The 115,343-nt window shown below is 63.1% G+C and carries 76 protein-coding genes, 1 pseudogene and 2 riboswitches (2 of these 79 running past the window's edge); of the genes and pseudogenes, 45 read left to right on the top strand and 32 right to left on the bottom strand.

What is annotated here, in order from left to right; all coding sequences use genetic code 11:
- The 6 genes from TU75_RS10610 to TU75_RS10635 form a co-directional block, all read left to right on the top strand.
- Window positions 1–882: the 3' portion of an alpha/beta hydrolase family protein gene (locus TU75_RS10610; protein WP_003235650.1), read on the top strand. The gene continues 87 nt to the left of window position 1, outside the view; only the last 882 of its 969 coding nucleotides appear in the window; the start codon falls outside the window, past its left edge; it ends in the stop codon at window positions 880–882.
- Window positions 883–1,181: 299 nt separating this feature from the next.
- On the top strand, window positions 1,182–2,111 hold the full coding sequence (locus tag TU75_RS10615; protein ID WP_032870979.1) for a GlxA family transcriptional regulator: 930 nt from the start codon (window positions 1,182–1,184) through the stop codon (window positions 2,109–2,111).
- 208 nt (window positions 2,112–2,319) lie between these two features.
- Complete coding sequence (locus TU75_RS10620) at window positions 2,320–3,009, top strand: ABC transporter permease (protein ID WP_060548904.1); 690 nt, start codon at window positions 2,320–2,322, stop codon at window positions 3,007–3,009.
- Window positions 3,006–3,977 carry an ABC transporter ATP-binding protein gene (locus tag TU75_RS10625; protein WP_060548905.1) on the top strand — a complete coding sequence of 324 codons (972 nt, stop codon included), beginning with the start codon at window positions 3,006–3,008 and terminating at the stop codon, window positions 3,975–3,977. Before TU75_RS10620 ends, TU75_RS10625 begins: the two co-directional genes overlap by 4 nt.
- 2 nt (window positions 3,978–3,979) lie before the next feature.
- Entirely contained in the window at window positions 3,980–4,648 is a 669-nt protein-coding gene (locus tag TU75_RS10630; protein WP_060548906.1) for an ABC transporter permease, read from the top strand.
- A gap of 36 nt (window positions 4,649–4,684) precedes the next feature.
- Entirely contained in the window at window positions 4,685–5,575 is an 891-nt protein-coding gene (locus tag TU75_RS10635; protein WP_060548907.1) for a glycine betaine ABC transporter substrate-binding protein, read from the top strand.
- Between the two features lie 224 nt (window positions 5,576–5,799).
- Here TU75_RS10635 and TU75_RS10640 read toward each other — a convergent pair whose 3' ends face one another.
- Window positions 5,800–6,684 carry a LysR substrate-binding domain-containing protein gene (locus TU75_RS10640; RefSeq protein WP_003239152.1) on the bottom strand — a complete coding sequence of 295 codons (885 nt, stop codon included), beginning with the start codon at window positions 6,682–6,684 and terminating at the stop codon, window positions 5,800–5,802.
- Between the two features lie 148 nt (window positions 6,685–6,832).
- Between TU75_RS10640 and ydiJ the strand changes: the two genes are divergently transcribed.
- A complete protein-coding gene (gene ydiJ / locus TU75_RS10645; RefSeq protein ID WP_060548908.1) occupies window positions 6,833–9,895 on the top strand; it encodes a D-2-hydroxyglutarate dehydrogenase YdiJ in 3,063 nt (1,020 codons plus the stop codon).
- Here the strand turns inward: ydiJ and TU75_RS10650 are convergent.
- The 7 genes from TU75_RS10650 to TU75_RS10685 all read right to left on the bottom strand — a co-directional run bounded on the left by TU75_RS10650 (window position 9,853) and on the right by TU75_RS10685 (window position 17,734).
- A complete protein-coding gene (locus TU75_RS10650) occupies window positions 9,853–10,722 on the bottom strand; it encodes an isocitrate lyase/PEP mutase family protein (RefSeq protein ID WP_060548909.1) in 870 nt (289 codons plus the stop codon). The two genes, ydiJ and TU75_RS10650, sit on opposite strands and share 43 nt — an antisense overlap.
- A 128-nt stretch (window positions 10,723–10,850) precedes the next feature.
- Complete coding sequence (locus TU75_RS10655; RefSeq protein WP_003239158.1) at window positions 10,851–11,162, bottom strand: hypothetical protein; 312 nt, start codon at window positions 11,160–11,162, stop codon at window positions 10,851–10,853.
- Between the two features lie 241 nt (window positions 11,163–11,403).
- Complete coding sequence (locus tag TU75_RS10665) at window positions 11,404–12,465, bottom strand: ATP-binding protein (protein WP_003239161.1); 1,062 nt, start codon at window positions 12,463–12,465, stop codon at window positions 11,404–11,406.
- A complete protein-coding gene (locus TU75_RS10670) occupies window positions 12,462–13,190 on the bottom strand; it encodes a response regulator (RefSeq protein ID WP_003239162.1) in 729 nt (242 codons plus the stop codon). Before TU75_RS10670 ends, TU75_RS10665 begins: the two co-directional genes overlap by 4 nt.
- 498 nt (window positions 13,191–13,688) lie before the next feature.
- On the bottom strand, window positions 13,689–15,026 hold the full coding sequence (locus tag TU75_RS10675; protein WP_003235446.1) for a c-type cytochrome: 1,338 nt from the start codon (window positions 15,024–15,026) through the stop codon (window positions 13,689–13,691).
- Between the two features lie 15 nt (window positions 15,027–15,041).
- Complete coding sequence (locus TU75_RS10680) at window positions 15,042–17,279, bottom strand: xanthine dehydrogenase family protein molybdopterin-binding subunit (protein WP_060548910.1); 2,238 nt, start codon at window positions 17,277–17,279, stop codon at window positions 15,042–15,044.
- Window positions 17,276–17,734: a (2Fe-2S)-binding protein gene (locus tag TU75_RS10685; RefSeq protein ID WP_060548911.1), complete on the bottom strand. Its 459-nt coding sequence runs from the start codon at window positions 17,732–17,734 to the stop codon at window positions 17,276–17,278. The genes TU75_RS10680 and TU75_RS10685 overlap by 4 nt, the downstream gene beginning before the upstream one ends.
- Before the next feature lie 488 nt (window positions 17,735–18,222).
- On the opposite strand from TU75_RS10685, the gene TU75_RS10690 reads away from it, so the two are divergent.
- The 3 genes from TU75_RS10690 to TU75_RS10700 all read left to right on the top strand — a co-directional run bounded on the left by TU75_RS10690 (window position 18,223) and on the right by TU75_RS10700 (window position 21,553).
- Window positions 18,223–18,969, top strand: coding sequence for a hypothetical protein (locus TU75_RS10690; protein ID WP_003235452.1), 747 nt, complete (start codon window positions 18,223–18,225; stop codon window positions 18,967–18,969).
- A gap of 126 nt (window positions 18,970–19,095) precedes the next feature.
- Window positions 19,096–19,371, top strand: a complete 276-nt coding sequence (locus TU75_RS10695) for a hypothetical protein (protein WP_003235454.1) — start codon at window positions 19,096–19,098, stop codon at window positions 19,369–19,371.
- Between the two features lie 70 nt (window positions 19,372–19,441).
- Window positions 19,442–21,553, top strand: a complete 2,112-nt coding sequence (locus TU75_RS10700) for a TonB-dependent receptor family protein (protein ID WP_060548912.1) — start codon at window positions 19,442–19,444, stop codon at window positions 21,551–21,553.
- A 19-nt stretch (window positions 21,554–21,572) separates the two neighbouring features.
- Here the strand turns inward: TU75_RS10700 and TU75_RS10705 are convergent, their stop codons facing one another.
- Window positions 21,573–22,718, bottom strand: a complete 1,146-nt coding sequence (locus TU75_RS10705) for a PAS domain-containing sensor histidine kinase (RefSeq protein WP_060548913.1) — start codon at window positions 22,716–22,718, stop codon at window positions 21,573–21,575.
- Entirely contained in the window at window positions 22,708–23,523 is an 816-nt protein-coding gene (locus TU75_RS10710; protein WP_060548914.1) for an alpha/beta fold hydrolase, read from the bottom strand. The genes TU75_RS10705 and TU75_RS10710 overlap by 11 nt, the downstream gene beginning before the upstream one ends.
- Window positions 23,524–23,652: 129 nt before the next feature.
- On the opposite strand from TU75_RS10710, the gene TU75_RS10715 reads away from it, so the two are divergent.
- A complete protein-coding gene (locus TU75_RS10715; RefSeq protein ID WP_060548915.1) occupies window positions 23,653–24,852 on the top strand; it encodes a TPM domain-containing protein in 1,200 nt (399 codons plus the stop codon).
- Between the two features lie 9 nt (window positions 24,853–24,861).
- Here TU75_RS10715 and TU75_RS10720 read toward each other — a convergent pair whose 3' ends face one another.
- Window positions 24,862–25,356, bottom strand: coding sequence for a DUF1543 domain-containing protein (locus TU75_RS10720; RefSeq protein ID WP_003235464.1), 495 nt, complete (start codon window positions 25,354–25,356; stop codon window positions 24,862–24,864).
- A gap of 105 nt (window positions 25,357–25,461) precedes the next feature.
- Here TU75_RS10720 and TU75_RS10725 point away from each other — a divergent pair, with 105 nt between their 5' ends.
- Entirely contained in the window at window positions 25,462–26,283 is an 822-nt protein-coding gene (locus TU75_RS10725) for an aldo/keto reductase (protein WP_060548916.1), read from the top strand.
- 67 nt (window positions 26,284–26,350) lie between these two features.
- Here TU75_RS10725 and TU75_RS10730 read toward each other — a convergent pair whose 3' ends face one another.
- Window positions 26,351–26,866, bottom strand: a complete 516-nt coding sequence (locus TU75_RS10730) for an Hcp family type VI secretion system effector (RefSeq protein ID WP_003235468.1) — start codon at window positions 26,864–26,866, stop codon at window positions 26,351–26,353.
- Window positions 26,867–27,338: 472 nt separating this feature from the next.
- Here TU75_RS10730 and tssA point away from each other — a divergent pair, with 472 nt between their 5' ends.
- The 16 genes from tssA to TU75_RS10810 all read left to right on the top strand — a co-directional run bounded on the left by tssA (window position 27,339) and on the right by TU75_RS10810 (window position 47,064).
- On the top strand, window positions 27,339–28,889 hold the full coding sequence (gene tssA / locus TU75_RS10735) for a type VI secretion system protein TssA (protein WP_169794347.1): 1,551 nt from the start codon (window positions 27,339–27,341) through the stop codon (window positions 28,887–28,889).
- Between the two features lie 35 nt (window positions 28,890–28,924).
- Entirely contained in the window at window positions 28,925–29,422 is a 498-nt protein-coding gene (gene tssB / locus TU75_RS10740; protein ID WP_003235472.1) for a type VI secretion system contractile sheath small subunit, read from the top strand.
- 25 nt (window positions 29,423–29,447) lie between these two features.
- Window positions 29,448–30,923: a type VI secretion system contractile sheath large subunit gene (gene tssC / locus TU75_RS10745; RefSeq protein WP_060548918.1), complete on the top strand. Its 1,476-nt coding sequence runs from the start codon at window positions 29,448–29,450 to the stop codon at window positions 30,921–30,923.
- A gap of 14 nt (window positions 30,924–30,937) precedes the next feature.
- The gene (gene tssE / locus TU75_RS10750) at window positions 30,938–31,339 is read left to right on the top strand and encodes a type VI secretion system baseplate subunit TssE (protein ID WP_060548919.1); all 402 of its coding nucleotides are present in this window, start codon (window positions 30,938–30,940) and stop codon (window positions 31,337–31,339) included.
- Complete coding sequence (gene tssF / locus TU75_RS10755) at window positions 31,329–33,116, top strand: type VI secretion system baseplate subunit TssF (protein ID WP_015371827.1); 1,788 nt, start codon at window positions 31,329–31,331, stop codon at window positions 33,114–33,116. The genes tssE and tssF overlap by 11 nt, the downstream gene beginning before the upstream one ends.
- Window positions 33,080–34,087, top strand: a complete 1,008-nt coding sequence (tssG, locus tag TU75_RS10760) for a type VI secretion system baseplate subunit TssG (RefSeq protein ID WP_060548920.1) — start codon at window positions 33,080–33,082, stop codon at window positions 34,085–34,087. Before tssF ends, tssG begins: the two co-directional genes overlap by 37 nt.
- Window positions 34,088–34,099: 12 nt before the next feature.
- A complete protein-coding gene (locus tag TU75_RS10765) occupies window positions 34,100–36,538 on the top strand; it encodes an AAA family ATPase (protein ID WP_060548921.1) in 2,439 nt (812 codons plus the stop codon).
- Window positions 36,535–38,055, top strand: a complete 1,521-nt coding sequence (locus TU75_RS10770) for a sigma 54-interacting transcriptional regulator (protein ID WP_060548922.1) — start codon at window positions 36,535–36,537, stop codon at window positions 38,053–38,055. Before TU75_RS10765 ends, TU75_RS10770 begins: the two co-directional genes overlap by 4 nt.
- A 71-nt stretch (window positions 38,056–38,126) precedes the next feature.
- Complete coding sequence (locus TU75_RS10775; RefSeq protein WP_003235485.1) at window positions 38,127–38,270, top strand: hypothetical protein; 144 nt, start codon at window positions 38,127–38,129, stop codon at window positions 38,268–38,270.
- 2 nt (window positions 38,271–38,272) lie between these two features.
- Window positions 38,273–39,445, top strand: coding sequence for a type VI secretion system-associated FHA domain protein TagH (gene tagH, locus TU75_RS10780; RefSeq protein WP_060548923.1), 1,173 nt, complete (start codon window positions 38,273–38,275; stop codon window positions 39,443–39,445).
- A 5-nt stretch (window positions 39,446–39,450) separates the two neighbouring features.
- Complete coding sequence (gene tssJ / locus TU75_RS10785; protein WP_060548924.1) at window positions 39,451–39,936, top strand: type VI secretion system lipoprotein TssJ; 486 nt, start codon at window positions 39,451–39,453, stop codon at window positions 39,934–39,936.
- A 1-nt stretch (window position 39,937) separates the two neighbouring features.
- Complete coding sequence (gene tssK, locus TU75_RS10790; RefSeq protein WP_003235490.1) at window positions 39,938–41,266, top strand: type VI secretion system baseplate subunit TssK; 1,329 nt, start codon at window positions 39,938–39,940, stop codon at window positions 41,264–41,266.
- 5 nt (window positions 41,267–41,271) lie between these two features.
- Window positions 41,272–42,138, top strand: coding sequence for a type IVB secretion system protein IcmH/DotU (gene icmH, locus TU75_RS10795; protein WP_015371834.1), 867 nt, complete (start codon window positions 41,272–41,274; stop codon window positions 42,136–42,138).
- Window positions 42,139–42,152: 14 nt separating this feature from the next.
- A complete protein-coding gene (gene tssM, locus TU75_RS10800; RefSeq protein ID WP_060548925.1) occupies window positions 42,153–45,515 on the top strand; it encodes a type VI secretion system membrane subunit TssM in 3,363 nt (1,120 codons plus the stop codon).
- Window positions 45,512–46,231, top strand: a complete 720-nt coding sequence (locus TU75_RS10805) for a PP2C family protein-serine/threonine phosphatase (RefSeq protein ID WP_060548926.1) — start codon at window positions 45,512–45,514, stop codon at window positions 46,229–46,231. Before tssM ends, TU75_RS10805 begins: the two co-directional genes overlap by 4 nt.
- Window positions 46,228–47,064, top strand: a complete 837-nt coding sequence (locus tag TU75_RS10810; RefSeq protein WP_060548927.1) for a serine/threonine-protein kinase — start codon at window positions 46,228–46,230, stop codon at window positions 47,062–47,064. The genes TU75_RS10805 and TU75_RS10810 overlap by 4 nt, the downstream gene beginning before the upstream one ends.
- A gap of 7 nt (window positions 47,065–47,071) precedes the next feature.
- Here TU75_RS10810 and TU75_RS10815 read toward each other — a convergent pair whose 3' ends face one another.
- The 9 genes from TU75_RS10815 to gloB form a co-directional block, all read right to left on the bottom strand.
- Window positions 47,072–47,401 (bottom strand): DUF6388 family protein, encoded by a 330-nt coding sequence (locus tag TU75_RS10815; protein WP_003235501.1) that lies wholly within the window; start codon window positions 47,399–47,401, stop codon window positions 47,072–47,074.
- A gap of 22 nt (window positions 47,402–47,423) precedes the next feature.
- Window positions 47,424–47,678 (bottom strand): hypothetical protein, encoded by a 255-nt coding sequence (locus TU75_RS10820; protein ID WP_003235503.1) that lies wholly within the window; start codon window positions 47,676–47,678, stop codon window positions 47,424–47,426.
- A 153-nt stretch (window positions 47,679–47,831) separates the two neighbouring features.
- A complete protein-coding gene (locus tag TU75_RS10825; protein ID WP_060548928.1) occupies window positions 47,832–49,442 on the bottom strand; it encodes an ABC transporter ATP-binding protein in 1,611 nt (536 codons plus the stop codon).
- A gap of 1 nt (window position 49,443) precedes the next feature.
- Window positions 49,444–50,463 (bottom strand): ABC transporter permease, encoded by a 1,020-nt coding sequence (locus TU75_RS10830; protein ID WP_003235508.1) that lies wholly within the window; start codon window positions 50,461–50,463, stop codon window positions 49,444–49,446.
- Between the two features lies 1 nt (window position 50,464).
- Complete coding sequence (locus TU75_RS10835; protein WP_060548929.1) at window positions 50,465–51,538, bottom strand: microcin C ABC transporter permease YejB; 1,074 nt, start codon at window positions 51,536–51,538, stop codon at window positions 50,465–50,467.
- Window positions 51,539–53,377, bottom strand: a complete 1,839-nt coding sequence (locus tag TU75_RS10840) for an extracellular solute-binding protein (RefSeq protein ID WP_003235511.1) — start codon at window positions 53,375–53,377, stop codon at window positions 51,539–51,541. It abuts the gene before it with no gap.
- Window positions 53,374–55,203: an extracellular solute-binding protein gene (locus tag TU75_RS10845; RefSeq protein ID WP_060548930.1), complete on the bottom strand. Its 1,830-nt coding sequence runs from the start codon at window positions 55,201–55,203 to the stop codon at window positions 53,374–53,376. The genes TU75_RS10840 and TU75_RS10845 overlap by 4 nt, the downstream gene beginning before the upstream one ends.
- Window positions 55,204–55,411: 208 nt before the next feature.
- Window positions 55,412–56,818: a transglycosylase SLT domain-containing protein gene (locus TU75_RS10850; protein WP_003235515.1), complete on the bottom strand. Its 1,407-nt coding sequence runs from the start codon at window positions 56,816–56,818 to the stop codon at window positions 55,412–55,414.
- A gap of 98 nt (window positions 56,819–56,916) precedes the next feature.
- Window positions 56,917–57,684, bottom strand: a complete 768-nt coding sequence (gene gloB / locus TU75_RS10855) for a hydroxyacylglutathione hydrolase (RefSeq protein WP_060548931.1) — start codon at window positions 57,682–57,684, stop codon at window positions 56,917–56,919.
- A 65-nt stretch (window positions 57,685–57,749) separates the two neighbouring features.
- Here gloB and TU75_RS10860 point away from each other — a divergent pair, with 65 nt between their 5' ends.
- The 4 genes from TU75_RS10860 (at window position 57,750) to TU75_RS10875 (ending at window position 60,729) form a co-directional block, all read left to right on the top strand.
- Complete coding sequence (locus tag TU75_RS10860; protein WP_003235519.1) at window positions 57,750–58,508, top strand: class I SAM-dependent methyltransferase; 759 nt, start codon at window positions 57,750–57,752, stop codon at window positions 58,506–58,508.
- Window positions 58,509–58,540: 32 nt separating this feature from the next.
- The gene (rnhA, locus tag TU75_RS10865) at window positions 58,541–58,993 is read left to right on the top strand and encodes a ribonuclease HI (protein WP_003207474.1); all 453 of its coding nucleotides are present in this window, start codon (window positions 58,541–58,543) and stop codon (window positions 58,991–58,993) included.
- A gap of 72 nt (window positions 58,994–59,065) precedes the next feature.
- Window positions 59,066–59,806 (top strand): DNA polymerase III subunit epsilon, encoded by a 741-nt coding sequence (gene dnaQ / locus TU75_RS10870; protein WP_167325122.1) that lies wholly within the window; start codon window positions 59,066–59,068, stop codon window positions 59,804–59,806.
- Between the two features lie 344 nt (window positions 59,807–60,150).
- The gene (locus TU75_RS10875; RefSeq protein WP_041931604.1) at window positions 60,151–60,729 is read left to right on the top strand and encodes a GNAT family N-acetyltransferase; all 579 of its coding nucleotides are present in this window, start codon (window positions 60,151–60,153) and stop codon (window positions 60,727–60,729) included.
- A gap of 31 nt (window positions 60,730–60,760) precedes the next feature.
- Here TU75_RS10875 and TU75_RS10880 read toward each other — a convergent pair whose 3' ends face one another.
- Window positions 60,761–61,678, bottom strand: coding sequence for a LysR substrate-binding domain-containing protein (locus tag TU75_RS10880; RefSeq protein WP_060548932.1), 918 nt, complete (start codon window positions 61,676–61,678; stop codon window positions 60,761–60,763).
- Window positions 61,679–61,860: 182 nt separating this feature from the next.
- Between TU75_RS10880 and TU75_RS10885 the strand changes: the two genes are divergently transcribed.
- The gene (locus TU75_RS10885) at window positions 61,861–62,205 is read left to right on the top strand and encodes a hypothetical protein (RefSeq protein ID WP_015371845.1); all 345 of its coding nucleotides are present in this window, start codon (window positions 61,861–61,863) and stop codon (window positions 62,203–62,205) included.
- Between the two features lie 62 nt (window positions 62,206–62,267).
- Here the strand turns inward: TU75_RS10885 and TU75_RS10890 are convergent, their stop codons facing one another.
- Window positions 62,268–62,504 carry a hypothetical protein gene (locus TU75_RS10890; RefSeq protein ID WP_032870946.1) on the bottom strand — a complete coding sequence of 79 codons (237 nt, stop codon included), beginning with the start codon at window positions 62,502–62,504 and terminating at the stop codon, window positions 62,268–62,270.
- A gap of 226 nt (window positions 62,505–62,730) precedes the next feature.
- Here TU75_RS10890 and TU75_RS10895 point away from each other — a divergent pair, with 226 nt between their 5' ends.
- Entirely contained in the window at window positions 62,731–63,288 is a 558-nt protein-coding gene (locus TU75_RS10895; RefSeq protein ID WP_003235530.1) for an NADPH-dependent FMN reductase, read from the top strand.
- A gap of 66 nt (window positions 63,289–63,354) precedes the next feature.
- Here TU75_RS10895 and poxB read toward each other — a convergent pair whose 3' ends face one another.
- Both poxB and TU75_RS10905 read right to left on the bottom strand, forming a co-directional pair.
- On the bottom strand, window positions 63,355–65,079 hold the full coding sequence (gene poxB, locus TU75_RS10900) for a ubiquinone-dependent pyruvate dehydrogenase (protein ID WP_060548933.1): 1,725 nt from the start codon (window positions 65,077–65,079) through the stop codon (window positions 63,355–63,357).
- 77 nt (window positions 65,080–65,156) lie between these two features.
- Window positions 65,157–66,389, bottom strand: coding sequence for an NADH:flavin oxidoreductase/NADH oxidase family protein (locus TU75_RS10905; RefSeq protein WP_003235534.1), 1,233 nt, complete (start codon window positions 66,387–66,389; stop codon window positions 65,157–65,159).
- Between the two features lie 71 nt (window positions 66,390–66,460).
- On the opposite strand from TU75_RS10905, the gene TU75_RS10910 reads away from it, so the two are divergent.
- Window positions 66,461–66,862, top strand: coding sequence for a MerR family transcriptional regulator (locus TU75_RS10910; RefSeq protein WP_003235537.1), 402 nt, complete (start codon window positions 66,461–66,463; stop codon window positions 66,860–66,862).
- Between the two features lie 68 nt (window positions 66,863–66,930).
- Here TU75_RS10910 and TU75_RS10915 read toward each other — a convergent pair whose 3' ends face one another.
- Window positions 66,931–67,425, bottom strand: a complete 495-nt coding sequence (locus TU75_RS10915) for a DUF934 domain-containing protein (RefSeq protein WP_060548934.1) — start codon at window positions 67,423–67,425, stop codon at window positions 66,931–66,933.
- Window positions 67,409–69,067 (bottom strand): nitrite/sulfite reductase, encoded by a 1,659-nt coding sequence (locus TU75_RS10920; RefSeq protein WP_003235541.1) that lies wholly within the window; start codon window positions 69,065–69,067, stop codon window positions 67,409–67,411. The genes TU75_RS10915 and TU75_RS10920 overlap by 17 nt, the downstream gene beginning before the upstream one ends.
- A 424-nt stretch (window positions 69,068–69,491) precedes the next feature.
- Between TU75_RS10920 and TU75_RS10925 the strand changes: the two genes are divergently transcribed.
- Complete coding sequence (locus TU75_RS10925; RefSeq protein ID WP_060548935.1) at window positions 69,492–70,559, top strand: ABC transporter substrate-binding protein; 1,068 nt, start codon at window positions 69,492–69,494, stop codon at window positions 70,557–70,559.
- A gap of 21 nt (window positions 70,560–70,580) precedes the next feature.
- Here the strand turns inward: TU75_RS10925 and metH are convergent, their stop codons facing one another.
- A complete protein-coding gene (metH, locus tag TU75_RS10930) occupies window positions 70,581–74,291 on the bottom strand; it encodes a methionine synthase (RefSeq protein ID WP_003235544.1) in 3,711 nt (1,236 codons plus the stop codon).
- A gap of 164 nt (window positions 74,292–74,455) precedes the next feature.
- Between metH and TU75_RS10935 the strand changes: the two genes are divergently transcribed.
- Complete coding sequence (locus TU75_RS10935; RefSeq protein WP_060548936.1) at window positions 74,456–76,747, top strand: fatty acid cis/trans isomerase; 2,292 nt, start codon at window positions 74,456–74,458, stop codon at window positions 76,745–76,747.
- A 100-nt stretch (window positions 76,748–76,847) separates the two neighbouring features.
- Window positions 76,848–77,432, top strand: coding sequence for a Fe-S biogenesis protein NfuA (gene nfuA / locus TU75_RS10940; RefSeq protein WP_003190728.1), 585 nt, complete (start codon window positions 76,848–76,850; stop codon window positions 77,430–77,432).
- Window positions 77,433–77,541: 109 nt separating this feature from the next.
- On the opposite strand, the gene cobM is transcribed toward nfuA, so the two are convergent.
- From cobM to TU75_RS10960, 4 genes are all read right to left on the bottom strand, one after another.
- On the bottom strand, window positions 77,542–78,288 hold the full coding sequence (gene cobM / locus TU75_RS10945; RefSeq protein WP_003235548.1) for a precorrin-4 C(11)-methyltransferase: 747 nt from the start codon (window positions 78,286–78,288) through the stop codon (window positions 77,542–77,544).
- A 68-nt stretch (window positions 78,289–78,356) separates the two neighbouring features.
- Window positions 78,357–78,749 carry a cobalamin biosynthesis protein gene (locus tag TU75_RS10950; protein WP_015371854.1) on the bottom strand — a complete coding sequence of 131 codons (393 nt, stop codon included), beginning with the start codon at window positions 78,747–78,749 and terminating at the stop codon, window positions 78,357–78,359.
- Entirely contained in the window at window positions 78,746–79,438 is a 693-nt protein-coding gene (locus TU75_RS10955) for a CbtA family protein (protein ID WP_060548937.1), read from the bottom strand. The genes TU75_RS10950 and TU75_RS10955 overlap by 4 nt, the downstream gene beginning before the upstream one ends.
- 11 nt (window positions 79,439–79,449) lie before the next feature.
- Window positions 79,450–79,638, bottom strand: a complete 189-nt coding sequence (locus TU75_RS10960) for a CbtB domain-containing protein (RefSeq protein ID WP_003235554.1) — start codon at window positions 79,636–79,638, stop codon at window positions 79,450–79,452.
- A gap of 96 nt (window positions 79,639–79,734) precedes the next feature.
- Window positions 79,735–79,949, bottom strand: a riboswitch (cobalamin riboswitch).
- A 497-nt stretch (window positions 79,950–80,446) separates the two neighbouring features.
- Here TU75_RS10960 and TU75_RS10965 point away from each other — a divergent pair.
- The 7 genes and pseudogenes from TU75_RS10965 to TU75_RS10995 form a co-directional block, all read left to right on the top strand.
- Complete coding sequence (locus TU75_RS10965; RefSeq protein ID WP_060548938.1) at window positions 80,447–81,538, top strand: M10 family metallopeptidase C-terminal domain-containing protein; 1,092 nt, start codon at window positions 80,447–80,449, stop codon at window positions 81,536–81,538.
- A 52-nt stretch (window positions 81,539–81,590) separates the two neighbouring features.
- A riboswitch (cobalamin riboswitch) is annotated at window positions 81,591–81,790 on the top strand.
- 93 nt (window positions 81,791–81,883) lie between these two features.
- Entirely contained in the window at window positions 81,884–82,945 is a 1,062-nt protein-coding gene (gene cobW / locus TU75_RS10970) for a cobalamin biosynthesis protein CobW (RefSeq protein ID WP_015371857.1), read from the top strand.
- Between the two features lie 3 nt (window positions 82,946–82,948).
- Window positions 82,949–86,710, top strand: a complete 3,762-nt coding sequence (gene cobN, locus TU75_RS10975) for a cobaltochelatase subunit CobN (RefSeq protein ID WP_060548939.1) — start codon at window positions 82,949–82,951, stop codon at window positions 86,708–86,710.
- A 384-nt stretch (window positions 86,711–87,094) separates the two neighbouring features.
- Window positions 87,095–88,093 carry a magnesium chelatase ATPase subunit I gene (locus TU75_RS10980; RefSeq protein ID WP_003235562.1) on the top strand — a complete coding sequence of 333 codons (999 nt, stop codon included), beginning with the start codon at window positions 87,095–87,097 and terminating at the stop codon, window positions 88,091–88,093.
- 2 nt (window positions 88,094–88,095) lie between these two features.
- Window positions 88,096–88,749 (top strand): vWA domain-containing protein, encoded by a 654-nt coding sequence (locus tag TU75_RS10985; RefSeq protein WP_173664761.1) that lies wholly within the window; start codon window positions 88,096–88,098, stop codon window positions 88,747–88,749.
- Window positions 88,750–89,220: 471 nt separating this feature from the next.
- A complete protein-coding gene (locus tag TU75_RS10990) occupies window positions 89,221–102,135 on the top strand; it encodes a non-ribosomal peptide synthetase (protein WP_060548940.1) in 12,915 nt (4,304 codons plus the stop codon).
- 188 nt (window positions 102,136–102,323) lie between these two features.
- Window positions 102,324–115,343 (top strand): annotated as a pseudogene (locus tag TU75_RS10995) (amino acid adenylation domain-containing protein); its annotated part runs 1,254 nt beyond the window's last position; the annotation flags it as partial.

The following is a 115,343-nucleotide window of genomic DNA, read 5'->3' on the forward strand; positions in this document are numbered from 1 at the left end:
GATCTGCCTGCTTGCGACCGACTGCCACCAATCGTCTTCAACTCAGGCTTCACCGGCGGCGTCAGCATGTATGGCCAACTGTTCGGGCGTGCGCTGGCGGCGCGGGGTTATCGCGTGATGACCTATGACGTGGCGGGTTTCTTTTCCAATAAATACGTACGCAACACGCTCAAGGCCGGGGGGATCGAAATCACCCAGGTGATCCTCGAAGACCAGCGGGACGAAGTCCTCGGCGCCGTCGCCTGGGTACGCGAGACTCTGGGTGAAATGCCGGTGGTGGCGTCCTGGGCGCTGGGGGCTGTGGCAAGCCTTGGCGCCATGGCTCAATTGGCGGCAGCGGGGGGCGAGCAGATCCGCTTCTGGGTGCCGATGAGCTATACCGGCACCCGTCAATTGCAAGCCTTGCGTACCGACAGTCAGGCGGCCGATGCAGCGATCCACCAGTTGCCGGATGACGCACCGATTCCGCCGTTCGATATCGGCACCGAATCGACCCGTCTGGGCTTTTACCCACTGGATCCCCAGACCCAAGCCTATGTAGATCAGCAGTTGGGCGGCTATACCGAGGCGGGCGGCGCTGATCGCTGGCCGGGTTGCAGCCATGTAACGGCGAAGTCCTACAAAGCCTGCGTCGCCTATGACCCGGAGCACGGTATCGAAGGCGCAACAGGCTTTGCGCCTGCATTGATTATCCACGGCGCCGACAATACTCTGCACAGGCCGTCTGAATCCGAGCGCCTGTATCGGCACTACCCCGGTGACGCCGGCGAAGGCGCGCTGATTATCCCGCTGATGCAACACGGCCAGCAGAACCAGGCGAACAATCCGCTGTTCCGGGCCATGATCCACAGCATCGATGAAGCGATTCGTGCGCGCGGCTGAACAGGCCGTCAGCCGTTGAGGACTTGCTGAGCATCAACCCTGTGGCTAGCCCTAATGCCGTTCAGTTAAGCGCAGATTCCCTGTGGCGAGCAGGCTTGTCCTGCGTTGGGCTGCGCAGCAGCCCCAAAACCAGGCGCTGAGCCGTATCAGGTACACCGCGTTTTGCTGGAAGGGGGGCGCTTCGCACCCCAACCCTGTGGCAAGCCCGCTCGCCACAGGGTTGTTTCAATCACGTTTCCCTGGGTGGCCGCCCATTCGAGAATCCTGCGATGACGACTCCCAGGCACATTGGTTTGCTCATGCTTCCCCAGTTCTCAATGATGGCGCTCGCTGGCGCCAGCGAGCCGCTGCGGGCGGCGAATCGGCTTAGCGGCGCGCGCTTGTATGAGTGGACGCTGCTGAGCGAAACCGGAGGGCCGGTATGCTCCAGCAGCGGCTTCGAACTGCAGACGGTGGCGATCGAGCACGCCCCCGCGCTGGACCGCGTGTTCGTGCTGGCCAGCCTGGACATCGAGACACAGAAACCGCCGAAGATGCTGCGCTATCTGCAACGCGCGGCGGCCCGAGGCACGACGGTAGGCGCCTTGAGCACGGGCACCTTCATTCTCGCTCGCGCCGGGTTGCTCGATGGAAAACGCTGCACCTTGCACTGGGAATGCATCGGCCAGTTTGCCGAAGAGTTCCCCTTGATCGAAGTGACGCGCGATCTCTACGTCAACCATGACAACCGCTGGACCTGCGCCGGTGGCACGGCGGCCATCGACCTGATGCTGGCGCAGATAGCGCTGGATTTCGGCAACCCACTGGCGGCTAGTGTCGCCGAGCAATTCCTGCATGCCCGTATCAGGGCGCCGGAAGAACATCAGCGCATGTCGATCCAATGGCGTTTCGGGGTTCATGACCGGCGCCTCACGGCGGCGATTGCCACCATGGAAAACAACCTCGAGCACCTGGTTGGCATCGACGTGATCGCCGAGCGCTGCAACCTGTCACATCGTCAGTTGGAGCGCTTGTGGCAACAGCACTTCGGTAAAACCCCGAAAAAATTCTACCTGGAACTGCGGCTTAACGAAGCGCGTCGCCTGCTGCGTGAAAGCGCCCAGCCTATCGCCCATATCGCCCACCGTTGCGGCTTCGTTTCAGCCTCGCACCTGGGCGACGTCTACCGGCGGACCTGGGGCTGCACGCCCGGCGAAGAGCGGCGGAAATTTGATGAAACCCATTCCTGATGTCAGGGCGTGACCCTGCAGCGCTAATCTTTTGCCACCGCTTCGTATCGACGCTGGCGCACTTGGAAACGTCGATTTTTTGATAGAACTCGTCGGGCATACGGCGCAGTTGCCGTGCGCCGGCGCGGTAAGGTTCATGCAGGTTCAGCGCGCTGTCTGGCGCTGCTCCCGACCACAACAACAATGACCTGAAGAAGGCCAAGCAACCATGGAAACCCTGCGCTTCATTCTGGACAACCACGGCCTGATCAGCCTGCTGCTGGGGCAGCACCTGTTCATCGTCGCGCTTGCCGTCGGGCTGGCGATCCTCACCGGCGTGCCCATTGGCATCGCGATCTCCCAGCACGCCGGATTGCGTCGCTGGGTGCTGGCGTTGGCTGCCGTGCTGATGACCATTCCTTCGGCCGCGTTGTTCGGGCTGATGATTCCCGTGCTGTCCCTGGTGGGCTACGGAATCGGCGTGGTGCCGGCAGTCATTGCGCTGTTCCTGTATTCGCAGTTGCCGATCATCCGCAACACCAGCACCGCGATTTCCAACATCGACCCCGCCTTGCGCGAAGCGGCCATCGGCATGGGCATGTCCCCCTGGCAGCGACTGCGCAAGGTCGAACTGCCGCTGGCGGTGCCGCTGATCATGGCGGGCGTCAGGATGGCCACGGTGATCAATATCGGCATTGCCGCCATTGCAGCCTACATCGGCGCCGGCGGCCTGGGCAGCCTGATCATTCGCGGCATTACGCAAACCGATACCCGGCAATTGCTGGCCGGTGCCCTGGTCATCAGCGTGATCGCCATCGCGGCCGACTATGCGCTGTACGCCCTGCAGCGGCTGCTGACACCCCGCGGCCTGAACACCAGCACGCTGATAGCCCGCCGACTTGAAGAGGCAACGACATGATCCAGATTGAGCACCTGAGCAAGACCTTTGGCGCCATCACTGCGGTAGAAGACGTCTCGTTGAGCGTCGCCGAGGGGCAGATCTGCATCCTGCTCGGCCCCTCGGGCTGCGGTAAAACCACCACCTTGAAAATGATCAATCGGCTGATTGCGCCGACCTCCGGCACCATCAGGATTGCCGGACGCGATACCGCCGAACTGGACAGCGTCACCCTCAAACGCTCCATCGGCTACGTGATTCAACAAGTCGGCCTGTTCCCCAACATGACCGTCGAGGACAACATCTGCGTGGTGCCCAATCTGCTGGGATGGGACAAGACCAAAAGCCGCAAGCGCGCCGCGGAGCTGCTGGAAGTGGTGGCGCTGGACCCGGCGATGTTTCTCCAACGCTACCCCTGTGAACTCTCGGGCGGCCAGCAGCAGCGGGTCGGCGTGGCCCGTGCGCTGGCGGCGGACCCGCCGGTGATGTTGATGGACGAGCCGTTCGGCGCCATCGATCCAATCAATCGCGAGGTGATCCAGGACGAATTCATGCGTATCCAGCGTCAGGTCGGCAAGACCGTGCTGTTTGTCAGCCACGACATCGACGAGGCGATGAAGATGGCCGACTGTGTCGCGTTGTTCCACGATGGCCGCATCGAGCAGTTCGGCACACCCGACGACCTGCTGGCACAGCCTGCCAGCGAGTTCGTGGCCAGCTTCATGGGCGGTGACCGCGTCATGAAGCGCCTGCGCCTGATGCGCTCGGTGGACGTGGCAAGCCAGGTACCGCCTCGGCAGGGCGGTTCTTCCCCCGCGCAACTGGTGGTCAAGCCTGGGGATGATCTGCGTCAGGTGCTTTCGCAACTGCTGGGGTGCGGTCAGGACTGGGCGCTGTGCAACGACAGCGACGGACGTTTTGTCGGCTACGTGCACCAGGCCGATATCCTCGCGCGATTGGCAGACCACACGATGCCGAGGGTGCACTGACGATGCCTGAGTTCATCAGCCGACTGAGCGCCGGGCTCGAGCGCTATTGGGGCGATATCAGCTACCTGAGCGTTCAGCACCTGCAAATCGTCGCCATCAGCGCGGTCCTGGCCTTGCTGGCGGCGCTGCCCCTGGGCGTGTGGATGAGCCGCGCGGCGAGCCAGCGCCATGCCATGGCGTGCATGCAGTTTCTCAATGTGGGGCAAGCCATTCCCAAGCTTGCCTTGCTGGCGCTGGCCATGAGTTTTGTCGGCGTGGGCAGTGGCGCGGCCATCTTCGCCTTGTGGGTGGCAACCCTGCTGCCAGTGGCGGTAAACACCTGCGAAGGTTTGCGCGCGGTGCCCCGGCACTTGATCGAAGCGGCCGAGGCCATGGGCATGACGCCTGCGCAAGTGCTGTGGAAGGTCGAAATACCGAATGCGATGAACGTGATCTTTGCCGGCATTCGCACGGCGCTGGCCATCAACGTGGGGACCGCGCCGCTGGCCTTCCTGGTTGGCGGGGGCGGGCTGGGTGAGCTGATTTTTACCGGTATCGACCTGAACGATTTCGACATGATGCTGGCCGGTGCCGTGTCCACCGCACTGCTGGCCATCGCGGTCGACCTGGCGTGCGGCCTGGTCCAGAACCTCAGCGTTTCTCGGGGGTTACGTTTGGCCGGGCGCGTTTGAAACCTGTCGGCACACAACACTTAAACGAGGTGCGGGATGATATATCGAGCGTTGGTCAGTCTGATGTTTGCGCTGGGCCTGACAGGCGGTGTGTTTGCCAGCGACACTATCGTCGTCGGCGGCAAGAAATTCACCGAGCAACAATTGGTGGCCGAACTCACCACCCAGTTGTTGCGCGCCAACGGCTACCGGGTGGATAAACGCCCGGACCTCGGTTCTTCGATCCTGCGTGCGGCGCAGGAGAACGGCCAGGTCGATGTGTACTGGGAATACACCGGCACTGCCCTGATTGTTCACAACAAGATCAACGAAAAGCTGGATGCCGAAGCGGCTTACAACAAGGTCAGCGCCCTTGACGCGCAGAAGGGCATTACCTGGCTGAATCCATCCGGCGCCAACAACACCTACGCACTGGCCATGCGCAAGGAGCAGGCGGACAAGGACGGCATTGCCTCGATCAGCGACCTGGCCAGGAACATCGGTGACGGCAAGGCCTACACATTTGCCTCCAATGCCGAATTTTTCTCGCGTTCTGACGGGCTGCGCCCGTTGCAGCAAGCCTACGGGTTCGAGTTCGGGCGTAAAAACGTTATTCGAATGGACGGCGGCCTGACGTACCAGGCCCTGCGCGACAACCAGGCGAACGTCGCGCTCGTGATGTCGACTGACGGACGCATGTCCGCGTTCGGGTTTATTGCCCTGAAGGACGACAAGGGATTTTTTCCCAGTTACGCACTCACCCCCGTCATGCGCACCGAGGCACTGAAGGCCAACCCGAAGGTTGGCCAATTGCTCAACGCGCTGTCTTCCACGCTGGATGACGCCACCATCGCTGCGCTCAATGCCCGTATTGAAGTGGGCCGTGAATCCATCGAAAACGTATCCCGGGAATTCCTGCAGCAACGCCAATTGCTCCAGATAAACTGACTTGGCGCTGTCCGGAAGCAACCCCAGCTTCTGTGTGGCAAGCGGACTTGTCGTGGTTGAGCGGGTTTCCGTGGCGAGCGGGCTTGCCCTGCGTTGGGGTGCGAAGCGCCCCCAATCCAGCAAAACACGGTGTACCTGATACGGCTCAGCGCGTAGTTGTGGGGCTGCTACGCAGCCCAACGCAGGACAAGCCTGCTCGCCACAGAGGTCCTTCCCGGCCTCACTCACAGCTGCTCCAGCAACCAGGTGCGAAAAGCAATCAACGAAGGCAGTCTTTCATTGCGCGGTGGATAAGCCAGGTAATAACTGCGCTGACTGGCGAACGGCTGCCCCAGGCTGATCAGTTCGCCATTTGCCAGTTCGTCGCTCACCAGAATGCGCGGCACCAGGCCGATGCCGATACCTGCGCGCACGGCCTGGATCAAGTGCGAGGTCAGCTCAAAGCTCGGCCCCAGGCGCATCAGGCGATGGGGCAAACCGTGGTGACTGAACCACTCGCCCCACACGGTGGCATTGTTCGCCACATTCAACAGCGTCTGCTGCGCCAGGTGCTGCGCTGGCCAGTCTTGATGGGCCAGGGCGGCTTCAGGCGACATGATCACCAGCAGTTCCTCCATGTGCAGGCGATGGCTGATCAGCCCCGGCAGATCGGCACTGCCCACGACGATGGCGGCGTCGATACCGCCGGTTTCGAAGTCGATGGCGTCGATCCGCGAATGGATGTGCACCAGCATGCCGGGATGGTTTTTGTAAAAATCATGCAGGCGCGGCAACAGCCACTTTGAGCCAAAGGTCGGCAAGGTGGCCAGGCGCAGAGTGCCGCTGCCCGACTGGTAGGCCAGGGCCTGCAGCGTGGCGGCGCGGATCAGGCCGAGCGCGTGGCTCATTTCGCGCTGATACAGCCTGCCCACATCGGTCAGCTGCACTTGCCGGCCTTCGCGGCGAAACAGCGTCAGGCCCAATTGCTGTTCCAGCGCCTGAACCTGCCGACTCACCGCGCTTTGGGTCAGGGACAGCTCCACGGCCGCGCGGGTATAGCTTTCATGCCGCGCAGCGGCTTCAAACGCCAGCAGCAGCGACATCGAAGGGGTGAGGTGACGGTAATTCATTCGTAAAAGTCATCGATAGCGGCAGGATTATACGTTTGTAGCACGCCCTAACCTGCAGGATCATGGGCCAAACCAATGACCTGAGGCTGACCTATTAATGCCCAGGCGACAAGTATTTCGACTTTCCGTGAATTGAGACCTGCCCGCGATGATCGCCCCGTTGCCCACCTCTGTACCTGCGCCACAGTACCCGGAGTTTCTGCAGGCCTTGCAGGTCAGCGGCTTTCGCGGCCAGCTCAGCGCCGACTACGCCACCCGCACCGTCTTGGCCACCGATAACTCGATCTATCAGCGCCTGCCCCAGGCGGCGGTATTCCCCCTGGACGCCGACGATATAGCGCGCATCGCCACCCTGATGGCCGAACCGCGCTTTCGCCAGATCAAACTGACCCCGCGTGGCGGTGGCACTGGCACCAACGGCCAGTCGCTGACCGACGGCATCGTGGTCGATCTGTCGCGGCACATGAACGCGATCCTTGAGATCAATGTGGCCGAGCGCTGGGTATGGGTGCAGGCGGGCGTGGTCAAGGACCAGCTCAATGCCGCGTTGAAACCCCACGGACTGTTCTTCGCCCCGGAGCTGTCCACCTCCAATCGCGCCACCGTGGGCGGCATGATCAACACCGACGCCAGCGGCCAGGGCAGTTGCACCTACGGCAAGACCCGTGACCATGTCCTTGAACTGCACAGCGTGTTGCTCGGCGGCGAGCACCTGCACAGCCGGCCGCTTTCCGACGGCGAGCTTGAGGCGGCGTGTGCGCAGAGCGGGCGCATTGGTGAGGTGTACCGCACTGCGCGGCAGATCCACGACACCCAGTCGGAGCTGATCGCCTCGGTGTTTCCCAAGCTCAATCGCTGCCTCACCGGTTACGATCTGGCGCACCTGCGTGACGAGCAGGGGCGTTTCAACCTGAACAGCGTGCTGTGCGGCGCGGAAGGCTCGCTTGGCTACGTGGTCGAAGCCCGGCTCAATGTGCTGCCGATTCCGCGCTATGCGGTGCTGGTCAATGTGCGCTACGCCAGCTTCATGGACGCACTGCGCGACGCCAACGCCTTGCTTGCGCATGCGCCGCTGTCCATCGAAACCGTGGACTCCAAAGTGTTGCTGCTGGCGATGAAAGACATTGTCTGGCACAGCGTCGCCGAGTACTTCCCCACCGATGCCGCGCGCCCGACGCTGGGCATCAACCTGGTGGAATTCAGCGGCGACGATGTGGCGCAGGTCAACGCACGGGTAACGGCCTTTGTCGCGCACTTGCAGAGTGACACCACCCTTGAGCGGCTGGGCCACACCCTGGCCCAGGGCGTCGAAGCGGTGACCCGCGTCTATGCCATGCGCAAACGTTCGGTAGGACTGCTGGGTAACGTCGACGGTGAGATTCGTCCGCAGCCCTTTGTCGAAGACACCGCCGTGCCGCCGGAGCGTCTGGCCGATTACATCACCGAGTTTCGGGCCCTGCTCGACAGCTTTGGTCTGGCCTACGGCATGTTCGGCCATGTCGATGCCGGGGTGCTGCACGTGCGCCCGGCGCTGGACATGAAAGACCCGGCCCAGGCCGCGCTGGTCAAACCAATCTCCGACGCCGTGGCCGCTCTGACCCAGCGTTACGGCGGACTGTTGTGGGGCGAGCACGGCAAGGGCTTGCGCTCTGAATACGTGCCCGCTTTTTTCGGCGAGCTGTACCCGGCCTTGCAAGCGCTCAAGGGCGCCTTTGACCCGCACAACCAGCTCAACCCCGGCAAGATCTGCACACCACCGAATGCCGCCCAGGGGTTGCTCAAGGTCGACGAGGTGACACTGCGCGGCGACCTTGACCGGCATATCGACGAACGCGTGTGGCAGAGCTTCGGCACTGCCATGCATTGCAACGGCAATGGCGCCTGCTACAACTACGATCCCGACGACGCCATGTGCCCCTCGTGGAAAGCCACCCGTGAGCGTCAGCATTCGCCCAAGGGCAGGGCGTCTTTGATCCGCGAGTGGTTGCGCCTGCAGGGCGCGGCCAATATCGACGTTCTGACCGTCGCCCGCGGCCGGCTGGCCTGGTTGGGCGGGTTACCCGCGCGGCTGCGCAACAACCTGGCGCGCTCGCGCGGTGAGGCGGACTTTTCCCATGAGGTGTATGACGCCATGGCGGGCTGCCTGGCGTGTAAATCCTGCGCGGGCCAGTGCCCGATCAAGGTCAATGTGCCGGAGTTTCGCTCGCGGTTCCTTGAGTTGTATCACGGTCGCTATCAACGTCCGCTGCGCGACTACTTGATCGGTTCGCTGGAGTTCACCATTCCCTACCTGGCTTACGCGCCGGGCCTGTACAACGCGATCATGGGTGCCGGCTGGATGAGTCGACTGCTGGCGCGCCACGTCGGCATGCTCGACAGCCCGCTGATCCACCGCCACGATTTGCAGGCCGTGCTCAACGCGTGCAAGGTCAAGGTCGCCAGCGTGCCGACCCTGCGCGAGCTGACGCCCGCGCAGCGTGAGCGCAGTGTGGTACTGGTGCAGGATGCGTTCACCCGTTACTTCGAAACACCAGTGCTGGCGAGCTTTATCCAACTGGCTCATCAGTTGGGCTATCGGGTGTTTCTTGCACCCTACAGCGCCAACGGCAAGCCCTTGCATGTGCAGGGCTTTCTCGGCGCCTTTGCGAAAGCGGCGATCCGCAATGCCGCGCAGCTCAAGGCGCTGGCCGACTGTGGCGTGCCGCTGGTGGGCCTGGATCCGGCGATGACGCTGGTGTATCGCCAGGAATACCGCAAGGTGCCGGGAATAGGCGAATGCCCCACGGTGCTGCTGCCTCAGGAATGGCTGCTCGATGCGCTCCCGGACCGCGCGTCCCAACGCCCGCAGACCTTCCGGCTGCTGGCGCACTGCACCGAAAAGACCAACGTGCCGGCAAGTACCGCGCAGTGGCAAGCCGTGTTTGCCCGAGTGGGCCTCACACTGGTCAGCGAGGCGAGTGGCTGCTGCGGCATGTCCGGCACCTACGGCCATGAGGCGCGCAATCAGCAGACGTCGAAGACTATTTTCGAGCAGTCATGGGCCGGCAAGCTGGACCAGCCTGGTGAAGCGCTGGCCACGGGGTATTCCTGCCGCAGCCAGGTCAAGCGTCAAGCCGGCAAGCACCTGCGCCACCCGTTGGAAGTGGTGCTGGAGCATGCCTGTCAGCCTTACTCTTTAACGTCCATGAACTCTTCGGCCCACGCCATGTAACTGGCAGGCAACGTGTAGGTGTGGGTGAGTTCGGTGGCGCTGAGGTTGGAGGTGCGGTGGGTCAGTTGGCGCTGCGCGCGCAGGCTGTCGTAAGTGGCCTTGATGGCCGCAAAGTAGGCGCCATGTCCGGCCACCACCACGCGCACGCCGAGGCTGGCCAGGCGCTCTGCGTCGTTGAGCGCGGGGTTGGCGTAGGTCACCAGCATCAGCGGAACGCTGAGGTTCTCGGCGATCTGCTCCAGGTGCTCGAAGTCCTTGATGCCAACCATGCAGATGCCGTCGGCACCGGCCTTTTCGTAGGCCCTGGTGCGCTTGATCACATCCTCTGTGGGCAGCACGCCGGCGTTGGTGCGCGCGATGATCGACAGCGCCGGATCGACCCGGGCTTCGAGGGCGGCCCGGACCTTGCCGATGCCTTCGTCGATGGAAATCAGGTCGGTGGATTTGCGTCCGAATTGCGCAGGCAGCAGGGTGTCTTCGATGGTCAGCGCGGCGACGCCGGCGCGTTCGAGTTCTTCGACGGTGCGCATCACGTTCAGGGCATTGCCATAACCATGGTCGGCATCAGCGATAAAGGGGAGCTGGGCGACGCGGCCGATGCGCGTGGCCTGTTCGACGAATTCGCTGAGGGTGATCAGCGCAAAATCGGGCGCCGCCAGCACCTGCAATGAGGCGACCGAGCCGCCCAGGATGCCGACCTCAAACCCCAGGTCGGCCGCAATGCGCGCGGACATCGGGTCAAACACAGAAGCTGTTTCGACGCACTGGGGTGCGGCAAGCAACTCACGAAAATTGCAGCGAAGCGCTGAGTGGGAAATTTTTGGCATGATCTTTCCTGGTTCTGGCCATCGTCTAATGCACGATCAATGCCTGTTTATAAACCAGCGAGCCTACCACGCAGATGAAATCAGCGTTATGACGTTTAAGAATGGGTCATGCGCCAGGCACATAACCCTCAGGGGCAGGCATAGCGATGCCTGGCGGTCCTGAGCAGGTCGCGCAGCTTGTCGGCTTGCAAGGACAGTGTCATTTGCCGCTCATCGATCACGATTTCGGCGACGATCAACGCAAGAATCAATGGCGCGGTCACCATCCAGTGCGCATAAAACTCAGTGATCAACGAGAAGAACACCCCCAGAATCCACAGTCCCAGGACCCATTTTGGTGCGCGCTGCTGCAAGGGCACCCACAGCCGCTGCAACTTTTTCAGGCGGGTTGTGTGCAGTCTCAGTGAATCTTCAAGCTTGGACAGATACGTGTTCGACATAAGAGTAGGCCACTGCGTACAGGACGAAGGTTGTTAAACGGTTCGGGCTTTGCCAGGCAGCGGTCTGCCCAGCCAGCTCAGATTGACCTCTTTGACGGCGACCCAGTCCCCGTTGGCGGGCTGGGCGGTACAGCGTTTGAAGGCGATACACACACCGTGGCTATCCAGTAAAGCAAAGTCCCGATAGTCGGGTGTGGAGCTGAACAGCCAGGCAAAGACGCGCATCGCGGTATCCGGTTGATCAAACGGGCCAGCTGAATTCGAACAGGGTGCCGCCGTTTTCCATGCGCCGGCAGCTCACCGCGCCGCCGTGGGCGAGGGCAATCGCACGCACCACCGCCAGGCCCAGGCCGCTGCCGCCTTGGGCCCGGGAGCGCGAGTTTTCGCCGCGCTGAAAAGCCTCGAACAGGTGCACGGCAAATTCTGCGTCGATGCCGGGGCCGTCATCGCGTACCCGCAAATAATGGATTGCGTCGCGGGTGCTCAGGTGGATGTTGACGTTCCCCGGCGTGGCGTGGCGGCGGATATTGTCCAACAGGGCGAGCAAGGCCTGGCGGATCCGCCCGGGATCGCAGCGCATCAAACGCCTTTGCAGGTCCAGGTGCAGCACAAAACCGGCGGCCGTGAGGCTCGGTTCGAACAGCCGCACATCGTCTTCAATCCCGGCGGCCAGGTCGGCGTTCTGCAGATGCAGTTCCAGGTAGCCGCTGTCGGCCAGCCCGACCACCCGCAAGTCTTCGATCAGCCGCGTCAGCCCTTCGACCTGGCCCAGCAGGCTGTAGAATTGTGCGTTATCTGGCTCGAACACCCCTTCGGCCAAGCCTTGCAGGCGACCGCGCAGGATGGTCAGGGGCGTGCGCAGCTCATGGGCAATCGCCGCATTCCAGAACGCCTGCTCCTGGGCCATGCGTTTAAGGCGCTGGGCCATGCTGTTGAAGTCATCCACCAGTATCGCTGCCTCTGCGATGGGCTGCTCGCCGGCCAGGGCTTGCGCTTCCAGGTCCCCGTCGGCCAGTTTGCGCAGGTTCTCGGCGACCGAGTTCAAGGGCATCAGGATCCGCCGCGACAACTTCAACGCCACCACCGCGCCCACGGCCAGGCTCACCAGCGTGATCAGCCCCATCCAGGCCCACTCGATATTGGACGGCATCCAGGTGTTGGCGTCTTCTTCGGACGGTGGCCAATAGGCCCACAACAGCGAATAAAACACGTAGGAGCCGACCACGGCGAGGGCGATGACGTACAGCACCACGGCCGACATCGACACAATGATCTGGCGGCTCAAGCCGTTGAGGATTTTCACGTCACACTCCCAAACCGGTAGCCCACGCCGCGGATACTTTCGGGCACACCTTGCAGGCCGAGGTCTTCGATCTTGCGGCGCAGCTTGCTGATATGGCTGTCCACCGTGCGCTCCAGGCTGTCGCTTTCCGGCGAGCACAGCGCCAGCAGTTCGGCGCGGCTGAACACGCGCTTGGGCGCCTTGGCCAGTTGCGCGAGCAATTTGAATTCGGTCGCGGTCAGCGGCAGCGTCAATGCCTCGCCTGCCGTGCGCACGGTGACTTCGTGGCTTTCAATATCGATCTCGAACGCATCCACACGCAGCACGCTGCTGGCCGACACGTATTTATAGTCGCTGGTGCGGCGCAGCACGGCCTGAGTACGCGCCACCACTTCGGCCGGGTTGAACGGTTTGACGATGTAGTCGTCGGCGCCGATGCGCAGGCCCATCAGTTTGTCCAGGTCCTGATCCTGTGCGGTCAGCATGATCACGGGCGTGTTGCCGCGATGGCGGACTTCGGCCAGCACCTTCCAGCCGTCCACGTGAGGCATCAGCACATCGAGCAGCAGCAGGTCCGGCTTGAGCGTCTGGTGCAGCTCCAGCGCGCGTCGGCCGTCGAGCGCGTGGGCGGTGCGAAACCCGGCGCGCTTGAGGTAGGCGATGAGGATGTCGGCGATTTCCGGTTCGTCCTCGGCGATCAGTACCAGCGCCTGGGTTTCCCGGTGGGTGTTGGGCAGGTCGTTCATGTTGAGCTCGGTGTGGTTGCCGTGAGGGCGGGGAGATTGTGCGCAATTACCATGCGCTTTTGTGGGAGGGTTTGTGGAGAAATGATGGAGAGGGGGGATATTGGCAAAAATGTTGGGGATTTGGGGGCTTTCGATGGGGGGATTCCGTTGCTGCGGGGACGGCTGCTATGGGTTCCGCCCTTACGGCGGCCCACGGATTCAAGCCGGCGTTCGGCCTGCGTGGTTGACGGGGCGCTTGAGATCAAGATCAAGATCTAAAGCAAAGCAGATCAAAAGCAGGGTCTGGTGCATCCGCTGCTCTGTGGGAGCTGGCTTGCCTGCGATGCAGACACCTCAATCCATCAGGAAAAACCAGTCGATGCCTTCGCAGGCAAGCCAGCTCCCACATTTGACCGCGTTCACACTCACTGATACCGGTCGGCTCCAAAGCCTAAGCGAGGTGCCGAGTGTTGGGCATATATACACCGAAAAATCGTCTTCAAGGGGTTAACCCCGCTCTTACCTCATATGCAAAATGATCGGGCTGCTGCTGGCCGGGTCGGTGTGGCCGCGCAGTTTGCTGACGTCCTTGGCGTCCACTGCGCCGCCGGCGTTGCCCCAGGTGCTGCGCATGTAGGTCAGCACCTGGGCGATTTCCGTGTCGGAGAGTTGCTCGCGGAACGCCGGCATGCGGTAGGCGTCGGGTACGCCGGCGGCGACGATGCGTTGGGAGCCGTTGAGGGTGATGTTGATGGCCGAGGCGGCTTCCTTGGCCAATGCCGAGGTGGCGCCGGCCAGGGGTGGCATCCAGTCAGGCTGGCCCTTGCCGTCCAGGCCGTGGCAGGAGGCGCAGCGTGTCGCGTACAGGTGGGCGCCGGGGCGTGCGTCGGTGGCGGCTGTCTGGTACTGCCAGGGCGCGCCGTCGCGCTGCGGATCGCCGGGCAGTGACTTGAGGTAGCGGGCGATGGCGGCCAGGTCGTCGTCGGCCATGAACTGCGTGGAGTTGTTGAACGCTTCGGTCATCGAGCCGTAGACCACTGCATGCTGGTTGCGCCCGGTCTTGAGGAATTGCACGATCTGCGGCTCGCTCCAGCGGCCCAGGCCGGTGTTGTGGTCCTGGCGCAGACTTGGCGCGTACCAGCCGTCGAGCAGCGCGCCGGCGAGGAACGGCGCGCCGGTCTCATCCAGGGCTTTCTCGTTGAAGGCCAAGCCGCGCGGCGTGTGGCAACTGCCGCAATGGCCCGGGCCCTGAACGATATAGGCACCCCGGTTCCACAGCGCATCCTGCCCCGGTTTGGCGGCGTAGGTAGTCGTGGGGGCGAACACACCGTTCCACAGAGCGATGGGCCAGCGCATATTCAGCGGCCAGGGGATGGCGCTGGGAATATTGGGCTCGCTGGCGGGTTGCACGCCTTTCATGAAGAACGCGTACAGCGCGCGCACGTCATCGTCGCTGAGCTTCACATAAGACGGGTAGGGCATGGCCGGGTAGAGTCGGCGGCCGCCCGGCGCCACGCCCTGGCGTACCGCGCGGTCGAAGTCGGCCAGGCTGTAGGCACCGATGCCGACGTCTGGATCCGGGGTGATATTGGTGGCGTGGATCGCCCCCAGCGGGGTAGCCATCTCCAAGCCGCCGGCAAAGGGCGCCTTGCCGGCGAGGCTGTGGCAGGCCACGCAGTCGCCGAGGCGCGCGACATACTCGCCACGGCTGACCAGGGCAGGGTCGAAGGTTGTGGCCTGTTCCTGCTCGAACGGCGAGGCAGGCTCACGGGTGACATACCAGGCCAGCAGGCCGGCGGCGATCAGGCAGGGCAGGGCAAGCCAGCCTGCGGTTCGGGCGAATCGTCGGGTGTTCATGGGCGTTCCCTGTCCTTAGCTGAAGGTGTATCGGCTCAATGGCAAGCTGCGGATGCGCTGGCCGGTCAACTGGGCCACCGCGTTAGCCACGGCCGGCGCCACTGCGGGCAGCGGTGGTTCGCCGATACCGCCCATTTTTTCGCCGCTCTCGATGATCTTGACGTGTACCTGCGCCATGCGTGAAGGCGGCAGGATCGGGTACAGGTCGTAGTTGCGCGCCCGTGGTTTGCCGTCCACGTACACCGCTTCTTCCAGCAGCGTTTGCGACAGGCCCAACGCCACGGCGCCGGCCACCTGCGCCTGCACAATCGCCGGGTTGACGATGCTGCCGGGATCGATCGCTTCCCAGATGTGATGCACCTTGACCTGGCCGTGCTCGATCGACACTTCAGCGACCACCGCCGCATGGGAACCGAACGGCGACGCCATTGCCACGCCACGGGCTCGGCGACTGCCGTCTTCGGCGGTGTAAGGGCCCCGCTTCCAGCCGCCGGACAACTCCGCCGCAGCCTTGAGCAAGGTAGTCAGTCGCGGGTTGTCGCGCAGCAGGTGCAGACGCAACTCATAGGGGTCGTGACCGCCCTTGTCCGCCAGTTCATCAAGGAACGCCTCGTAGAAAAAGTCGTTGAGCGAATTGCCCACCGAACGCCAGTAACCGAGCATCGCCGGGCCTTTGACGTAGATCTGCGCGATGCGCTTGTTGGGGATGGCGTAGCTTTTGCCCGATAGCCCTTCGATGGCCGTGGGGTCGATCTTGTCGCCCTGTTTGCCGGCCAGGGCTTCAGTCGGGCCTTCGGTAGCGCTGACCGCTTCGATGGCGACCGGCAGGCCTTTGTCATCCAGCGCAGCGCGGAACTTGACCACTGCCAGCGGGCGCAATACGTCACGCAGGAACTCTTCCTCGCGGCTCCAGATCAGTTTGACCGGGCGGCCCACGGCCTTGGCCAGTGCGATGGCCTGCGGGTAGGGATTGGCCGACTCATAGAGGAAATGCCGACCGAAAAAACCACCCAGCAGCGGCGAGTGCAGGGTGATGTTCGCCGGGTCAAGGCCGGTGCGCTTGGCGATGTCGGCTCGGAACATGTCCGGTGCCTGGTTGGGCAGCCACACCTCCAGCGAGCCATCGGGGTTGAAGCGCGCCAGGGCCGACGGCGGCTCCAGCTGGGCATGGTTGAGGTATTGGTTGTGGTAAGTGGCTTCGACCCGGGTTTTGGCGTTTTTCAGCGCGCCGGCCACGTCGCCTTCGTTCTCGTCGTCGCGGGCCGGACCTTGCTGGGCGGCGAGGAAGTCGCGGTGCTTGTCGGTGGAAAAGTCTGCGGGCATTGCGCGCAACGTCGAATCGGCGGCCGCTTCCAGCCAATCCACCTGGATCGCTTCGACGGCGCGTTTGGCGTGCCACCAGCGTTCGGCCACCACCGCCACGGCGCCGGTCAGGGTGTGCACCGAATGCACGCCTTTCATGGCTTGGACCTGCGCCTGATTGCGCAGGCTGCCCACGGTCATGCCCAGGCGGGGCGCGTGCTGGACGGCGGCGTGGAGCATGTCGTCGACTTTCAGGTCGATGGTATACAGCGCCTTGCCGGTGGATTTGTCATAGGCGTCCAGACGTTTCACCGGTTTGCCGATCCAGCGGAATTGGCTCGGGTCGCGCAGGGTGATACTGGCCGGGTCGGGCACCGGCATGTCCAGGGCGCGCCCGGCCAATTCTCCGTAGCCCAGCGAACGGCCGGACGCTGCGTGCACCACGCGGCCAGGCTGGGTGGTGAGTTCGGTGAGCGGTACGCCGAGCTGTTGGGCTGCGGCTTGCAGCAGCATGGCGCGCGCGAGAGCGCCAAGGCGGCGCATGGTCGGGTAGCTCATGCGCACCGACATGCTGCCACCGGTGATGCGCATGCCGTTTTCCATCACCACATAGGCCTCACCCGGTGGGGCAGCCTCGACCACGAAGGTGGCGGGGTCGGCGTCCAGCTCTTCGCCGACGATCTGCGCCATGGCGGTGTGGGTGCCCTGGCCGCCTTCCATGAAGGGACTGAGCAGTCTTACGCTGCCGTCCGGGCGAATTTCCAGAAACGCCGGCACCTGGGTGCCGCGCTCTGCGGCGTTGGTCGTGGCCGCCTGCACCCGGGCCGAGCCCATCGGCAGGCCGAAGCCGATCACCAGCGCGCCCACGGCGGTGCTGGCCAGAAAGCGTCGGCGCGACAGGTTGACCGGCTCACCCAGAGGCACGTCAGACAACGGCAGAGGCGTATTCATAAGGCGCGCTCCTGCTTGGCCAGGTCATCCATGGCGGTGTGGATAGCGTTGTAGGTGCCGCAGCGGCACAGGTTGACCATGGCCGCGTCGATCTGCGCCGGGGTGGGTGCGGGGGTGTGCTTGAGCAGCGCAGTGGCCGCCATCACCTGCCCGGACTGGCAATAACCGCATTGCGCCACTTGATGCTCGACCCAGGCGGCGACCACGCGCTTGCCCACGTCATCGGCTTCGATGGCCTCGATGGTTGTGATCTCGCGGCCCGCCACGGCGGCTACCGGCGTGACGCAGGCGCGCACCACGTTGCCGTCCACCAGCACCGAGCAGGCGCCGCACTGGGCCAGGCCGCAGCCGTACTTGGTGCCGGTCATGCCCAGGTCGTCCCGGATCACCCACAACAGGGGCGTGTCGGCGTCAGCCTCCACTTGATAGGCTTTTTGGTTGATGCGTAATTCCATGGCGGGTTCACCTGCTGATCATCGGTCGGTGTAGCTGAGTTCTTATAAGAGGTGCGACGCAAGTCGCCCATCGTTGCACTCTAGACCACGGGGCCTGGGCTATCTATCCAATCGGCGGCAAGTCCGTAGGATCAGGCAAGTATTCAACAGGAATGCGTTAGTGCAGGAGTGTAGTCCTCTGCTGATCTGCCGGGCATGGCTTAATGCCGTTCAGTTAAGTGCAGATTCCCTGTGGCGAGCAGGCTTGTCCTGCGTTGGGTTGCGCAGCAGCCCCAAAACCAGGCGCTGAGCCGTATCAGGCACTCCTCGTTTTGCTGGATTGGGGGCGCTTCGCGCCCCAACGCGGGGCAAGCCCGCTCGCCACAATAAGCCCACATATTTTCCTTAACTGAACGACATTAGGGCATGGCTGCACTTTTTTTCATTCTTCTGCTCTATTCCTGTCACGAACGCGCGCATTCAGCGCGCAGGCAGCAGGACCCGACCGGATGCGGATGAACCCTCTTTCACCTTGTTTAACCCGACGCTGGCCGCTGTTGCTCGCGGCGCTGCTGGCGCTCGGTGCCACGGCGTGCAGCCAGCAGCAGGGCCGCGACATGGCCCGGCAGTTCAGCGAAGGCAAGCCTGACGAGTTCTTCCAGACCAGCGTGGACCGCATGGCCACGCTGGGCATGCGCGATAACCTGCAGAGCCTCTATCTGCTGATGAACAAGCTCTATCTGCGCAACCCGAGCCAGTGGCGTCAGTCGGGTTACCCGGATGCCGTGACCGCCGCGCGGACAATCCGCCAGGCCATCGAAAACCGTCAGCCGTTGCCAGCGCTGGGCGAGCGCCGCGACCTGGCAGCCTTGAGTTACTCGCTGAGCCCAGAGTTTCGCGGCGACCGCGTCGGCGCATTCATCTACGCCATCGGTAGCATGCTGGTCACCGCCCACGGCGGGCGCACCCAGTTTTACGTGACCGATTCGATCAACCCGCAATTTGTCAGCAATGCCGCGCGCAACATCGAAAAGGCCACCTGGCTGCTCGGCCAGCGCCAGGATGCCAATGGCGTGTTGCTGCTGTTTTCCAACGAGATCTCGGAGGAGGGCAGCAACCTCAGTTTTGCCGTGGAATTCGGCAAGATCGTCGCGCGCCTGGACCTGCTTACCCAGATCCTCGACGAGCGCTACCGCCGCATCGGTCTCAACTATGCGCAAAGCCTGTTGTTGATGAATTTTCTGCCGGTGCAGTGACCCTTCGACGGGGAAGTGCGGTGTTTCGCTTTCTCATGTAGGACACGGCCGATCTTGCGAAGGACCGCTTGAAACGCCCCTCTACCGGCAATAGCCTCGGACTTTTCCTAAAAATCGAGGCCTACCTTGGGTAAGCGAAAAACGGTTTGGCTCACGGATCGCGACATTCGTTTGCGCTTCATCCTGTTTGCAGTGATCGATACCGCGAGCGCTCAGGGCGTCGCGGCAGAGCTTTTATTACCGGCGCAGAAACTGCTCCAGGACTCGCCGACCGAAGCACAGTTGCGCAACACCCTGGACGCGATTCTGGCCACAGATGAAATGTACGGTTTCAGGTTTGCGCCGGGGTCGGAGGCCGATGACTTCATGCAAGCGCTGGAGCCTGTCATGCAAAGGAAATGATTCGTTTGCAAGGCGTGACCCGGCGAAGCCGCCGGGCTTCTTACGCTTCCCACCGCCAAGGACCTGCCTCATGTTGTTGCGTCAATCTCCGCTTGTGTTTGCCGCCCTGACCCTCGGTTCGCCGTTGCACGCCGAAACGCTGCAGTTGGCACCGGTCGAAGTCACCACGGCGCCCGCCAGTGCCGGTGAAGTGGCCCAGGCGCAGCTCAAGAGCGTGCCCGGCGCTACCAATTACGTCGACATGGACAGCGTGCAGCAGGGGCGGGTCAGCACCAATGAAGATGTGTTCAAGTATCAAGCCGGGGTGTATGCCAAGGCTGCGAATAATGAAGGGGTGAAGCTGTCCATCCGTGGCTCGGGCCTGAACCGCGGCCCCGGCGCCCATGCGTCCGGCCTGTTCGAGATGCTTGACGGTCTGCCGCTCACCGGGCCCGGCGGCACGCCCTATGAACTCAAGGACCCGCTGTGGCACAGCCGGGTTGAAGTGTTGCGCGGCGCCAACGGTTTTGATCGGGGCGCGCTGGCGCTGGGTGGCGCGGTCAACTACGTCACCCGTACCGGCCATGACGCGCCCGCCTTGCAACTGCGCTATGAAGCAGGCAGTCGCGGTTATGCCCAGCGTGAAATCAGTTCCGGCCAGGTGCTGGGCGACTCCGACTACTACATCAGCCTGACGGACTCCGCGTCTGACGGTTATCAGCAACAGAGCGCGGGCAGCGGCAAGGGTGTTGCCGCCAACTTCGGCTATCGTTTCAACCCCGACCTGGAAACCCGCTTCTATTTTCGTTACCGCCAAACCGCCAACGACACCCCCGGCAAGCTCACGCGCTACCAGATCAGCCATGACCCGCGTGCCGCCAACAGCCTGAACGCCACCCGCGATTCCAAACGCCTGCAGCCGGGCTCCACCTGGATTGCCAACAAGACCACCCTGCAGTTGGATGACCGCTCAAAGGTCGAGGTCGGCCTCGCCTATCACGACTACCCCATGGACCTGCGCGAAGGCACCAACCGCCTGAAAGTCGCCTACACCGACATCAGCGGCACACTGAACTACATCCGTCAGGACAGCCTGTTCGGCCATGACAGCAAAACCACCCTCGGTCTGCGCACCACCCAGGCGATGCCCAACAATGGTGCGTCGGAATATGTACGTGTGCCTGCCGGCAATACCGCCATCTATGCGCCGGGCACCAAGACGCGTGATTACTCCTATCTGGGTTCCGACACCGTGCTGCATATCGGCAATGACCTGGAGCTGCTGCCGGACCTGTGGCTGACCACCGGCCTGGCCGCCATTTATACCCGCCGCGAGACCCAGGTTACCTACCCGCAAGGCCAGGCACCGCTCAGTCAGCATGACTGGGATTACGCACCGCGCATCGGCCTGCGTTATGACTTCAATCCGCAATTGCAGGTGTACGGCAACCTCAGTCGCTCGGTCGAGCCGCCGCATGCGTGGTCGATGATCTGGGGTTCCAACAAATTCTTCACCAGCGGCCCGGCCAAAGGGCTGTCGCGCGAAGGCGTGAGCCTGCAAAACCAGACCGCCACCACTCTTGAAGTCGGTGGGCGTGGTGAGGCCTGGCTTGGCGCCTGGGACCTGGCACTATACCGCTCCGAAGTGCGTCACGAACTGCTGGCTGTGGAAACCCAGGCGCAGACTTCCACCAGCAACGCCGTGATTGCCGAGTCCAACGCCAGCCCCACCGTGCATCAAGGCATGGAACTGAGCCTGCTCAGCCCGCTGTGGGACGGCGGCCGCGGCGGCAGGCTCGAGCTGCGTCAGGCCTACACCTTCAGCGACTTCCACTACCGTGACGATGACCGCTTTGGTAGCAACACGCTGCCGGGCATCCCCAGGCACTACTACCAGGCGCAGGTGCGCTACAGCCACCCGAGCGGCTTTTATACCAGCCTCAACACCGAGCACGCTTCGCGGGTAGCGGTGGACTATGCCAATTCCTTTTACGCCGCGGCATACACACTACTGGGCGCAACGTTTGGCTACGATGCACCGAAGCAGGACTGGCAGGCGTGGGTCGACCTGCGCAATCTCACCAACCGGCGCTATGCCAATACGGTCACGCCGGGGTATGACGACAAGGGGTTGGACGTCGCGCGCTCGACCCCGGCCGATGGGCGGGGAATCTATACCGGGGTGTCCTGGCGCTGGCGTTGAGTGCAAAATCCGAAACGGATTAATGGGTGGCAGGCAATGTCACGGTGAAAGTTGTGCCAGCCGCTGCCGATGAACTCACCGCCACATCACCGCCATGCACCTTGGCCAGTTCGCGCACGATATACAGGCCAAGGCCCACGCTGCGCACCTGGCTGGCTTGATCGGTGCCGCGGGTCATGGGTTCGAACAGATTGGCGAGCAGGGCCTCGGGAATCGCTTTGCCATGGTTGTGCACGGCGACTTCGCACGCGTTGTTGGCAAGCCGCGAGGTGATGCAGATGTCGCGTTGCGGGTCGCCATATGCCGCGCTGTTGGCCACCAGGTTACCGATGATCTGTTGCACGCGGTCGGCGTCCAGGCTCGCATGGCCATCGCCCTCGGTATGGTGCACCAGCGTTGCCTTGGGGAAAGCGACGCGCAGTTCCTCGACGGCGTGGTGAACGACTGCATGAAAGTCCAGTGGCGCGGTGCGGATAACGATACCGTGCCCGACCCGGGCCTGGGTGAAGTCGAGCAGGTCGGCGATCATGCGCTGGGCTCGCTCGGATGACTGGTCGATGTGCCCGAGCAGTTGGCGCTCCTTGGGCGTGCGTTCACCACGGCCGAGAAAATCCGAAGCCATGCGGATGGCCGTGAGCGGGTTTTTCAGGTCATGGCTGACAATTGCCACCATCTGCTCGGCGAACATCGCGCGCCGCTGGGAGATGGCATAGGCTTGCTTGAGTTCTGCCTGTGCCTGATGCAGGGCGACTTCGGTGGCGGTTTTCTCCTGCAGCAGGGCTTCGGCCAGCTTGCGCGCGTTCAACAGCTCGCGTTCGTACTTGTCGCGGTCTGTGGTGCCGAACAACGCCAGGTCGTACACCACGGCGTCGTCGAGTTGGCGTCGATTGCCATTGAGCAGCACCGTCACTTTCTGGCCGTCGCGGTGCACGGTGTCGAGCTTCACCTCGGTGACGCTGCCATGCATGCGCAGCATCGGCGCCAGGTGCGTCTGATGGAAAATTCGCCCGCCCATCGTCAGCAGGTCCTGGAAGCGCCTACCGCACAGCTCCTGGACGCTGAACCCCAACCAGTCGGTGAAGCGTGCATTGACCTGCAGGATCGTGCCGTCTTCGGCGGTCACGGCCAGCGCACAGGCGGCGCTGTCGAACAGGTCAGTCGGCATGGGCGACTGCCCACGGTGCCAGGAAGCTGTGCATCGCCGTCGCGCACGCGACTGGCGCGCTCATGTGCGGGCAATGGCCGACGTTGTCGATCAGGCAATACGTGCTGTTGGGTACGACGCGATGCAGGTATTCACCCACCACGACCGGGGCAATCAGGTCGTCGCTCGATTGCAGGATCAGCACCGGGGCGGTGAGGCCGATCACATCCTCACGATTGTCCGACAGGAAGGTCACGCGTGCGAATTGCCTGGCAATGTCCGGCTCGGTGCGGCAGAAACTCTCGGTCAGCGCGTCGCTGAGCTCCGGTTGCCCGGGCGCGCCCATGATCACCGGGGCCATGGCACTGGACCAGCCGAGGTAATTGCTGTCGAGGGTGTCGAGCAGGTCATCGATGTCGTTGCGCTTGAAGCCGCCGATATAGCCAGCATCGTCGATATAGCGCGGCGACGGGCCGATCATCACATGGGCGGCGATACGCCCGGGCCGCAGGCGGTCGGCGAGGGCACCGATCATCGCGCTGACCGAGTGGCCCACCAGAATCACCGGGCCCTGAGCATAGGCGTCGATGATCTCGTTCAAGTCATGGGCGTAACCGTCAAGAGTGCCGTACTTGGTTTTGTCGAAGGCAACGAGGTCCGACAGGCCGGCCCCCACCAAGTCATACATCACCACCCGAAAGCGCTCGGTAAAGTGCGGCGCCAGATAATTCCACATGGCCTGATTGCAGCCGAAGCCATGGGAGAACACCAGGGTCGCCATGCCGTCGCCCATCACATTTACATTGTTACGGTGGCGTAGATCCATGGAGGTCTCAAAATTATGGCGTATTGCTATGTGAGGCGCAGTTTAGATAGTCAAGGCCCTTGGGTCACGCGTTATAGCGCCGATAGGTTACAGTCAGCGCCTTTCAGGAAGAAACTTCAGGTAACAAATATGATGCGGTGGATACGGCTGTCCGTCTTGAGTCTGCTGACGCTGTTGTGCATGAGCCCGTTTACTGCCGCCCAGGCTGATGTTTCGCCGCTTGGCGTGGCCCTCGACCAGCGGGTTATCGACCTCACCAACACCCTCGATGCCGACACCACCGCCCGTCTGAAAAGCCGGCTGGCTGACCTCGAACAGCGCAAAGGTTCCCAGGTTGCCGTGTTGCTTGTACCCAGTACCGGCGGGGTCATTATCGAGGAGTACACCAACCAGCTGTTCCGCGCCTGGCAACTGGGGCGCAAGGACGTCAACGACGGCATCCTGCTGGTGGTGGCCAAGGACGACCGCAAGGTGCGTATCGAAGTCGGATACGGTCTGGAAGGCATCGTCACCGATCTACTGGCCCACCGGATTATCGAAGAGCACATCACCCCGGCGTTTCGCCAAGGCGATTTTGCCGGTGGCGTCAGCCTGGGTGTGAACGACCTCGTTGTGCTGGTTGAGGGTGGCGATTTGCCGCCAATGGCCGTCCCAGGCGCCAGTCCCCCGGCTATAGCGGTACTGCTGGCACTGATCGCTGGCAGCGTCGGTGGTGTGTTGATGGCCGCCGGCCGCTTGCATTGGCGCCGTGCCTTGATTGCCACCGCCGGGGTGACCCTGCTGCTGGCGCTGTACGTCGGTGGTCGTGAATGGCCGGTGTACCTGCTGATATTACCGCTGACGATACTGATCGGCGGCGCCACGTTTGGCGCGCTGTGGCTGGCGCGCGCAGTGTTCTACTGCGTGATGGCCGTGCTGGCGTATATCGTCGGGGTGCTGGCAGCGGATCGGTTTGTCGAACTCAGCCTTATCCACTGGCTGCTGTGGCCCTTGGGCGCAGCAGTGGTACTGGGCCTGTACGTGGGGTTGTTCTTCCTGATCAAGGCATCGTGGAAAAGCAGCCCGCGTTTCTTCCTTGCACGCGTACTCGCGGTCGTCGCAATTTATACTGCGGCGGGCCTGCTGCTGGGGCATGGTGCTCAAGGCTGGGTGGTGGCAATACCGGTAGCCACGATTGCGGCGTTTATCCTGTTCGTGCAGAGCATCTCCCGTTCGGGCTCGGGGTCGAGCACCCGTTCGAGCTCAAGCTCCGGCAGCTCGCGCTCCAGCAGCAGTTCGTCCGGTGGCGGTGGGTCCAGTGGCGGCGGCGGTGCGTCCGGCAGTTGGTGACGCACACTCTCAGGACAATACGATGTAGTCATTGCGTTGCACGATGGGGGTGTGCGGGCCCTGAACGAGATGCACATAACGACCGTCCACCAGGTCGATGGGCAGGCAGTCATCCACATCCATCACGGCATCGGTATGCGCCTGGGACCAACCGCGCAGCATCTGGCGTTTGCCCAGCGCTCTGGCCTCCTGCTTGTTGTGCGCGACGACCAGCAGGTAATGATGGGCCTCGCCGAAGCTGTGGGTGTCATACCCGCCAAGGTTGATGAAATACAGGCGCGGCGCTCCGGCTTGCGGGGCCAACGGGCTGAACTCGACTTTCCAGCCATCGACGCCATCCACCGCCATCCAGGCGTCGATGTGCACGCCCTTGGCGCTGCCAAACCAGTTTTCGCGCAATTGCGGGTAAGTGGCTTGCAGGGTATCCGCCACCGCGAATACCACATCATGAACTTCGATCCTCGCCCTGGGGTGCTTGCCCCCGAGCATCACGACAAACAGCATTGCAGGTTCTTCCTGGCGACTTGGCAGGGGGCAACCATACTTCGATTGAACCCTTTTGTCCGGTCAATGCCCCACTGTTTACTCACGAATTCATCAGGAGGTGTCATGCGTACCATCGATCTGGCCGGCGTACCGGTCCCTGTCATTGGCCAGGGCACCTGGCGCATGGGTGAAGACCCCGGCCAGCACCGCGCTGAAGTGGCGGCATTGCAACTGGGGATCGACGAGGGCATGACCCTGATCGATACCGCCGAAATGTACGGCGAAGGAGGCGCCGAGTCCGTGGTCGGCGAAGCCATACGCGGCAAGCGCGACCAGGTGTTCCTGGTGAGCAAGGTCTACCCGCACAATGCCAGTCGAACGGGCATTCCTCGCGCCTGTGAAGCCAGTTTGCAACGCCTCGGCACCGACTATATCGATCTGTACCTGTTGCACTGGCGCGGCCAGTATCCCCTTGAAGAAACGGTCGACGCATTCGAGCGTTTGCGCGAAGCCGGCAAGATCGGCCGTTGGGGTGTTTCCAATTTTGACGTAGCCGACCTGCAGGAGCTTGCCTCACCAGCCTGTGCCACCAATCAGGTGCTTTACAACATTGAGGAGCGGGGCATCGAGTTCGACCTGTTGCCCTGGTGGCAACAACATCATTTGCCGCTGATGGCCTACTGTCCCATCGCCCAGGGTGGCAAGTTGTTGTCCAGCCCAACGCTCAAACAGATCGCCCAGCGCCACGAGGCAACGCCCGCCCAGGTGTCCCTGGCGTGGGTATTGCGTCAGGACGGCGTGATCGCTATCCCCAAGGCCGTTACGCCGGAACATGTGCGGCTCAATGCCCGTGCTGCGAACCTGGTGCTGGATGAACATGACCTGGACGCGATCGATCGGGTATTTGGCGCGCCCAAGCGCAAGCATCCGCTGGCGATGGTCTAGCCCCGATATCAACGGATCCTGATAAAACGGCGCCCGTCCCTGGGCGTCGTTTGCGCATCACACTACATCAGCTGGACACCGGGCTGCGCCAGTCGTCCGAGCCCGAAGTGCCGGACACTTCGTGGGTCCAGACAATCTTACGATACGTGAAATACACGTCTTCCAGATGGGTGAAGTGCGCGTTGTCCGGGTCCTGGCAATTGGGCATGCGCGACTGGATATCGACGATGGTCGCCCCCTCGAGTTCGATGGTGAAGTAATGCTCCTGGGTGCCGGCCGATGAAGTGCGCAGCCACTCCAGCCGGCACTTCACCTCCTCGCCGCTGGTGAGTGCGCTGAAGAGCAGGGGCGATGACTTGTCGAACACCTTGCTGATCATCAACGGCTTGTGCACCCGCTGTCCGGTTGGCTGACCGGATTGCGGATCGCGCGGGATGATGACTTGGTGTGCAAACGCCTGGACGAGAATCTGGTCCTCGTGCCCTTCCTGGTAAATATTGCCTACCGAGTCCTGAGTAAAAGTGCCTGCCGTAATCAAACCTTGCTTGACGCCAGTGATGGAGAGATACGCGGGTGTTGGCATGACGGGTTTCCTTGTCTGATTGATAGGGACGCCATCCGATATTTAAATCCGATGGTGCTGTTCCCTTAACAAAAAGCGTGCCGGAAAGTGTGAGCCCTAATGAAATATGGAGGGTGGATTAGTGTGTGAGCGTCTTTCGATAACTTGTTATGCATTACTGCGTAAATTTATTGAGTTTGCTTGCGCATAAGTGCGCAATTATTTGCCGTTTCTGTGAATGGGTGGCGGTGGGTCGAATACATGATATTTGGACTGTTTTGCGATAACTGTTGCGCAAATATCTGCGCAGGCCTTGTTTTTAGGGGGTTGTAGGATAAGTCTCAAGTTGAATTTTTCGCTTGATGAATCGTCGTGTCATGGCTAGTGTTTGCAAATCTTATGGGGGTCTCATCGCTGGAACAGTAAAGTTTTAATGTTCTTTTTGTTTGTTGTTAGTGCGTCTTGTGAGGTGAATAGTTGTGCCTGGATCAAAATGGATTATTTGAACTCGCTTTGTGAGAGTTATCTGGAATTGGCGCGGCGGCCTTGCTCGGATGCAAGTTTCGCTGGTAATGAAGTGCGCTTTTCCAGTGAATACGATGCCCTGGAGGCCGAGCTGGCGAAAATGCAATCGATACACAGTGAAAGCCAGCCGGATTGGCAAAAAGTCATTGAAACCAGCGAGTGTGTGTTGGGCGAGCATTCCAAGGATCTGCGTGTCGCGGTATGGCTGGTCTGGGCGCTTTACCAGCGTGAGTCGTTTGCTGGTCTGTTGGCCGGAATAGGTCTCCTGCTGCATCTCTGCGAGCAGCATTGGGCAGTTGTCTACCCGCTCAAGCTGCGCACCCGCCGTGCGGCTTTTGGCTGGCTGGTATTGCGCCTTGACCCCGTGTTCGCCAAAAGCGTGTCAGTTGCAGGCCAGCAGGCGGTATTTCATCTGCTCCACGAACATCTTGCGCGCCTTGATGAATGCTGGAGCCAGCATCTGGGTCACGATGCTCCATTGTTGTTGTCGATTCGCAGGCAACTGTCGGAGCGCCTTGAACCGACCGCACACGGCAATCCATCTCCAGCGGCGTTGCCGCACGTCATGACCAACGTCAAACAGGTGGCGGCTCTGCTCAAGCCCGAGCCCGCAATCGAAAACGAAAGGGATGCGAACAAATGGCTGCGCACCCTGCAGGACCAGGCACGCCCCTTGTGCAACTGGTGGTTGCGCCAGGGCGCTGCAGACCTGCGCGCCTTGCGCCTGAGTCGAACACTGGCCTGGCTCTCACTGACCCGTTACCCGGACGCAGATAACGAGAGAACCACGACCTTGCGTGGCCCCGCAGGCGACAAGCTCAAGCGGTGCCAGGAGCGTCTTGCCCAGGGTCATCACGCCGATCTGATACTTGAGTTCGACGCAAGCCTGAGCAGCGCAATGTTCTGGTTTGACGGACTGCGCATGCAGTGGGAGTGCCTTGACGCACTGCAGGCCAACCTGGCGAAGACCGAGCTGGAGGTGAGTTTTGCGCTGTTGCTGCAGCGTCTGCCGGACCTGCCTGAGTATCGCTTTTACGACGGAGTGCCGTTTGCCGATGCCAGCACCCGTGACTGGATTGCGCTCCATGTGGCCCGCCATCTGCAGACCAACCAACCCCTGGCGCAGGCGAAAAACGTCGGCGCCGCACCGTGGGAGACGGCATTGCAGGAAGGGCTGCCCAGGCTGCGCAAGGACGGGCTCAAGGCTGTCGTCGGCGAGTTCACGCAAAGCCTGCACGCCGCGCGAAGCGAGCGGGACCGTTTCCATTGGCGCCTGGCCCAGGCCCGTCTATGTGTGCTGGCAGGCAAGCACGAGTTGGCGAAGATCCAGCTCGAACAACTGGATGATCACCTGCAGCACGCAGGGCTTGAGCGCTGGGAACCTGACCTGGCGCTGCAAGTGGCACAGCTGCTGTTTCGCTGCTGTGAGCTGCTGCCGCAAGACCAGGCCGTGCGTGAGCGCAAGGAACAAACCCATCGCAGGTTGTGCCACTTCGATCTTGAAGCGGTACTTGAATAGGCTGCAGAGCCGCACGCAAAAAAGGAGAAAAAACCATGCCCAAAGAGGGGTCGGTAGCACCGAAGGAACGCATCAATATCACGTTCAAACCTGCAGTTGGTGGTGCGCAGGAAGAAGTCGAACTGCCGTTGAAACTGCTGGTGCTGGGAGACTTCATCCAGCGCGAGGACCTGCGCAAGCTCGAAGACCGCAAGCCTGTGGCGATCGACAAGAACACCCTGGATGAGGTGCTGGCCAAGCAGGCACTGAGCTTGACGCTCAGCGTACCCAATCGTCTCCAGGACGACGCCGAGCCAGAGGAGCTGGGTATTCAGGTGAACATCAATTCAATGCAGGACTTCAATCCCGCAAGCCTGGTCGAGCAGATTCCCGAACTGAAAAAGCTGATGACCCTGCGTGACGCATTGATGGCATTGAAGGGCCCGCTGGGTAACACGCCGAGCTTTCGCAAGGCTATCGAGCAGGCCCTGGCCGACGACGAGTCGCGCACGCGTGTACTCGCCGAATTGGGGCTGGCCCGGCCCTCCCTATGATTTTCAGTAAAAGGACACTGATCCCATGAACACTCAAGCCACCTCACTGGCTGCTCCCAGGGCGGACGAGTCGAGCATCCTCGACAACATCATTGCGCATACCCTGCTGACGGCGGATGACGAGGCCTACGGTATCGCCAAGCGCGGTGTCTCGGCGTTTATCGAAGAGTTGGTCAAGCCGCACAACAGCGCAGAACCGGTCAAAAAACGCCTGGTGGACCGGATGATCGCCGAGATCGACAGCAAGCTCAGCAGGCAGATGGACGAAATTCTCCATCACCCGCAGTTCCAGGCACTGGAAGCTGCCTGGCGAGGTTTGCAGTTGCTGATCGAGCGAACCAATTTCCGTGAAAACATCAAGATCGAACTGCTGAATGTATCCCGAGCGGACTTGCTCGATGACTTCGAGGACTCGCCGGAAGTCAACCAGTCCGGGCTCTACAAGCATATCTACAGCGCCGAGTACGGCCAGTTCGGTGGTCAGCCCGTGGGCGCCATCATCGCCAACTATTTCCTTTCACCCAGTGCGCCCGACGTAAAGCTCATGCAGTACGTTTCGACTGTCGCTTGCGTGGCTCACGCGCCTTTTATCGCAGCGGCCGGGCCAGCCTTTTTTGGCCTGGAAAGCTTTACCGGTCTGCCTGACCTGAAGGACCTCAAGGATCATTTCGAAGGCCCGCAATTTGCCAAATGGCAGAGCTTTCGTCAGAGCGAAGACGCGCGCTACATCGGCCTCACCGTACCGCGTTTTTTGCTGCGCACGCCTTACGATCCCCTTGAATCTCCGGTCAAGACCTTTGCCTATCAGGAAAACGTGGTCAACAGTCACGAGCACTATCTGTGGGGGAATACGGCTTATGCATTTGCCACACGCTTGACCGACAGCTTCGCCAGGTTTCGTTGGTGTCCCAACATCATCGGTCCGCAAAGCGGCGGGGCGGTGGAAGACCTGCCCTTGCACCACTTTCACAGCATGGGTGAAATCGAAACGAAGATCCCCACTGAGGTGCTGGTCTCCGATCGACGCGAATATGAACTGGCCCAGGAGGGGTTCATCGCGTTGACCATGCGCAAAGGCAGTGACAATGCGGCATTTTTCTCCGCAAGTTCGGTGCAGAAGCCCAAGTATTTCGGCACCAGTGTCGAGGGGCGGGAAGCGGAGTTGAATTACCGGCTGGGCACTCAGTTGCCGTACATGATGGTGGTCAACCGACTGGCTCATTACCTGAAAGTGTTGCAGCGCGAGCAGTTGGGGTCGTGGAAGGAACGCACCGACCTGGAACTTGAACTCAATAAATGGATTCGTCAGTACGTCGCAGACCAGGAAAACCCCAGTGCCGAGGTGCGTGGTCGTCGACCCCTGCGTGCGGCACGCATCGTTGTCAGCGATGTTGACGGTGAGCCCGGCTGGTATCGCGTCAGTCTGAGTGTGCGGCCTCACTTCAAATATATGGGGGCGGACTTCACGCTTTCCCTTGTCGGCAAGCTCGACAAAGAATGAACAGGCACCCGGGGATGACCTGTCACCACAGCCTTTTCGAGCGCCTCGAAGGCCACGCATCCGCTCAGTCGGGCGGCATGGCCTCGGTGGCTGCCCACTTGGGGAAAATGCTCAGCACGCGCGCCGGCAGTGTCCAGACTGCAGGCGATTATGGCCTGCCGGATCTCAATGACATGCGCCAGAGCCTGCATGAGTCCTTGAGCCAGTCGCGCCTCTCGATCGAGCGCTTTATCCAGGCCTACGAACCACGCCTGACGAATGTTCGTGTCAGGGCGCTGCCGCGTGACCGCGATCCCCTGGTCCTGGCATTTTCCATAGCAGCGATGCTTGTGATTGACGGTGAGGCGCGGGCCGTGGCTTTCAGCGCGCACCTGGGCGGCGGCGGGCAGGTGGAGGTCGCGCCGGATGACCTTTAATCGCTATTACCAGAGTGAACTCAGCGCCCTGCGTCAGCTTGGGCGACGTTTCTCGGAGCGTAATCCGGCGTTGGCACCGTTCCTGGCCACAGGCGGGCAGGACCCGGATGTGGAGCGGTTACTGGAAGGTTTCGCGTTTCTCACTGGGCGCTTGCGTCAGAAGCTCGATGACGAGTTGCCGGAGCTGACCCATTCGCTGATGCAATTGCTGTGGCCCAACTACATGCGGCCGTTGCCCTCGTTCAGCATCCTGCAGTTCGACCCGCTCAAACGTGCGGGGCCGGCTATCCGGGTGGAGCGCGATACCGCAGTGGAAAGCGTGGCGATCAATGGCGAGCGTTGCCGTTTTCGCACCTGCTATCTCACCCAGGTGATGCCGTTGCAACTCAATCGTGTGGACTACGTATTCCAGGGTGAGCGCGCTTTGCTGGATCTGCACCTGGACATGAGTGCGCCTGGCAATTTCACCGAATTGGTGTTCGAGCCTCTGCGCTTGCACCTGGCAGGCGATCGTTATGTCAGCCAGGGTCTTTATTTGAGCCTGCTGCGTCATCTTGAAGGCATTGAGCTGTTGCTGCTGGACGAAAATGGACGCTCTGTTGACGGTCCTGATGGACAGCCGACGTCGCTGCGGCTGGCTGCCAGCCAGGTACAGCCGGTCGGGTTCGGCGAAGACCAGGCATTGATCCCTTATCCGCCCAATACCTTCAGTGGCTATCGCCATCTGCAGGAGTACTTTGCCTTTCCCGACAAGTACTTGTTCGTCGATGTCGCTGGCCTCGACGCCCTGCACGGGGTTCCCCACGCGCAGCTCAAACAGGTGCGCGGCATGGTGATGCGCTTCGAACTGCGTATCCAGGCGCATGAACCCCAATGGCCTGGGCTGGATAACGTAAAGCTGTATTGCACGCCCATCGTCAACCTGTTCAACCATGACGCGGTGCCGATCCGCCTGGACGGCAAGCAGGATGAATACCTGCTCGTGCCTGGTGAATACACCCGGGGCCACGCAGGCGTCTTTTGCGTGGATCGCGTGACGGGTTGGCGCCCAGGCGGGCTTGGCCACCGGGCGTTTGTGCCGTTCGAGTCCTTCGAGCATGACGCCGATGCCGGGGCATCAACTGCGCCGCCCAGCTTCAGCATTCGTCAGCGCCCATCTGGGCAGCATGCCGGGCTCGACACCTGGATGGCATTCGGTAGCAGCCACAGAGGTGAGCAGGAAACACTCTCGATCGAGCTGACGTGCACCAACCAGAACCTTGCGCAGCAACTGGCCATTGGTGAGATCAACCAACCTGGCGAGCACACTCCGGAATTCCTGACGTTTGGCAATATCACGGTGCCTACCGCGAGTTTCGCGCCGCCTCTGGACCAGGATTTCCTGTGGCGACTGATCAGTAACCTGTCGCTCAACTATCTGTCGCTGACCGATATCAACGCTTTGAAAGTGATTCTCGAAACCTATGACCTGCCGCGTTACCACGGCCGGCAAGCGCAGCAGGTCAGCCTGAAGAGGCTCGGCGCACTGCAGGCCGTCAGCCACAAAGCGGTCGACCGCTTGCACCACGGCCTACCGCTTCGCGGGGTGCGGGTGGACCTTACGATCGATCCCCAAGGCTTCCTCGGGCAAGGCGACGTCTTTGTCTTTGCCTCCGTGCTCAACGAGTTTTTTGCCCTGTACGTCAATCTCAATTCGTACCACGAACTGCGCGTTATCAGCACACAAGGAGATGTGTACCTATGGCCACCCCGTTTGGGCCTGCAGCCCTTGCTTTAACTGAACTGTCGCGGTGCGTTCGCGAATATTCGCTGTTCCAGGCGGTGCTTCTGGTGATCGAACGCCTGCGTGAGGCTCATCCGTTGCTGGACGAGGATGCGTTGTATGACCAACTGGAATTCCAGGCCAATCCCAGTCTTGGCTTTCCGGGGCATGACATAGACCAAGTGGAGTTTTTTGTGGAACAGGGTCAATTACGCGCGCGGTTGCGCCTCAATGTCCTGGGGCTGTTTGGCGCGGGTTCGCCGCTGCCGGCGTTCTATGGCGAACAGGCGTGTGCAGAACCCATGGGGGTCAACGTCACACGAGACTTCCTGAACGTCTTTCACCATCGCCTGCAACGGCTGATGTTGCCGATCTGGCGCAAGTACCGCTATCGAGCGCGCTTTCGAAACGGGGCCAGCGATGGTTTTTCGGCACAGATGTTCGCCCTGATCGGCCTGGGAAGCCGGGAAGTTCGCTCAGCGGCACGTCTGGATTGCGGACGCCTGCTGCCTTACCTGGGCTTGTTGGGTCTGCGGGCACATTCGGCGTCGATGATCGAGACAGTGTTGCGCCACTACTTCAAGCACAGCCGGGTGTTCATCGAGCAGTGGGTGGAGCGCCGTGTCTGCATCGACCGGCAGCAGCGCAACCGGCTGGGCGTTATCCACCATGCGCTCGGCCACGACCTGGTGCTGGGGCAGCAAGTAGCGGATCGCTGCGGCAAGTTCAAGGTGCACCTGATGGAGCTGAGCTGGCAGCGCTTTCACGCGTTTCTGCCCACCGGAAAGGCGTTCCTGCCCTTGTGTTCCTTGGTGCAACTAACGGCACGCGCGCCGCTTGCGTTCGACCTGCGCCTGGTACTGGCAGAGGGCGAAATACGCGCGCTGCACATCGGCGAGCGCAATGTCTGTCGCCTTGGCTGGACCAGCTGGCTGGCCCATGAACGTGCTGATGGAGCGCTCACGCTCGCCGGCCACTCTGATTAGGGATCGATGATTATGATCAATGTAGATCTGCAACAACTTATCCGCACCCTGGCCGCGCAGACCCGATACGACCTCGAGCGATCAGCCGAGCGCTGTGTTGCACGCGGTGGTCGCGAGGTGCTGGTGGAGGACCTGCTGCTGGCGTTGCTGGAACACGCCGACGGCGTACTGGTGCAGGCTCTGGCGGATGCGGGCGTGCAATTGTCGGAACTCGAGTCGACGCTTTATCCAAAGAGCGAACACAGTGCAACCCGCAACCCGGTTTTCGCGACGACGCTGGTCCACTGGTTGCAACAGGGACTGATGGTTGCGCACGTCGAATTGGGGCAGCCGGAGGTCGATCAGGGCGCCTTGTTGCTGGCGCTGCTGCGTCATCCTCTGGAACATGCGGGCAGCGCGTACCAGAAGGTGCTGAGTCGTCTGGATATCGAGCGCGTGCGCAGCTTTCTGCAAAGCAATCCGCCGCAGGCGCATACCCCGACAGCGGACTCGTTGTTGCAGCGCTTCACCCATGACCTCACACACCAGGCACGTGAAGGTCTGATTGACCCGGTGCTGTGTCGTGATGCCGAAATTCGACAGTTGGTCGACATTCTTACCCGCCGGCGCAAGAACAACCCGATTCTGATCGGAGAGGCCGGTGTTGGGAAAACCGCAATTGTCGAAGGCTTTGCCCTGCAAGTCGTCTCATCTCGGGTGCCGCCGTCGCTTCAGCAGGTGCGCGTACTCACTCTGGATCTGGGCCTGTTGCAAGCAGGGGCGGGGATCAAGGGTGAGTTCGAGCGCCGCCTCAAGGGGGTGATCGACGAGGTCAACGCGTCGCCCCAGCGAGTGATCCTGTTTATCGATGAGGCCCATACTCTGGTGGGCACGGGCGGGCAGGGCGGTGCGTCCGACTCGGCGAACCTGCTCAAGCCAGCTCTGGCCCGTGGCGAGCTGCGTACCATAGCCGCCACCACGTGGTCGGAATACAAAAAACATATCGAGAAAGACCCGGCGCTGGCGCGACGCTTTCAACCGATACGGGTGGGCGAGCCCGGTGTCGAGCAAGCCGTCTCTATCCTGCGCGGGCTGGTCCCGGTCTACGAGGCCAGCCACGGTGTATACGTACGCGACGATGCCGTCGTTGCGGCGGCACACATGAGCGCGCGTTACCTGGCGGGGCGGCAGCTACCGGACAAAGCGGTGGATGTATTGGACACCGCTTGTGCACGGGCGCGTACACATCTGGCCGTGCCCCCTGAAACGTTGCAGCGTGCAAGCGCCGAACTGGCCGAAGGCCGTCAGCACCAGCATGCGTTGCGCCGCGACGCTGATGCCGGTTTGCCCGTCGACGGATCCGTGCTGCAAGCACTGCAATCGCGGCTCAAGGCTGTTGAGTGCGAGCACCAGGCGCTGGAACAGACCTGGTTTGCACAACGTGAGCAATCACCCGAACAGCCCGAGGTTTGCCCACGCCTGGTGGCTCAGGTCATCAGCGCATGGACCGGCATTCCCGCGGAGCAACTGGTGCTTGAACACAGCGACAAGGTCCTGGGTTTTGCCGATGCGCTGCGCGCACGCATTCTTGGCCAGGATCACGCGGTGCAGGCGCTCGACCGTTGCCTGCGCGCCATGGCGGCAGGGCTGAACGAGCCTGATGCGCCGGTGGGTGTGTTTCTGCTGGTCGGACCGAGCGGCGTGGGCAAGACCGAAACGGCACTGGCGCTGGCGGACCTGCTGTACGGCGGCCGGCGGTTTGTCACCACTCTCAATATGTCGGAATACCAGGAGCAACATTCACTGTCCCGATTGATCGGTGCACCGCCCGGTTATGTCGGCTATGGCGAAGGCGGCGTCCTCACCGAAGCGGTACGTCAGCGCCCGTATTCGGTGGTATTGCTTGACGAGGTGGAGAAGGCTGACCCCCAGGTGCTGAACCTGTTCTACCAGGTGTTCGACAAGGGCCTGGCCAATGATGGTGAAGGTCGTGAGATCGACTTTCGCAACACCCTGATCCTGATGACCTCCAACCTCGGCAGCGACAGCATCAGCGCCTTGTGTGCCGATGGCCAGCGCCCCAAGCTCGAGGTTTTGCACGAGGCGATTCTTCCGTCGTTGCGCGCCTGGTTCAAGCCCGCATTGCTGGCGCGGATGCGCGTGGTGCCCTATTACCCGATTTCCGCTGAGGTGCTGGGTGAGGTGGTCAGGCTCAAGCTCGACCGTCTCGGGCAGCGGCTGGCCCGGCGCAAGCTGGCGTTCACCTATACGCCGCAATTGCTTGCGCACATGGCCCAACGCTGTGCCCATGGTGACAGCGGCGCACGCTACATCGATCAATGGATCGAGACCGACCTGCTGCCACAGATCGTGGACCGCCTGCTCGCGGCAACGGCCGCGGGCGAGTCTCTCTCGTTGGCCCATGCGTCGCTGGACAGTACCGGCCGGCCGGCGTGTGAGTTCAGCCAATGACCGATGAGATGTTTACTCGATTGCCACAGCCCCTGGTCTACGCCGAAACCTTGATGGGCTGGTTCTGCCGGCTCGGCCGTGGAGCTGATGAAAAGACCTTGGCAAACCTTTGCGTGGCTGGCGTTGCACAACTGAGCCAGTGCGAACTCTGCCAGTTGTACCGGCTTGATCAGGCTACCGGCAGGCTCGCGCTGATTGCCCAGCATTTGCACGGAGGCTGGACGGCGAGCGATCCGGCTTTGGGCCACGGAGCGCAGGATGAGCAACTGTTGCAATACGTCCTGGCCCAGGGGCAAACCATCACTTTGGATGACCTGAGCCGGTGTGTGTACGACTGCGGTTTTTTACCCGAGGCGACCACACCCTGGCGCTCCCTTTGCGGTATCCCATTGCGTGGCCCCGGCGACACCGTCAGCGGCGTCCTGCTGTGTGCCAGTCAGCGTCCGGTCGCGTTGCAGGGCTATGTAGCGTCATTGGCGCAATTGGGCAGTTTTGCCTTGGGGCAACTGGCCAGGGCATCGCGCATCGCGCCTGAGGTGAGCGTGCTGAAGTCTGGCGCTTCGCTGGCGGGAGCGTTCGGCCTGATTGGCAGCAGCACGGCGATGGAGGCGACTTGTCGCCTGATCAGCAAGGTTTTGCGCACGCCCTATACGGTGCTGTTGCGTGGCGAAACCGGCACCGGCAAGGAAGTCGTGGCGCGCGCCATCCACGCCGCAGGCCAAAGAAGTCACAAAGCCTTTGTGGTGCAGAACTGTGCGGCGTTTCCAGAGGGGCTGCTGGAGAGCGAACTGTTCGGTTATCGCAAAGGTGCGTTCACCGGTGCGCTGCGTGACTACGCGGGGTTATTCGACGCCGCCGATGGCGGCACGTTGCTGTTGGATGAAATCGGCGATATGCCGCTGTCGTTGCAGGCCAAGTTGCTGCGTGTGTTGCAGGAGGGCGAGATTCGACCGCTGGGGGCCGTTGCCTCGCACAAGGTCGACGTGCGAATCATTGCCGCTACGCACCGCGATCTGGCGGCAATGGTCGCCGAAGGCAGTTTCCGTGAGGATCTGTATTACCGGTTGGCACAATTTCCGATCGAGCTGCCGGCGCTGCGTGACCGAGACGGTGACATGCTGTTGCTCGCCCGACATTTCGCGGAAAAGGCCTGCGTGGCACTTGGAAGGGAGGCCGTCGGCTGGTCCAGTGACGCCCTGGACCAACTGACGAATCATGACTTCCCCGGCAATGTGCGCGAACTCAAATGCCTGGTGGAGCGTGCCGTGCTGATGTGTGACGAAGACGTGATCCTGCCGGTTCACCTCGCGTTGGCCCCCAGCCCGGTCACTGTCGTGGACACCACGTTGCGCCAGCGTCTGGAGCGTGTTGAGCGCACGGTGCTGATCGATTGCCTGCACAGGAATCGCGGCAACCGCACCCGCACCGCGCGTGAGTTGGGGGTGGCGCGGCGCACGCTGCTCTACCGCCTCGCTCGTTTGAATATCCCTTGCGGCGAGGCCAAGGGTGAATGCTGACTACTTTTTTTTCGTATTTCCGGCGCCCTTTCTACTCGGGCCGCGCCGCGTCACTTTCTGGGAGATACCTGATGCTTGATCGTCCGTGGCAGGTCCTGGTGCTTGCGCTGTGCTTGCTCAGCGGCTGCAACGCCAACTACGTGTTTGACGATGCCGATTACCGTCCGCTGGGCGATCCGCAGGCCGGCACGCGTGGCCAGCAAAGGGAGGTGTGACCATGCAACTGATGTTTGAAGTGTATGAAAGCGCAGGCGCAGATCCCGCGTCTACGGCCCCCAAACTGTTCTCCGAGGCCGGAGGCGTGATTGGGCGCGGCGCCGGTTGCGATTGGGTCATTGCCGACTCCAGTCGGCTGCTGTCCAGTCACCATGGGTTGGTGAGTTTTCGCGAAGGTCAGTATTTTCTGACCGACATCAGCAGCAATGGAATCTGTGTGGCGGGCAGCGGTGAGCGGCTGTGCAAAGGGCAGGCACGCCTGGTCGAAGATGGCGATGTATTCCAGCTGGGCGCACTGTCCATTCGGGCGCGGCTGGTCGCATCACAGGCCCCGCAGGGCGAACTGCAGCGCGCGGCGGGTGGGCAGATTCCCGACGATGCTTTCCTGGGGCTGGATCCGAGCCGGGCGATGGATCAGGCCTCGCTGCCACCGGACGACATCCTCGCTACCAGCGACGAACCCGCGCAACGGGTTTATCAGCAAGCGCCAGACAGGGACTATATGAGCCTGCCACGCCGGGTCGAGCCTGTTCCTGATGGACCACCGCTTGAAGATCTCGAAAGGACACCGGCTTTGCACGCGTCGTTCTGGGCGCAGTTTTCGGCGGCACTCGGACTTGACCTCAACGGTGTCGACACCCCACGGCGCGAGGCGTTGGCAATCAAAGTCGCCAGTTTGCTCAAGCAGGGCATCGAGGGCTTGCAGCAAAGCCTGCGCACCTGCGACGAGCTGAAGAACGAATCGAACCTTGCGTCTTCCGAAGCCCGCCTGCGCAGTGCCAACCCCCTGCGCCATTGCTCCGACGGTAAAGCGGCGTTGGCGGCGTTGCTGGGTATGAACGAGTGGGGGCAATTGCCGGCCGAGGCCGCCCTGGTCCAGGCCCACCGGGATATGCAATCCCATCAGGTAGCCCTGCTGACAGCGTGTCGTACCGCACTGCGCAATGGGTACCGGGTATTCGCGCCCAGCCACTTGATGTTGTGCTTCGAGCGCCAGGAAAAAGCGCCCTGGTTCAATGCCGACGGGGCGCACTGGCGCGCCTACCAACGCCATTATCAACGCCTGATCGAGGAAGAACCGTTGAGCGAGCGCCTGTTGGGCAATGACTTTGCCAATGCCTACGAAGAGCAGGTTCGCCTGATTTCCACCCTTCATGCGGCTTGCCCGGGATGATATTCATGTACAGAGCCACCCTTGTATCAATGTTGGTGTTACTCGGCGTGTTGGCCGGGTGCAGCGCACTGTCGCCTTTTTCGACCCTGACCAAAGTTGACCTGACAGTGACGGCCAATGAGCGGATCAATCCCGATCTGCACGGTCGTCCCTCTCCGGTGGTCATGCAACTGATCGAGCTGCGCCACCCCGCAGCGTTCGAAAACGCGGACTTCTTCAGCCTGTATGGGCGTGCCGAGCAGACGCTGCCCAAGGACTGGGTAAGCGGCGAGGAGCTGGAAATGCGCCCCGGCGAACGCCTGGCGCTCAAGCTCAGCGTCGGGCCGCACAGTCGCTATGTGGGAGTGCTCGCAGCCTATCGCGACTTGCCTCATGTGCAGTGGCGGTTGTTAGTGCCCGTGACGCCTGGCCGACTGACCCGCGCCGACCTGATGCTGGACGAGGACGGCATACGTCTGGCCAACCTGCCCGCCGATGCGCTGGAGAATTGACATGCAGGCTCATAACGTCATCTGGCAGGAAGGCATGCTGTTGCGGCCCCAGCACCTGCAGCATCAGGACCGCTATTACAACCAGCAACTCAATCGCACCCGTTTGTTGGGCAGTGATGCCTGGGGGTTTCTCAGCCTTGAAGTGGATGTGCAGTACCTCAAGCTGGGCAAGTTTGTCGTGACCCAGGCCAGTGGCGTGCTGCCCGACGGCAGCCTGTTCGAGCTGAGCGGCGCCATGGAACCGCTGGTGCTGCAGGTGCCGGCCAACGCCGGCAGACAGGGTATCTACCTGGCATTACCGTTGGCGATCGGCAATCAGATCGAAGCCCGTAAACCCGAGCAGGTCGATGTGGTGGCTCGCTATGTCAGTTCCACCACGGAGGTCGGCGATTCGAATGCGGGGAGCGACTCGCGCTGCCAGATCAGCTGTGGACGCCCGGATCTGCGTCTGTTGCTGGGCGAGCAGCACAGTGACCAGACCTTCGTGACGCTTCAGGTCGCTCAGGTACTGGACGCCACGAAGGACGACGGCGTGAGCCTGGATGCGGATTTCGTACCCACCTTCATCTACCTCCAGGGCTCGGGTTATGTGGGCGCGTGTCTCAAGGAAGTGATCAGTCTGCTGGCTTGTCGCGGGGACGCCATTGCCGAGCGCGTTCAGGGCAATGGTGCGGCTTCGGGGACGCACATTGCGGACTTTCTGATGCTGCAGTTGATCAATCGGGGCGAGCTGGTACTGCGTCATTACCTGAGTCAGGCCCAGGTTCGTCCGCAAGCGCTGTACCGAGAGTTGCTGGGCATCCTCGGTGAATTGTCGACCTTTGCCCATGACACCCGACGGGCGCAGTGGGACGTGCTTTATCGACACCACGACCAGGGCGCCAGTTTTCGTGGCTTGATGGACGGGCTGCGAACCGCGCTGTCCATGGTGCTGGAGCAGCATGCCATGGAACTGGTGTTGCATCCGCGCCAGTACGGCGTGCTGGTCTGCCCGGTGCGCGACCTCAAGTTGCTGGGCAGCGCGACCTTCGTGCTAGCGGCCAGCGCGCACTGTGACTCGGAGCAACTGCGCCAGCGATTGCCGGCCCACCTCAAGGTTGGACCGGTGGAGCGTATACGCGAGCTGGTCAACCTGCACCTGGCTGGCATCAAGGTCAAGCCGTTGCCAGTGGCGCCGCGCCAACTGCCGTTTCATGCCGGAAAAACCTATTTCATGCTCGAGCTCACTGCCCGGGATATCACGCAACTGGAGCAGTCAGGAGGTTTTGCCTTCCATGTCGGCGGCGAGTTTACCGCGCTCGAACTCAACTTCTGGGCTATCAGGAACTGAACATCATGAACAGGGACAGTGATTACCCTCAGGACGAGAAGACCGTCCTGCTCGACCGCGACGGTCTGGGACCGGTCCAGGGACCGATGACGGATTTCCCCACGCCGCCGCGTTTCGAACAACTGGAAGACCGGATGATCTACGCCGCTCAGGCGCAGGGTCTGCAGATGTTCAATGCCGGGCTCAATCCCTTGTTGTCCGCAGCGTGGGAACTGCTGTCGCAGCCGCATCGGCTCAGTGCCAGCGTCGGCCGCGAGAGTTTGCATACCCTCAATGAACGGCTGTCGGCGGGGATTACGCAGTTCGAGACACGCGCCCTGCATGAAGGCGTGGATCACGCCGCGGTCATGTCGGCGCGCTATGTGATCTGCAGTGTGCTGGACGAAGCCGTGGTCACCACCTCATGGGGCACCGCCGGAGACTGGTCAAAGATGAGTCTGCTCAGTCGCTTTCATAACGAAACCTTCGGGGGCGAAAAGGTCTTCCAGTTGCTGGAGCGACTGTCCCGCGATCCGCTCAAGCACCTCGCATTGCTTGAACTGCTGTACCTGTGCCTGTCGTTGGGCTTCGAGGGCAAATACCGGGTGATGGAACGCGGCGTGGTGCAGCTTGAAGCGGTACGCGACGGTGTGTATCGACAGATCCGACAGGTCAGGGGAGACCCGCCTCCCGTGCTGGTTTTGCCGTCGACAACGGAGCCGGTACGCCGCAAAAGGCGGGTGCTGATCTCCGCACCCTGGGCGGGGGCAGTGTGCCTGCTCAGCCTGCTGGCAATGTACTCGGGTTTTGCCTGGATGTTGGCCACCGAGCGCACGAAGGTGCTGCAACCCTTTCAATATTCGGCGCCGGACCTGACTCGGACGCCCCTGTAACGCTGGAGCAATGAATGAACGCATTCGTAAGGAACGCGAGCGCGGTGCTGGCTCAAATATGGGTGTGGAGCCTGCTGCTGGCGCTTTCAGGCGCACTGTTGATCTGGTTCGTGGGGCCTTTGCTGGCGGTGGATGATTACCGGTTCTGGGCGTCGTCGACCGCTCGCCTGTTGACCATCAGCGTGTTGTTTCTGCTTTGGGGGCTGGCCATGGTGGTGGCCGGCGCGCGGCGTGCAGCGCGCCTTCGAACGCCTGAGCACCAGGCCGACCAGACGCAATACGAGCGCATTGAAAACGAGCAGAAACAGGTGCGAGGTCGCTTCAAGGAAGCATTGCACACCCTGAAGACCTCCAGCCGATATGGCGAGCGCAGCCAGCGCTGGCGTGACGATTTGCCCTGGTACCTGCTGATCGGCGCGCCGCAAAGTGGCAAGACGCGTCTGCTGGCCGCCAGTGGCCTGCAATTTCCGCTCGACCGGCTCGAGCCGACGTCGACCGGGCAGACGCCTTATTGCGATTGGTATTTTGCCGACAACGCGGTACTGGTCGACACCGCCGGCCGCTACCTGACCCAGGCCGACCGAACGGTGGACGCGGCGGGCTGGACGATGCTGTTGCGACTGCTGAGGACACGCCGGCATGCACGCCCGCTCGATGGCGTCGTGGTGACCCTGTCGGTGGAAGCGCTGCTCGGCCTGAATGATCACGATCTGGACCATCACGCGCGGCATGTGCATACGCGGCTGCAGGACATCCAGCGAACCCTGCGTGTGGACTTGCCTGTGTATCTGGTTTTGACCCAGGCCGACCGACTGACGGGTTTTGCCGAATATTTCGATTCAACTCAAGGTGATGCTGCCGAAGCGGTACTGGGGGAGCGCCTGATTGAAAACGCGGCGGGGGTCGAGATAGCTCAGGTGCGCAAAGCGTTCGAAGCCTTGTTGCAGCGCTTGAGTGGTGAGCTGATCCCGCGTCTGCATCAGCAGCGTAACCTGCAGCATCGCGGGCCGATGCTGGATTTTGCCCAGCACGCTGCGCAACTGGGCGAGCGCCTGTGTGCGTTTATCGAATTGGGGTTTTCCGCGCATCGCTACCAGCGCATCAATGGGTTGCGCGGCTTCTACCTGACCAGCGCTGCCGAGCCGCGTGCCGGTTTTATTCAGGGCCTGTTCAACCGGGTGATTTTTGCCGAGGCCGGTCTGGCCGTTCTTCAGGGCCAGGAGCAACGGCGCATTCGCCGGCGCCAGTGGGCAGGGGCGCTGGCCGCGTCGCTGGTTATCGGTGCGGCGGGAGGGTTGTGGGCAAACAGTTACACGCTCAATCAGCAGCGTCTGACGCAGTTGCAGGCACTGACCGTAGAACCACCGGTGACGGACGGTACGCTGGAGGCGTTGCCGCTATTGGACGCGCGCCTTGCGGCAACCGGGGTTTTTCCTCCAGCGCAGGAGGTCGGTTGGGTGGAGCGTGCTGGGCTGTATCAGGGCGCGGCGAGCCGGCCGACGCTGATCGATGCCTACGCGCAATCCCTGCAACGGCAATTATTGCCCCGCGTGGCTGCGTTGCTTGAAGAGCAGGTGCGTAACACTCTCGGTGACCGTGAGCGCTTGCTGGACAACCTGCGCGCCTACCTGATGCTGGCGCTGCCGCAACGTCGTGACAACCCGTGGCTGGCGCAGCATATGGCCGCGCTATGGTCTGCACGCCACGCCGCCGATGGTTCGGCGCAGAAGCGCTTGAACCTGCACCTGGCAAGCTTGCTGGGGCAAGACTTCGTGGCGCCGCTTGACGATGATCTGGTGGCACAGGCGCGCCAGGCCTTGCGCGGTGAGTCCCTGGCCGATGTGGTTTATCGGATGCTGCGAGAGCAGGCGCGCAATCTGGAGCCTTTGCGGCTTGCCGAGGGCAGTGTGTTCGCTGCGATCGATCAGCCAATACCGGGGTTCTACAGCAAAAAATACTGGCAGTATTTCGAGGCGCAGGGTGCGCGCCTGGTGAACGCCATCGCTCAGGATAACTGGGTACTCGGTGAGGCGAGCGACCTCAGCGCCATGGACCTGCGCCGGCTGATGCTCGAACTGGAACAACGCTACTTCAGCGAGTACGCCGACGTCTGGAGCGAGGCGCTGGGGCGCATTCGGCTACAGGAGATCGATAGCCTCAAAAGCGCTGCCGAGCAATTTGCCAGCCTCACATCGGCGCAGTCGCCACTGGTGCAGATGTTGCAACAGGTCAGGGAAAATACCCGGTTGTCGCCCGCGAGCGAGCGCCTTGGTGAGGTCGCCGTTCAGGTCGGGGCGCTCGGCGCAAAGGTCGAGGCGGCAGGCGCGATGTTGACCAGCCCATTGCAGGGGCTTACCCAGGCGGATACCGCTCGACGCGCGTTGCAACGACGTTTTGAGCCCCTGCACCAGTTGCTCGATGAGCAGCACAACCCTGGCACTGCGGTGAGCCATGTGTTGCAACTGTCCGATCAGTTGCAGTTGCAACTGGGGACGCTGACTCGGGAAAGTTCGTCGGAGCAGGCGGTGTTCAACAGGGTCAAGCGCCGCATGGATGGCCAACAGGATCTGCTTGGTGATTTGCGTGAAAGCGCCGCCCGGCTGCCACTGCCGCTGTCCACGTGGTTCGGCGCGATTGCGGATGACACCTGGCAACGCCTGCTGGAGGAGGCCTACTTACACGTGAACCAGCGTTATCAGAGTGAGGTGTACAGCGTTTACGCCAAGGCCATTCGCCAGCGGTACCCGTTCAATGCCAGCGCGGGTAGCGATGTCGCTCTCAGTGACTTTCAGGAATTCTTCGGGCCCCAGGGCGTGCTGGCAAGGTTCCAGGAGACTTACCTGCGGCCTTTTATCAGCGCTGATGGCAGCCGACACCGTTTGCGGAGCATCGACGGTCGCAGTTTGCCTGTGTCGCGCTCGCTGCTGGATCAACTGAGCAAGGTGCAACTCATCCGGCGCAGTTTTTTCAGTGAGCAGGGCGAGTTGTCGGTGCGCTTCAGTCTGGCGCCCTACAGCCTGGATCAGGCGGTCAATCGCGCGATTCTGCGCCTGGGCACTCAGCAGTTGGAGTATCGCCATGGGCCCATCGTCCCCATGGTGTTCCAGTGGCCTGTGGAGGGTGACAATGGTCGCAGCAGCCTGGTACTGGAGCGGGGCGCCGAGCGGCCGTTGGGTATCGAGAAGAATGCCGGGGCCTGGTCGGTGTTCAGGCTGTTTGACCTGATGCAAAGCGAGCCCGCAAGCGGTCGGGATGCGCAATTGCTCAAGTCCGACCTCGCAGGCTTGCGCGCCAATTACCTGTTGACCAGTCAGCGCACGCCCAGCCCGTTCCAGATGGCGGACTGGCGCACCTTCCGGTTGCCGGAGCAACTGTGAGCCAGGCAGATGCGCGCTGGCGCAGTGCCGGTCATACGCGACGCGGCAAGGATCGTTCACGCAATGAGGACGCATTGCTCGACTGCCCCGAGCGGGGTTGTTGGGCGGTGGCGGACGGCATGGGGGGACATCGCGCCGGGGACGTGGCCAGCCAGTCTGTGGTGAGCAGCCTGGCGTCAATGGCTGGCCATGGCGACCTTGATCAGCGCGTGGGCGCTGTCCGGCGCTGCCTGCAAGAGGTCAACCGGCAACTGCTAAATACGGCGCAGGGTCCGCAGGACGTTATTGGCAGCACCGTTGTAGCCCTGCTGCTGGAAGGTGATCGCGCGGCATGTGTCTGGGCGGGGGACAGCCGCTGCTATCTGTGGCGTGGGCAGAGTCTTTACCAACTGTCCCGGGATCATTCGCGGAAGCGGCAACTGATGGAAGAGCACCGGATGAACGCGCAGCAGGCCGGCGCCCAGCCGGATGCCAGGGCCCTGACCCGTGCGGTTGGCGCGCACGAGCGCTTGCATCTTGAGGTGCTGGAACTCGGTACATGCCCTGGCGATGTATTTCTGCTGTGCAGCGACGGTGTCTACCAGACACTCGACCATGGCGAACTGGGCCGGGCACTGAGCCTGGATACGCCGCAACACATGCTGGATCGCGTGTTTGAGTCGGTATTGCGCGGCGCGGCGCGGGACGACCTCACGGCCGTGGTAATCCAGCGATGACAGCGCCTCTGTGCCCCGGCGACCTGCTCGCGGGTCGCTATCAGCTCGAGCGCGTGCTGGGCATCGGAGGTATGGGCGTGGTCTACCGCGCCCGCGACCTGTTGCATGAGCAGTTCGGTGAACCTCGGTCCAGCGTTGCGTTGAAAGTACTCGGCGAGTGTTTTTCCGAATGCCCGGATGCCCATGTGCTGCTGTACAGCGAGTTCTCCCTGACACGCAGCCTTTTGCACTCTGGGGTGGTGCGCATGTTCGGCTTCGATGTCGACACCCGCCGGCAGTTGGCGTTTTTCACCATGGAATTGATGCACGGTATCACCCTGGATCGGCTCCTGCTGGAGCGTCCCGCCGGCTTCGGCTGGCACGAGTGGCAGCCAATGGCCCTGCAACTGCTGGACGCATTGGCTTATGCCCATGGGCAGGGCGTGCTGCATGGTGACGTGAAGCCGGGCAATGTCATGGTGGGGGAGGCGGGGATACGTCTGTTCGATTTCGGCCTGGGCCAGTGGCAGGCAATGACAGGGCTGCCCGGTATGGACCGTCATCGCATCAGCGCCTGGACGCCTGCTTATGTCGCGCCAGAGCTGTTGGAGGGGGCAGAGCTGTCAGCGTCGGCAGATGTTTATGGCGCCGCGTGCGTGTTGTATCAGATGGCACAAGGGCGGCGTCCGGGCGAGCGCAATCCCACTCATGTGCTCAACCGACCCCGCCAGCTGCCGCGCCATTGCTGGCCAGCCTTGCGCACGGCGCTGGCGATGGACCCGGCGCAGCGAACGATCACGGTCGCCGAAGTGCGCGAGGCGCTGGCTGGCCGCTCATGGCGCTGGCTTGCCTAGCGATGGATTACTCGGCGACCTCATACAGCTCGCAATATTCAGCCCAACTCAGGCCGGCCATTTGCGCGACTTCCTTGTGCACTTCAAGGCGCTGGGCGGCGAAAGTTTCGGGCGAATCGGCGGTGAGTTTGAGCGTCAACTCCCAGGCGAACAGGCCCTGACGCTCAGCTTCGGCTTCAAAGGCTTCGTTCAGGCGCTCGGCGCGGTATTTGGCCGGGGTTTCACCCTTGGCTTGGGCAGCGAGCGGGTTCAGGGTGTCCAGTTCGGTTGCAAGTTCCGGGTGATCGCTCAGGAAGCGATCCAGCGCCAGTTGATGGTTATCGCCGGGTTCGGACAAGGGCGTGCTCCTTTGCAAGGTCTCAGAGGTCGGTCTGCAGGTTGCGTCGGGCGCGTTTGCGCAGACGACGATCGATTCTGGAACTGATCGGCTGCAACAGAAAAAACATCAGGTAGGCCGTCAGTACCAACGTCAGGTCCACCCAGGTTCCGGCGACCGGTTCGTCTGAAAATATCTCGACGACGTCCTTGATCGCGAACAGCAGGGCGACCCCGCCCAGCCATAGCAAGGCTTTTAACAGCAATGGTTGCAGGTTGTTTGACAGTTTATGTTGCATCCCGAGCTTACCTTTGCGGTGCATGACTTCCTCTCAGGCGGCGGTGGTTGAGTAGGCCACCGTGCCTGAAAGCGTCACCGATGATAACGATTAGGCAGGTTTAGGGATTGATCCAGAGCAGAAAGTTCATTTATTTGTTGATGAATACCGAAGTCACACCCTTGCAGCAGGCACCAGAAAAGCGGCCTCCAGCAACTGACGGGTATACCCATGCTGCGGATCAGCAAAGATCGCCGCCGCATCGCCCTGTTCCACCACTTGCCCCTGTTTCACCACCATCAGTTGATGACTCAATGCCTTGACTACCGCCAAATCATGGCTGATGAACAGGTAGGTCAGGTTGTACTTGGCCTGCAAGCCGCGCAGCAACTCCACCACCTGGCGCTGCACCGTGCGATCCAGGGCTGAAGTCGGCTCGTCCAGCAAAATCAGCCTGGGCTTGAGCACTAGCGCGCGTGCAATCGCAATACGCTGGCGTTGCCCGCCGGAAAACTCGTGGGGGTAGCGGTGCCGCGACTGCGGGTCCAGCCCCACTTCCTTGAGCGCCGCAATAATTGCCGCTTCCTGCTCGGCGGCTGTACCCATCTTGTGAATGCGCAGGCCTTCACCGACGATTTCACTGACGCACATCCGCGGGCTCAAGCTGCCGAACGGGTCCTGGAATACCACCTGCATCTCGCGACGCAGTGGCCGCACCTGTTGCTGAGTGAGTTGATCCAGTGGCTGACCCTCGAAACGAATACCGCCATTGCTCGCGATCAGCCGCAGGATCGCCAGGCCCAGGGTGGATTTACCCGAGCCGCTCTCGCCGACGATGCCCAGGGTCTGGCCTTGGGGCAGGCTGAAATTGATGCCGTCCACCGCCTTGACGTAATCAACCGTGTTACGCAAAAAGCCCTTCTTGATCGGGAACCAGACCTTCAGGTCGTCGACTTCCAGTAATGGCGGCCCAACTTCATTGGTGGCCGGCCCACCGCTGGGCTCTGCCGCCAGCAGTTCCTGGGTGTAGGGGTGTTGGGGCGACTGGAACAAGGTCTCGCAGTCGGCCTGTTCAACGATGCAACCCTGTTGCATCACGCACACCCTGTGGGCAATACGGCGCACCAGGTTCAAGTCGTGGCTGATCAACAGCAGCGCCATGCCCAGCCGCGCCTGCAATTCCTTGAGCAGCTCCAGAATTTTCAGTTGCACGGTGACGTCAAGGGCGGTAGTCGGCTCGTCGGCGATCAGCAGTTCCGGCTCGTTGGCCAGTGCCATGGCGATCATCACGCGCTGGCGCTGGCCGCCTGACAGTTCGTGAGGCAGGGCCTTGAGGCGCTTGTGCGGCTCGGGAATGCCCACCAGTTCGAGCAGTTCAAGGGTCCGCCGGGTGGCGACCTTGCCGGTGAGGCCCTTGTGCAGGCCGAGCACTTCGTTGATCTGCTTTTCGATGCTGTGCAGCGGGTTCAACGAGGTCATCGGCTCCTGGAAGATCATCGCGATGCGGTTGCCGCGAATATGTCGCAGGGTCTTTTCCTTGAGCGTCAGCAGGTCTTGCCCGGCGTAGCCGATGGTGCCGCTCGGGTGCCGCGCCAGCGGGTAGGGCAGCAGGCGCAGGATCGAATGGGCGGTGACCGATTTGCCGGACCCGCTTTCGCCGACCAGCGCGAGGGTTTCGCCGCGCTTGATGTCGAAGCTGAGGTTGTTGACCACGCGGTGGTGGTGCTCGCCCGTGACGAACTCGACGGAGAGGTCGCGGACTTCGATCAGATTGTCCTGATTCATCTCATTTCCTCGGGTCGAAGGCATCGCGAGCGGACTCGCCGATAAACACCAGCAGACTCAGCATGATCGCCAGCACGGCAAAGGCACTGATGCCCAGCCACGGCGCCTGCAGGTTGGATTTGCCCTGGGCCACCAGCTCGCCCAGGGACGGAGAACCGGCCGGCAGGCCGAAGCCGAGAAAGTCCAGGGCGGTGAGGGTGCCGATGGCACCGGTGAGGATGAATGGCATGAACGTCATGGTGGAGACCATGGCATTGGGCAGGATATGGCGGAACATGATTGCGCCGTTCTGCATGCCCAGTGCCCGGGCCGCGCGCACGTATTCAAGGTTGCGCCCGCGCAGGAACTCGGCGCGCACCACGTCCACCAGGCTCATCCACGAGAACAGCAGCATGATTCCCAGCAGCCACCAGAAGTTGGGCTGCACGAAACTGGCGAGGATGATCAGCAAGTACAGCACCGGCAGCCCGGACCATATTTCCAGGAAACGCTGCCCAGCGAGGTCCACCCAGCCGCCGTAGAAACCCTGCAACGCCCCGGCGATCACGCCGATGATGGAGCTGAGCACGGTCAGCGTCAGCGCAAACAGCACCGACACACGAAACCCGTAGATCACTCGCGCCAGCACGTCGCGCCCCTGGTCATCGGTGCCCAGCAGGTTGACGCTGGACGGCGGTGCCGGTGCCGGAACCTTGAGGTCGTAGTTGATGCTCTGGTAGCTGAACGGGATCGGTGCCCACAGGGTCCAGGCGTCCTTGGCCTTGAGCAGTTCGCGGATATACGGGCTCTTGTAGTTGGCTTCCAGCGGGAATTCGCCGCCGAAGGTGGTCTCCGGGTAGCGCTTGAGCGCCGGAAAATACCAGTCGCCGTCGTAATGTACGGCCAGCGGCTTGTCATTGGCGATCAGCTCGGCGCCCAGGCTCAGGCCAAACAGGATCAGGAACAGCCACAGCGACCACCAGCCACGCTTGTTCGCCTTGAACCGCTCGAATCGGCGGCGATTGAGGGGGGACAGATTCATCTCAATGCTCCCGGCTGGCGAAGTCGATACGCGGATCGACCAGGGTGTAGGTGAGGTCGCCGATCAGTTTCACCACCAGCCCCAGCAGGGTGAAGATGAACAGCGTGCCGAACACCACCGGGTAATCGCGGTTGATGGCCGCTTCAAAACTCATCAGGCCCAAGCCGTCGAGGGAGAAGATCACTTCCACCAGCAGCGAGCCGGTAAAGAAGATGCCGATGAACGCCGAGGGGAAGCCGGCGATCACCAGCAGCATGGCGTTGCGGAACACATGGCCGTAGAGCACGCGGTGGTTGGTCAGGCCCTTGGCCTTGGCGGTGACCACGTATTGCTTGTTGATCTCGTCGAGAAAGCTGTTCTTGGTGAGCAGGGTCATGGTCGCGAAGTTGCCGATCACCAGCGCGGTGACGGGCAGCGCCAGGTGCCAGAAGTAATCAAGGATCTTGCCGCTCACGCTCAGTTCGTCGAAGTTGTTGGAGGTGAGGCCGCGCAGGGGGAACCAGTCCAGGTAACTGCCGCCGGCAAACACCACGATCAGCAGGATGGCGAACAGGAACGCCGGGATCGCATAGCCGACGATGATCGCCGAGCTGGTCCACACGTCGAAATGACTGCCGTGTCGCGTGGCCTTGGCGATCCCCAGGGGGATCGACACCAGGTACATGATCAGCGTGCTCCATAACCCGAGGGAGATGGACACCGGCATCTTTTCCTTGATCAGGTCGATGACCTTGGCGTCACGGAAGAAACTGTTGCCAAAATCCAGCCGGGCGTAGTTCTTGACCATGATCCACAAGCGTTCCGGCGCCGATTTATCGAAGCCGTACATTTTCTCGATTTCCTGAATCAGCGCCGGGTCCAGGCCCTGGGCGCCACGGTAGCTGGAGCCGGCCACGGCCACCTCGGCTCCGCCGCCGGCGATGCGGCTGGTGGCGCCTTCGAAACCTTCCAGTTTGGCGATCATCTGTTCCACCGGGCCGCCGGGGGCAGCCTGGATGATGACGAAATTGATCAGCAGAATCCCGAACAGCGTGGGGATGATCAGCAACAGGCGACGAACGATATAGGCCAGCATTCAATCGCCTCCCTTCGCCGGATCGGCGTCAGCCTGGGCGCCTGCGGCTGTCACTGGCGGCACATTGGGTTTGGCCCACCAGGTGGCGGTGCCGACGTCGTACAGCGGCGACACTTTCGGGTGGCCGAGGTTGTTCCAGTAGGCCACGCGGAAGGTCTTGATGTGCCAGTTGGGAATCACGTAGTAGCCAAATTGCAGCACTCGGTCCAGGGCCTTGGCGTGGGCGATCAGGCTGGTGCGCGAGTTCGAATCGATCAGTTGCTCCACCAGTTGGTCGATGGCCGGGTCCTTGAGGCCGATGTAGTTGCGGCTGCCAGGCTTTTCGGCGCTGGTGGACTTCCAGAACTCGCGTTGTTCGTTACCCGGCGAGGAAGACTGCGGGAAGCTGCCCACTACCATGTCGAAATCCCGTGAGCGCAGGCGGGTGATGAACTGGGATACGTCAACCCGGCGAATCACCAGGTTGATGCCCAGGTCCGCCAGGTTGCGTTTGAACGGCAGCAGGATACGTTCGAACTCGGTCTGGGCCAGCAGGAACTCGATGGTCACCGGTGTGCCGGTGGCGTCGACCATCTTGTCGTCAACGATCTTCCAGCCCGCCTGTTGCAGCAACTGGTAGGCCTCGCGCTGCTGGGCGCGGATCATGCCGCTGCCGTCGGTTTTGGACGGTTCGAAGGCCTGGGTGAATACCTCGGGCGGGATTTTGTCGCGTAACGGCTCGAGAATGTTCAGCTCATCGGGGCCTGGCAGGCCGGTGGCGGCCATGTCGGAGTTCTCAAAATAGCTGCGGGTGCGGGTGTAGGCACCGTTGAACAGCTGTTTGTTGCTCCACTCGAAGTCCAGCAACAGGCTGATGGCCTTGCGCACGCGCACGTCCTGGAACATCGGCTTGCGGATATTGAACACAAAACCCTGCATGCCGGTGGGGTTGCCGTTGGGGATTTCTTCCTTGATCAGCCGGCCCTGGGTAACTGCCGGTACGTTGTAGGCATTCGCCCAGTTCTTGGCGCTGAACTCGGACCAGTAATCGAACTGTCCGGCCTTGAGCGCCTCGAGGGCCACGGTGGCATCGCGGTAATAGTCGGTGATGCGGTTGTCGAAGTTGTACAGGCCCTTGTTGATCGGCAGGTCCTTGCCCCAGTAGTCCTTGACCCGCTCATAGCGCACGGAACGCCCGGCCTTCACTTCAGCCACTTGATAAGGGCCGCTGCCGAGAGGGAACTCGAGGTTGCCCTTGTTGAAATCGCGGCTGGCCCACCAGTGTTTGGGCAGCACCGGCAGTTGGCCGAGGATCAGCGGCAGCTCGCGGTTGTTGGTGCGCTTGAACTTGAACAGCACGCGCAACGGGTCTTCGGCGATCACTTCGTCGACATCGGCGTAGTAGGTGCGATAGAGCGGGGTGCCGTCCTTGATCAGGGTCTGGAAACTGAAGACCACGTCTTCGGCGCGAATGGGGTGGCCGTCGTGGAAGCGCGCCTCGGGGCGCAGGTAGAAGCGCACCCAACTGTTGTCCGGGGCCTTTTCGATCTTGCCGGCCACCAGGCCGTATTCGGTGAAGGGCTCATCCAGGCTCTGGGTGGCCAGGGTGTCGTAGATCAGGCCGATATTATCGGCGGGCACGCCTTTGCTGATGAATGGGTTGAAGCTGTCGAAACCGGTAAGGCTGGACTCGCGAAACGTGCCGCCTTTGGGCGCGTCCGGATTGACGTAATCGGTGTGCTTGAAATCGGCCGGGTACTTGGGTGGCTCGTTGTACAGGGTCAGCGCATGCTGCGGCGCTGCCTGGGCGGCGCTGCACAGCAACAGGCTGCCCAGCAGGGCGTTGCGCAAAGACGTCATTGGGCGTTCTCCGAAGCTTTCAGCCACCACGCACTCAGGCCCAGGCTGTAGGGCGGCGTGGTGACAAAGGCGAACCGGTTGCGGTAGGCCAGGCGATGATAGTTGAGGTACCAGTTGGGAATGCTGTAATGCTGCCACAGCAGCACACGGTCCAGGGCGCGGCCGGCGGCCAGTTGTTCTTCGCGGGTCTTTGCCGCGAGCAGTTGGTCCAGCAGGTGATCGACCACCGGGTTGGCAATGCCGGCGAAATTCTTGCTGCCCTTGATCGCGGCCTGGCTGGAGTGGAAGTACTGCCACTGTTCCAGGCCTGGGCTGAGGGTCTGGTTGAGGGTGACCAGGATCATGTCGAAGTCGAACTGATCCAGGCGCTGCTTGTATTGCGCGCGATCGACGGTGCGCAGGCGGGCGTCGATGCCGATGCTGATCAGGTTCTCGACGTAGGGCTGCAGAATGCGCTCCAGGTTCGGGTTGACCAGCAGGATCTCGAAGCGCAGCGGTTGCCCGTCCTTGTTCAGCAGACGCTGGCCCGACAGTTTCCAGCCGGCTTCGCCGAGCAGGCCCAGGGCACGACGCAGGGTTTCGCGAGGGATACCGCGCCCGTCGGTCTGCGGCAGACTGAAGGGCTGGGTCAACAGATTGGGTGGTAACTGGTCGCGGTAAGGCGAGAGCATCAGCCATTCATGGCCGACCGGTACGCCGGTCGCGGCAAACTCGCTGTTGGGGTAATAGCTGAGGGTACGTTTGTAAGCGTTGCTGAACAGGGCACTGTTGGTCCACTCGAAATCGAACATCAGCCCCAGGGCTTCGCGCACCTTGGTCTGGCTGAAGGTGGGTCGCCGGGTGTTCATGAACAGGCCCTGGCTCTGGGTAGGGATCTGGTGGGCGATCTGCGCCTTGATCACTTCGCCACGGTTGACCGCCGGGAAGTTGTAGCCACTGGCCCAGTTCTTGGCCTGGTGCTCGATATAAATGTCGAACTCGCCGGCCTTGAACGCTTCGAACGCCACATCGCTGTCGCGGTAGAACTCGACTTCGACCTTGTTGTAGTTATAAAAGCCCCGGTTGACCGGCAGGTCCTTGCCCCAGTAGTCCTTGATCCGCTCGAACACCAGTTGCCGGCCCGGAATGACCTTGCTGATGCGGTACGGGCCACTGCCCAGGGGCGGTTCGAAGGTGGTGGCCTTGAAGTCGCGGTTCTTCCAGTAGTGCTGGGGCAGCACTGGCAGTTCGCCCAGGCGCAGGATCAGCAACGGGTTGCCCGCACGCTTGAACACAAATCGGATGCGATGGCGGTTGAGAATGTCCACCCGCGCCACTTCCTGCAGGTTGGTACGGTATTGCGGGTGACCTTCGGTGAGCAGGGTGCGATAGGAAAACGCCACATCGTAGGCGGTGATTGGTTTGCCATCGTGAAAGCGCGCTTGCGGACGCAGGTTGAACACCACCCAACTGCGGTCCTCACTGTATTCCACCGACTGCGCAATCAGGCCATAGCTGGACGTGGGCTCGTCGCCGGACGGCGCGTACTGGCCGGTGCCGACCATCAAAGGTTCGTTCAGTTCGTTGACGCCGTATTGCAGGAAGTTGGGTGTGGATACCGGGCTTGAGCCCTTGAAGGTGTAAGGGTTGAGGGTATCGAAGGTGCCAAACGCCATCACCCGCAGGGTGCCGCCTTTCGGCGCTGCAGGGTTTACCCAATCGAAATGGGTGAATTTGGCCGGGTACTTGAGCGTGCCGAACTGCGTGTAACCGTGGCTCTCGGTTATCGTCGCGTGCGCACCAAAGCTCAAGGCCAGACTTATTAGTAGAAGGAGGGGACGCTTCAAGTCAGAGATCCGATCCAGGCGGCTTGGGCTTTATGATCGGTACAGTAACAGCTTGTTCCGGTTGGAAAAAGCCGGTTTAGATGATGGAGAACCAATGTGGGAGGGGGCTTGCTCCCGAGGGGTGTGTGTCAGTCAGTACATGAGCTGGCTGGCACACCGCCATCGGGAGCAAGCCACCTCCCACATTTATTTCGCTATTGTTGACGGTTCAGCGTGGTGCGGAAACCACCAGCATCTGCCCAGGCTTCAGCGCTTGACCCGTGCGTGGGTTCCAGCGCTTGAGATGTTGCATCTCGACATTGAAGCGCTTGGCGACGATATACAGCGAGTCGCCTTTCTTGACCTTGTACTGCACCGGCTTTTTGGCACTGGCCGCGGCGCGGCGGGTGTCCTGCATCACCAGGGTCTGGCCGACCTTGAGTGCCTGGCCATTGAGCTTGTTCCAGCGCTGCAGGTCATGCACGTCGACCTTGTTGGCCTTGGCGATCAGCGTCAGGTTGTCGCCACTGCGCACCTTGTAGTTGCGGGTGCGCCCGGCCACGCGCGCGGTTTCGACTTCGTCGAACACCTGCTTTTTCGGGCGCATGGCCAGCAGTTCTTCGGGCTTCATCGTCGACAGCGTGCTGGTCAGCAGCTGCGCCTTGGAGCAGGGTACGAGCAGATGCTGGGGGCCATCGAGGGTGGTGCGTTGCTTGAGGGCGGGGTTGAGTTGGAACAGTTCGTCTTCGTCGATTTCCGCCAGCGCGGCGACCCGTGACAGGTCCATGCTCTGCTTTACCTCAACCACTTGGAAGTACGGCGTGTTGGCAATTGGGCTCAGGTTGACGCCATAGGCTTCAGGCGCCAGCACCACCTGGGACAGCGCGAGAAACTTGGGCACATAGTCCTGGGTTTCCTGGGGCAGGGGCAGGTTCCAGTAGTCGGTGGGCAGGCCGAGCTTTTCGTTGCGCTCGATGGCGCGGCTCACCGTGCCTTCGCCGGCGTTGTAGGCCGCCAGGGCCAGCAGCCAGTCACCGTTGAACATGTCATGCAGGCGCGTCAGGTAATCCAGGGCGGCGGTGGTGGACGCGGTGATATCACGGCGGCCATCGTAGGCGCGGGTCTGTCGCAGGTTGAAGTAACGTCCAGTGGAGGGAATGAACTGCCACAGGCCGACCGCATCGCTGCGTGAGTAGGCCATCGGGTTGTAGGCGCTTTCAATCACTGGCAGTAGCGCCAGTTCCAGCGGCATGTTGCGTTCTTCAAGGCGTTCGACGATGTAGTGAATGTAGAGACTGCCGCGTTCGCCGGCGTTTTCCAGAAAGGATGGGTTGCTGGCGAACCAAAGGCGCTGTTGCTCGATGCGCGGGTTGACGCCCACGCCGTCCTGTAACTGAAAGCCCCGACGCATGCGTTCCCAGACATCCTGAGGCACTTCGGGGCTGGGCTTCTCTGAAAGCCAGATGGGTTTTTGCTTGATCTTGGCGGCAAGATTCGGTTTGGGTTGCACGGTGGTTTGTGCAGCATATTGTGTGGATTGGCAGCCCGCCAGCGTGGCGGACACAGCCACCGCCACGGCTTGAGCCAGGCGGGTCAATGCGTCTGAAGAGATGGATTTACGGATAGATGACGACATTGGCTGGAAGTAAGTTCCGGGCAAAAATGTCGGGCGATTCTAGAAAGCGCTTTGGTTCCGGTCAACCATTCAGAAATTACGTATCAGAATACGTGGGCTTAGAACGTATCTTTCCATGCCCTCAAGCTGGCAAACACCTCGGCCCCAGCCCGGTTGTCACGGCCATCCCGTTCGTCCGCTTTTTGTTTAACGGATGTTTCAGAGGTACGCAGAAAGGGGTTGGTGCGCTTTTCAAGGGCCAGGTTGGAGGGCAGCGTCATTTCGCCGCGAGCCCTTAATTGGCGGACGTTTTCCACCCGTTCGGCGATATCGGCATTGTGCGGTTCCACCGCCTGGGCGAATTTCAGGTTGCTTTGTGTGTATTCGTGGGTGCAATACACCTGCGTGTCGCCGGGCAGGGCGGCCAGGCGTTGCAGCGAGGCGTACATCTGCTGGGGCGTGCCTTCGAACAGGCGGCCGCAACCGGCGGCGAACAGGGTGTCGCCGCACAGCAGCACGCCCAGGTGATAAAACGCGATATGACCGAGGGTGTGGCCGGGGACGCTGTAGACGTCAAAGTCCCAGCCCAGCACGTTGATGCGATCGTTGTCGTGCAGGGCCACGTCCCGCGCCGGGATTTTCTCGCTGGCCGGGCCGTAGACCCTGGCGCCGGTCACGTCCTTGAGCTGCGCAACACCAGCCACATGGTCGTGGTGATGGTGGGTGACCAGGATGTCGCTGAGGGTCCACTCCGGGTTTTGCCCGAGCCAGGCCAGCACCGGCGCGGCGTCGCCGGGGTCGACTGCGGCGCAGCAGCGCGTGTGCGGGTCCTGTAACAACCAGATGTAGTTATCGGTGAAGGCGGGCAGGGCACTGATCTGTATCATTCTTCGATTCGCCAAGCTGAACACATTGGTGCATCTTAGAGCGTCCAGGCGAGTAGGAGAATGCAATGACTGATAAAGCGTTCGCCCAGGCCGATCCTGAATGGCTCGCCCTCATCGGCGCAGCCCGCGAATGGCTGTCCGGGCCCATCGGGCAATTTTTGCTGGAAGAAGAACGGCGCATGCTCGAAGACGAGCTGGGCCGGTTCTTTGGTGGCTACCTGGTGCATTACGGCCCGTCGGCGCAGACGCCGCCCGCCGCGCCGCAGGTGCAGCGCAATGTACGTCTGGGCGCGCCATTGCCCGGCGTGGAAATTGTGTGCGAGGAACAGGCCTGGCCGTTGAGCGAGCATGCCGCCGATGTGGTGGTGCTGCAGCACGGCCTGGATTTCTGCCTGTCGCCCCACGGCCTGTTGCGTGAAGCGGCGAGCAGCGTGCGCCCCGGCGGTCATTTGCTGATCATCGGCATCAACCCCTGGAGCACCTGGGGACTGCGCCATGTGTTTGCCCATGACGGTCTGCGTCAGGCACGTTGCATTGCGCCTTCCCGGGTGGGGGACTGGCTGAACCTGCTGGGCTTCGCGCTGGAGAAACGCCGCTTCGGATGCTATCGTCCGCCGCTCGCGTCGACCCGGTGGCAGGGCCGCCTCGCCGGTTGGGAACGCCGCGCGGGTACCTGGCAACTGGCGGGTGGCGGCTTCTATCTATTGGTGGCGCGCAAGATCGTGGTCGGCCTGCGACCGGTACGGCAGGCAGCACGCCAGCCCATGGCCAAGCTGGTGCCGATGCCGATGGCCAAGGTCAATCGCAGGCAAAGCGAACCGTAAACCCCTCTTTTTGATTCAAGACCGAGCAAACGATGACCGATACCGTAGAACTCTTCACCGATGGCGCCTGCAAGGGCAACCCGGGCCCTGGCGGCTGGGGCGCATTGCTGGTGTGCAAGGGCGTGGAGAAGGAGCTGTGGGGCGGCGAAGCCAACACCACCAACAACCGCATGGAACTGATGGGCGCGATTCGCGGCTTGGAGGAACTCAAGCGGCGCTGCGACGTGCTGCTGGTGACCGACTCGCAATACGTGATGAAGGGCATCAACGAGTGGATGGTCAACTGGAAGAAGCGCGGCTGGAAGACGGCGGCCAAAGAGCCGGTCAAGAACGCCGACCTCTGGCAACTGCTCGATGAACAATGCAATCGCCACAACATCACCTGGAAATGGGTGCGTGGGCATATCGGCCATCCAGGCAACGAACGCGCCGACCAACTGGCCAACCGTGGCGTGGATGAGGTGCGCGGCTACAAGCAGAGCTGAGGCCGGCCGCCGTGTTAACATCGCGCCCTTTACACCCTTCACCACACCGTTGAGAGCTGAACCCTGATGGCCATCCGATCTGTTGTACTCGATACCGAAACCACCGGCATGCCGGTGACCGACGGCCACCGGATCATCGAAATCGGCTGTGTTGAGCTGATGGGTCGTCGCCTCACCGGACGTCACTTCCACGTCTACCTGCAGCCGGACCGGGAAAGTGACGAAGGCGCGATTGGCGTACACGGCATCACCGATGAGTTCCTCAAGGGCAAGCCGCGTTTCGCCGAGGTGGCCGACGAGTTCTTCGAGTTCATCAATGGCGCGCAGTTGATCATCCACAACGCGGCGTTCGATATCGGCTTCATCAACAACGAATTCGCCCTGATGGGGCAGACGGACCGCGCTGATATTTCCCGGCACTGTTCGATCCTCGACACCCTGATGATGGCCCGTGAGCGGCACCCGGGCCAGCGCAACAGCCTCGATGCGTTGTGCAAGCGTTATGGTGTCGACAACTCCAACCGTGAACTGCACGGCGCCTTGCTCGACTCCGAGATTCTTGCCGACGTTTACCTGACCATGACCGGCGGGCAGACCAGCCTTTCCCTGGCCGGTAACGCGTCCGACGGCAGCGGTTCGGCGGAAGGCTCTGGCAACCGCCCTTCGGAAATCCGTCGCCTGCCGGCCGATCGCACACCTACGGCGATCATCCGCGCCAGTGAGCAGGATCTGGCCGAGCATGTGGCACGACTGGAAGCGATTGCCAAGGCGGCGGGTGCGCCGGCGCTGTGGACTCAACTGACTCAACAATGACGTGAACTGAAAGGCGATCCAACGTGTGGGGAGGGGACTTGCTCCCGATAGCGTCGGGTCAATTGATAGATGTTCGGCTGATACACTGCGATCGGGAGCAAGCCCCCTCCCAGCTGATTGTCTTGAACGGGGTGAATCTTCATTCGCCACATCCGCTTCCCGCTTCTAACCTTGTGGCAGGAAATGTTCTTTTTCGCCGCGCCCTTGCCGAACTCTGCGCGCTGCGAAGTGGGGGCGGTATCAATGGATGCCGATCTGCACGGGGTACAAAACGAGGATGACGGCAGGGGTCGTTGTTACACCGTCGATTGCGTCAAGGGTTGAGGAACGTTATGCAAGCTGTCATGAACCCGAAGTATCCAGGGCTCAGTGTGCGGGTCGCCGATGCAGGCTTTGATGCCTATGTGTGGGGCAACGATTTCAGCTTTGAAGTCAGTGCCTATGGCGTGCCGGAGATGGGCAAGCGCGTTGATCAATGGCAGGTGGAGCGCATCCTGCCGTACCGCAAATGTTATGGCATCGATCCCGAGGAGTTCGCCAGTTTTCGCGATGCGCCCGACAGTGCGATCTTCATGGCTTATCTGGATGATTGCCCGGTGGGACACGTCGTGGTCAGCACCAATTGGAACGGGTTTGCCCATGTCGATGAACTGGCGGTGATCCTGCCGGCGCGGCGTCACGGCGTGGCCAAGGCGTTGCTGGATGTGGCGCAGTTCTGGAGTCGCAAGAAAAACCTGCCGGGCATGATGCTCGAAACCCAGAACAACAACCTGGGTGCGTGCCGGTTGTATGAGCGTTGCGGCTATGTGATGGGCGGTATCGACCACCTGCGTTATCGCGGCATTGATCCGCAAACCCGCGAAGTGGCGATTTTCTGGTATCGGTTGTTCAAGTCCGAGGCGGTACTGAAAGCGCAGTCATGAATCGAACCGGGGCTGGGGCCTTGAGCGCATATTACGCGACAGGCGTTTGGGGCGAAGTGCCCGCCAGCAGGGCCTCGGCCTTGTGCGCGACGATTTCCAGCAGTGCGCTCAACGCCGGCATGGGTTCAGCGCTTTTCAGCACCAATGCATAAAGGACCACCGTGATAGGCGGCGACAGCGGGCAGGCATCGAGCCCGGCCTCCTGCGCGCCGGCTGCTGTAAACGGGTCGACTATCGCCAGGCCTTCTCCGGCCTCCACCATGCTGCGCATCATCTGGTAGGTCTGTACCCGCGTCTGCACCACCGGAAGCGGGCGCAGGGCTTGCAGTTTGGCGTCCAGCAGCCGGCTCAAGGGGTCATGCCCTTCAAACCCGATCAACGACTGCCCGGCCAGGTCTTGCAGCGCAATATACTTTTGCCGGGGCTTGAGCCAGCCACGGGGCGCGAGCAATTGCAGTTTGCCTTGGGCTACAGGGGTGCTCTGGATCTGCGGATGTTGCGGATCATGCAGACTCAGGCCCACCTGGGCTTCGTGAAGCAACAGGCTCCTGACGATCTCGCGCGTCGGTTGGCTCGACAGGCTGCACGGCGTGTCCTGAAAGCGGCGACGCAGTGCGGCAATGCTTTGCGGCAGCAGTTGATTGGCCAGGGGCGGGGTGCAGAGGGCGCGCAGCGTAGGCGCTTGATGGTGTTTCAAACGGCTGGCCAGGCGTTGCACCGGCTCCAGCGCCTCATAAAGTTGAGCGATGTGCGCCTGTAACTCGAGGGTTTCGCGCGTCGCTTGCAAGCGTCCGCGCACACTGGCAAACAGCATGAAGCCCAGTTGCTGCTCGGCATCCTTGAGCGAGACTTCCACATCGCCCACTGGCAGTTGCAACCACTCGGCGGCCGTGCCGAGGTGCCCGGTTTGCAAAATGGCCTGAATCACTTCGATATGACGTAAACGCATGGCCGGAGTCTATGTGCAGCGCCACGGGGATTCAATGGCGCAGGCCGTTGTGCGCAAAAAAGACAGTCGGTGTCGGCCATGCCTATGGCGCTGGGCCATGACCCCACTAGAATGACGCTGCTGATCATCAACGACCACTGCCGGCCCGCCGGTACTTACAACAAAAACAGGTCTGGTCTCAAATGCGCATGCCCTCGCTGTTTCGCGGGGTAACGGTCAAACAGCTCCTGGTCCTGGTGACCGTGGGGTGTGCGACTGCTTATCTCCTGCACAATCAAGACGAAATCATCCCGGAACATTCGGTACTGGAACGCTATATCCGTGCCCAGGAACAGGTGGACGAGCAGGTGGGCGCCATTCTGGGGATCAGGCTGGTCAGACAGGTCGAGGCCTATCCGGTGGCCGATTCGCCGGGTTATCTGCGCTCATTGTTTGCTGTCGAGGGAGAGCGTGGCAGCCTGATGGTGACGCTCAAGCAGATCAAGGGAGAGGAGGGTATAGAGCTGACGGAGATCCGTCGTCCCTGAGCGGCCCCGGCCCAGTCAATGCCATCAATGGCCAGGACTGAGCGGGTAGGTGAGGCGAGATCTTATGACGCGAGGGTGGTCTGCGATTCGCGGACAATAACCGTGCCCGATTGAATCAGTCTGAATTCATCGCCTTCCAGTTTCTCTACACGGTCGCCAATGGCCAGCTTGTAGGTAGTGGTGGGCGCCGAGCCAGCCAGGTCGCCTTGCGCCGGGTTGGATTCCTGGAACTCATGCACGGAATACACGCGACCTTCCGCGTCTCTGGCATGAAACTGTCCGACAAGTACTGCTGCCATCTGCTTAGAACCTCTGGAGATAAACACTCGATTTGCGGTGCTGTAGACCGTCATAAAGCCGGGTAGTTTACCTATGGAAAAAAAATACTATTCGCTGGCAAATTCAGACGCTTCCTACGCAGGGTGCTGCGATGCAAACCCGGCGTGAATCTCAAAAGCTTCTGGTGAACACGCCGCGAAGACTTTATAACTACAGGCTCCTTTAGTCAGACGTCGGGAAACCTCAATGAGCAAGGTCTACACGATTGCCGTCCTGGTTGGCAGCTTGAGAAAAGAATCGATCAACCGCAAAGTCGCGTTGGCACTGGCCGAACTGGCTCCTGCCAACCTCAAGTTGAACATTGTCGAAATTGGCGATCTGCCGCTCTACAACGAAGACATTGACGGTGCATCACCGCCGGCAGCCTACAGCACTTTCCGCAGTCAGGTGGGTTCATCCGACGCGGTGCTGTTCGTGACCCCGGAATACAACCGTTCGGTGCCGGCACCGTTGAAAAACGCGATTGACGTAGGGTCCCGCCCGTATGGCAAAAGCGCCTTCAGCGCCAAGCCCGGCGCGATCATCAGCGTGTCGCCCGGCGCAATCGGCGGTTTTGGCGCCAACCATCACCTGCGTCAGTCCCTGGTGTTTCTGGACGTGTGGTGCATGCAGCAGCCGGAAGCCTATCTTGGTGGGGCAGGGAATGTGTTTGATGAGTCGGGGAAGGTGTCGGAAAAAACCCGGCCGTTCCTGCAGGCATTTATCGATGCCTTTGGTCAGTGGGTAGAAAAACACAACGGTTGAGCGAACCCTGATAGCCAAGGGTGGGAGCAAGCCTTCTCCCACCCTGGACGCTGTACTCAGTTCAAATCAGCGCAGCAAATTGGTCCTGGCCAATTCAATCACCTCATCCCCACGGCCACTCATCACTGCCTTGAGCATGTACAGGCTGAACCCCTTGGCCTGTTCCAGCTTGATGGTCGGCGGCATCACCAATTCCTGAGTGGCGGTGACCACGTCCACCAGCACCGGGCCATCATGGGCTAGGGCGCGGCGCAGTGCCGGCTCCAGGTCTTCGGATTGCTCCACGCGAATTCCGAGGATGCCCATGGCGTTGGACATGGCAGCGAAGTCCGGATTCTTCAGCTCGGTGCCCGTGTCCAGATAGCCGGCCGCTTTCATCTCCATGGCGACAAAGCCCAGGGAGGCGTTATCGAACACGATGACTTTCACCGCCAGGTTCAGTTGCGCCAGCGAGATGAAATCCCCCATCAACATGGCGAAACCACCGTCGCCGGACATCGAAATCACCTGCCGGCCAGGGAACGCCGCCTGTGCACCAATCGCCTGGGGCATGGCGTTGGCCATGGAGCCGTGGTTGAACGAACCGATCAGGCGGCGTTTGCCGTTCATCTTCAGATAGCGCGCCGCCCACACGGTGGGCGAGCCGACGTCGGCGGTAAAGATCGCATCGTCGTCGGCCAGTTCGCTGAGCAGGCGCGCAACATATTGCGGGTGGATCGGCCGGTCGGCCTTTGACGGCTGCGCGAGGTCATCCAGGCCCAGGCGCGCTTTTTGGTAATGCTTCAGGGAGGTGTCGAGGAAGCTGCGATCAGATTTTCGCGTCAGGCGTGGCAGCAACGCGGCGATGGTTTCCCCGACATCGGCGGCGATGCCCAGGTCCAGCGTGGCACGACGGCCCAGAGCCTGCGGGTCGCGGTCGACCTGAATGATCTTCGCGTCGGTCGGGTAGAACTGGCGGTATGGAAAGTCGGTGCCGAGCATGATCAGCGTGTCGCAGTCGAGCATCGCGTGGTAGCCCGAGCTGAAACCAATCAGACCGGTCATGCCCACATCGAACGGGTTATCCCATTCCACATGCTCCTTGCCGCGCAGGGCATGCACCACCGGCGCGCCGAGCATGTCGGCCAGCGCCACCACCTGGTCATGGGCGCCGGCGCAGCCGCTGCCGCACAACAGAGTGACTTTCTGGCTGCTCTGCAGGATCTCGGTGAGGCGCTGCAGGTCCGGCTCGGCCGGCAAAGTGCGCGGCGCGTGCAGGGCCGGCCAGGGCTTGAGTTTGGCATCCACCTCCAACAGCGACACATCCCCCGGAATCACTACCACCGCCACGCCACGGTTGAGGATCGCCGAGCGCATGGCGCGGTGCAGCACCTGGGGCATCTGTTCGGGGTTGCTGACCAGCTCGATAAAATGGCTGCACTCCTTGAACAGCTCCTGGGGATGGGTTTCCTGAAAGTAGTTCAGGCCGATCTCCGACGACGGAATTTGCGCGGCAATCGCCAGCACCGGCACATGGTTGCGATGGCAGTCGAACAGGCCGTTGATCAAGTGCAGGTTACCCGGTCCGCAACTGCCGGCGCACACCGTCAGTTCACCCGTGGCGGCGGCTTCGGCACCGGCGGCGAACGCGGCGACTTCTTCGTGGCGCACATGCATCCACTCGATGCTGTCCATGGTGCGCAGGGCGTCGGTGAGGCCATTGAGGCTGTCGCCGGTCAGGCCCCAGATGCGCTTGATGCCCGCCTGTTCAAGGGTGGTCGCCAATTGCTGGGCCAGGTTGATTTTCGCCATGAAGAACTCCAATCGTCAGTGAGATGAAAAATGTCTGATCAATAGGGGACAGTTCGATCACGGCGAATGCTGCGTTTTTAACGTGAAGATTGCGTCATGGCTGCGCGGTATTGTCGAGCGCGTCGGGCGATAAACCATTGATCGCGCAGCAATGCCAGCCACGGTGCCGTCTTGGCATTGGGCAGGCGGCCAATGCTCAGGCGGCGCATCTGGTCGCGTACTACGGCGAGAGTGGCGAGGGCGGCCAGGGGCTTGCGTTTCCAGCTGATGGGCCGTAGCTGCGGATTGAGATCGCGGCCTTCGCGCCAGTGCTTGAGCAGCAGTGGCTCCAGGGTCAGGGCGGTTGCGATGCCAGCCATGGCGATACCGCTGTCAAGCACTTGCTGCACCACCGGCAGGCGGCGAATACCACCGGTGACCATCAGCGGCATCTTCGCGATGATCGCCAGCTCCTTGGCGAACTCAAGGAAGTACGCCTCACGCGCCAGGGTGCGCCCGTCGCGCGCCTCGCCTTGCATAGCCGGGGCTTCGTAGCTACCGCCGGACAACTCAAGCAAGTCGATGGGCAGTGGGTTGAGCATCTCTACCACCGCACGAGCATCGGCGTCATCAAACCCGCCACGCTGAAAGTCCGCCGAGTTGAGTTTGACCGCAACGCAGAATGACGGACTGACTGCCGCTCGCACCGCATGCACCACCTCCAGCAACAGACGCGCGCGGTTCTCTAGCGAGCCACCCCAGCGGTCGGTGCGGTGGTTGCTCAAGGGCGAGAGAAACTGGCTGATCAGATAACCGTGGGCGCCGTGGATCTGCACCCCGGTAAATCCGGCTTTTTCGGCCAGGCGTGCGCTGGTGGCGAAGCGCTTGATCACGTCCTGGATATCCTCTTCCGTCATCGCCCTGGGCTTGGCGAACAGCTTGGAAAAACTGCCCAGATCCAAAGCGATGGCGGACGGTGCCAGCGCCTGCTGCCCGAGGTTGGCCATGGTCTGCCGACCAGGGTGGCTGAGCTGTACCCAAAAATGGACGCCTTTGGCGCGGGCCACATCCGCCCATTCACGAAAGCTGTCCAAATGCTGTTCGTCTTCCAGGGCGACGCCGCCGGGGCCGGTCATGGCGTGACGGTCGATCATCACATTGCCGGTCAACAGGAGGCCGGGCTCGCCATCTGCCCAGGCTTTATACAACTGCTTCAACTGACGAGAAGGTGCTTGCTGGGCATCGGCCATGTTCTCTTCCATGGCCGCTTTGGCGATACGGTTAGCGATGACCTGGCCGTTAGGCAATTGCAAGGCTTCAAAAGGTGACATGGGTTGACTCCTGAGCGGGGGAGGCCTCAGGCTAAGCTTAAAGTTAACTTTAATGTCAAGCGGGCGTTCTGATGAATATTGGTGAGCTGGCAAAACAGAGCGGACTGGCGGCGTCACGTATCCGTTTTTACGAGGCTCAAGGTCTGATCAATCAGGTGGGGCGCCAAGCCAACGGGTACAGGCGCTATGGGCCGGATGCGCTGCAGACTTTGCAGTTGATTCAGAGTGCGCAGGAGGCCGGGTTTACCTTACAGGAGCTCAAGGCGTTGATGCCCGCACCGGGCGAGTACAAGCGAGAAGAGCTGATCGAGGGCTTGGAGCGCAAGGTCGCGCAGATCGAGGTGATGCAGGCGCAACTGGCGCATAGCAAAGCACAGTTGCTGGGTGTTATCGAGGCGGTGCGGGCGCAGCCAGAAGGCGTGCCGTGTTCGATGGGGCAGCAGCAGGTGCTGGCGTCGATCAAACAGTCCTGAGTATGTACAGTGCCAATGTGGGAGGGGCAGGCCCCCTCCCACATTTGGTCCTGCGGCTTTCCGTGAACTCAGCGCCGCCGAAACAGCGGCAGCGGCTCGTCAGTGGCAGCCTGATACGTCACCGAAAAGTCCTTCAGGCTTTCCAGTGCTTCGTACGGGTCTTTGTCAGCGCGCAGGGCGAAGGCATCGAAGCCGCAGCGGCGCAGGTAGAACAGTTGGTCGCGCAGGACGTCACCAATCGCGCGCAGCTCGCCCTTGTAACCGTAGCGGTCACGCAGCAGGCGTGCGTTGGAGTAGTTGCGCCCGTCGGTGAACGCCGGGAAGTTCAGGGCGATGACCTGGAAGTGTTCCACGTCGGCGCCGATCTCTTCGGCCTCTTCGTCGGCGTCCAGCCATACACCCAGGCCGCCGTCGCGGGCCTTGAGGGCGTGGCCGTGTTCGCGCCACAACGCCAACGGCACGATCAGGTCGTCGCAGTTGGAGATGCCATCGAAGCTCGCGTCCTTGGGCAGCAGGTGCCAGGTTTCGTCGAGGATTTCGTTGTTCTTAATGATTCGCTGCATAGACGCGCTCCTTGAACAGGTCAATGCCGATGCGCTGGTAGGTGTCGATGAAACGCTCATCTTCGGTGCGTTGTTCGACGTACACGTCGATCAACTTGCCGATCACCTCGGGCATGGCTTCCTGGGCGAAGGACGGGCCGAGGATCTTGCCCAGGCTCGCATCGCGGCTGGCGCTGCCGCCCAGGGACACTTGGTAGAATTCTTCGCCTTTCTTGTCCACGCCCAGGATGCCGATGTGGCCGACGTGGTGGTGACCACAGGCGTTCATGCAACCGGAGATGTTCAGGTCCAGCTCGCCGATGTCGAACAGGTAGTCCAGGTCATCGAAACGGCGCTGGATCGATTCGGCAATCGGGATCGACTTGGCGTTGGCCAGGGAGCAGAAGTCGCCGCCCGGGCAGCAGATGATGTCGGTCAACAGGCCAATGTTCGGCGTGGCGAAACCGCCTTCGCGCAGCTCGCCCCACAGGGTGAACAACTGGCTCTGCTCGACGTCCGCGAGAATGATGTTCTGCTCGTGGGAGGTGCGCAGTTGGCCGAAGCTGTAGCGCTCGGCCAGGTCGGCGACGGCGTCCAGCTGCTTGTCGGTGATATCGCCCGGCGCAACGCCGGTGGGTTTGAGCGACAGGGTCACGGCCACGTAGCCCGGCTGTTTGTGCGCCAGGGTGTTACGGGTGCGCCAGCGGGCAAAGCCCGGGTGCTGCTGGTCGAGGGCTGCGAGCTCGGCGTCCTGATTGCTCAGGGCTTTGTAATCCGGATCGACGAAGTGTTTGGCCACGCGATGCACTTCGGCGTCGGTCAGAGTGGTCTGGCCGCCGCGCAGGTGTTCCATCTCGGCATCGACTTTCTGCGCGAACACCTCAGGAGTCAGCGCCTTGACCAGGATTTTGATCCGGGCCTTGTACTTGTTGTCACGACGGCCGTAGCGGTTGTACACGCGCAGGATGGCGTCAAGGTAGCTGAGCAGGTCCTGCCACGGCAGGAACTCATTGATGAAGGCGCCGACCACCGGGGTACGGCCCAGGCCGCCGCCCACCAGTACGCGGAAACCCAGTTCGCCTGCAGCGTTGTGCACCGGTTCGAGGCCGATATCGTGCACTTCGATGGCGGCGCGGTCCGAGGTCGAGCCGTTGATGGCGATCTTGAACTTGCGTGGCAGGTAGGCGAATTCGGGGTGGAAGGTGGTCCATTGACGCACGATCTCGCACCAGGGACGCGGATCGATCAACTCGTCGGCGGCCACGCCGGCAAACTGGTCGGTGGTGACGTTGCGCAGGCAGTTGCCGCTGGTCTGAATGGCGTGCATCTGCACGGTGGCCAGTTCGGCGAGGATGTCCGGCACGTCTTCCAGCGCCGGCCAGTTGAACTGTACGTTCTGGCGCGTGCTGATGTGGGCGTAGCCCTTGTCGAAGTCACGGGCAATCCTGGCCATCATGCGCGTCTGGCGCGAGGTCAGTTGGCCGTAGGGCACGGCCACCCGCAGCATGGGCGCAAAGCGCTGAACATAAAGGCCATTTTGCAGGCGCAGAGGGCGGAACTCTTCTTCGCTCAGTTCGCCTGCCAGATAGCGTCGGGTCTGATCACGGAACTGCTTGACGCGGTCCTCGATGATGCGCTGATCGTATTCGTCGTATACGTACATATAGGTCCTGTTCTCGGCAAATCTGCGCGCACGGCCGCGCACTCCCAACGGAGCCGGCGCACGATAACAGGTTGCGTTTATGCGCAAAAGTGATGTTTGAGTATATGCAAATAACCAAAACGACTAATAAGAATGGTTATCGCCATAGCCACATTTGTCATAGGGGCAAGCATGAACTTTACTGTGATCGAGTCTTGATGCAATCACCCATAAAACCGACAAGAGGCGATGCGATGAGCGATTCTACAAAAACCCGTAAACCCGGCATTACCGTGGATGCCTGGGCCATTCTGTTCCTGGTTGTGCTGGTGGCTGGCGCTGCTCTTTTCTGGGCGGGTCACCCCTGACCGGATTTTCAAAGGCGTCTCGATTGCCTGTCGCATTGCCACTATGATGGCGGTCAATATTCAAGGCTCGGACAACCATGTTGAAGGTTCTGATTGCGTGTGTGTGGCTGCTCGGATCGACGTGCGCGGCAATGGCCCATGCGTCGTCGGTGGTGTTTCTCAACCCGGGCATGTCGACGGAAACCTTTTGGGTCAATTACGCGCAATTCATGCAGGCTGCCGCCACTGACCTCGGTCTGGATTTGCGCGTGCGCTATTCCGAGCGTGTTTCCGACACGACGTTGGCCCAGGCCCGAGAGGCGCTGCAGGGCAGTGCGCGGCCGGATTACCTGGTATTGGTGAATGAGCAGTACGTCGCCCCGCAGATCCTGCGCCTGGCCGAGGGCAGCGGGGTCAAGTTGTTGATCGTGAACAACGCGCTCACGGCCGATCAGGCTCAGATGCTGGGCACACACCAGCATCCTGACTGGATCGCCAGCCTGGTGGCTGATGACGAGCAGGCCGGCTACCTGATGCTCATCGACCTGCTGCACCAGTACGGCCCGGTTGCGCCTGGGGCGTCCATTGATCTGCTGGCATTCTCCGGCACCAAGACCACCCCGGCTGCTCAGTTGCGTGAGCGTGGCTTGCACCGGGCGCTGGCCGAGCATCCCGAAGTGCGTCTGCGCCAGTTGGTCTATGGCGAATGGAACCGCCAACGCGCCTTTGAGCAGGCCACGCAGTTGTTCAAGCGCAACCCGCAGACCGCGCTGGTGTGGGCAGCCAACGATGAGATGGCGCTGGGCGCGATGCAGGCCGTGCAAGCGAGCGGGCGGACGCCGGGCAAGGATGTGTTGTTCAGCGCGGTTAACAGCTCACCGGAAATTCTGCAGGCGCGCCTGGACGGACGGCTGACCACCCTGGTGGCCGGACATTTCACGCTGGGAGGCTGGGCGATGGTGTTGATCAATGACGACGCCAAGGGCGTGGACCTCGACGCCCACGGCGGCCGCGATCGCCAGGCAGCCTTGTTTCAACTGATCGATGCCAACCAGGCCCGGCATTTGCTGGGGCCGCCGACGGCGGTGGATTTTCGCGCATTGTCGGCGGTGGGCAAGCCCGCGTCCTATCGTTATCCGTTCAGCCTGCAACTGCTGCTGCGTTAAACGTCGCCCCGACCCTTCTATCTAGTTGTCGTAACCCAGATTCGGCGCCAGCCAGCGCTCGGTCACGGCCAGGTCCTGGCCCTTTCGCGCGGTGTAGCTGTTCACTTGATCCTTGTCGACCTTGCCCACGGCAAAGTACTGCGCCTGCGGGTGCGCGAAATACCAGCCGCTGACCGCCGCCGCCGGGAACATCGCATAGTGCTCGGTGAGGAACACGCCGCTGCGCCCGGCATGCATTTCACGGGCCTCGGGATCCAGCAGCTGGAACAACTGGGCTTTCTCGGTGTGATCCGGGCACGCCGGGTAGCCGGGGGCAGGGCGGATGCCGCTGTATTGCTCCTTGATCAACGCCTCGTTGTCCAGTTGCTCGTCCCTGGCATAACCCCAGTGTTCCTTGCGCACCTGCTGGTGCAGCCACTCGGCGCAGGCTTCGGCCAGGCGGTCGGCCAAGGCTTTGACCATGATTGAGTTGTAGTCGTCGCCCGCGTCCTGATACGCCTTGGCCACTTCCTCGGCGCCGATGCCGGCGGTGGTGATGAAACCGCCGATATAGTCGGTCACGCCGCTGGACTTGGGCGCGACGAAGTCGGCCAGGGAGAAGTTCGGCTTGCCGTCGGTCTTGATGATCTGCTGGCGCAGGTGATGCAGCCGCGCAATCGGCTGACCGTCGTCGCCATAGACTTCCAAATCGTCGTCCTGCACCTGGTTGGTCGGCCAGAAACCGAACACCGCGCGGGCGCTGATGAGTTTTTCGTCGATCAGCTTTTTCAGCATTTCCTGGGCATCGGCGTACAGCGCGGTCGCGGCTTCGCCGACCACCTCGTCTTCGAGGATGCGCGGGAACTTGCCGGCCAGATCCCAGGAGATAAAGAACGGCGTCCAGTCGATATAGTCAGCCAGAACCTTGAGGTCGATATTGTCCAGCACCCTGGCGCCAGTAAACGTCGGCACCACCGGGGTGTAGCTGCCCCAGTCGAACTGCGGCTTCTTGGCGATCGCCGCCGGGTAGCTCAGGCGCTCGGTGCGGGCGCTGCGGTTGGAGGTGCGCTCGCGCACATCAATGTATTCCAGGCGGGTTTTCTCGACGAAACCGGCCTTCAGCTCTTTGGACAGCAGCTGCGTGGCCACACCCACCGCACGGGAAGCGTCGGTGACGTAGATCACCGCGTCATTGCTGTATTTGGGCTCGATCTTTACCGCCGTGTGCGCCTTGGAGGTGGTCGCGCCGCCGATCATCAACGGCAGGTGGAAGTCCTGGCGCTGCATCTCGCGGGCCACGTGCACCATCTCGTCCAGGGAAGGCGTGATCAGGCCGGACAGGCCGATGATGTCGCACTTCTGCTCTTTGGCTACCTGCAGGATCTTCTCGGCGGGCACCATCACGCCCAAATCGACAATGTCATAGCCATTGCAACCGAGCACCACGCCAACGATGTTCTTGCCGATGTCATGCACATCGCCCTTCACCGTGGCCATCAGGATCTTGCCCTTGGCTTCTGGCTTGTCGCCTTTTTCCAGCTCGATGAACGGAATCAGGTGGGCGACCGCCTGCTTCATCACTCGCGCGGATTTAACCACCTGGGGCAGGAACATCTTGCCGGCGCCAAACAGGTCGCCAACGATGTTCATGCCCGACATCAGCGGGCCTTCGATCACCTCGATCGGGCGCGCGAACGACTGGCGCGATTCTTCGGTGTCTTCAACGATGTGCGTAGTGATGCCCTTGACCAACGCGTGTTCCAGGCGCTTGTTCACCGGCCAGCCGCGCCATTCTTCGGTCTCTGCTTCCTTGACGCTGCCGTCGCCCTTGTACTTGTCGGCGATGGCGAGCAGGGCGTCGGTGCCTTCCGGAGTGCGGTTGAGCACCACGTCTTCCACCGCATCGCGCAGCTCGGCGGGAATCTGATCGTAGATCTCCAGTTGGCCGGCGTTGACGATGCCCATGCTCAGGCCGTTGCGGATCGCATACAACAGGAACACCGAGTGGATCGCTTCGCGCACCGGGTTGTTGCCGCGGAACGAGAACGACACGTTGGACACGCCGCCTGAGGTCAGTGCATACGGCAGCTCGTCGCGGATGTAGGCGCAGGCGTTGATGAAGTCGACGGCGTAGTTGTTGTGCTCCTCGATACCGGTGGCGACCGCGAAGATGTTCGGGTCGAAGATGATGTCTTCCGGCGGGAAGCCGACTTCATTCACCAGAATGTCGTAGGAGCGTTTGCAGATTTCCTTCTTGCGCGCTTCGGTGTCGGCCTGGCCGGCTTCGTCGAACGCCATGACCACCACGGCTGCGCCATAGCGCTTGCACAGTTTGGCGTGATGAATGAACTGCTCCACGCCTTCCTTCATGCTGATGGAGTTGACGATGCCCTTGCCCTGGATGCACTTGAGGCCGGCTTCGATCACCTCCCACTTGGAGGAGTCGATCATGATCGGCACGCGGGAGATGTCCGGCTCGCCGGCAATCAGATTGAGGAAGGTCACCATGGCCTTCTTCGAATCGAGCATGCCCTCGTCCATGTTGATGTCGATCACCTGCGCGCCGGCTTCCACCTGCTGCAGGGCGACTTCCAGGGCTTCGGTGTAGTTGTCTTCACGGATCAACCGGGCAAAGCGCGCGGAACCGGTGATGTTGGTGCGCTCGCCGACGTTGACGAACAGCGAGCTGCGATCGATGGTGAACGGCTCCAGCCCCGACAGGCGGCAGGCCTTGGGAATGTCCGGGATCGCGCGCGGTGCATAACCGGCCACGGCATTGGCGATGGCTTCAATGTGGCCGGGGGTGGTGCCGCAGCAGCCGCCGACAATATTGAGGAAGCCACTTTGGGCGAACTCTTCGATGACCTTGGCGGTTTGCGATGGCAGTTCATCGTACTCGCCGAATTCGTTGGGCAGGCCGGCGTTGGGGTGCGCGGACACATGGGTGTTGGCCTTGTTCGACAGCTCTTCCAGGTACGGGCGCAGGTCGCTGGCGCCGAGGGCGCAGTTCAGGCCGACGGAAATCGGCTTGGCGTGGGCCACGGAGTTCCAGAACGCTTCGGTGGTCTGGCCCGACAGGGTGCGGCCGGAGGCGTCGGTAATAGTGCCGGAAATCATGATCGGCAGTTCGACGCCCAGCGCCTCGAACACACCCTGTACGGCGAAGATCGCCGCTTTGGCGTTGAGGGTGTCGAAGATGGTCTCGATCAGGATCAGATCGGCGCCGCCTTCGATCAGGCCCTTGGTGGCCTCGGTGTAGTTGTCCACCAGTTCATCGAAGGTCACGTTGCGGTAGCCGGGGTTGTTCACGTCCGGTGACAGCGAGCAGGTGCGGCTGGTAGGGCCAAGCACCCCGGCGACGAAGCGCGGCTTGGCCGGGTTTTCGAGGGTCTTGGCGTCGGCCACCTGGCGCGCCAGACGGGCGCCTTCCACGTTCAATTCATAGGCCAGCTCTTCCATGCCGTAGTCGGCCATGGAGATGCGCGTGGCGTTGAAGGTGTTGGTTTCCAGAATGTCGGCACCGGCGTCCAGATAGGCCTTCTCGATACCGCCGATCACGTCCGGACGGGTGATCACCAGCAAGTCGTTGTTGCCCTTGACGTCGCTCGGCCAGTCGGCGAAGCGCTTGCCGCGATAATCCTGCTCTTCGAGCTTGTAGCTCTGGATCATCGTGCCCATGCCGCCATCGAGGATCAGGATACGGTCCTTGAGGGCTTGGTGAAGGGCTTGCAGGCGAGCGCTACGATCGGACATGGGACTACTCTGGGTCAGGCATTACGAAGGGCGTGAATCATAGCAAACCTGTGCCGATTTTGAGCGTGTGCGGTTTTTCATGAATATCGTTCATGTTGGTGTCGCTACTGGCCCGGTAGAATCGCCGCACTTTACATCGCACGCATTGAATCGGGACCGGATACATGTCACTTCGTCTTATCGTCAGCGCCGCCCTGGCCTTGATCGCCGGCAGCGCTTACGCAGAAGGTCCCGCCCCGGCGATCTCCTATACCCGCGACATTCAACCGATCTTTACCGAGAAGTGCGTGGCCTGCCATGCCTGCTACGACTCTGCGTGCCAGCTCAACCTGGGCAGCGCCGAGGGCGCAGCGCGGGGCGCGAGCAAAATGCCGGTGTATGACGGTGAGCGCAGCCAGGCGGCACCGAGCACGCGTTTGTTCTACGACGCGTTCGGCAAGCAGGCGTGGCAGCAAAAGGGCTTCTATTCGGTGCTGGACGCCCAGGGCAGCCAGGCCGCCCTGATGGCGCGCATGCTGGAGTTGGGGCACAACGCGCCGCTGCAAGCCAATGCCAAGCTGCCTGACGATATTGTGCTGGGCCTCAATCGCGCAAACATGTGCGCAACCCCTGCCGAATTCAATGGCTACGCGGGCGCCCATCCCAGGGAAGGCATGCCGCTGGCGGTAACCGGCCTGACCGACCAGCAATACCAGACCCTGCAGCGCTGGCTGGCGTCCGGTGCACCGATCGACGAGCAAGGCCTGGCGCCGAGTGCCAGGGAGGCGCTGCAGGTGCAACAGTGGGAGAACCTGTTCAACCAGCCCGGCGCCCGCGAGAGCCTGGTGGCCCGTTGGCTGTTCGAGCATCTGTATCTGGCGCATATCCACTTCGAGAACGGCGAGCCGGGGCATTTCTTCCAGTGGGTGCGCTCGCGCACCCCGAGTGGGCAGCCCATCGACCTGATCGCTACGCGTCGCCCTAACGATGACCCGGGCACCCAGGTGTACTACCGCCTGTGGCCGGTGCAGGGGGTGATCGTGCATAAAACCCACATCACTTACCCGTTCAGCGCCGCGAAGATGGCGCGCATCCGGCAGCTCTTCTACGCCGGTGACTGGCAGGTCAGCGCCTTGCCCGGCTACGGTCCTGGTCGTCGCGCCAACCCGTTCGAGACCTTCGAGGCCATCCCGGCCAAGGCGCGCTACCAGTTCATGCTCGATAACGCCGAGTATTTCGTGCGCACCTTCATTCGTGGGCCCGTATGCCGTGGACAGATCGCCACGGACGTGATTCGCGACAACTTCTGGACCCTGTTCCAGGACCCTGAGCACGACCTGTACATCACCGATGCGCGCTATCGCGGCCAGGCCACGCCGCTGCTCGCGATGCCCGGGCAGAACGATGAGGTGGGCAGCGTGCTGGGGCTGTGGCTGAGCTACCGCGACAAGCGCAATCAATACGAAGCGCTGCGTCGAGACAGCTACGCCGACCTGCCGCCGCCGGCGTGGTCAACGTTGTGGGCGGGTAATGACAATGCCTTGCTGAGCATCTTCCGCCACTTCGACAGCGCGTCCGTGACCAAAGGCCTGATCGGTGAAGTGCCGCAGACGATGTGGCTGTTCGATTACCCGCTGCTCGAGCGCACTTATTACCAGTTGGCGGTGAATTTCGACGTGTTTGGCAACGTCGCACATCAGGCCCAGACCCGACTGTATTTCGACTTGATCCGCAATGGCGCCGAGCAGAATTTTCTGCGCCTGATGCCGGCCGATAGCCGTGAGTCGTTCCTCGATGACTGGTACCAGAACAGCGGCAAGCTCAAGATGTGGCTGGATTACGAAGCCATTGATGACACCACGCCCAGCGGCCTGCATCTGGATGAAAAGCACCCCGAACGCGATTTTTCCCGGCAGTTGCTGACGCGTTATGCCGCGTTGAATGCAAGTCCAGATCCGATCAACCGCTGTTCGGGCGCCTATTGTTCGCGCGACGGCATCGGGCCTGAATTGCAGAATGCAGAACAGGCGCTGAGCCGCCTGACCTCGCGCCCGGCCGCCGGGCTCAAGGTCATTGAGCAGTTGCCCGAGGCGACGATGCTGCGTATCGAAACCGCCAGCGGCAAGCGCGAGGTCTACAGCCTCCTGCGCAATCGCGCCCACAGCAACGTCGCGTTTCTCTTGGGTGAGGCCTATCGCTATCAGCCGGGCCTGGACACCTTGACGGTCTACCCCGGCGTACTCAGCAGCTACCCCAACTTCATGTTCGCGCTCAAGGCGCAGGAAGTGCCCGAGTTCGTGGCCCAGATGGAGCAGGTCACGGATGCCGCGGGCTTTGAAAAAATTGTCGACCACTGGGGTATACGCCGCAGCCATCCGCTGTTCTGGCAGTACTTTCACGATTTGTCGCAGTACCTGCGGGAAACCACGCCGGTGGAAGAGGGCGTACTTGACATGAATCGCTATGAGAATCTGTGAACGCGTTGGTGGCCTCGCCACTATCCCGACAAAAACACTCGGACTTTGTACCTGCGTAATAATTTGGCGTAAACTCCCCCCAAGCCTGTGAGGAGTTTCCATGACTGCCATAACCATTACCGACGCCGCCCACGATTACCTGGCTGACCTGCTGTCCAAGCAGAACACCCCAGGTATCGGCATCCGCGTCTTTATCACCCAGCCCGGCACCCAGTACGCCGAGACTTGCATTGCCTACTGCAAGCCTGGCGAAGAGAAACCTGAAGACACCGCCCTGGGGCTCAAAAGCTTCACCGCGTACATCGACGCCTTCAGCGAAGCCTTTCTGGACGATGCCGTGGTCGACTATGCCACCGACCGCATGGGCGGCCAGTTGACCATCAAGGCGCCCAACGCCAAGGTGCCGAATGTCAACGCCGACAGCCCGGTCAACGAGCGCATCAACTATTACCTGCAAACCGAGATCAACCCGGGGCTGGCCAGCCACGGCGGTCAGGTCAGCCTGATCGATGTGGTTGACGACGGCATTGCCGTACTCAAGTTCGGCGGCGGTTGCCAAGGTTGCGGCCAGGCGGACGTGACGCTGCGCGAAGGCATCGAGCGCACCCTGCTCGAGCGCATTCCGGAGCTCAAGGGCGTTCGCGATGTGACCGACCACACGCAGAAAGAAAACGCCTACTACTGAGTAAGGCGTTCACTGCGAACAAAAAACGGCGCCCGTGAGCGCCGTTTTTTATGCTTTGAATTCATGCGTTTACATCATGTATCTAACAAATCAGATCATCTGTGTTCATTCAAGGGCGGTAGAGGTGAGCATGCCCGGCGCGATACAGCGATGAATCACCAAAGCTGTCACTGGCCAGCACTCGGCCCACCACAATCAACGCCGTACGCCGAAAGCCCTTGGCCGCGACTTTGCCGGCAATATCGCTGAGCGTGCCCACCACCCAATCCTGATCCGGCCACGTTGCACGGTGCACCACCGCAATCGGGCAGTCAGCGCCATAGTGCGGCAGCAGTTGGGCGACGATCTTTTCCAGGTGATTGACCCCAAGATGGATCGCCATTGTGGTGCCATGCCGCGCCAGGCTGTCGAAGTCCTCGCCGTCCGGCATGCGGGTCTTGTCGGCGTAGCGGGTCAGGATGACGCTCTGGGCGATGTCCGGCAGGGTCAGTTCGGTTTCCAGCAGCGCGGCGCAGGCGGCTACCGCCGTGACGCCCGGGATGATCTGGAAGGGAATGTTCAGCTCGCGCAAATGCCGGATCTGTTCGCCAATAGCCCCGTACAGGCTCGGATCGCCTGAGTGCACGCGGGCCACATCCTGGCCGCTGGCGTGGGCGACCTTGATCAACTCAATGATTTGTTCCAGGTGCAGCTCGGCGCTGTTGACCACCTGATGCGCCTGATGGCCTTCCAGCACCGCCGCTGGCACCAGCGAGCCGGCGTAGATGATCACCGGGCAACTGCGGATCAGCCGCTGGCCCTTGACGGTGATCAATTCCGGGTCGCCTGGGCCTGCGCCGATAAAGTAAACGGTCATGGGAGTTCCTGTGGGGGTAGGGCGAGCATGAAAAATGCTCATGATCGAGCAGGGCGATTATCGGGGTTTCAGCCAGCGCAGGCCAACGCAAAGGTCGCCTTGGCGTTTTTTCTGCGGCTGATCAACAAGCGGGCAGGGGCGCCCGCGAGCTGTTCGGCCAGAGCGAGCGCGGCACTTTCGGCAATCCCATGGCAACCGGTGTGGGCAAAGGCGGCCGCTGATTTGTGGCTCAGGCGGTCCTCATAACTCGCCAGTTGCGCGGCGCTGAAACACAGCAACGGCAATTGCAGCAGGTGAGCCAGGGCGATCAACCCCGGCTCCTCACGTTTGCGATCAATGCTGGCCAGCGCGCTTAACCGCTGGCGCTCTATGCCCGCTTCGGCGAGGGCGCCGTCAAGCAGCGTCAGCAGGGTGTGAACATCACACCCGCGCTGACATCCCAGTCCCGCAGCCAGAATCATGCCGAGTATTGACCGTCGCGGTTGCGCCGGAACAGCCAGGCGCTGATCAGACCCAAGGCCAGCCAGAACGCGACGTTGGTCAACTGCGAGGCGATCTTGAACTGCGCTTCGAGGGCCTCGGGTGCGAGCATTGCATGCACTTCGGGCTGTGGCGCGCCGATCACATGGGGCACCGCCAGGATCGCCACGCCGAGGACTTTGAGCAGCCAGTTGTGGCCGAACACGATCAGCGCAATACCGGCGGCCGTGGACGCGGCGGTGCCGATCCACCAGGTCTGGCGCAGCGCCAGGTCGGCGGCGGCGGTGCCGGGCAACTCCGGCGGCAGGCCCAGGGTGGGCGCCAGCACAAAAGTGGCGTAGCCCGCCAGTCCCCACAGCAGGCCCTGGGCCGTACGAGTCGGCGCGCGCAGGGTGTAGAGACCGGCCAGCATCAGCGCGAAACCCACCGCCACCACCAGGTTGCCGCCGGTGGTCGACAGCACCCGCTGCCAGCCATCTTCCGGCTCCCAGGCCTGGGCATCGTGCATATGGGCGGCGTGTTCATGCGCCACCTCGGTCGCAATCGGCGCTTTCTCGAACGTTTCGGCCTGCAGAATCAACGGGGCGACCCAGAAGCTTTGCAGCAGAGTCAGCAGCAGGGCGGCCAGCAGGCCGGTAAAGCCAGCGGTTTGCGCAATACGCTTGATCATGTCGTCAGACCTCAGTGGCACGGGAACGCGGCGCTGTGGCGGGTATCGTGGGCAGCATTGTGCACCGCCTCGATATGCGAGAACCCGGCGAAATACACCAGGCATGCGCCGAGTATCGATGCACCGATGGCGGCGGTGAGGCGTTGGCTCAGCGTGGTGGTGTGGCGGGCGGTGGGCGAGGTGCTGCTGATGATCGACATGGCGCGTCCCTATCAAGTGTCTGGGCGAAACGAGCGCATGCAAAACCCCGCGAGCCGGGCGCGCGGGGTTCGAACAGCGCCCGCCCACCGCGGGTTTGTTATCTGATTTTTCGGGCCGGTCTCCGGGCTTGCGAGGGACGCTGGGTCAAAAAGCATCGCCTTCCCATGCCTGCTGGCACAGTGGATCTGACGCTTCACTCGCTTACCGTTGCGGGGGCAGCACCGGCCTTGTCATACCCTGGCATTGCAGGCCCTGACTCACCGGTTTCCCGTTTCACCCTGTGAAGGGCACCCGAAACAAGATGTACAGGAAAACACGAGCATGACCGGGCGTCAATTGAGGCGGGCGATAACGAATATTTGTGAAGGACATGCGTACTGGCGTTTTTGCCAAGTAATACCCTTAATTAGTTTATAGGCCTGATGCACTTTTTTTTCAGTATCGATTATTGGATGGTAGGCGCGCTGAAGTTGATGTTGCCCATTAAGTAAATAAGGCTTTTTTATGTCTGTTATATCTCGCGCCAGTTTTAACACACCCTTTGTTAATCAAAATATTGTAGATCCGAATGTTGAAGCCGCTGGCCCGCAGTACAAGGCCCAGCAGGCTGGCGATCCGTATTATCGTGCAGGGTCCGGCAAGCCGTCCTGGTCCACCCGTCAAGCCGCCAACCAGATCGATCGAAGACAGCGCCGGTTGCAGGACCGCGATAAAGATAAAACAGTGCGTGTGGGTTATACGTTTCGCGAAGTTGCACCAGCGGAGACCCGCTTTAATCAAACCCAGCAAGAGCAGGCCCGTCTTTCAATGCAGTCCTGGTCGGATGTTGCGAATATCGAGTTCAAGGAAGAAGCCGCTGCGCCGGAAGGCCAGTTACGGTTCGTCAACAGCAGGGCGATAAACTTCGCCGATGCCACATTTTCCGAAAAAGCGGGGCGGGTGCGCGTGAACCCGAACTATTGGGCCAACCGTGCGCCAGCCGTGAACGGCTTTGGTCGCCATACACTGACCCACGAAATCGGCCACTTGCTGGGCGCCGCGCACACCGGTGACTACGACGCGGCGCGTGGGCCGAGCAACTACGACGAGCATGCCATCTTCGCCCAGGACAGCCGGGCCTACTCGGTCATGAGCTATTTCGACGCGAGCGATACCGGCCAGGATCACCAGGGCGAGTATGCGTCGGCACCGCTGATGACCGACATCGCCTGGGCCCAAAAGGCCTACGGCGCCAATTACCGGACCCGTAACACGGATACCACCTACGGCTTCAACTCCAATACCCGGCGCGACGATCTTTCACTGGTGTCCCCACGGGACGGCGCCGTGTTCTGTGTCTGGGACGGCGGCGGAAACGATACGCTGGATTTCTCCGGCTATTACCAGAACCAGGTGATCAACCTGAACGCTGAAACCTTCTCCGACGTCGGTGGCAAGAAGGGCAATGTCTCCATCGCCAGGGACGTTACCCTGGAGAACGCCATCGGCGGTTCCGGCAATGATGTGTTGACCGGCAACGCAGCCGACAACCGGCTCAAGGGCGGTGGCGGCGCTGATCGGCTGGAGGGCGGGGCAGGCCGCGATACCTTCGTGTACGACACCTTCACCGATTCGACATTACGCAGCCCCGACCTGTTGACCGACTTCGTCACCGGCCAGGACAAAATCGATATATCCGCATTGTTGCGCAAGCAGGGTCTTCATGACCTCACCTTCGTCAACCGGCTCTCCGGCCGGCCCGGTGAGGCAGGGTTGGGCTGCGATCCGCAAAAAAACGAGTCGTGGCTGGTGCTTGACCTCACAGGCGATGGCGAAATTGATTTCTACCTGGAAAGCCAGGGGCGCATAGCGCTCGCCGACATCGTGACGGATGTGCCCATCAAGCATCGCTATGTGTAGATCAGTCGCCCGTGTCCCGGGTTTGCGACGTTGACCGCTCGCCACGCACTGCGTAGCCTTGCGGGTTCGAGGTTCTTCGGCCCAGGCCGAAGCTAAGAAGGGAACGCGGTTCAAGCCGCGGCTGCCCCCGCAACTGTGAAGGGTTCTGCTGACTGCCACGCCACTGCCAATCCGGCGGGAAGGCGCAGTTGGCGCCGGTCGCAAGACCCGCAAGCCCCAAGCCAGGAGACCTGCCTCGCTACCGATTTTCCACTTCAACCGGGCGGGGTGATCCGGTGACGAAATCCGCTGCTGCGCGCCGCCGCAGGGCCACTCGTCCCGTATGCCCGCCCAAAGGGGCATCCGATGAAAACACTGGCCAAACTTCCCGTCACCATCGTCACCGGCTTTCTCGGCTCGGGCAAGACCACCCTGTTGCGCCACATGCTCGACAACGCCCAGGGCCGCCGTATCGCGGTAATCGTCAACGAGTTCGGCGAGTTGGGCATCGACGGGGAAATCCTCAAGCAGTGCTCAATCGGATGCACCGAGGAAGAAGCCAACGGCCGTGTGTACGAACTGGCCAACGGCTGCCTGTGCTGCACCGTGCAGGAAGAATTCTTCCCGGTGATGCGCGAACTGGTGGCCCGTCGCGGCGACCTCGACCATATCCTCATTGAAACCTCGGGCCTGGCCCTGCCAAAACCCTTGGTGCAGGCCTTCCAGTGGCCGGAAATCCGCAGCGCCTGCACAGTGGACGCCGTAATCACCGTGGTCGACAGCCCGGCCGTGGCCGCCGGCACGTTCGCCGCCTTCCCGGACCAGGTCGACGCCCAGCGCAAACTCGACCCGAACCTGGACCACGAATCACCGCTGCACGAACTGTTCGCCGACCAACTGGCCAGCGCCGACCTGGTGATCCTCAACAAGGCCGACCTGATCAGCCCCGAAGACCTGGCCCGCGTGCGCCTGGAAGTCGCCGAAGAGCTGCCGCCGGCGGTCAAGGTCATTGAAGCCAGCAGCGGCCGCGTGCCGTTGAACGTGCTGATCGGCCTGGGCGCCGGCTCCGAAGAACACATCGACGCCCGCCACAGCCATCACGATGCGCACCACGAAGGTGAAGACGACCACGATCACGACGCCTTCGATTCGATCTCCATCGACCTGCCGCAAGCCGACGAAGCCCTGCTGCTCGACGCGCTGACCCAGTTGGTGGTACAGCACGGCATCCTGCGTATCAAAGGGTTTGCCGCCATCCCCAACAAACCCATGCGCCTGCTGATCCAGGGCGTGGGCACCCGCTTCGACAAGCACTTCGACCGCGCCTGGGGCGCCGACGAAGCGCGCATCACCCGCTTGGTGCTGATCGGCCAGGAGCTGGACGCCGCCGGCCTCGAAGCGCAACTGCGCGCCGCGCTCAGCGTTTAAGCCATGCACCTGCTCAGGACCCAACCCGGTGGTTTTGTCTCGGACGACAATATTGCCGACCTTGGACAGACCCCCGCTGAACTGGTGATCCTGTGCAGCGGCGACTCGAGCCTGGCGCTGCTGGCCGAAGCGGCGCGGCAGTTGCCCGACGACTACCCCAGCCTGCGCCTGGCCAACCCGATGCAGGTGCAGAACCACGCCTCGGTCGACCTCTACGTGGATCAGGTGCTGCGTCACGCCAAGGTGATCCTGATCTCGCTGCATGGCGGCATCGGCTATTGGCGCTATGGCGTCGAGCGCCTGGTGGCATTGGCCGAGCGCGGCGTGCAACTGATTCTGGTGCCGGGGTGCGACCGCCCGGACCCGGAACTGGGCAGCCTGAGCACCGTCGGGGTGCAGGAACGCGACCGTCTGTGGCACTTCCTGCGCCAGGGCGGCCTGGGCAATGCGCTGAATTTCTATCACTGCCTGGCCTCCGGCTATCTGGGTCGCGACTATTCGTGGGCCGAGCCGCAGACCCTGCCGCGCACGGCCATTTATCATCCGCACCACGCCAATGCCACGCTGCAGAACTGGCAGACAGAGTGGCGCGCCGATCTGCCGGTCGCGGCGGTGCTGTTTTACCGCTCGCATTTGCAGGCGGCCAACACCGGTTTTATTGACGTGTTCTGCCAGCGCCTGCAGGCGGCGGGCCTCAACCCGTTGCCGATAGCGGTGGCCAGTCTCAAAGAGCCCGGCTGCCTCACGGTGATCGAAGACCTGCTCGACGCAGTGCAGGCGGCGGTGATCCTCAACACCACCGGCTTTGCCCAGTCCAGCCCCGAAGCCCCGCATCTGCGCCCGTTTCGCCGCAATATCCCGGTGATTCAGGCGATCTGTGCGCAAGACAACCAACCCGGTTGGGAAGCCAGCGCACAAGGCCTCGGCCCGCGCGACCTGGCGATGCACATTGCCTTGCCGGAATTGGACGGGCGCATCATCAGCCGGCCGATCAGCTTCAAGGACCTGGCCTGGCGCAGCGAGCGCAGCCAGTCGGACGTGGTGTGTTACCGCGCCGCGCCCGAGCGCATGGACTTCGTCGCCGAGCTGGCGCGGCGCTGGGTCGAACTGGCGCGGGTGCCCAACGGCGACAAGCGCATTGCGCTGATCCTCGCCAACTACCCGACCCGCGACGGCCGCATCGGCAATGGCGTGGGCCTGGACACCCCGGCCGCCGCGCTGAATATCCTGCGTGCCTTGCAGGCCGAAGGTTATCCGCTGCCGCACGTGCTGCCCGAAAGCGGCACTGCGCTGATCCACGAGCTGCTCGGCGGCGTCACCAACGACCTCGACAGTCTCGACCTGCGCCCCTGCCACCAGAGCCTTAGCCTGGACGACTACGCGACAATGTTTGCGCGCCTGCCCGCCGCCAATCAACAGGCGGTGCTGGAACGCTGGGGCGCGCCGCAGCAAGACCCGATGTGCCGCGATGGACGCCTGATGATCGCCGGGTTGCGCCTGGGCCAGACCTTCGTCGGCATCCAGCCGGCGCGGGGTTATCAGGTGGACGCGAGCGCGGTGTATCACGATCCTGATCTGGTGCCGCCCCACGGCTACCTGGCGTTCTACTTCTGGCTACGCCACACCTATGGCGCCCACGGCGTGATTCACGTCGGCAAGCACGGCAACCTCGAATGGCTGCCGGGCAAGGGGGTGGGGCTTTCGCAACACTGCTGGCCGGACGCACTGCTCGGGCCGTTGCCGAATATCTATCCGTTCATCGTCAACGATCCGGGCGAGGGTGCCCAGGCCAAGCGGCGTACCCAGGCGGTGATCATCGACCACCTGATGCCGCCGCTGACCCGCGCCGAAACCTACGGCCCGCTGCGCAACCTCGAGCTGCTGGCGGACGAATATTACGACGCGCAGTTGCTCGACCCACGGCGCGCGCTGGCGCTGCAAAAGGACATCCTGGCGCTGGTGCGCGAAACCCGTATCGACCAGGAACTGGCGCTGGACAGTGACGCCGATGCGGCCGTGTGGCTGCCGCGCCTGGACACCTACCTGTGCGATCTCAAGGAGTCGCAGATCCGCGACGGCCTGCATATCTTTGGTGAGTCTCCCCAAGGCCGCTTGCGCATCGACACTTTGCTGGCCTTGCTGCGTATCCCGCGTGACGACGGCCGTGGCGCGCAATCGAGCCTGCTGCGGGTGCTGGCCAAGGCCTTCGCGCTGGGCTTCGATCCGCTGGACTGCGCGCTGGCCGAGCCCTGGAGCGGCCCACGCCCCGACGTGTTGCGGAGCATAGATCCACAGCATTGGCGCACCGCCGGTGACACCCGCGAGCGTCTGGAGCTGTACGCGGGGCGTTTGATCGAGCAGGCGTTGCAAGGCCCGCTGGAGCAGCTTGAGGCGCCTGGCTGGGAAGACGTGAAAGCGGTGATCGAGCATTTGCGCATCATCGTCGCACCGCGCCTGGATGCCTGCGGCCCGGCGGAAATGCGCGGTTTGCTGGACGCCTTGAGTGGCCGCTTCGTGCCGGCGGGGCCAAGTGGTGCGCCCAGCCGTGGGCGCCTCGACGTGCTGCCTACCGGGCGTAACTTTTTCAGCGTGGACGTGCGCAACCTGCCCACCACCACCGCCTGGCGCATCGGCTTTCAGTCGGCCAACCTGATCCTCGAGCGGCACTTGCAGGACCATGGCGACCACCTGCGCCAGCTAGGCCTGTCGGTGTGGGGCACCGCCACCATGCGCACCGGCGGCGATGACATCGCCCAGGCCATGGCGCTGATGGGCGTGCGCCCGGTGTGGGCCACCGGCAGCCAGCGCGTCGACGACTTCGAGATCCTGCCGATCAGCCTGCTCGACCGCCCGCGCGTGGACGTGACGCTGCGCGTATCCGGCTTCTTTCGCGACGCGTTCGCCAACCTGATCCGCCTGTTCGACGCGGCGGTGCAGGCGGTGGCGGCGCTGGATGAGCCAGACGACATGAACCCGCTGGCAGCCAAGGTGCGCAGTGAGCGCGAGGCCCTGCGCATGGCCGGCCTGGACGAAGACGCGGCGGCGAAACAGGCGGGCTGGCGCATCTTCGGCGCCAAGCCGGGCGCCTACGGTGCCGGCGTGCAGGGCGCCATCGACGGGCGGTTGTGGCAGAGCCGCGAGGACCTGGCCGAGGTCTACCTCAATTGGGGTGGCTACGCCTACGGCGGTGCCGATGAAGGCACCGAGGCCCGCGAGCCCTTCGCCCGGCGTTTGAGCCAGGTGCAGGCGGTGGTGCAGAACCAGGACAACCGCGAGCACGACCTGCTCGATTCCAACGACTACTACCAGTTCCAGGGCGGCATGCTCGCCGCCGTGGAAACCCTGAGCGGCGACAAGGCCGCCAGCTACCACGGCGACCACAGCCAGCCGGACCTGCCGAAAATCCGCACCCTGAAGGAAGAACTCAACCGAGTGATTCGCGCCCGTGCGGCCAACCCCAAGTGGATCGACGGCGTGAAACGTCATGGCTACAAAGGCGCGTTCGAGATGGCCGCGACCGTGGACAATCTGTTCGCCTTCGACGCCACGACCGAGCTGATCGACGATCACCAATACGCCTTGCTGGCCGACGCCTACCTGCTCGACCCGGACACCCGCGCCTTCGTGCAACAGCACAACCCGGCGGCATTGCGTGACATGACCGAACGCATGCTCGAAGCCCAGCAGCGCGGCCAGTGGCAAGAGCCGGGCGCCTACCGTGAAGCCTTGGAAAACCTGTTGCTCGATATAGAAGAAGACAGCTGATGAGCGACCGCACCAACACTGGGGCAAGCCGTAATACCGTTCAGTTAAGGAACATGTGTGGGCTTATTGTGGCGAGCGGGCTTGCCCCGCGTTGGGGTGCGAAGCGCCCCCAATCCAGCAAAACGCGGTGTGCCTGATACGGCTCAGCGCCTGGTTTCGGGGCTGCTGCGCAGCCCAACGCAGGACAAGCCTGCTCGCCACAGGGAATCTGCGCTTAACTGAACGGCATCGTGGTTCGCCCCGCGTTGGGCTGCGTGGCAGCCCCAATAAATTCAACCTGGTCTGCCTGAAAGAACGTGGCGTTTGGTTTTAGGGCTGCTTCGCAGCCCAACGCGGGGCAAGCCCGCTCGCCACAATAAGTAGCAGAATTTAAAGAGAGCCGGTATGACCGATATTCCACATTTCCCGCTGTCTGCTGTCGTCGGTGCCGACGCGCTGAAACTCGCACTGTGCCTGGCCGCCATCGACCCGAAGATTGGCGGCGTGCTGATCGAAGGTCCGCGCGGCATGGCCAAGTCCACCCTGGCCCGTGGCCTGGCGGACCTGCTCGCCAGCGGGCAATTTGTCACCTTGCCCCTGGGCGCCACCGAAGAGCGACTGGTCGGCACCCTCGACCTGGATGCGGCGCTGGGTGAAGGCCGTGCGCAGTTTTCCCCCGGCGTATTGGCCAAGGCCGACGGCGGCGTGTTGTATGTGGATGAAGTCAATTTGCTGCCCGACCATCTGGTCGACCTGCTGCTGGACGTGGCCGCCAGCGGCACCAACCTGATCGAGCGCGACGGTATTTCCCACCGGCACGCGGCGCGCTTTGTGCTGATCGGCACCATGAACCCGGAGGAGGGTGAGTTGCGCCCGCAGTTGCTCGACCGCTTCGGCTTCAATGTGGCGCTGAGCGGCCACACCCTGCCGACCGAGCGTGGGCAGGTCATCCGCCGCCGTCTGGATTTCGACAGCGACCCTGATGCTTTCTGCGCGCAATGGGCCGAGCCCCAGGCCGCCTTGCGTGCGCGCTGCACCCAGGCGCGCGAGCGGCTCGAGCTTATTGCCATGGATGACGATGCGCTGGCGCAGATCACCGAGCGCTGTTTTGCCGCCGGGGTCGATGGCCTGCGCGCCGACCTGGTCTGGTTACGTGGCGCCCGTGCCCACGCAGCCTGGCGCGGCGCTGATGCCATCGCCGAAGAAGACATCCAGGCCGTGGCCGAATTTGCCCTGCGTCATCGCCGCCAGGAGCCATCCCCACCGGCGAGCCCGCCCAATCAAGGTCAGTCCGCGCAACCATCGGACACCTCGCCGGGCCAGGGCCAATGGGGTGACCTGCCCGCACCGGCACTGCCCACCGGCGCGCGCCGCGAAGTGCCCGCCTGGCCAAAAAAGCCCTAGGCATCCGCCCTCGACCTGACGCGGGGGCGGATGCACGGCCCCAAGCGGGGCGGCTCGACAGCGGCAGGCACGGCAAGGCGCGCGGCGCAGAGCAAGGCACGGTCAACTGGCCGGGCACCTTGCTCGGCGGGCGCCCGCAGTCGCGTGAAGATTTACGCTTCCAGCAGCGCAATCGCGCGGCCCATGAGCTGTGGCTGGTGATCGTCGACGCCTCGGCCTCCACTCGGCGGCACAGCGCACTGACCGACGCCAAGGGCCTGCTCGCTCAACTGTTCGATGACGCCTACCGGCAACGCGCACGCCTGGCCTTGCTGACCGCCAGCGGGCAATCGCCGCAGTGGCAGGTACAAGGCCTGAAAGCCGCCAAGGGTCTGGCCGACTGGCTCGCGCAACTGGGCGCCGGCGGCGGCACACCCCTGCTTGCGGCGTTGAGCGAGGCCGCGCAGTGGCTGCAGGCGCGACGCAAACGTCACCCCACCGAGCAGCAACGCCTGTTGATCATCACCGACGGCCGACTCAAGGCCATCGATCAACTGCCCCAACTCGACTGCCCAGGCTTGCTGGTGGATATCGAACGCGGCCCGATCCGGCTGGGAAGGGCGCAACAGCTGGCAGACGGATTGAATCTGGATTATCAGCATATCGATGCCAGGTAGCGCTGCAGAGCATCCTGTGTAAGCCGTTTCAACCTGTGGCGAGCAGGCCCTGTGGGGGCGGGGCTTGCCCTAATGCAGGCAGTTAAGCGCAGGTCCCCCTGTGGGAGCGGGCTTGCCCGCGAAAGCGGTGGGTCAGCCAGCGTCAATGTTTGCTGGGCCAACGCCTTCGCGGGCAAGCCCGCTCCCACATTTGATTTTCGTCGCTATGAGCATAGCGTTCGCTTAACTGACTGGCATCAGGGCAACCCCGCTCTCCACAACAAACCTCAAGTGAAACCTTTTCCCCTCCCACTTGTCCCCGCTTCCCATGTCACCTCCCGCCCGCCAAATCCCTTAATTTTCCAAGCCTGCCGGAAGCCTCTCCAGGCCTCCGGCTGCGCCTGCTATTTCCAGGCGCCCAGCACGCCCGATGCAAACGGCAGCTGAAAACGGACTTTCTTCTCCCCGTGACTTATCAGGCAGGTTACTCCCATGCAGTTCAGCGAATTATTGGCAGCGATTTCCACCCACGCGATCCGTCTGCAACTGGAAGAAGGCGACCTGATCATCCTCGGTGACGACGAGGCCCTGGATGACGCGCTATGGGATCAACTGATCGCCCACAAACCACGGCTCCTCGAACTGGTGGCCGAGCATGGCGGCGACTGGCTCAGCCCGGCCTACCGCATCACGCCGCAGATGTTGGCGCTGGTCAGCCTCGGCCAAGACGCCATTGACCGCATTGTTTCGGCCATCCCCGGTGGCGCGGCGAACGTGCAGGACATCTACCCGCTGGCGCCGCTGCAGGAGGGCATGCTCTACCACCACCTCTCGGCGCAGCAGGGCGACCCCTACGTGCTGCACGCGCAATTCGTATTCGACAGCCGCACTCGCCTGGACGCTTTTGCCCAGGCGCTGCAATGGGTGATCGACCGCCACGACATCCTGCGCACCTCGCTGGTGTGGGAGCGCCTGGACGAACCGCTGCAAGTGGTGTGGCGCAAGGCAACCCTGGCCTGTGAAGAGGCCCGTTTCACCGGCGGCGATGTCCTCGCGCAACTCGTCGCGCGTCACGACCCGCGCAGCTATCGCATGGACCTGGGCCAGGCACCGCTGCTGCGTCTGGTGTTCGCCAACGACCCGGCCAACCAGCGCGTGGTGGCGATGCTGCTGTTCCACCACACCATTCTCGATCACACCGCCCTCGACCTCGTGCGCCATGAAATCCAGCTATACCTAGCTGGCCAGCAAGCGCTGGCCGCTGAGCCGGTGGCGTTTCGCAGTTACATCGCCCAGGTGCGCCATGGCGTCAGCGAGCAGGCCCATGAAGCCTTCTTTCGCGCGATGCTGGCGGATATCGATGAGCCGACGCTGCCGTTCGGCCTGCAGGACGTGCAGGGCGACGGCCAGGGCATCGACGAGGCGCGCGTCCCCGTCGACAGCGACCTGAGCCGCCGTCTGCGCAGCCTGGCACGGCCACTGGGGGTGAGCGTGGCAAGCTTGATGCACGTAGCCTTTGCCCGTGTGCTGGGCGTGGTGTCCGGCCGCGATGCGGTAGTGTTCGGCACCGTGATGCTGGGCCGCATGGGCGCCGGTGAAGGCGGTGAACGGGCGCTGGGCATGTTCATCAACACGTTGCCGCTGCGCGTGGATGTGGGCGGGCAGGGCGTGCGCGCCGAGGTCAAGGCGACCCATGCGCGCCTGACCGCCTTGCTCGAGCATGAGCACGCATCCCTCGCCCTGGCCCAGCGCTGCAGCGGCGTGACGGCACCCACGCCATTGTTCAGCGCGATGCTCAATTACCGCCACAGCGCGGCGACGGACATGGCCCAGGTGATCGACATCGCCGAGGGCATCCAGGTGCTCGGTGCCGAAGAACGCACCAACTACCCGCTCACGGTCAACGTCGACGACCTGGGCGAAGACTTTGCACTGACGGTAATGGTCGACGCGTCCATCGGCGCGCAGCGCGTGGCCGACTACCTGCACGTCGCCCTGCACAGCCTGGCCGACGCCCTGCACGAGCGACCGGACATGCCGCTTTGCGGCCTGAACATCCTGCCTGACACCGAGCGCCAGCACCTGCTGCACACGCTCAACCACAGCCCCACGCCGTATGCCGACACCGCGCTGATCCATCAGCAGGTCGAAGCCCATGCCGCCGCCCATCCCGACGCCATCGCGTTGCGCCACGACCAGCAGCGCCTGACCTACCGCCAGCTCAACGAACGCGCCAACCAGGTCGCGCACCGTCTGCTTGCCCAGGGCATCCGCCCCGACGACCGCGTGGCGATCTGCGTGGAGCGCGGCGTTGAAATGATCATCGGCCTGCTCGGCATTCTCAAGGCCGGCGCCGGCTATGTGCCAATCGACCCGGCCTACCCGCAGGAACGCATCGTTTACACCCTGGCCGACAGCGCACCGCTGGCCGTGCTGGTGCAGGCCAATACCCGTGATCGGGTGGGCGACCTGGTGCAGATCGACTTGAATGACTTGCGCGGTGAGTCCATCGTCAACCCGCGCGTGCCGCTCAGTCCGGCGAACCTGGCCTACGTGATCTACACCTCCGGTTCCACTGGCCTACCCAAGGGCGTGATGATCGAGCATCGTCAGGTCGCGCGCCTGTTCACTGCCACCGAGCACTGGTTCGGTTTCAATCACACCGATGTGTGGGCGCTGTTCCACTCGTTTGCTTTCGATTTTTCCGTGTGGGAAATCTGGGGCGCGTTGATGCACGGCGGCCAGTTGCTGATCGTGCCGCAACTGGTCAGCCGTTCGCCGGATGCCTGCTATGCGCTGCTCTGCGAGGCCGGCGTAAGCATCCTCAACCAGACGCCGAGCGCGTTCCGCCAATTGATTGCGGCTCAGGGCCACAGCAGCGAAGCGCATTCCCTGCGCCAGGTGATTTTCGGCGGTGAAGCGCTGGAGCCGGGCATGCTCAAACCCTGGTATGCCCGCGCCATCAACGCCGGAACGCAACTGGTGAACATGTATGGCATCACCGAGACCACCGTGCACGTGACCTACCGTGCCCTGGAGGCGGCGGACGCGCGTTTGGTCGGCGTCAGCCCGATTGGCGTGCGCATTCCCGACCTGCAACTTTACGTGCTGGACGCCCAGCGCCAGCCGCTGCCCATGGGCGTGGTCGGCGAGCTGTACGTGGGCGGCGCCGGCGTTGCGCGGGGCTACCTGAACCGCGATGAACTGAACGCCGAGCGCTTCCTGGCTGACCCGGCCACCGGCCTGCGCATGTACCGCACCGGCGACCTCGGCCGCCTGCTGGCCGATGGCAGTGTCGAGTACCTGGGGCGCAACGATGACCAGGTGAAGATTCGCGGCTTCCGCATCGAGCTGGGCGAAATCCAGGCGCGCCTGGCCACCGCACCGGGCGTGCGGGACGCGGTGGTTGTCGCCTGCGAAGACGAGCCGGGCGACAAACGCCTGGTGGCCTACGTGATTGCCGACGGCACGCCCGATATCGCCGGGCTGCGCGACCACCTGCTGCTGAGCCTGGCCGAGCATATGGTGCCGGCCGCCTTCGTGGTGCTCGACCAGTTCCCGCTGACCACCAACGGCAAGCTCGACCGCAAGGCCTTGCCTGCCCCCGACGCCGATGCCGTGGCCCGCCGTGGCTACGCAGCGCCCCAGGGCGCCGTGGAAAGCACCCTCGCGGGCATCTGGCAGGAGCTGCTCAAGCTCGACCGGGTGGGGCGCGACGATAACTTCTTCGAGCTGGGCGGGCATTCCCTGCTGGCGGTCAAGCTGATCGAACGCATGCGCCAGGTCGACCTCAGCGCCGATGTGCGCGTGCTGTTCGGGCAGCTCACGCTGGCGGCCCTGGCCGCGGCGGTGGGCGGGCAGCACGAAGTGCAGGTGCCGGCCAACCTGATCAGCGCCGGCAGCGAACGCATCACCTCGGACATGCTGCCGCTGATTGACCTCGATCAGGCGGCCATCGACCACATCCTGCGTGCCGTGCCCGTCGCCAACGTGCAGGATATCTATGCCCTGGCACCGTTGCAGGCCGGCATTCTCTACCATCACCTGGCAACCACCGAGGGCGATCCCTACGTGTTGCAGGTGCAGTTGCGCTTCGAACACCAGGCGGCGCTGGACGCCTTCGTTGATGCGCTGCACAGCGTGATCGCGCGCAATGACATCCTGCGCACCGCGATCCTCTGGGAAGGCCTGGATGAACCGGTGCAGGTGGTCCTGCGCGAGGCGCCGCTGGCCGTGGAGCGCATTGAGTGTCAGGGCAGTGATGGACTGGCGCAGCTGCAACAGCGCTTTGACCCCCGTCACTATCGTCTCGACCTGTCCCGCGCTTCGCTGATGCGCCTGGCCTATGCCGAGGAGCGGGGTGGCTTCGTCGGCATCCTGCTGTTGCACCACATCCTGCTCGACCACACCGCGCTGCAAGTGCTGGTGGAGGAAATGAGCGCCAGCCTGTCCGGTCGCAGCGCGCAGTTGCCCGACGCGGTGCAGTACCGCAACTACGTGGCCCAGGCCCGTCTCGGCGTCAGCCAGGCCCAGCACGAAGCGTTCTTCAGCGAGATGCTCGGCGATATCGACGAACCGACGCTGGCCTTCGGGCTGCAGGATGTGAACGGCGACGGCAGCGGCATCGCCGAGGTTCATCTGCCGCTGGAACCGGCGCTGAGCCTGGGTCTGCGTGAGCAGGCGCGGCAGCTGGGCGTGAGCCCGGCCAGCCTGATGCATTTGGCCTGGGCACAGGTATTGGGCCAGGTGTCCGGCCAGCAGGACGTGGTATTCGGCACCGTGTTGCTGGGGCGCCTGCAGGGCGGCGAGGGTGCCGACCGCGCGCTGGGCATGTTCATCAACACCTTGCCGCTGCGGGTCAGCCTCGGCACCGTTGGCGTGCAGGCCGGCGTGCGCGCCACCCACGCGCGCCTGGCGCAATTGCTCGGCCATGAGCACGCTTCGCTGTCCCTGGCCCAGCGTTGCAGCGGCGTGCCGGCCTCGCTGCCGTTGTTCAGCACCTTGCTCAACTACCGTCACAGCGCGCCGGATGAGGCGCCGGGCTCCCGCCCGTTCGCGGGCTTCGGTATCGATATTCTCAGTTCCGAAGAGCGCAGCAACTACCCGCTGGTGCTGAGTGTCGATGACCTGGGCACGGGCTTTGCGCTGGCGGTGCAGGGCGTGGCGGCCGTGGATGTACAGCGCGTGGGCGATTACATGCTCACCGCATTGCGCAACCTGCTGAGTGCGCTGCAACAGGCGCCGACCACGGCGTTGCAGGCGGTGTCGATTCTGCCGCCGGGCGAACGCGACACGCTGCTGCGTGAGTTCAATGCCACCGTCCGCGACTTCCCGCGCGGCCAGACCCTGCATGGCGCCTTCGAAGTCCAGGCCGAGCGCCAACCCCAGGCGGTTGCCGTGCAGCAGGACGGCGCATCACTGACCTATCAGCAACTCAATCAACGCGCCAACCAACTGGCTCATCACCTGCTGGCGCTGGGCGTGCAACCTGACGACCGCGTCGCCATCTGCTGCCGACGCGGCCCGCAGATGCTGGTGGGCCTGCTCGGTATTCTCAAGGCCGGCGCCGGCTACGTGCCCATCGACCCGGCGTACCCGGTCGAACGCATTGCCTACCTGTTGCAGGACAGCGCGCCCATGGCGGTACTGGCCGAAGCCAGCACCCGTGCGCTGCTGGGCGCGGTCAACAGCGTCGACCTGCATGACCCCTGTTTGCAGCAGCATCCCGTCAGCAATCCACAATTGCCCAACCTGACCCCGGCGCACCTGGCCTACGTCATCTACACCTCGGGCTCCACCGGCCAGCCCAAAGGCGTGATGGTCGAACACCACAGCGTGGAAAACCTCGTGCACTGGCACTGCGATGCGTTTGACCTGAACGCTTCAGGGCACACCAGCAGCCTGGCTGGTTTCGGTTTTGACGCGATGGCCTGGGAGGTCTGGCCGGCGTTGTGCGTGGGCGCGACCCTGCATCTGCCGCCTGCTCAGGTGGGCAATGAAAACATCGACGAACTGCTGATCTGGTGGCTGGCGCAACCGTTGGACGTAAGCTTTCTGCCCACGCCAGTGGCCGAATACGCATTCAGCCGGCAGTTGCAACACCCGAGCCTGCGCACGCTGCTGATCGGTGGTGATCGCCTGCGTCAGTTCAGCCAGGCGCAGCGTTTTGCGGTGATCAACAACTACGGCCCCACCGAAGCCACGGTGGTTGCCACCTCTGGTCGCATGCAGGTGGGGCAGCCGCTGCATATCGGTCGGCCTGTTGCGAATGCCTGCGTGTACGTGCTCGACGCGCACTTGCGGCCGGTGCCGCTGGGCGTGGTGGGCGAGCTGTATGTGGGCGGCAGCGGCGTGGCGCGCGGTTACCTCAACCAGCCTGAGATGACCGCTGAACGCTTCCTGCAAGACCCGTTCAACGCTGGCCGCATGTACCGCACCGGCGACCTGGCGCGCTGGCTGCCCGATGGCAATCTCGACTACCTGGGCCGCAATGACGATCAGGTCAAAGTGCGCGGAGTGCGCGTGGAACTGGGCGAGATCGAAAGCCGTCTGGTGGCCCTGGACGGCATCGGCGAAGCCGTGGTGCTGGTGCGCGAAGGGCGTCTGGTGGCGTGGTTTACCGAACACCGCCCCCTGGCCATCGGCACCCTGCGCGCGCAACTGCAACAGCAGTTGCCCGAGGTGCTGGTGCCGGTGGCCTACGTGAAACTCGATGCCATGCCGCTGACCGCCAACGGCAAGCTGGACCGTAAGGCGCTGCCGGAGCCGGATCAATCCGCCCTGCTCAGCCACGTGTACGAAGCCCCCCAGGGTGACGTCGAAACCACCCTGGCGGGCATCTGGGCCGAGGTGTTACAGGTGGCCCAGGTCGGTCGCCATGACCACTTCTTCGAGCTGGGCGGGCATTCGTTGCTGGCCGTGAGCCTGATCGAGCGCATGCGCCAGGTGGGCCTGAGTGCCGATGTGCGCGTGCTGTTCAGCCAGCCGACTTTGGCCGCGCTGGCTGCCGCCGTGGGCAGTGGAAGGGAAATCGTGGTGCCGGCCAATGGCATCGCGGCGGGCTGCACGCAGATCACACCGTCGATGCTCAGCCTGGTGCAGCTCGACCCGGCGGCCATCGAGCGCATCGTCGCAAGCGTCCCCGGCGGCGCGGCGAATGTGCAGGATATCTACCCGTTGGCGCCGTTGCAGGAAGGCATTCTGTACCACCACATCAGCGCCGAGCAGGGCGATCCGTACCTGCTGCAATCGCGCATGGCGTTCGACAGCCTTGAGCGTTTGCACAGCTTCATGGGCGCCTTGCAACAGGTCGTCGCGCGCCACGATATCCTGCGCACTGCGGTGGTCTGGGAAGGTCTGGACAACCCGGTGCAAGTGGTGTGGCGCGAGGCGCAGCTGGTGGTGCAGCATGTGCGTCTGAACCCGGCGGACGGCGACATCATCGCGCAGTTGCACGGGCGATTCGACGCGCGGCATTACCGCCTGGACATTACCCAGGCGCCGCTGCTGCGCATGGTCTACGCCGAGGACCCGGCCAATAACCGCGTGGCGGCGATCCTGCTGTTCCATCACCTGGCGCTGGACCACACCGCCATGGAAGTGGTGAGCCAGGAAATGCGGGCGTTCCTGTTCGACCAGGCCGATGCGCTGCCCGAGCCTGCGCCATTTCGCAACTACGTGGCCCAGGCACGCTTGGGCGTGAGCACCGCCGAGCATGAGCAGTTCTTCCGCGAAATGCTCGCCGACATCGATGAGCCGACCTTGCCGTTTGGCGTGCAGGACGTGCAGGGCGACGGGCGCGCTATCGAAGAGGCCGAGTTGCCCCTCGACGCCGCGCTGGCTCAGCGCGTGCGTGAGCAGTCGCGGCAACTGGGCGTCAGTGCCGCCAGCCTGATGCACCTGGCGTGGGCCCAGGTGCTGGGGCTGGTGGCGGGGCGCGACGACGTGGTGTTCGGCACCGTGCTGATGGGCCGCATGCAGGCCGGCGACGGCGCCGACCGCGCGCTGGGCATGTTCATCAACACCCTGCCGTTGCGCGTCGATGTGGCCGCGAGCGCGGCGGTGGCGGTCAAGGCCACCCACACCCGCTTGAGCGCGTTGCTCGGCCATGAACACGCGTCGCTGGCCCTGGCCCAGCGTTGCAGCGGTGTGGCCAATTCGACGCCGCTGTTCAGCGCGTTGCTCAATTACCGTCACAGCACTCCCGGGGAAATGGCCCGCGACGGCCAGGGCATCTGGGAAGGTGTGCAACTGTTGGGCGGCGAAGAACGCAGTAACTACCCGCTGGTGTTGAGCGTCGATGACCTGGGCGCAGGCTTCGGCCTGAGCGTGCTGGCCGTGCCGCAGATCGGCGCGCAGCGGCTGTGTGGCTACATGCACAACGCCGTGGAGCAACTGGTCGGCGCCCTGGAAAACAGCCCGAGAACCGCGCTGAACCAGCTGCCTGTTTTGCCGCCGGGCGAACGCGACACCCTGCTGCGCGCGCTCAATGCCACCGCCCGCGACTTCCCGCGCGGCCAGACCCTGCATGGCGCCTTCGAAGTCCAGGCCGAGCGCCAACCCCAGGCGGTTGCCGTGCAGCAGGACGGCGCATCACTGACCTATCAGCAACTCAATCAACGCGCCAACCAACTGGCTCATCACCTGCTGGCGCTGGGCGTGCAACCTGACGACCGCGTCGCCATCTGCTGCCGACGCGGCCCGCAGATGCTGGTGGGCCTGCTCGGTATTCTCAAGGCCGGCGCCGGCTACGTGCCCATCGACCCGGCGTACCCGGTCGAACGCATCGCCTACCTGTTGCAGGACAGCGCGCCGGTGGCGGTACTGGCCGAAGCCAGCACCCGCGGGCTGCTGGGCGCGGTCAACAGCGTCGACCTGCATGACCCCTGTTTGCAGCAGCATCCCGTCAGCAATCCACAATTGCCCAACCTGACTCCGGCGCACCTGGCCTACGTCATCTACACCTCGGGCTCCACCGGCCAGCCCAAAGGCGTGATGGTGGAACACCACAGCGTGGAAAACCTCGTGCACTGGCACTGCGATGCGTTTGACCTGAACGCTTCAGGGCACACCAGCAGCCTGGCTGGTTTCGGTTTTGACGCGATGGCCTGGGAGGTCTGGCCGGCGCTGTGCGTGGGCGCGACCCTGCACTTGCCGCCCGCCCACGTGGGCAATGAAAACATCGACGAACTGCTGACCTGGTGGCTGGCGCAGCCTCTGGACGTGAGCTTTTTGCCCACGCCAGTGGCCGAATACGCGTTCAGCCAGCCGCGGCAGCACCCGACCTTGCGCGTGCTGCTGATCGGCGGTGATCGCTTGCGCCAGTTCACCCGGGAGCAGCGCTTTGCGGTCATCAACAACTACGGCCCCACCGAAGGCACGGTGGTTGCCACCTCCGGGCGGGTGCACGCCGGGCAGGCCTTGCATATTGGTCGACCCGTGGCCAACGCCACCAGCTACGTGCTGGATGCCCAACTGAGGCCGGTGCCGGTGGGCGTGGTCGGTGAGTTATATGTGGGCGGCAGCGGCGTGGCGCGTGGTTACCTGAACCGCGCGGACCTCACCGCCGAGCGCTTCCTGCAGGACCCGTTCAGCGCCGGCCGCCTGTATCGCACCGGCGACCTGGTGCGCTGGCTGCCCGACGGCAACCTTGAATACCTGGGCCGCAACGACGACCAGGTCAAAGTGCGCGGCGTGCGCGTGGAACTCGGTGAAATCGAAAGCCGCCTGGCGACACTGGATGGCATTCGCGAAGCCGTGGTGCTGGTGCGCGAAGGCCGCCTGCTGGCCTGGTTCACCGAGCAACGCGCGTTGGATATCGAGGGCCTGCGCGCGCACCTGCAAGCGCAGTTGCCCGAAGCGCTGGTGCCCGTCGCCTATATGCGCCTGGATGCGCTGCCGCTGACCGCCAACGGCAAACTGGACCGCAAGGCACTGCCGGAGCCGGATCAATCCGCCTTGCTCAGCCACGCCTACGAAGCCCCGCAAGGTGAGGTTGAAACCACCCTGGCAGGCATCTGGGCCGAGGTCTTGCAGGTGGAGCAGGTGGGTCGCCATGACCACTTCTTCGAGCTGGGCGGGCATTCGTTGCTGGCCGTGAGCCTGATCGAGCGCATGCGCCAGGTCGGCCTGAGCGCCGATGTGCGCGTGCTGTTCAGTCAGCCGACCCTGGCCGCGCTGGCCGCCGCCGTGGGCAGCGGACGCGAAGTGCAGGTGCCGGCCAATCGGATTGCCGCCGGTTGCCAACGCATCACTCCGGACATGCTGTCTCTGGTCAGCCTCGATCAATCGACGATCGACCAGGTAGTCGCGCAGGTGCCGGGTGGCGCGGCCAATGTGCAGGACATTTATCCGCTGGCACCGTTGCAGGAAGGCATCCTTTACCACCACATCAGCGCCGAACAGGGCGACCCGTACCTGCTGCAATCGCACCTGGCCTTTGACAGCCTCGAGCGTCTGGACGCTTTTGCTCAGGCGCTGCAACAGGTCATTGACCGTCACGATATTTTGCGTACCGGGGTGGTATGGGAAGGCCTGGCGCAACCCCTGCAAGTGGTGTGGCGCGAGGCCCGACTGAGCATGATGGAACTGCACCTGCAAGGCGACGTACTTGCAGGGCTGCATGAACGCTTCGATGCGCGGCGCTTTCGTCTGGACATCAGCCAGGCGCCGCTGATCCGCGTGAACTATGCCCAGGATCCGGCCAACGGGCGCATCGCGGTGGTGTTGCTCTATCACCATATCGCCCTGGACCACACTGCATTCGACGTGGTGCTGCGCGAAATGCAGGGCCATCTGCTCGGCCACGGTGCGCCCACGGCAGCGCCGATGCCGTATCGCAACTACGTGGCCCAGGCGCTGTTGGGCGTCAGCGAGCAGGAACACGAGGCATTTTTCCGCGACATGCTCGGCGACATTGATGAGCCGACGTTGCCGTTCGGTTGGCAGGACGTGCGGGGCGACGGCAATCAAATCGAAGAATACAGCCTGCGCCTGGACGCGCCATTGAATCGCGGCCTGCGCGCTCAGGCACGTTTACTCGGTGTGAGCACCGCAAGCCTGTTCCATCTGGCCTGGGCCCAGGTGCTGGCCGCGACGTCCGGGCGACACGACGTGGTATTCGGCACCGTGCTGGTGGGCCGCTTGCAAGGTGGCGACGGCGCCGACCGCGCGCTGGGGGTGTTTATCAATACCTTGCCGTTGCGTCTGGATATCGATGGTCAGGGCGTCAAGACGGCAGTGCGCGCCACCCATGACCGACTCAGCGCATTGCTTGGGCATGAGCATGCCTCCCTGGCGCTGGCCCAACGTTGCAGCGGCGTGGCGGCACCGGCGCCGCTGTTCAGCTCGATGCTCAACTACCGCCACCGTGGCGTTGCCACCCGCTCGGCTGGCGCACAGCAGGCCTGGCAGGGCATGCAGACACTCACCAACAATGGGCGCACCAACTACCCGCTCAGCCTGAATGTGGACGATCTTGGCGACGGTTACGATATAACCGCGCTGGCCCGCATCGACGCACAACGGGTATGCGGTTACATGCAGACGGCATTGGCCCGCCTGGTCGAAGCGCTGGAGCAGGCGCCGCAGCAGCCAGTCAATCAACTGTCGATTCTGGGAGAGCACGAACGCCGACACGTGTTGTATGGCTTCAACGCGACCGAAGTGGACTACGACCTCGACCAGACCCTGCACGGCCTGTTCGAGGCTCAGGTGGTGCGTACGCCAAACGCGGTGGCGGTGAAAGCCGACAGTCAACAGCTGACCTACCGGCAACTCAACGAGCGCGCCAACCGCCTGGCCCATCACCTGCGTGACCTCGGCGTGCAACCGGACACGCGGGTGGGCATTTGCGTGGAACGTGGCCTGGACATGGTGGTAGGCCTGTTCGCGATCCTCAAGGCCGGCGGCGGTTATGTGCCGCTCGACCCGGCCTATCCCCAGGAGCGCATCGCCTACATGCTGCACGACAGCGCGCCGGTGGTGGTGCTGGCGCAATCCGCGACGCGTGCACTGCTGGTGGATGTGCCGGTGATCGACCTCGACCACGGCACCTGGCAGCACCAGCCCGCAACCAACCCCGAGGTGCCGGCGCTGACGGCACGGCACCAGGCCTACGTGATCTACACCTCCGGCTCCACCGGCCAGCCCAAGGGCGTGATCAACGAGCATGCCGGCGTGGTCAACCGCCTGCTGTGGATGCAGGACGCCTACGGCCTCAACGCCGACGATACGGTGTTGCAGAAAACCCCGTTCAGCTTCGACGTGTCGGTGTGGGAGTTCTTCTGGCCGTTGTTTACCGGCGCGCGTCTGGTGATGGCGCGTCCCGGCGGGCACAAGGAGCCGGCGTACCTGTGCGAGGTGATCCAGGCCGAGCGCATCACCACGCTGCACTTTGTACCGTCGATGCTCGATGTGTTCCTCGCTCACGGCGATGTCAGCCAGGCGGCGGGGCTGCGGCGGGTGATGTGCAGCGGCGAGGCGTTGCCGGGCAGCCTGGTGCGACGCTTCCAGCAGCAGTTGCCAAACATTGGTTTGTACAACCTGTATGGCCCGACCGAGGCGGCGGTGGACGTCACCGCGTGGAATTGCGCACGCCCTGACGTTCCGGACAACACGCCCATCGGCAAACCCATCGCCAACACCCGCATGTACGTGCTGGATGGGCAACTGCAACCGGTGCCCCTGGGGGTGGTGGGTGAGCTGTTCATCGGCGGCGTGCAGGTGGCACGCGGTTATCTCAACCGCGCGGACCTCAGCGCCGAACGCTTCCTCGATGACCCGTTCAACGGCGGCCGGATGTACCGCACCGGCGACATTGGCCGCCACCTGCCCGACGGCAATATCGAATACCTGGGGCGCAACGATGACCAGGTGAAGATCCGTGGCCTGCGCATCGAGCTGGGCGAGATCCAGGCGCGGCTGATCGAGCATCCGGCGCTCAAGGACGCGGTGGTGGTGGCCCGCGACGAACGCCTGGTCGCCTATTACACCGGCGCACCGGCCGAGATCGACAGCCTGCGTGCGCACTTGCTGCAGCACCTGCCGGACTTCATGGTGCCCGCGCTGTTCGTGCACCTGGACGCCTTGCCCCTGAGCCCCAACGGCAAGCTCGACCGCAAGGCACTGCCCGAACCCGGCCTGCAGGCGCTGAGCGTGCGTGAGTACGCAACGCCCGAAGGCGACACCGAAACCCTGATGGCCACATTGTGGGCCGAGCTATTGAAGGTGGAGCGGGTAGGGCGTCATGACAATTTCTTTGAACTGGGCGGGCATTCGCTGCTCGCCGTGAGCTTGATCGGGCGCTTGCGCCAGGAAGGCATGGAAGCCGATGTGCGGGCGCTGTTCGAACAGCCGACCCTGGCCGGCTACGCCGCTATAACCGAACGAATGGAGATCGTCCTATGAGCCTCAATCAACTGCTGGCGACGCTGAAAACCAAGGACATCCAACTGGCCCTCAAGGGCGAACAGTTGTCGGTGCAAGGCAACAAACAGGCATTGAGCGAGCCGGCGATACTCGCCGCGCTGCGCGAGCACAAACCGGCGCTGATCGAGCTGATCAAGGCCGGCGACTACACGGCGACCAAAGCCGGCGAGGTGCAAGTGCCGGCCAATGGCATCCCCGCTGGCGCAACACGCATCACCCCGGACATGCTGACCCTGTCCACCCTGAGCCAGGAAGAGATCAAGCGCATTGTCGCAAGCGTCGACGGCGGCGTGGCGAATATCCAGGACATCTACCCGCTGGCGCCGCTGCAGGAAGGCATTCTGTTTCACCATGTCAGCGCCGAACAGGGCGACCCCTATGTGATGCAATCGCAGTTCGCCTTCGACAGCCTCGAGCGTTTCGAAGCGTTTGCCCAGGCGCTGCAAAGCGTCATGGACCGCCACGATATTCTGCGCACCGGCGTGGTGTGGGACGGTCTGCAACAGCCCTCGCAAGTGGTGTGGCGCCAGGCGCGTCTGCCGGTGCAGGCCCTTGAGCTGGACCCGGCCGACGGTGATATCGCCGCTCAACTGCACGCGCGCTTCGACGCCCGTCATTACCGGCTGGATGTGACCCAGGCCCCGCTGCTGCGCCTGATATACGCCGAGGACCTGACCAACCGGCGCCTTGTCGCGACCTTGCTGTTCCATCACATGGCCCTGGATCACAGCGCCCTCGAGGTGGTGTGCCACGAAATGCAGGCATGCCTGTTGGGGCAGGGCGCTTTGCTGGGGCAGGCCGTGCCGTTTCGCAACTATGTGGCGCAGGCCCGTCTGGGCATCAGCGAGCAGGAGCACGAAAGCTTCTTCCGGCAGATGCTTGGCGATATCAGCGAGCCGACGCTGCCATTTGGCCTGCAGGATGTGCAGGGCGATGCGCGCGGCATTGCCGAGATCAGCCTGCCGCTGGCGGCCGAGCTGTGCCAGCGGCTGCGCACGCAGGCGCGGTTGTTGGGCGTGAGCGCCGCGAGCCTGTTTCACATGGGCTGGGCCCAGGTGCTGGGCGTGCTGGCCGGCAAGCAACAGGTGGTGTTCGGCACCGTGCTGATGGGGCGTATGCAGGGCAGTCACGCCACGGATCGCGCCCTGGGTATTTTCATCAACACCCTGCCGTTTCGCGTCAATGTGGACGGCCAGGAGGTACGCGCCGGGGTCAAGGCCACCCACGCGCGGCTGACCACCTTGCTGCGCCACGAGCATGCAGCGCTGGCCCTGGCTCAGCGTTGCAGCGGCGTGACCGCGCCCACGCCGTTGTTCAGCGCGCTGCTCAACTATCGCCACAGTGCCCCGGCAGCGAGTGCCGAAACGGTCACTGCCTGGCAGGGCATCGCTGCGCTGCGCGCCGAGGAACGCACCAACTACCCACTGACGCTGAGCGTCGATGACCTGGGCGTCGGCTTCGGCCTGAGCCTGCTGGCCAGCACGCAGGTCGACCCGCAACGCGTGTGCGCCTACCTGCAAACCGCCCTGGAAAACCTGGTGACGGCGCTTGAGCAAGCGCCGCACACCGCGCTCGATCAACTGCCAGTGGTGCCCGCTGCCGAGCAATACCTGTTGCTGGAAACACTCAACGCGACCGCCGCCGATTTCCCCCAGGGCACCACCCTGCATGGCCGCATCGAGGCCCAGGCCGCGCTGACGCCGGATGCGATCGCCGCCGTGCATCAAGGCCGCCAGCTGACCTATGCCGAACTGAACCAGCAGGCCAACCTGCTGGCCCATCACCTGCTGGCGCTGGGGGTGAAACCGGATGACCGCGTGGCCATCGTCGCCCGCCGTGGCCTGGACACCCTGGCCGGCTTGCTGGCGATCCTCAAGTCCGGCGCCTGCTACGTGCCCGTCGACCCCTCGCACCCGGCCGAACGCCTGGCCTACCTGCTCAGCGACAGCGCACCGGTGGCGGTGCTCACCCAGCATGCGTTGCTCGAGCGCCTGCCCGCGCTGGACATGCCGGTGATCAACCTGGACCGCTACACCTGGCAGCACCACTCGGCAAGCAATCCGCAGGTCGCGGTCACGCCGTCGAACCTTGCGTATGTGATCTACACCTCCGGTTCCACCGGCCTGCCCAAGGGCGTGATGGTCGAGCACCACACCGTCGCCAACCTGGTGGACTGGCATTGCCGCGCCTTCGACCTGTGCGCCGGACGCCACACCGCCAGCGTCGCCGGCTTCGGCTTTGACGCGATGGCCTGGGAAGTCTGGCCGGCGCTGTGCGTGGGCGCGACCCTGCACCTGCCGCCGGCCAACGACGGCGCCGAAGACATCGACGCGCTGCTGGCCTGGTGGTGCGCGCAACCTCTGGACGTGTGCTTCCTGCCCACGCCAGTGGCCGAATACGCCTTCAGCCAGCACATCGAACACCCGACCCTGCGCACCCTGTTGATCGGCGGTGACCGCTTGCGTGCGTTCAACCGTGGGCAAACCTTCGAGGTGATCAACAACTACGGTCCTACCGAAGCGACGGTGGTCGCCACGTCTGGCAAGGTCGAGGCGGGCGGCGCCTTGCACATCGGCAAACCCATCGCCAATGCGCGGGTGTACCTGCTCGACGCACAACAGCGCCCGGTGCCGTTGGGCGTTGCCGGTGAATTGTATGTGGGCGGCAGTGGCGTGGCGCGCGGTTACCTCAACCGGCCCGAGATGACCGCCGAACGCTTCCTGCGGGACCCGTTCAGCCAGGGCCGCCTGTACCGCACCGGCGACCTGGCGCGTTGGCTGCCCGACGGCAATCTCGAGTACCTGGGACGCAACGACGACCAGGTGAAGATTCGCGGCATGCGCATTGAACTCGGCGAAATCGAAACCCGGCTCAACCAGTTGCCGAGCATCCAGGAAGCGGTGGTGCTGGTGCGCGAAGAGCGGCTGGTGGCGTACTTCACCGAGAACCCACAACTCGAGCCCCTGGATGTCGGCGCAATCCGAGCGCACCTGTTGGCGCATTTGCCGGACTACATGGTGCCGGTTGCCTACATGAAACTCGACGTGCTGCCGCTGACCGCCAACGGCAAGCTCGACCGCAAGGCCCTGCCGGCGCCGGACAGCGCCGCCGTGTTCAGCCGTGACTACGAGGCGCCCGAGGGCGAGATCGAGACGCTGCTGGCGCAGATCTGGGCCGACGTGTTGCAGGTGGAACGCGTGGGCCGTCGCGACCATTTCTTTGAATTGGGCGGTCATTCGCTGCTGGCGATGCGCATGGTCTCGCAGATTCGCCAGCGCCTGGGCGTCGAGTTGCTGCTGGCCGATCTGTTTGCCAATGCCGAACTGGCGGCGGTCGCTCAGGTGCTGGCCCAGGCCGGGCGCAGCACCTTGCCCGCTATTCTGCCGAGCAGCGGCAACAGTGAGGTGCCGCTGTCGTTCGCCCAGCAGCGCCTGTGGTTTCTGGCGCGCATGGACGGCGGCAACAGCGCCTACAACATCCCCATTGCCCTGGGCATGCGTGGGCCCTTGCAGGCCGATGCCCTGGAACAGGCGCTGGCGCGTATCGTGGTGCGCCATCACACCCTGCGCAGCCGGTTTGTGCAGTACGGCGACGACACCCAGGTGCTGACCGTGCCGGTCGAGGAGGGCGGGCTGCTGACGGTGCAGGACCTGCGCCATCACGCCGAACCGCAACAAGCCCTGCAGGCACTGATTCACCACGAGGCCTCGGCGCCATTCGACCTGGAGCGTGGTCCGCTGCTGCGTGGGCGCCTGGTGGTGCTGGCTGATGATCATCACGTGCTGCTGCTGACCCTGCATCATATTGTCTCCGATGGCTGGTCGATGGGCGTGCTCACCCGCGAGTTGATGACGCTGTATCAGGTGTTCAGCCACGGTCAGCCCGACCCGCTGGCGCCGCTGGCGATCCAGTACGCCGACTTTGCCGTGTGGCAACGCCTGTGGTTGAGCGGTGAAGTGCTGCAGCGTCAGAGCGATTATTGGCAGCAGGCCCTGGCCGGTGCGCCGGCCTTGCTTACCTTGCCCACTGACCGCGTGCGTCCGGCGCAACAGGACTACAGCGGCGGCAGCGTCGAGGTGCGCCTGGACGAACGCCTGACCGCCGGGCTCAAGGCCTTGAGTCAGCGCCATGGCGTGACGCTGTACATGACGTTGATGGGCGCCTGGGCGGCGCTGCTGGCGCGCTTGTCCGGCCAGCACGACCTGGTGATCGGCTCGCCCGTGGCCAACCGCACACGCAGCGAGGTGGAAGGGCTGATCGGCTTGTTCGTCAACACCCTGGCGGTGCGCATCGACACCAGCGGCGAGCCGAGCACCGAGGCGCTGCTGGCGCGGGTCAGGACACAGACCCTGGCGGCCCAGGCCCATCAGGACCTGCCGTTCGAGCAGGTGGTGGAAATCGCCCGGCCAGTGCGCAGCCTGGCCCATACGCCGCTGTTCCAGACCCTGCTGGCGTGGCAGGACAGCAGCGCGCCGGCCCTGGCGCTGGGGGATCTGACCCTGGAAGGCGTGGCCCAGCAGAGTCTGTTTGCCAAGTTCGACCTGACCCTGGACCTGGGTGATGTTCAGGGCAGCATCAGGGGGGCGTTGCAATACGCCGTGGCGCTGTTCGATGAATCAACGGCGAGCCGTTACGTCGGTTATTTCACCCGCGTTTTGCAGGCGATGGTCGCGGACGATCAGGCGGTGCTGGCCCATGCGGTGCTGCTGGATGCGCGTGAGCGTCAGCAGGTGCTGGTGGATTTCAATGCGACGGCGATGCCTCCCCGCGACGAGCAGACTGTGCACGGCCGGTTCGCTGCCCAGGCGGCGCGCACGCCCCACGCGATTGCGGCGCAGGCGGGTGAGCGGCAGTTGACCTACGCCGAACTTGACCGCCATGCCAACGGCCTGGCTCACCACCTGCTGGGCCTGGGTGTGCAGCCCGACGACCGCGTGGCCATCGTTGCCCGGCGGGGCCTGGATACGCTGGTCGGGCTGCTGGCGATTCTCAAGGCCGGCGCCTGTTATGTGCCGGTCGACCCGTCGCACCCGGCCGAACGCCTGGCCTACCTGCTCAGCGACTGCGCGCCGGTGGCGGTGCTCACCCAGCATGCGCTGCTCGAACGCCTGCCCGCCGTGGACGTGCCGGTGATCGAACTCGAGGGCAGCGTCTGGGATCAGCCGGCACATCCGGCGGTTGCGGTCGCGCCGTCGAACCTGGCTTACGTGATCTACACCTCCGGCTCCACCGGCCTGCCCAAAGGCGTGATGGTGGAACATCACAGCGTGGTCAACCTGGTGGATTGGCACTGCCGTGCCTTCGACCTGCGCGCCGGAAGCCACACCGCCAGCGTTGCCGGCTTTGGCTTTGACGCGATGGCCTGGGAAGTCTGGCCGGCGCTGTGCGTGGGCGCGACCCTGCACCTGCCGCCGGCCCATGAGGGCGCCGAAGACATCGACGCGCTGCTGGCCTGGTGGTGCGCGCAACCCTTGGACGTGTGCTTCCTGCCCACGCCGGTGGCCGAATATGCCTTCAGCCAGCACATCGAACACCCGACCCTGCGCACCCTGCTGATCGGCGGCGACCGCTTGCGCCAGTTCAGCCATGCGCAGTCCTTTGCGCTGGTCAATAACTACGGCCCCACCGAAGCCACGGTGGTCGCGACCTCCGGCCTGCTTGATGTCGGCCAGCCGCTGCATATCGGCAAGCCGGTGGCCAATGCCCAGGTGTACGTGCTGGACGAACAGCAACGTCCGGTGCCTCTGGGCGTGGCCGGCGAGTTGTACGTGGGCGGCACCGGCGTGGCGCGCGGTTACCTGAACCGCCCGGACCTGACCGCCGAACGCTTCCTGCGCGACCCGTTCAACCAGGGGCGCATGTACCGCACCGGTGACCTGGTACGCTGGCTGCCCGACGGCACCCTTGAATACCTGGGCCGCAACGACGACCAGGTGAAAATCCGTGGCGTGCGTATCGAACTGGGTGAAATCGAGACTCGCCTCAACCAGCTGCCGGGCATCCAGGAAGCGGTGGTGCTGGTGAGTGACGAGCGGCTGGTGGCGTATTTCACCGAGCAACCGTCGGCCGCCAGCCTGGCCGCAGGTGACATTCGCGCCCATCTGGTCGCGCATCTGCCGGACTACATGGTCCCGGCCGCTTACGTGCGGCTCGACGCGCTGCCGCTGACCGCCAACGGCAAGCTGGATCGCCAGGCCCTGCCGGCGCCGGACCTGGCTGCGCTGTTTATCCGCGACTATGAAGCGCCGCAGGGTGAGATCGAAAGCGTACTCGCGCAGATCTGGGCCGACGTGTTGCAGGTGGCGCAGGTGGGCCGTCGCGATCACTTCTTCGAGCTGGGCGGGCACTCGCTGCTGGCCATGCGCATGGTGTCCCAGGTGCGGCAGCGCCTGGGGGTGGAGCTGCTGCTGGCCGACCTGTTTGCCAATGCCGAACTGGCCGCAGTTGCCGGCGTGCTGGCCCTGGCGGGGCGCAGCGTGTTGCCGGACATTCTGCCGGCCAACCGTGACCAGGACGTGCCGCTCTCATTCGCCCAGCAGCGCCTGTGGTTCCTGGCGCTGCTGGAAGGCGCCAACACCGCCTATAACATTCCGATTGGCCTGCGCTTGCGTGGCCAGTTGCATGTGCAGGCGCTGCAACGCGCCCTCGCGCGCATTGTCGCGCGGCACGAAACCCTGCGCAGCCGCTTTACCCAGCACGGTGACGATGCCCAGGTGCTGATTGACGCGCCGCAAGATGTGCTGCCGCTTCAGGTGCAGGACCTGCGTCGCCATCCGCAGCCGCAGCAGGCGCTGGACGCGTTGATCCACGGTGAAGCCTCGGCACCGTTCGACCTGGAACGCGGCCCGCTGCTGCGCGGACGGCTGGTGGAGCTGGCCGACGATCACCATGTGCTGCTGCTGACCCTGCACCACATCGTCTCCGATGGCTGGTCCATGGGCGTGTTGACCCGTGAGCTGATGGCGCTGTACCAGGCGTTCAGCCACGGTCAGCCCGACCCGCTGGCCCCGCTGGCCATTCAGTACGCCGACTTTGCCGTGTGGCAACGCCTGTGGTTGAGCGGTGAAGTGCTGCACCGCCAAAGCACCTACTGGCAGCAGGCGTTGGCCGGTGCGCCACCGTTGCTGACCCTGCCTACCGACCGCCCGCGTCCGGCGCAGCAGAACTATGCCGGCAATACCGTCGAAGTGCGTCTGGATGACCGTTTGAGCGCGGGGCTCAAGGCCTTGAGTCAACGTCACGGCGTGACCTTGTACATGACCGTGATGAGTGCCTGGGCCTCCTTGCTCGCGCGGCTGTCCGGTCAGCAGGATCTGGTGATCGGCTCGCCGGTTGCCAACCGCACGCGTAGCGAGGTGGAAGGGCTGATCGGTCTGTTCGTCAACACCCTGGCGGTGCGCATCGACACCAGCGGCGAGCCGAGCACCGAGGCGCTTCTGGCGCGGGTGAGGGCGGTGACCCTGGCCGCGCAGTCGCATCAGGATCTGCCGTTCGAAAAAGTCGTGGAAATTGTGCGGCCGCTGCGCAGCCTGTCCCACAGCCCGATCTTCCAGGCGCTGCTCACCTGGCAGGACAGCAGCGCGCCGGCCCTGCGCCTGGGCGACCTGGCGCTGGAAGCGATTGTCGAGGAGAGTCACTTTGCCAAGTTCGACCTGGCCCTGAGCCTGGGCGAAGTCGGCGGCAGCATTCTCGGCACCCTGGAATACGCGGTGGCCTTGTTCGACGAGGCGACGGCGCAGCGTTACGTCGGTTACCTCACCCGCGTGCTGCAGGCGATGGTCGATGACGACCAGGCGGTGCTCGAACACGTGCCTTTGGTGAGCGCGCGGGAGCGCCAGCAGTTGCTGTTCGAATTCAACGCAACCGCCGTCGACTACAACCTGGAGCAGACCGTACACGGCCTGTTCGAAGCGCAGGTTGAGCGCACGCCCCATGCGCTGGCGGTCAAGGCCGGCACGCAGCAATTGACCTACGCCGAACTCAATGCCCGGGCCAACCAGTTGGCCCATCACCTGCTGGCGCTGGGAGTGCAACCGGACGCGCGAGTGGCGGTGTGCGCCGAGCGCGGCCTGGACATGGTCATCGCCCTGTACGCGGTGCTCAAGGCGGGTGCCGCCTATGTGCCGCTGGACCCGGCGTATCCCCAGGAGCGCCTTGCCTACATGCTGCAGGACAGCGCGCCGCAGGTGGTGCTGGCCCAGGTCGCGACCCGTGGCTTGCTCGGCGAGGTGCCGGTGGTCGAGTTGGACCAGCCGTGCTGGCAGCACCTGCCGGTGGCTAACCCGAACGTGAGCGCGGCAAGTGCCTATGTGATCTACACCTCCGGCTCCACCGGCCAGCCCAAGGGCGTGATCAACGACCACGGCGGTGTGGTCAACCGCCTGCTGTGGATGCAGGACGAATACGCCCTGACGGCCGCCGATGCGGTGCTGCAGAAAACCCCGTTCAGCTTCGACGTGTCGGTGTGGGAGTTCTTCTGGCCGCTGTTTACCGGTGCGCGACTGGTAATGGCGCGTCCCGGCGGGCACAAGGATCCGGCCTACCTGTGCGAAATCATCGAAGCCGAAGCAATCACCACGCTGCACTTTGTGCCGTCGATGCTCGATGTGTTCCTCGCCCATGGCGATGTCAGCCAGGCGGCGGGACTGCGGCAGGTGATGTGCAGCGGTGAAGCGCTGCCGGGCAGCCTGGTGCGACGCTTCAAACAGCAACTGCCGGGGATCGACCTGTACAACCTGTATGGCCCCACCGAGGCGGCGGTGGATGTGACGGCGTGGCGCTGCATACGCGCCGAGATGCCGGATAACACACCCATCGGCAAACCGATCGCCAATACCCGCCTGTACGTGCTGGATGCGCGCATGCAGCCGGTGCCTCTTGGCGTGGTCGGCGAGCTGTACATCGGCGGCGTGCAGGTGGCGCGCGGTTACCTGAACCGGCCCGAACTTTCTGCCGAGCGCTTCCTCGACGATCCGTTTACCGGTGGCCGTCTGTACCGTACCGGCGATGTCGGCCGTTACCTGGCTGACGGCACCCTCGAATACCTGGGGCGCAATGACGATCAGGTGAAAATCCATGGCCTGCGTATCGAGCTGGGTGAAATCCAGGCGCGGCTGACCGAACACCCAGCGGTCAACGAAGCCGTGGTGCTGGCCCGCGAACAGCGCCTGATCGCTTACTACACCGGCGAGCAAAGCGACATCGATGTGCTGCGCAGTCATCTGGCGCAGCACTTGCCGGCGTTCATGGTGCCGGTCGCGTTTGTGCACCTGGACGCGCTGCCGCTGAGCCCCAACGGCAAGCTTGACCGCAAGGCCCTGCCAGCGCCGGGCGCCGACGCGGTGCTGGCGCGCGACTATGAGGCGCCCGAAGGCGATACCGAAATCGCCCTGGCCAGCCTGTGGGCCGAGCTGCTGGAGGTGGAGCGCGTAGGGCGTCACGACAACTTCTTCGAGTTGGGCGGGCACTCGCTGATGGCCGTGAGCCTGATGGGGCGCCTGCGGCGCCTTGGTTTGTCGGCGGATGTGAACGTGCTGTTCAGCCAGCCGACGCTGGCTGCGCTGGCGGCCACCCTGGGCGGCAGTCGCGAAGTGGCCGTGCCGGCCAACGGCATCGCCGCCGATTGCCGCGCGATCACCCCGGACATGCTGACGCTGGTGACCCTGAACCAGCCGGCCATCGACCGGGTGGTTGCGGCCATCCCCGGCGGCGCGGCGAATGTGCAGGACATCTACCCGCTGGCACCCTTGCAGGCGGGGATTCTTTATCACCACCGCGCGGTGCAGGAGGGCGATGTGTATGTGCTGCAGGCGCAATTTGCGTTCGACAACGTTGTGCGGCTGCAGGCCTTTGCCGAGGCGTTGCAGTCGGTGATCCAGCGTCATGACATCTTGCGTTCGTCGTTCCATTGGGACGGCCTGGAGGAACCGGTGCAAGTGGTGTGGCGTACCGCAGCGCTGCGCGTCGAAAGCGGGCCGTTGCCGCAGCGCCTGGACCTGGCCCAGGCGCCGGTGATGCGCCTGGTCTACACCGAACAAGCACAAGGCGTGGTGGCGACCTTGCTGTTTCACCACCTGGTGATGGACCACATCACCCTGGAGATTCTCAAGCACGACATGCAGGCGGTGCTCAGTGGCGAGGGCGCTGCGCTGGGTGCGGCGGTGCCTTATCGCAACTATGTGGCGCAGACCCGGCTGGGCGTCACCGAGCAGGAACACGAAGCGTTCTTTTGCGACATGCTGGATCAGGTCGATGAGCCGACCGTGCTGTGCCCGCTGGGCCCCGATGAAAAGGCGCAACGCCTGCTCGACAGCGCGCTGAGCCAGCGCCTGCGCGCCCAGGCCCGCCGCGCCGGGGTGAGTGCCGCCAGCCTGATGCACCTGGGCTGGGCCCACGTGATGGGCAAGGTGGCTGGCCGCGACACTGTGGTGTTCGGCAGCGTGATGCTGGGTCGCCTGCAGGGCGGCGAAGGCGCCGAGCGCGCGATGGGGGTGTTCATCAACACCTTGCCGCTGCGCGTCGACCTCGGCGAACACTCGGTCCGCAGCGCGCTGCGCGATACCCACGCGCGCCTGTCGCGCCTGCTGCGGCATGAACACGCGCCGCTGGCTCTGGCCCAACGCTGCAGCAGCGTGCCGGCGAACACGCCATTGTTCAACGTGCTGTTCAACTATCGCCACAGTGCCGGGGCGGTAGCTGCAATGAGCGCCGAGGCCGCCGTGGCCTGGCAGGGTATCCATCTGCTGGAAGCCCAGGAGCGTTCCAGCTACGGCCTGTCGATGAGCGTCGACGACCTGGGCGAGGGTTTCAGCCTGACGGCCATGGGGCAGGGCGCGCAGCGTTTGTGCGGTTACCTGCAGACGGCGCTTGAACATCTGGTGGAGGCGCTCGAGCACAACGCCGACAGCGCCATCAGTGGTGTGTCGATCCTGCCGGCCGGCGAGCGCCGCCAATTGATCGAGGCATTCAATGCCACGGAGCGGGAGTTCCCCCGTGCGCACACGGTGCAACGTCTGTTCGAGGCCCAGGCGCAGGCGCGTCCCGGTGCGTTGGCGCTGGTGCATGGCGAGCAGCGCCTGAGCTACGGCGAGTTGAACGCCCGCGCCAACCGCCTGGCCCATCATCTGCTTGGCCTGGGGGTGTGTGCCGGCGACAGCGTGGCGATTCTGCTGCCGCGCAGCGTTGACTTGGTTGTCGGCCAGTTGGCCGTATTGAAGTGTGCCGCCGCCTATGTGCCGCTGGACATCAACGCGCCCGCCGAACGCCAGGGTTTCATGGTGCAGGACAGCGGCGCGGTGCGGCTGCTGACCCGCAGCGACATCGCCGTGGACTACCCGGCGGCGCGTCTGGACCTCGACACTCAGGTGTTCGATCCGCAACCGGCGCACAACCCCGACCTGTCGCAAGCGTCGGACAGCGTGGCCTACGTCATGTACACCTCGGGTTCCACCGGCACGCCGAAGGGCGTGCGGGTGCCCCACCGTGGCATCACCCGGCTGGTCATCAACAATGGCTACGCCGACTTCAATGCCGGTGACCGCGTGGCGTTCGCCTCCAACCCGGCGTTCGACGCAAGCACCATGGATGTGTGGGCGCCGCTGCTCAATGGCGGTCAGGTGCAGGTCATCGACCACGCCACCTTGCTCGACCCGGCCGCATTTGGCGCCGAGCTGGAGGGGGCGACGGTGCTGTTCGTCACCACAGCCTTGTTCAACCAGTACGTGCAGCTGATACCCGAGGCGCTGGCGGGGTTGCGCATTCTGTTGTGTGGCGGCGAGCGTGCCGACCCGGCGGCGTTCCGCAGCCTGTTGGCGCGGGCACCGGCCTTGCGTCTGGTGCATTGCTACGGACCGACGGAAACCACCACCTACGCCACCACGTACGAAGTGCGCGCGCTGGCCGAGGACGCCGACAGCGTGCCGATTGGCCGGCCGATTTCCAATACCCAGGTCTACGTGCTGGATGCGCAGTTGCAGCCGGTGCCGGTGGGCGTGAGCGGAGAAATCTGCATTGGCGGCGACGGCGTGGCCCTGGGCTATCTGAACCGTGCGCCATTGAGTGCGCAGCAGTTCGTGCGGGACCCGTTCCACACCGGGGCGCTGATGTACCGCACCGGCGACCTGGGTCGCTGGACGGCGGACGGCCTGCTGGAGTGCATCGGGCGCAACGACGATCAGGTGAAGATCCGCGGTTTCCGCATCGAACTGGGCGAGATCGAAGCGCGCCTGGCGACCCATGCGGCTATTCAGGACGTGGTGGTGCTGGCCCGTGAAGACGTGTCGGGCGACAAGCGGCTGGTGGCCTACTTCACTTGGGCGGGCGAGCCCGTTGGCAGCGACAGCCTGCGCGCCCATCTGCAGGCGCAACTGCCGGACTACATGGTGCCCTCGGCCTACTTGCCGCTGGAGCGCCTGCCGCTGACCGGCAACGGCAAGATCGACCGCAAGGCCTTGCCGGTTCCTGCCGCGCAGGCCCTGGCCGGTGCCGTGTTCGAAGCGCCGCGCGATGCCCTGGAACAGACCCTGGCGCGCCTGTGGACCGAGGTACTCAAGCTGGAACAAGTGGGCCGTGATGACAGTTTCTTCGAACTGGGCGGGCATTCACTGCTCGCGATCCGTCTGGTCAGCCTGATGGAGGAGGCGGGGCTTGCGGTGAGCCTGGCCGAGCTGTTCGAGCACGCCAGCGTGGCGAATGTGGCGTCGATGCTGCGTCAGCGCAATGCGCAGACGGTGCGCGATACCACGGTGATCACCGTGCGCAGCAGCGGCACGCAGCCGCCGTTGTTCCTGGTGCACGAGTTCAGTGGCATGGACGTGTATTTCCCGGCGCTGGGCCAGCATCTGGCCGGCGACTACCCGATCTACGGCTTGCCGGGCCTGGCGCTGGGCGAGTCGCACCTGAACACCATGGAAGGCCTGGCGGCGCGCATGGTCGGCCTGATCCGCGAGATTCAGCCCCATGGTCCTTACCGGGTCGCGGGCTGGTCGTTCGGTGGGGTGCTCGCCTATGAAGTGGCGATGCAGTTGCTGGGGCTGGATGAACCGGTGGCGTTTCTCGGCTTGATCGACAGTTTCGTGCCACGCATGACCGACCAGGGCAAGGCGCGCTGGGAAGGACCGCAGGCGCTCAAGCGGCATCTGCTGCTGCAGTGCACTGCCCATTGGACTGTACAGGGAGGTGTTGATGAA

Source organism: Pseudomonas poae (assembly GCF_001439785.1).
Taxonomy (GTDB): Bacteria; Pseudomonadota; Gammaproteobacteria; order Pseudomonadales; family Pseudomonadaceae; genus Aquipseudomonas; species Aquipseudomonas poae.

Coding starts and splice junctions, on each gene's coding strand:
- TU75_RS10615 (WP_032870979.1), top strand. CDS start 1,182: ATGCTTCCCCAGTTCTCAATGATGGCGCTCGCTGGCGCCAGCGAGCCG.
- TU75_RS10620 (WP_060548904.1), top strand. CDS start 2,320: ATGGAAACCCTGCGCTTCATTCTGGACAACCACGGCCTGATCAGCCTG.
- TU75_RS10625 (WP_060548905.1), top strand. CDS start 3,006: ATGATCCAGATTGAGCACCTGAGCAAGACCTTTGGCGCCATCACTGCG.
- TU75_RS10630 (WP_060548906.1), top strand. CDS start 3,980: ATGCCTGAGTTCATCAGCCGACTGAGCGCCGGGCTCGAGCGCTATTGG.
- TU75_RS10635 (WP_060548907.1), top strand. CDS start 4,685: ATGATATATCGAGCGTTGGTCAGTCTGATGTTTGCGCTGGGCCTGACA.
- TU75_RS10640 (WP_003239152.1), bottom strand. CDS start 6,684: ATGAATTACCGTCACCTCACCCCTTCGATGTCGCTGCTGCTGGCGTTT.
- ydiJ (WP_060548908.1), top strand. CDS start 6,833: ATGATCGCCCCGTTGCCCACCTCTGTACCTGCGCCACAGTACCCGGAG.
- TU75_RS10650 (WP_060548909.1), bottom strand. CDS start 10,722: ATGCCAAAAATTTCCCACTCAGCGCTTCGCTGCAATTTTCGTGAGTTG.
- TU75_RS10655 (WP_003239158.1), bottom strand. CDS start 11,162: ATGTCGAACACGTATCTGTCCAAGCTTGAAGATTCACTGAGACTGCAC.
- TU75_RS10670 (WP_003239162.1), bottom strand. CDS start 13,190: ATGAACGACCTGCCCAACACCCACCGGGAAACCCAGGCGCTGGTACTG.
- TU75_RS10675 (WP_003235446.1), bottom strand. CDS start 15,026: ATGAACACCCGACGATTCGCCCGAACCGCAGGCTGGCTTGCCCTGCCC.
- TU75_RS10680 (WP_060548910.1), bottom strand. CDS start 17,279: ATGAATACGCCTCTGCCGTTGTCTGACGTGCCTCTGGGTGAGCCGGTC.
- TU75_RS10685 (WP_060548911.1), bottom strand. CDS start 17,734: ATGGAATTACGCATCAACCAAAAAGCCTATCAAGTGGAGGCTGACGCC.
- TU75_RS10690 (WP_003235452.1), top strand. CDS start 18,223: ATGCGGATGAACCCTCTTTCACCTTGTTTAACCCGACGCTGGCCGCTG.
- TU75_RS10700 (WP_060548912.1), top strand. CDS start 19,442: ATGTTGTTGCGTCAATCTCCGCTTGTGTTTGCCGCCCTGACCCTCGGT.
- TU75_RS10705 (WP_060548913.1), bottom strand. CDS start 22,718: ATGCCGACTGACCTGTTCGACAGCGCCGCCTGTGCGCTGGCCGTGACC.
- TU75_RS10710 (WP_060548914.1), bottom strand. CDS start 23,523: ATGGATCTACGCCACCGTAACAATGTAAATGTGATGGGCGACGGCATG.
- TU75_RS10715 (WP_060548915.1), top strand. CDS start 23,653: ATGATGCGGTGGATACGGCTGTCCGTCTTGAGTCTGCTGACGCTGTTG.
- TU75_RS10720 (WP_003235464.1), bottom strand. CDS start 25,356: ATGCTGTTTGTCGTGATGCTCGGGGGCAAGCACCCCAGGGCGAGGATC.
- TU75_RS10725 (WP_060548916.1), top strand. CDS start 25,462: ATGCGTACCATCGATCTGGCCGGCGTACCGGTCCCTGTCATTGGCCAG.
- TU75_RS10730 (WP_003235468.1), bottom strand. CDS start 26,866: ATGCCAACACCCGCGTATCTCTCCATCACTGGCGTCAAGCAAGGTTTG.
- tssA (WP_169794347.1), top strand. CDS start 27,339: ATGGATTATTTGAACTCGCTTTGTGAGAGTTATCTGGAATTGGCGCGG.
- tssB (WP_003235472.1), top strand. CDS start 28,925: ATGCCCAAAGAGGGGTCGGTAGCACCGAAGGAACGCATCAATATCACG.
- tssC (WP_060548918.1), top strand. CDS start 29,448: ATGAACACTCAAGCCACCTCACTGGCTGCTCCCAGGGCGGACGAGTCG.
- tssE (WP_060548919.1), top strand. CDS start 30,938: ATGACCTGTCACCACAGCCTTTTCGAGCGCCTCGAAGGCCACGCATCC.
- tssF (WP_015371827.1), top strand. CDS start 31,329: ATGACCTTTAATCGCTATTACCAGAGTGAACTCAGCGCCCTGCGTCAG.
- tssG (WP_060548920.1), top strand. CDS start 33,080: ATGGCCACCCCGTTTGGGCCTGCAGCCCTTGCTTTAACTGAACTGTCG.
- TU75_RS10765 (WP_060548921.1), top strand. CDS start 34,100: ATGATCAATGTAGATCTGCAACAACTTATCCGCACCCTGGCCGCGCAG.
- TU75_RS10770 (WP_060548922.1), top strand. CDS start 36,535: ATGACCGATGAGATGTTTACTCGATTGCCACAGCCCCTGGTCTACGCC.
- TU75_RS10775 (WP_003235485.1), top strand. CDS start 38,127: ATGCTTGATCGTCCGTGGCAGGTCCTGGTGCTTGCGCTGTGCTTGCTC.
- tagH (WP_060548923.1), top strand. CDS start 38,273: ATGCAACTGATGTTTGAAGTGTATGAAAGCGCAGGCGCAGATCCCGCG.
- tssJ (WP_060548924.1), top strand. CDS start 39,451: ATGTACAGAGCCACCCTTGTATCAATGTTGGTGTTACTCGGCGTGTTG.
- tssK (WP_003235490.1), top strand. CDS start 39,938: ATGCAGGCTCATAACGTCATCTGGCAGGAAGGCATGCTGTTGCGGCCC.
- icmH (WP_015371834.1), top strand. CDS start 41,272: ATGAACAGGGACAGTGATTACCCTCAGGACGAGAAGACCGTCCTGCTC.
- tssM (WP_060548925.1), top strand. CDS start 42,153: ATGAACGCATTCGTAAGGAACGCGAGCGCGGTGCTGGCTCAAATATGG.
- TU75_RS10810 (WP_060548927.1), top strand. CDS start 46,228: ATGACAGCGCCTCTGTGCCCCGGCGACCTGCTCGCGGGTCGCTATCAG.
- TU75_RS10820 (WP_003235503.1), bottom strand. CDS start 47,678: ATGCAACATAAACTGTCAAACAACCTGCAACCATTGCTGTTAAAAGCC.
- TU75_RS10825 (WP_060548928.1), bottom strand. CDS start 49,442: ATGAATCAGGACAATCTGATCGAAGTCCGCGACCTCTCCGTCGAGTTC.
- TU75_RS10830 (WP_003235508.1), bottom strand. CDS start 50,463: ATGAATCTGTCCCCCCTCAATCGCCGCCGATTCGAGCGGTTCAAGGCG.
- TU75_RS10835 (WP_060548929.1), bottom strand. CDS start 51,538: ATGCTGGCCTATATCGTTCGTCGCCTGTTGCTGATCATCCCCACGCTG.
- TU75_RS10840 (WP_003235511.1), bottom strand. CDS start 53,377: ATGACGTCTTTGCGCAACGCCCTGCTGGGCAGCCTGTTGCTGTGCAGC.
- TU75_RS10850 (WP_003235515.1), bottom strand. CDS start 56,818: ATGTCGTCATCTATCCGTAAATCCATCTCTTCAGACGCATTGACCCGC.
- gloB (WP_060548931.1), bottom strand. CDS start 57,684: ATGATACAGATCAGTGCCCTGCCCGCCTTCACCGATAACTACATCTGG.
- TU75_RS10860 (WP_003235519.1), top strand. CDS start 57,750: ATGACTGATAAAGCGTTCGCCCAGGCCGATCCTGAATGGCTCGCCCTC.
- rnhA (WP_003207474.1), top strand. CDS start 58,541: ATGACCGATACCGTAGAACTCTTCACCGATGGCGCCTGCAAGGGCAAC.
- TU75_RS10875 (WP_041931604.1), top strand. CDS start 60,151: ATGAACCCGAAGTATCCAGGGCTCAGTGTGCGGGTCGCCGATGCAGGC.
- TU75_RS10880 (WP_060548932.1), bottom strand. CDS start 61,678: ATGCGTTTACGTCATATCGAAGTGATTCAGGCCATTTTGCAAACCGGG.
- TU75_RS10885 (WP_015371845.1), top strand. CDS start 61,861: ATGCGCATGCCCTCGCTGTTTCGCGGGGTAACGGTCAAACAGCTCCTG.
- TU75_RS10890 (WP_032870946.1), bottom strand. CDS start 62,504: ATGGCAGCAGTACTTGTCGGACAGTTTCATGCCAGAGACGCGGAAGGT.
- TU75_RS10895 (WP_003235530.1), top strand. CDS start 62,731: ATGAGCAAGGTCTACACGATTGCCGTCCTGGTTGGCAGCTTGAGAAAA.
- poxB (WP_060548933.1), bottom strand. CDS start 65,079: ATGGCGAAAATCAACCTGGCCCAGCAATTGGCGACCACCCTTGAACAG.
- TU75_RS10905 (WP_003235534.1), bottom strand. CDS start 66,389: ATGTCACCTTTTGAAGCCTTGCAATTGCCTAACGGCCAGGTCATCGCT.
- TU75_RS10910 (WP_003235537.1), top strand. CDS start 66,461: ATGAATATTGGTGAGCTGGCAAAACAGAGCGGACTGGCGGCGTCACGT.
- TU75_RS10915 (WP_060548934.1), bottom strand. CDS start 67,425: ATGCAGCGAATCATTAAGAACAACGAAATCCTCGACGAAACCTGGCAC.
- TU75_RS10920 (WP_003235541.1), bottom strand. CDS start 69,067: ATGTACGTATACGACGAATACGATCAGCGCATCATCGAGGACCGCGTC.
- TU75_RS10925 (WP_060548935.1), top strand. CDS start 69,492: ATGTTGAAGGTTCTGATTGCGTGTGTGTGGCTGCTCGGATCGACGTGC.
- metH (WP_003235544.1), bottom strand. CDS start 74,291: ATGTCCGATCGTAGCGCTCGCCTGCAAGCCCTTCACCAAGCCCTCAAG.
- TU75_RS10935 (WP_060548936.1), top strand. CDS start 74,456: ATGTCACTTCGTCTTATCGTCAGCGCCGCCCTGGCCTTGATCGCCGGC.
- nfuA (WP_003190728.1), top strand. CDS start 76,848: ATGACTGCCATAACCATTACCGACGCCGCCCACGATTACCTGGCTGAC.
- cobM (WP_003235548.1), bottom strand. CDS start 78,288: ATGACCGTTTACTTTATCGGCGCAGGCCCAGGCGACCCGGAATTGATC.
- TU75_RS10950 (WP_015371854.1), bottom strand. CDS start 78,749: ATGATTCTGGCTGCGGGACTGGGATGTCAGCGCGGGTGTGATGTTCAC.
- TU75_RS10955 (WP_060548937.1), bottom strand. CDS start 79,438: ATGATCAAGCGTATTGCGCAAACCGCTGGCTTTACCGGCCTGCTGGCC.
- TU75_RS10960 (WP_003235554.1), bottom strand. CDS start 79,638: ATGTCGATCATCAGCAGCACCTCGCCCACCGCCCGCCACACCACCACG.
- TU75_RS10965 (WP_060548938.1), top strand. CDS start 80,447: ATGCAGTCCTGGTCGGATGTTGCGAATATCGAGTTCAAGGAAGAAGCC.
- cobW (WP_015371857.1), top strand. CDS start 81,884: ATGAAAACACTGGCCAAACTTCCCGTCACCATCGTCACCGGCTTTCTC.
- cobN (WP_060548939.1), top strand. CDS start 82,949: ATGCACCTGCTCAGGACCCAACCCGGTGGTTTTGTCTCGGACGACAAT.
- TU75_RS10980 (WP_003235562.1), top strand. CDS start 87,095: ATGACCGATATTCCACATTTCCCGCTGTCTGCTGTCGTCGGTGCCGAC.
- TU75_RS10990 (WP_060548940.1), top strand. CDS start 89,221: ATGCAGTTCAGCGAATTATTGGCAGCGATTTCCACCCACGCGATCCGT.